At 59.8% G+C, this 115,343-nt stretch carries 100 protein-coding genes, 2 tRNA genes and 2 pseudogenes (1 of these 104 only partly in view); 70 read left to right on the top strand and 34 right to left on the bottom strand.

The window, feature by feature from the left end:
- A protein-coding gene (locus tag EV679_RS13370; RefSeq protein WP_130487480.1) for a polysaccharide biosynthesis protein crosses the window boundary here: on the bottom strand, positions 1-537 show its start. The gene continues 1,308 nt to the left of window position 1, outside the view; 537 of the gene's 1,845 nt are visible here — the first part of the coding sequence; its start codon is at positions 535-537; the stop codon falls past the left edge of the window.
- A 326-nt stretch (positions 538-863) separates the two neighbouring features.
- On the bottom strand, positions 864-2,039 hold the full coding sequence (locus tag EV679_RS13375) for a DegT/DnrJ/EryC1/StrS family aminotransferase (RefSeq protein WP_130487481.1): 1,176 nt from the start codon (positions 2,037-2,039) through the stop codon (positions 864-866).
- Positions 2,040-2,238: 199 nt separating this feature from the next.
- On the opposite strand from EV679_RS13375, the gene EV679_RS13380 reads away from it, so the two are divergent.
- From EV679_RS13380 to EV679_RS13425, 10 genes and pseudogenes are all read left to right on the top strand, one after another.
- On the top strand, positions 2,239-2,589 hold the full coding sequence (locus tag EV679_RS13380; protein WP_068369727.1) for a MarR family EPS-associated transcriptional regulator: 351 nt from the start codon (positions 2,239-2,241) through the stop codon (positions 2,587-2,589).
- A 27-nt stretch (positions 2,590-2,616) separates the two neighbouring features.
- Complete coding sequence (gene tviB / locus EV679_RS13385) at positions 2,617-3,891, top strand: Vi polysaccharide biosynthesis UDP-N-acetylglucosamine C-6 dehydrogenase TviB (RefSeq protein WP_130487482.1); 1,275 nt, start codon at positions 2,617-2,619, stop codon at positions 3,889-3,891.
- A 25-nt stretch (positions 3,892-3,916) separates the two neighbouring features.
- On the top strand, positions 3,917-5,197 hold the full coding sequence (locus EV679_RS13390) for a lipopolysaccharide biosynthesis protein (protein WP_130487483.1): 1,281 nt from the start codon (positions 3,917-3,919) through the stop codon (positions 5,195-5,197).
- Positions 5,198-5,342: 145 nt separating this feature from the next.
- Positions 5,343-6,512 carry a nucleotide sugar dehydrogenase gene (locus EV679_RS13395; protein ID WP_130487537.1) on the top strand — a complete coding sequence of 390 codons (1,170 nt, stop codon included), beginning with the start codon at positions 5,343-5,345 and terminating at the stop codon, positions 6,510-6,512.
- Between the two features lie 18 nt (positions 6,513-6,530).
- Positions 6,531-7,451: a glycosyltransferase family 2 protein gene (locus EV679_RS13400; RefSeq protein WP_130487484.1), complete on the top strand. Its 921-nt coding sequence runs from the start codon at positions 6,531-6,533 to the stop codon at positions 7,449-7,451.
- Between the two features lie 113 nt (positions 7,452-7,564).
- Positions 7,565-8,503 (top strand): EpsG family protein, encoded by a 939-nt coding sequence (locus EV679_RS13405; RefSeq protein WP_165390052.1) that lies wholly within the window; start codon positions 7,565-7,567, stop codon positions 8,501-8,503.
- 105 nt (positions 8,504-8,608) lie between these two features.
- Positions 8,609-9,550 (top strand): glycosyltransferase family protein, encoded by a 942-nt coding sequence (locus tag EV679_RS13410; RefSeq protein ID WP_130487486.1) that lies wholly within the window; start codon positions 8,609-8,611, stop codon positions 9,548-9,550.
- 411 nt (positions 9,551-9,961) lie between these two features.
- Positions 9,962-10,994 (top strand): annotated as a pseudogene (locus tag EV679_RS13415) (IS110 family RNA-guided transposase).
- A gap of 478 nt (positions 10,995-11,472) precedes the next feature.
- Complete coding sequence (locus EV679_RS13420) at positions 11,473-11,808, top strand: integrase core domain-containing protein (protein WP_242611494.1); 336 nt, start codon at positions 11,473-11,475, stop codon at positions 11,806-11,808.
- Positions 11,809-11,835: 27 nt separating this feature from the next.
- Positions 11,836-12,006, top strand: a complete 171-nt coding sequence (locus EV679_RS13425) for an integrase core domain-containing protein (RefSeq protein ID WP_130487487.1) — start codon at positions 11,836-11,838, stop codon at positions 12,004-12,006.
- Positions 12,007-12,090: 84 nt separating this feature from the next.
- Here the strand turns inward: EV679_RS13425 and EV679_RS13430 are convergent, their stop codons facing one another.
- Positions 12,091-13,218, bottom strand: coding sequence for a glycosyltransferase family 4 protein (locus tag EV679_RS13430; protein ID WP_130487488.1), 1,128 nt, complete (start codon positions 13,216-13,218; stop codon positions 12,091-12,093).
- Between the two features lie 400 nt (positions 13,219-13,618).
- Here EV679_RS13430 and EV679_RS13435 point away from each other — a divergent pair, with 400 nt between their 5' ends.
- The 9 genes from EV679_RS13435 to pgi all read left to right on the top strand — a co-directional run bounded on the left by EV679_RS13435 (position 13,619) and on the right by pgi (position 25,284).
- Complete coding sequence (locus tag EV679_RS13435; RefSeq protein WP_165390053.1) at positions 13,619-14,740, top strand: polysaccharide biosynthesis/export family protein; 1,122 nt, start codon at positions 13,619-13,621, stop codon at positions 14,738-14,740.
- Between the two features lie 22 nt (positions 14,741-14,762).
- The gene (locus EV679_RS13440; protein WP_130487490.1) at positions 14,763-16,994 is read left to right on the top strand and encodes a polysaccharide biosynthesis tyrosine autokinase; all 2,232 of its coding nucleotides are present in this window, start codon (positions 14,763-14,765) and stop codon (positions 16,992-16,994) included.
- A 134-nt stretch (positions 16,995-17,128) separates the two neighbouring features.
- The gene (locus EV679_RS13445) at positions 17,129-17,395 is read left to right on the top strand and encodes a hypothetical protein (RefSeq protein WP_207224932.1); all 267 of its coding nucleotides are present in this window, start codon (positions 17,129-17,131) and stop codon (positions 17,393-17,395) included.
- Positions 17,396-17,524: 129 nt separating this feature from the next.
- Positions 17,525-19,636 (top strand): YjbH domain-containing protein, encoded by a 2,112-nt coding sequence (locus EV679_RS13450; protein WP_068369704.1) that lies wholly within the window; start codon positions 17,525-17,527, stop codon positions 19,634-19,636.
- Positions 19,633-20,346: an MORN repeat-containing protein gene (locus tag EV679_RS13455; protein WP_130487492.1), complete on the top strand. Its 714-nt coding sequence runs from the start codon at positions 19,633-19,635 to the stop codon at positions 20,344-20,346. The genes EV679_RS13450 and EV679_RS13455 overlap by 4 nt, the downstream gene beginning before the upstream one ends.
- A gap of 53 nt (positions 20,347-20,399) precedes the next feature.
- Positions 20,400-20,852 (top strand): low molecular weight protein-tyrosine-phosphatase, encoded by a 453-nt coding sequence (locus EV679_RS13460; protein WP_278043811.1) that lies wholly within the window; start codon positions 20,400-20,402, stop codon positions 20,850-20,852.
- Between the two features lie 386 nt (positions 20,853-21,238).
- Complete coding sequence (galU, locus tag EV679_RS13465) at positions 21,239-22,123, top strand: UTP--glucose-1-phosphate uridylyltransferase GalU (protein ID WP_068369698.1); 885 nt, start codon at positions 21,239-21,241, stop codon at positions 22,121-22,123.
- An 8-nt stretch (positions 22,124-22,131) separates the two neighbouring features.
- Positions 22,132-23,418 (top strand): UDP-glucose dehydrogenase family protein, encoded by a 1,287-nt coding sequence (locus EV679_RS13470; protein ID WP_127774411.1) that lies wholly within the window; start codon positions 22,132-22,134, stop codon positions 23,416-23,418.
- Between the two features lie 249 nt (positions 23,419-23,667).
- Positions 23,668-25,284: a glucose-6-phosphate isomerase gene (gene pgi, locus EV679_RS13475; protein WP_068369692.1), complete on the top strand. Its 1,617-nt coding sequence runs from the start codon at positions 23,668-23,670 to the stop codon at positions 25,282-25,284.
- A gap of 59 nt (positions 25,285-25,343) precedes the next feature.
- Here pgi and EV679_RS13480 read toward each other — a convergent pair whose 3' ends face one another.
- Both EV679_RS13480 and cadR read right to left on the bottom strand, forming a co-directional pair.
- Positions 25,344-26,948, bottom strand: coding sequence for a sensor domain-containing diguanylate cyclase (locus EV679_RS13480; protein WP_130487494.1), 1,605 nt, complete (start codon positions 26,946-26,948; stop codon positions 25,344-25,346).
- Between the two features lie 118 nt (positions 26,949-27,066).
- On the bottom strand, positions 27,067-27,516 hold the full coding sequence (gene cadR / locus EV679_RS13485; protein ID WP_415358631.1) for a Cd(II)/Pb(II)-responsive transcriptional regulator: 450 nt from the start codon (positions 27,514-27,516) through the stop codon (positions 27,067-27,069).
- A 184-nt stretch (positions 27,517-27,700) separates the two neighbouring features.
- Between cadR and EV679_RS13490 the strand changes: the two genes are divergently transcribed.
- Complete coding sequence (locus EV679_RS13490) at positions 27,701-29,818, top strand: heavy metal translocating P-type ATPase (RefSeq protein ID WP_242611497.1); 2,118 nt, start codon at positions 27,701-27,703, stop codon at positions 29,816-29,818.
- 465 nt (positions 29,819-30,283) lie between these two features.
- Positions 30,284-30,754 (top strand): GNAT family N-acetyltransferase, encoded by a 471-nt coding sequence (locus EV679_RS13495; RefSeq protein ID WP_068370053.1) that lies wholly within the window; start codon positions 30,284-30,286, stop codon positions 30,752-30,754.
- Positions 30,755-30,819: 65 nt separating this feature from the next.
- On the opposite strand, the gene EV679_RS13500 is transcribed toward EV679_RS13495, so the two are convergent.
- Both EV679_RS13500 and EV679_RS13505 read right to left on the bottom strand, forming a co-directional pair.
- The gene (locus tag EV679_RS13500) at positions 30,820-31,521 is read right to left on the bottom strand and encodes a DedA family protein (RefSeq protein WP_068369680.1); all 702 of its coding nucleotides are present in this window, start codon (positions 31,519-31,521) and stop codon (positions 30,820-30,822) included.
- Between the two features lie 88 nt (positions 31,522-31,609).
- Complete coding sequence (locus tag EV679_RS13505; protein ID WP_130487497.1) at positions 31,610-33,385, bottom strand: NYN domain-containing protein; 1,776 nt, start codon at positions 33,383-33,385, stop codon at positions 31,610-31,612.
- Positions 33,386-33,591: 206 nt separating this feature from the next.
- Here EV679_RS13505 and EV679_RS13510 point away from each other — a divergent pair, with 206 nt between their 5' ends.
- On the top strand, positions 33,592-35,916 hold the full coding sequence (locus EV679_RS13510) for an EAL domain-containing protein (RefSeq protein ID WP_068369674.1): 2,325 nt from the start codon (positions 33,592-33,594) through the stop codon (positions 35,914-35,916).
- A gap of 194 nt (positions 35,917-36,110) precedes the next feature.
- Here EV679_RS13510 and EV679_RS13515 read toward each other — a convergent pair whose 3' ends face one another.
- The 9 genes from EV679_RS13515 to EV679_RS13555 all read right to left on the bottom strand — a co-directional run bounded on the left by EV679_RS13515 (position 36,111) and on the right by EV679_RS13555 (position 46,497).
- A complete protein-coding gene (locus EV679_RS13515) occupies positions 36,111-37,823 on the bottom strand; it encodes a Na+/H+ antiporter (protein ID WP_068369666.1) in 1,713 nt (570 codons plus the stop codon).
- Between the two features lie 217 nt (positions 37,824-38,040).
- Positions 38,041-39,792, bottom strand: a complete 1,752-nt coding sequence (locus EV679_RS13520; protein WP_130487498.1) for an ABC transporter ATP-binding protein — start codon at positions 39,790-39,792, stop codon at positions 38,041-38,043.
- Entirely contained in the window at positions 39,789-41,660 is a 1,872-nt protein-coding gene (locus tag EV679_RS13525; protein WP_130487499.1) for an ABC transporter ATP-binding protein, read from the bottom strand. Before EV679_RS13525 ends, EV679_RS13520 begins: the two co-directional genes overlap by 4 nt.
- 202 nt (positions 41,661-41,862) lie before the next feature.
- Positions 41,863-42,798: a helix-turn-helix transcriptional regulator gene (locus tag EV679_RS13530; RefSeq protein WP_207224933.1), complete on the bottom strand. Its 936-nt coding sequence runs from the start codon at positions 42,796-42,798 to the stop codon at positions 41,863-41,865.
- Between the two features lie 304 nt (positions 42,799-43,102).
- Positions 43,103-43,648: a Dps family protein gene (locus EV679_RS13535; protein ID WP_068369659.1), complete on the bottom strand. Its 546-nt coding sequence runs from the start codon at positions 43,646-43,648 to the stop codon at positions 43,103-43,105.
- Between the two features lie 146 nt (positions 43,649-43,794).
- Positions 43,795-44,082 carry a hypothetical protein gene (locus EV679_RS13540; protein ID WP_130487500.1) on the bottom strand — a complete coding sequence of 96 codons (288 nt, stop codon included), beginning with the start codon at positions 44,080-44,082 and terminating at the stop codon, positions 43,795-43,797.
- A 180-nt stretch (positions 44,083-44,262) separates the two neighbouring features.
- A complete protein-coding gene (locus EV679_RS13545; RefSeq protein ID WP_130487501.1) occupies positions 44,263-45,024 on the bottom strand; it encodes a MipA/OmpV family protein in 762 nt (253 codons plus the stop codon).
- 182 nt (positions 45,025-45,206) lie between these two features.
- Positions 45,207-46,223: an acyltransferase gene (locus tag EV679_RS13550; protein WP_068369653.1), complete on the bottom strand. Its 1,017-nt coding sequence runs from the start codon at positions 46,221-46,223 to the stop codon at positions 45,207-45,209.
- A gap of 189 nt (positions 46,224-46,412) precedes the next feature.
- Positions 46,413-46,497 (bottom strand) — tRNA-Leu (locus EV679_RS13555).
- A 262-nt stretch (positions 46,498-46,759) separates the two neighbouring features.
- Between EV679_RS13555 and rnr the strand changes: the two genes are divergently transcribed.
- The 6 genes from rnr to EV679_RS13585 all read left to right on the top strand — a co-directional run bounded on the left by rnr (position 46,760) and on the right by EV679_RS13585 (position 52,386).
- Positions 46,760-49,174, top strand: a complete 2,415-nt coding sequence (gene rnr, locus EV679_RS13560) for a ribonuclease R (protein WP_068370044.1) — start codon at positions 46,760-46,762, stop codon at positions 49,172-49,174.
- Between the two features lies 1 nt (position 49,175).
- A complete protein-coding gene (rlmB, locus tag EV679_RS13565; protein WP_068369651.1) occupies positions 49,176-49,919 on the top strand; it encodes a 23S rRNA (guanosine(2251)-2'-O)-methyltransferase RlmB in 744 nt (247 codons plus the stop codon).
- A gap of 54 nt (positions 49,920-49,973) precedes the next feature.
- The gene (locus tag EV679_RS13570; protein ID WP_068369648.1) at positions 49,974-51,233 is read left to right on the top strand and encodes a cystathionine gamma-synthase family protein; all 1,260 of its coding nucleotides are present in this window, start codon (positions 49,974-49,976) and stop codon (positions 51,231-51,233) included.
- A 232-nt stretch (positions 51,234-51,465) separates the two neighbouring features.
- Positions 51,466-51,738 carry an HU family DNA-binding protein gene (locus tag EV679_RS13575; RefSeq protein WP_068369645.1) on the top strand — a complete coding sequence of 91 codons (273 nt, stop codon included), beginning with the start codon at positions 51,466-51,468 and terminating at the stop codon, positions 51,736-51,738.
- A 105-nt stretch (positions 51,739-51,843) separates the two neighbouring features.
- Positions 51,844-51,919, top strand: a tRNA-Val gene (locus EV679_RS13580).
- Positions 51,920-52,146: 227 nt separating this feature from the next.
- Positions 52,147-52,386, top strand: coding sequence for a hypothetical protein (locus tag EV679_RS13585; RefSeq protein ID WP_130487502.1), 240 nt, complete (start codon positions 52,147-52,149; stop codon positions 52,384-52,386).
- Positions 52,387-52,541: 155 nt separating this feature from the next.
- Here the strand turns inward: EV679_RS13585 and EV679_RS13590 are convergent, their stop codons facing one another.
- On the bottom strand, positions 52,542-53,438 hold the full coding sequence (locus tag EV679_RS13590; RefSeq protein ID WP_130487503.1) for a LysR family transcriptional regulator: 897 nt from the start codon (positions 53,436-53,438) through the stop codon (positions 52,542-52,544).
- 139 nt (positions 53,439-53,577) lie between these two features.
- Here EV679_RS13590 and EV679_RS13595 point away from each other — a divergent pair, with 139 nt between their 5' ends.
- A complete protein-coding gene (locus tag EV679_RS13595) occupies positions 53,578-53,967 on the top strand; it encodes a RidA family protein (RefSeq protein ID WP_130487504.1) in 390 nt (129 codons plus the stop codon).
- 48 nt (positions 53,968-54,015) lie between these two features.
- On the opposite strand, the gene EV679_RS13600 is transcribed toward EV679_RS13595, so the two are convergent.
- Positions 54,016-54,429: a winged helix-turn-helix transcriptional regulator gene (locus EV679_RS13600; RefSeq protein WP_130487505.1), complete on the bottom strand. Its 414-nt coding sequence runs from the start codon at positions 54,427-54,429 to the stop codon at positions 54,016-54,018.
- A 90-nt stretch (positions 54,430-54,519) separates the two neighbouring features.
- On the opposite strand from EV679_RS13600, the gene EV679_RS13605 reads away from it, so the two are divergent.
- A complete protein-coding gene (locus tag EV679_RS13605; RefSeq protein WP_207224934.1) occupies positions 54,520-55,407 on the top strand; it encodes an NmrA/HSCARG family protein in 888 nt (295 codons plus the stop codon).
- Positions 55,408-55,559: 152 nt separating this feature from the next.
- Here EV679_RS13605 and EV679_RS13610 read toward each other — a convergent pair whose 3' ends face one another.
- The 3 genes from EV679_RS13610 to EV679_RS13620 all read right to left on the bottom strand — a co-directional run bounded on the left by EV679_RS13610 (position 55,560) and on the right by EV679_RS13620 (position 58,496).
- Positions 55,560-56,108, bottom strand: coding sequence for a VOC family protein (locus EV679_RS13610; protein WP_130487506.1), 549 nt, complete (start codon positions 56,106-56,108; stop codon positions 55,560-55,562).
- Between the two features lie 186 nt (positions 56,109-56,294).
- Positions 56,295-57,482, bottom strand: coding sequence for a sugar transporter (locus EV679_RS13615; protein ID WP_127774369.1), 1,188 nt, complete (start codon positions 57,480-57,482; stop codon positions 56,295-56,297).
- 96 nt (positions 57,483-57,578) lie between these two features.
- On the bottom strand, positions 57,579-58,496 hold the full coding sequence (locus EV679_RS13620) for a LysR substrate-binding domain-containing protein (protein ID WP_068369617.1): 918 nt from the start codon (positions 58,494-58,496) through the stop codon (positions 57,579-57,581).
- A gap of 321 nt (positions 58,497-58,817) precedes the next feature.
- Here EV679_RS13620 and ydiJ point away from each other — a divergent pair, with 321 nt between their 5' ends.
- Together ydiJ and EV679_RS13630 are read left to right on the top strand one after the other, a co-directional pair.
- Entirely contained in the window at positions 58,818-61,940 is a 3,123-nt protein-coding gene (gene ydiJ / locus EV679_RS13625; RefSeq protein WP_130487507.1) for a D-2-hydroxyglutarate dehydrogenase YdiJ, read from the top strand.
- A gap of 134 nt (positions 61,941-62,074) precedes the next feature.
- Complete coding sequence (locus EV679_RS13630) at positions 62,075-62,392, top strand: ArsR/SmtB family transcription factor (protein ID WP_068370037.1); 318 nt, start codon at positions 62,075-62,077, stop codon at positions 62,390-62,392.
- Positions 62,393-62,435: 43 nt separating this feature from the next.
- On the opposite strand, the gene EV679_RS13635 is transcribed toward EV679_RS13630, so the two are convergent.
- Together EV679_RS13635 and EV679_RS13640 are read right to left on the bottom strand one after the other, a co-directional pair.
- Positions 62,436-63,797 carry a sigma-54-dependent transcriptional regulator gene (locus EV679_RS13635; protein ID WP_127774363.1) on the bottom strand — a complete coding sequence of 454 codons (1,362 nt, stop codon included), beginning with the start codon at positions 63,795-63,797 and terminating at the stop codon, positions 62,436-62,438.
- A complete protein-coding gene (locus tag EV679_RS13640) occupies positions 63,794-65,653 on the bottom strand; it encodes a sensor histidine kinase (RefSeq protein WP_130487508.1) in 1,860 nt (619 codons plus the stop codon). The genes EV679_RS13635 and EV679_RS13640 overlap by 4 nt, the downstream gene beginning before the upstream one ends.
- A 345-nt stretch (positions 65,654-65,998) precedes the next feature.
- Between EV679_RS13640 and EV679_RS13645 the strand changes: the two genes are divergently transcribed.
- From EV679_RS13645 to EV679_RS13670, 6 genes are all read left to right on the top strand, one after another.
- Complete coding sequence (locus tag EV679_RS13645) at positions 65,999-67,387, top strand: dicarboxylate/amino acid:cation symporter (protein ID WP_130487509.1); 1,389 nt, start codon at positions 65,999-66,001, stop codon at positions 67,385-67,387.
- Between the two features lie 336 nt (positions 67,388-67,723).
- Positions 67,724-68,572, top strand: coding sequence for an energy transducer TonB (locus EV679_RS13650; protein ID WP_068369599.1), 849 nt, complete (start codon positions 67,724-67,726; stop codon positions 68,570-68,572).
- Between the two features lie 161 nt (positions 68,573-68,733).
- A complete protein-coding gene (locus EV679_RS13655; protein ID WP_415358763.1) occupies positions 68,734-69,801 on the top strand; it encodes a MotA/TolQ/ExbB proton channel family protein in 1,068 nt (355 codons plus the stop codon).
- Positions 69,801-70,286 (top strand): ExbD/TolR family protein, encoded by a 486-nt coding sequence (locus EV679_RS13660; RefSeq protein WP_068369596.1) that lies wholly within the window; start codon positions 69,801-69,803, stop codon positions 70,284-70,286. The genes EV679_RS13655 and EV679_RS13660 overlap by 1 nt, the downstream gene beginning before the upstream one ends.
- 160 nt (positions 70,287-70,446) lie before the next feature.
- Positions 70,447-71,118, top strand: a complete 672-nt coding sequence (locus EV679_RS13665) for a response regulator (RefSeq protein ID WP_068369593.1) — start codon at positions 70,447-70,449, stop codon at positions 71,116-71,118.
- On the top strand, positions 71,106-72,233 hold the full coding sequence (locus EV679_RS13670; RefSeq protein WP_068369590.1) for a sensor histidine kinase: 1,128 nt from the start codon (positions 71,106-71,108) through the stop codon (positions 72,231-72,233). The genes EV679_RS13665 and EV679_RS13670 overlap by 13 nt, the downstream gene beginning before the upstream one ends.
- Positions 72,234-72,304: 71 nt before the next feature.
- Here EV679_RS13670 and argF read toward each other — a convergent pair whose 3' ends face one another.
- Positions 72,305-73,243: an ornithine carbamoyltransferase gene (argF, locus tag EV679_RS13675; RefSeq protein WP_130487510.1), complete on the bottom strand. Its 939-nt coding sequence runs from the start codon at positions 73,241-73,243 to the stop codon at positions 72,305-72,307.
- A 343-nt stretch (positions 73,244-73,586) separates the two neighbouring features.
- Between argF and EV679_RS13680 the strand changes: the two genes are divergently transcribed.
- The gene (locus EV679_RS13680; RefSeq protein ID WP_068370031.1) at positions 73,587-73,877 is read left to right on the top strand and encodes a DUF3579 domain-containing protein; all 291 of its coding nucleotides are present in this window, start codon (positions 73,587-73,589) and stop codon (positions 73,875-73,877) included.
- A gap of 55 nt (positions 73,878-73,932) precedes the next feature.
- On the opposite strand, the gene EV679_RS13685 is transcribed toward EV679_RS13680, so the two are convergent.
- Positions 73,933-74,886 (bottom strand): 2-hydroxyacid dehydrogenase, encoded by a 954-nt coding sequence (locus EV679_RS13685; RefSeq protein ID WP_068370028.1) that lies wholly within the window; start codon positions 74,884-74,886, stop codon positions 73,933-73,935.
- A 236-nt stretch (positions 74,887-75,122) separates the two neighbouring features.
- Entirely contained in the window at positions 75,123-75,821 is a 699-nt protein-coding gene (locus tag EV679_RS13690) for a PAS domain-containing protein (protein ID WP_068369582.1), read from the bottom strand.
- A 494-nt stretch (positions 75,822-76,315) separates the two neighbouring features.
- On the opposite strand from EV679_RS13690, the gene EV679_RS13695 reads away from it, so the two are divergent.
- The 9 genes from EV679_RS13695 to EV679_RS13735 all read left to right on the top strand — a co-directional run bounded on the left by EV679_RS13695 (position 76,316) and on the right by EV679_RS13735 (position 84,133).
- Positions 76,316-77,311, top strand: a complete 996-nt coding sequence (locus EV679_RS13695; protein WP_068370025.1) for an LLM class flavin-dependent oxidoreductase — start codon at positions 76,316-76,318, stop codon at positions 77,309-77,311.
- Positions 77,312-77,383: 72 nt separating this feature from the next.
- Positions 77,384-77,920, top strand: coding sequence for a serine protease inhibitor ecotin (gene eco, locus EV679_RS13700; protein WP_238591335.1), 537 nt, complete (start codon positions 77,384-77,386; stop codon positions 77,918-77,920).
- 2 nt (positions 77,921-77,922) lie between these two features.
- Positions 77,923-78,294: a CidA/LrgA family protein gene (locus EV679_RS13705; protein ID WP_130487512.1), complete on the top strand. Its 372-nt coding sequence runs from the start codon at positions 77,923-77,925 to the stop codon at positions 78,292-78,294.
- Positions 78,287-79,021 (top strand): LrgB family protein, encoded by a 735-nt coding sequence (locus tag EV679_RS13710; protein WP_068369572.1) that lies wholly within the window; start codon positions 78,287-78,289, stop codon positions 79,019-79,021. Before EV679_RS13705 ends, EV679_RS13710 begins: the two co-directional genes overlap by 8 nt.
- A gap of 74 nt (positions 79,022-79,095) precedes the next feature.
- Positions 79,096-79,557, top strand: coding sequence for a tRNA adenosine(34) deaminase TadA (gene tadA, locus EV679_RS13715; protein ID WP_068370020.1), 462 nt, complete (start codon positions 79,096-79,098; stop codon positions 79,555-79,557).
- On the top strand, positions 79,554-80,525 hold the full coding sequence (locus EV679_RS13720) for an LD-carboxypeptidase (protein WP_068369569.1): 972 nt from the start codon (positions 79,554-79,556) through the stop codon (positions 80,523-80,525). Before tadA ends, EV679_RS13720 begins: the two co-directional genes overlap by 4 nt.
- A gap of 235 nt (positions 80,526-80,760) precedes the next feature.
- On the top strand, positions 80,761-82,362 hold the full coding sequence (locus EV679_RS13725; protein ID WP_068369567.1) for an ABC-F family ATPase: 1,602 nt from the start codon (positions 80,761-80,763) through the stop codon (positions 82,360-82,362).
- A 14-nt stretch (positions 82,363-82,376) separates the two neighbouring features.
- Positions 82,377-82,994, top strand: a complete 618-nt coding sequence (locus tag EV679_RS13730; RefSeq protein WP_242611498.1) for an IMPACT family protein — start codon at positions 82,377-82,379, stop codon at positions 82,992-82,994.
- A 365-nt stretch (positions 82,995-83,359) separates the two neighbouring features.
- On the top strand, positions 83,360-84,133 hold the full coding sequence (locus EV679_RS13735; protein ID WP_127774335.1) for a TorF family putative porin: 774 nt from the start codon (positions 83,360-83,362) through the stop codon (positions 84,131-84,133).
- Between the two features lie 100 nt (positions 84,134-84,233).
- On the opposite strand, the gene EV679_RS13740 is transcribed toward EV679_RS13735, so the two are convergent.
- Positions 84,234-85,526 (bottom strand): NCS2 family permease, encoded by a 1,293-nt coding sequence (locus tag EV679_RS13740; RefSeq protein ID WP_130487513.1) that lies wholly within the window; start codon positions 85,524-85,526, stop codon positions 84,234-84,236.
- A 223-nt stretch (positions 85,527-85,749) separates the two neighbouring features.
- Between EV679_RS13740 and tsaD the strand changes: the two genes are divergently transcribed.
- Positions 85,750-86,802 (top strand): tRNA (adenosine(37)-N6)-threonylcarbamoyltransferase complex transferase subunit TsaD, encoded by a 1,053-nt coding sequence (gene tsaD, locus EV679_RS13745; protein WP_068370014.1) that lies wholly within the window; start codon positions 85,750-85,752, stop codon positions 86,800-86,802.
- A gap of 51 nt (positions 86,803-86,853) precedes the next feature.
- Here the strand turns inward: tsaD and plsY are convergent, their stop codons facing one another.
- Positions 86,854-87,561: a glycerol-3-phosphate 1-O-acyltransferase PlsY gene (gene plsY, locus EV679_RS13750; protein WP_127774329.1), complete on the bottom strand. Its 708-nt coding sequence runs from the start codon at positions 87,559-87,561 to the stop codon at positions 86,854-86,856.
- A gap of 266 nt (positions 87,562-87,827) precedes the next feature.
- Between plsY and surE the strand changes: the two genes are divergently transcribed.
- The 6 genes and pseudogenes from surE (at position 87,828) to EV679_RS13780 (ending at position 93,790) form a co-directional block, all read left to right on the top strand.
- Complete coding sequence (surE, locus tag EV679_RS13755; protein WP_068369555.1) at positions 87,828-88,568, top strand: 5'/3'-nucleotidase SurE; 741 nt, start codon at positions 87,828-87,830, stop codon at positions 88,566-88,568.
- A 7-nt stretch (positions 88,569-88,575) separates the two neighbouring features.
- Positions 88,576-89,400 (top strand): protein-L-isoaspartate(D-aspartate) O-methyltransferase, encoded by an 825-nt coding sequence (locus EV679_RS13760; protein ID WP_130487514.1) that lies wholly within the window; start codon positions 88,576-88,578, stop codon positions 89,398-89,400.
- Positions 89,401-89,449: 49 nt separating this feature from the next.
- Positions 89,450-90,313 carry a peptidoglycan DD-metalloendopeptidase family protein gene (locus EV679_RS13765; RefSeq protein ID WP_068369551.1) on the top strand — a complete coding sequence of 288 codons (864 nt, stop codon included), beginning with the start codon at positions 89,450-89,452 and terminating at the stop codon, positions 90,311-90,313.
- The gene (locus EV679_RS13770; protein ID WP_068369550.1) at positions 90,310-91,098 is read left to right on the top strand and encodes a 3'-5' exonuclease; all 789 of its coding nucleotides are present in this window, start codon (positions 90,310-90,312) and stop codon (positions 91,096-91,098) included. Before EV679_RS13765 ends, EV679_RS13770 begins: the two co-directional genes overlap by 4 nt.
- 270 nt (positions 91,099-91,368) lie before the next feature.
- Positions 91,369-92,667: pseudogene (gene rlmD / locus EV679_RS13775) on the top strand (23S rRNA (uracil(1939)-C(5))-methyltransferase RlmD); the annotation flags it as partial.
- A gap of 151 nt (positions 92,668-92,818) precedes the next feature.
- A complete protein-coding gene (locus EV679_RS13780) occupies positions 92,819-93,790 on the top strand; it encodes a DUF481 domain-containing protein (RefSeq protein WP_165390056.1) in 972 nt (323 codons plus the stop codon).
- Between the two features lie 127 nt (positions 93,791-93,917).
- On the opposite strand, the gene argH is transcribed toward EV679_RS13780, so the two are convergent.
- Complete coding sequence (gene argH, locus EV679_RS13785) at positions 93,918-95,342, bottom strand: argininosuccinate lyase (protein ID WP_127774321.1); 1,425 nt, start codon at positions 95,340-95,342, stop codon at positions 93,918-93,920.
- A 64-nt stretch (positions 95,343-95,406) separates the two neighbouring features.
- Here argH and EV679_RS13790 point away from each other — a divergent pair, with 64 nt between their 5' ends.
- The 13 genes from EV679_RS13790 to EV679_RS13850 all read left to right on the top strand — a co-directional run bounded on the left by EV679_RS13790 (position 95,407) and on the right by EV679_RS13850 (position 106,168).
- A complete protein-coding gene (locus EV679_RS13790) occupies positions 95,407-96,702 on the top strand; it encodes a mechanosensitive ion channel family protein (RefSeq protein WP_130487515.1) in 1,296 nt (431 codons plus the stop codon).
- A 353-nt stretch (positions 96,703-97,055) separates the two neighbouring features.
- A complete protein-coding gene (locus EV679_RS13795) occupies positions 97,056-97,553 on the top strand; it encodes a cupin domain-containing protein (RefSeq protein ID WP_068369543.1) in 498 nt (165 codons plus the stop codon).
- A 126-nt stretch (positions 97,554-97,679) separates the two neighbouring features.
- Positions 97,680-97,994 carry an NIPSNAP family protein gene (locus tag EV679_RS13800; protein WP_068369540.1) on the top strand — a complete coding sequence of 105 codons (315 nt, stop codon included), beginning with the start codon at positions 97,680-97,682 and terminating at the stop codon, positions 97,992-97,994.
- Positions 97,995-98,004: 10 nt separating this feature from the next.
- On the top strand, positions 98,005-98,946 hold the full coding sequence (locus EV679_RS13805; protein WP_130487516.1) for a 3-hydroxyacyl-CoA dehydrogenase: 942 nt from the start codon (positions 98,005-98,007) through the stop codon (positions 98,944-98,946).
- Positions 98,943-99,464: a TRAP transporter small permease gene (locus tag EV679_RS13810; RefSeq protein WP_068369530.1), complete on the top strand. Its 522-nt coding sequence runs from the start codon at positions 98,943-98,945 to the stop codon at positions 99,462-99,464. Before EV679_RS13805 ends, EV679_RS13810 begins: the two co-directional genes overlap by 4 nt.
- 6 nt (positions 99,465-99,470) lie before the next feature.
- Positions 99,471-100,739 carry a TRAP transporter large permease gene (locus tag EV679_RS13815; RefSeq protein WP_068369527.1) on the top strand — a complete coding sequence of 423 codons (1,269 nt, stop codon included), beginning with the start codon at positions 99,471-99,473 and terminating at the stop codon, positions 100,737-100,739.
- A gap of 35 nt (positions 100,740-100,774) precedes the next feature.
- Positions 100,775-101,758 carry a TRAP transporter substrate-binding protein gene (locus tag EV679_RS13820; RefSeq protein ID WP_068369526.1) on the top strand — a complete coding sequence of 328 codons (984 nt, stop codon included), beginning with the start codon at positions 100,775-100,777 and terminating at the stop codon, positions 101,756-101,758.
- Positions 101,758-102,573 (top strand): alpha/beta fold hydrolase, encoded by an 816-nt coding sequence (locus EV679_RS13825; RefSeq protein ID WP_130487517.1) that lies wholly within the window; start codon positions 101,758-101,760, stop codon positions 102,571-102,573. Before EV679_RS13820 ends, EV679_RS13825 begins: the two co-directional genes overlap by 1 nt.
- Positions 102,570-103,370 carry an aspartate dehydrogenase gene (locus EV679_RS13830; protein ID WP_130487518.1) on the top strand — a complete coding sequence of 267 codons (801 nt, stop codon included), beginning with the start codon at positions 102,570-102,572 and terminating at the stop codon, positions 103,368-103,370. Before EV679_RS13825 ends, EV679_RS13830 begins: the two co-directional genes overlap by 4 nt.
- 85 nt (positions 103,371-103,455) lie before the next feature.
- A complete protein-coding gene (locus EV679_RS13835) occupies positions 103,456-104,217 on the top strand; it encodes an SDR family oxidoreductase (RefSeq protein WP_068369515.1) in 762 nt (253 codons plus the stop codon).
- 39 nt (positions 104,218-104,256) lie between these two features.
- Positions 104,257-104,889: a TetR/AcrR family transcriptional regulator gene (locus EV679_RS13840; RefSeq protein ID WP_068369510.1), complete on the top strand. Its 633-nt coding sequence runs from the start codon at positions 104,257-104,259 to the stop codon at positions 104,887-104,889.
- A 182-nt stretch (positions 104,890-105,071) separates the two neighbouring features.
- Positions 105,072-105,410, top strand: coding sequence for a P-II family nitrogen regulator (locus EV679_RS13845; RefSeq protein ID WP_068369505.1), 339 nt, complete (start codon positions 105,072-105,074; stop codon positions 105,408-105,410).
- A 2-nt stretch (positions 105,411-105,412) separates the two neighbouring features.
- On the top strand, positions 105,413-106,168 hold the full coding sequence (locus EV679_RS13850; RefSeq protein WP_130487519.1) for a pseudouridine synthase: 756 nt from the start codon (positions 105,413-105,415) through the stop codon (positions 106,166-106,168).
- Between the two features lie 143 nt (positions 106,169-106,311).
- On the opposite strand, the gene EV679_RS13855 is transcribed toward EV679_RS13850, so the two are convergent.
- Positions 106,312-107,172, bottom strand: coding sequence for a 23S rRNA (adenine(2030)-N(6))-methyltransferase RlmJ (locus tag EV679_RS13855; protein ID WP_130487520.1), 861 nt, complete (start codon positions 107,170-107,172; stop codon positions 106,312-106,314).
- Between the two features lie 262 nt (positions 107,173-107,434).
- On the opposite strand from EV679_RS13855, the gene EV679_RS13860 reads away from it, so the two are divergent.
- Both EV679_RS13860 and dinB read left to right on the top strand, forming a co-directional pair.
- Entirely contained in the window at positions 107,435-109,480 is a 2,046-nt protein-coding gene (locus EV679_RS13860) for a SurA N-terminal domain-containing protein (protein WP_130487521.1), read from the top strand.
- Between the two features lie 7 nt (positions 109,481-109,487).
- Positions 109,488-110,705, top strand: a complete 1,218-nt coding sequence (gene dinB / locus EV679_RS13865; protein ID WP_068369492.1) for a DNA polymerase IV — start codon at positions 109,488-109,490, stop codon at positions 110,703-110,705.
- A 66-nt stretch (positions 110,706-110,771) separates the two neighbouring features.
- Here the strand turns inward: dinB and EV679_RS13870 are convergent, their stop codons facing one another.
- The 4 genes from EV679_RS13870 to gmk form a co-directional block, all read right to left on the bottom strand.
- Positions 110,772-111,791, bottom strand: a complete 1,020-nt coding sequence (locus EV679_RS13870) for a C45 family autoproteolytic acyltransferase/hydrolase (RefSeq protein WP_068369489.1) — start codon at positions 111,789-111,791, stop codon at positions 110,772-110,774.
- Positions 111,792-112,057: 266 nt separating this feature from the next.
- Complete coding sequence (locus EV679_RS13875; protein ID WP_068369486.1) at positions 112,058-114,337, bottom strand: RelA/SpoT family protein; 2,280 nt, start codon at positions 114,335-114,337, stop codon at positions 112,058-112,060.
- An 18-nt stretch (positions 114,338-114,355) separates the two neighbouring features.
- Positions 114,356-114,559, bottom strand: coding sequence for a DNA-directed RNA polymerase subunit omega (gene rpoZ / locus EV679_RS13880; protein WP_068369484.1), 204 nt, complete (start codon positions 114,557-114,559; stop codon positions 114,356-114,358).
- A 39-nt stretch (positions 114,560-114,598) separates the two neighbouring features.
- On the bottom strand, positions 114,599-115,231 hold the full coding sequence (gmk, locus tag EV679_RS13885) for a guanylate kinase (RefSeq protein WP_068369479.1): 633 nt from the start codon (positions 115,229-115,231) through the stop codon (positions 114,599-114,601).
- Positions 115,232-115,343: the final 112 nt, after the last annotated feature.

The raw sequence follows: 115,343 nt of genomic DNA on the forward strand, positions 1-115,343 counted from the left end.
GCGATTGTCATCCACCAGTGCGACAACGTTCCATTCTTTGCTGCGCTGCAATTCTTTCACCATTAGTGCGCCGGCGGCGCCTGCCCCGATGATGACCACAGGCTTGCCCGAACCGCCCGCCTTACGTTCCATACTGGCTTCTCGATACATGCGCCAGGCGACACGACCGCCGCCCATGATCAACAGGAGCAGAATCGGGTACAGGAAAATGACAGAACGCGGCACGATATGTTGTTCGGCCGTGGAGAACGCTGTCGTCAGCAGTAACAGTACTGCCGGAGCGAGGACAGCCTTAATGACCCGCTTCAGATCCGGCAGGCTGGCGAACATCCAGATGCCGCGGTAGAGCCCGGCATAACGGCAGATCAGAAGCTGAATGACCAGAAGTGCCGCCAAACCGACAAGAATTTGTGTGTTCTGGTCGCTGGGCCATTCAAAGTTGAAGCGCAGCAGGTAGGCACCCAGCCAGGCCAGGACAACTGCAATAAGGTCGAAAGCGACAGCGCTAAGGGCGCGCAAGCGTACGGGAGATATCATGCCGCGAGATAAAAAGGACTAAGGTAAGCCATCAAAAACGATAGGAAAAATCGCATTAATCGTATTAAACCCGGGGATTGTCGCATACGGTCCAATATGTTACGCATTATTGCTATTCTTGGTGAATATTAGACTATCGCTAGAGTGTGCAAACACCGGCTTTATGAAGTTTTGATGACGGCGGATGGGGGACAGACAGAGGGGCAGCAGCGACTTGCCAGCAAGTTTGCCAGATGAAAAACTGTGTTACATCACCAGGACGGGGGATGCGGAATTCCGCACATTAGGCAAAATTCCGCACCATGTGCCCAAAAACGAAACCGCCGTCAAGCGCTCGCTTGTTGAACGACCGACGTGATCACCTCATTGGTGCGCGCAATGTTCGCATCCGTCAGGGTAGGGTGGACCAGGAACATCAGGCTGGTTTCGCCCAGCGCCTTGGCCACGGGCAGGCTTGTTTGCGGGCGCCAGGGGGTGCCATCAAACGCTTTTTCCAGGTAAACCTCGGAGCAAGAGCCCGAGTAGGCAGGAACGCCTGCTGCATTGATTTCATGCAGGATGCGATCTCGGTTCCAGTCAGCTTTCAGTGCTTGGGGTTCAACAAAGACATAAGTCTTGTAGGCGGCGTGCACGATATGTTGAGGCACTTCCGGAACGCGCAGTGCCGGCAAGCGTCTTGCATTGTCCCAAATGCGGCTTGCATATTCCAGGCGGATGCGGTGCCATTCGGGCATGCGCTTGAGTTGAATGCGGCCAATGACAGCCTGCATTTCCATCATGCGCCAGTTGGTGCCAAAACTTTCGTGCAGCCAGCGGAAGCCGGGAGGGTGCTGGCGGTTGTAGACGGCATCCCAGGACTTACCGTGGTCCTTGTAGGACCACATCTTCTTCCAAAGCGCCTCATCATTGGTGGTGACCATGCCGCCTTCGCCGCCGGTGGTCATGATCTTGTCCTGGCAGAACGACCAGGCGCCGACATGCCCGATGGAGCCGACCGGCTTGCCACGGTACAACGCGCCGTGCGCCTGGGCGCAATCCTCGATGACATACAGGCCATGTTGCTCGGCCAAGGCCATGAGGCCATCCATTTCGCAAGGCCAGCCCGCCAGGTGCACTGCCACAATGGCTTTGGTGCGCGGCGAGAGCACGGCGGAAATGGTTTCCGGAGAAATGTTTTGGCTGTCCCTGTCCACATCGGCGAAGACGGGCGTGGCACCGGTGTTCACGATGGACGACACCGAAGCCAGGAAGGTGCGGGAGGTGACGATGACCTCATCACCGGCACCGATGCCCAGGGCAATGAGGGCGACATCCAGCGCTACCGTGCCGTTTGTCAGCGCCACGGCATGTTTGGTGCCGGCCCAGGCGGCGAATTCTTGCTCGAATTCGCGGGTTTCCTGTCCTGTCCAGTAGTTAACGCGATTGGAGAGCAATACTTGCTTGACCGCATCTGCTTCTTCTTCAGTAAAGCTGGGCCAAGGAGGGAAGGGAGTGTTCAGCATGAATGCAAGTCAAAAAAATTAAACAATTCAGGAATAAGCCGCGCCCATCCTGTTTCCGGTCGAATTATAGGACGGGACTCACCTGAATGCGAAAAAAAATAGAAATTTTATGCACTGAATATTCGCTGAAGCGGTATCATACGCACCGTTCAAAGACTGAACGCACCTGAGACATCACATCGTCGCTATGCATAAAGATATGAGCAATGAATATCACCTCAAGGTAATGCAGCTGATTTCCAAAGACCCTGATATCAGCCAGCGTGAGCTTGCTGCACGCCTGGGCGTTAGCCTGGGGAAGGTCAATTACTGCATGAAAGCCTTGGTGGGCAAGGGTTTGGTGAAAATTCAGAATTTCCGGAACAGCCAGAACAAGGTGGGCTACGTGTACCTGTTGACGCCGGAAGGCGTGGCCAGCAAAGCGAGACTGACCGTTCAGTATCTGAAGATACGTGTAAAAGAATACGATGCCTTGAAAGAAGAAATCGCGGAGTTGCAGCGGGATCTGGAGGCAAATGAATCTGTAATGTTTTGTCGCGAAGATGTTTAACTTTTGTATCAAACTGATAAATTAATTATGAATCTTGACGAAATTAAATTGGCAGTGGTTGGCTTGGGCTATGTGGGGCTGCCGCTGGCAGTCGAGTTTGGTAAAAAACGCCCCGTCATCGGTTTCGATATTAATAAAAAACGGATTGCTGAGTTGCAGCAGGGCACGGACAGCACGTTGGAGGTCAGCAACGAAGAGCTGGCTGAAGCGCATCAGCTGAGCTATACGGCCGACGTCAACGCCTTGCGCGAGGCCAACGTCTACATCGTGACGGTGCCCACGCCCATCGACGATTACAAGCGCCCGGACCTGACGCCGCTGATCAAGGCGAGCGAAACGATAGGCGGGGTGCTCAAGCGCGGCGATATCGTGATCTACGAATCGACGGTCTATCCTGGCGCGACGGAAGAAGACTGCGTGCCGGTGCTGGAACGGGTATCGGGCCTGAAGTTCGGGACGGACTTCCATGCCGGTTACAGCCCCGAGCGCATCAACCCGGGCGACAAGCAGCACCGTGTCAGCACCATCAAGAAAGTGACCTCCGGCTCGAACCCGAAAGTGGCGGAGCTGGTGGACCAGCTGTATGGCTCGATCATCGTGGCGGGCACGCACAAGGCGCCGAGCATCCGCGTGGCGGAAGCGGCCAAGGTCATCGAAAACACGCAGCGCGACGTGAACATCGCGCTGATCAACGAGCTGGCGCTGATCTTCAACCGCATGGGCATTGATACCGAAGCGGTGCTGCAGGCGGCGGGCACGAAGTGGAACTTCCTGCCGTTCCGTCCGGGCCTGGTGGGCGGCCACTGCATAGGCGTGGACCCTTACTACCTGACGCACAAGGCGCAGGCCATCGGTTATCACCCGGAAATCATCCTGGCGGGCCGCCGCCTGAACGACGACATGGGCCGCTATGTGGTGAGTCAGCTGGTCAAGGCCATGACGCGCAAGCGCATCATGGTTCAGGGCTCACGCGTGCTGATCATGGGCCTGACGTTCAAGGAAAACTGCCCGGACCTGCGCAACACGCGTGTGGTGGACATCGTCAAGGAGCTCAAGGAGTACAACGTTGAAGTGGACGTGTACGATCCGTGGGTAGATCCGGCCGAAGCGCAGCATGAATATGGCATCACGCCTGTGGCTCAGCCCGAGGCTGGCCAGTACGACGGTATCATCCTGGCCGTGTCGCATCACCAGTTTGTGGAAATGGGCGTGGAAGCCATCCGCAAGCTGGGCAAGCCCGACCATGTTTTGTATGACTTGAAGTATGTGTTATTAGAGTCAGAAAGTGATGTTCGATTGTGATGAGATGAATTGGATTAACTAAGTTATGAATTTTATTAAAAATAAATTTATAAGAAATGTTATTTTAATTGCAACAGGTACTGCTGGCGCTCAGATTATTTCTATTATTTTCGCGCCACTGATTACTCGTTTATATGGACCTGAAGCTTTTGGTGTACTAGGTACCTTTGTCGCTGTATTAGCGATAATGACTCCTATAGCTGCTCTAACTTTACCTATTGCAATCGTTTTGCCTAAAGATGATAATGAAGCTGTTGGTATTGCTAAGCTAAGTTTTTTTTTATCTTTGATATTGAGTCTAGCGGTAGCAATTGTGATTATTGTTGCCGAAAATGATTTGATAAGATTGATGAATTTGGAAGATGTTTCTAATTATCTTCTCCTGATTCCTGTTGCAATGTTTTTAAACGCATTGCAGCAGATCATTCAGCAATGGTTGATCAGAAAAAAACAATTTAAAGTTTCGGCCCGTATTGCGGTGTCTCAATCATTTATAGTTAATGTTGCTAAGGTTGGCGCTGGGTATTTTTATCCCTTTGGGGCTGTACTTATTGTTATTACTACTTTAGGTAATGCTTTATATGCTGTGCAATTATGGTTAGGTGAAAAAAAATGGGTCAATAAAGAAAATAAACTGAAATTAAAAGTAGAAACGCCAGATGCAAAGAAAATTTTTCTGAAATATTCAGACTTTCCAAAATTTAGAGCACCACAAGTTTTTTTGAATGCAATTTCACAAAGTTTTCCTGTTTTAATTTTGGCGGCATTCTACGGTACATCCGTAGCCGGATACTTTACCTTGAGTAAAACTATAATTTCCGCGCCAGCAGTGTTGCTAGGGATATCTATTGGGAATGTCTTCTATGCGCAAATTGTAGAACTGATTAACCTTGGTAAAAACCCTGTTCGAATTTTTCAAAAATCTACAGCAATAACCTTTTTGATTGGTGTTTTACCATTTGGCTTTGTAATGATTTTCGGAGGAGAAGTTTTTAGTTTTGTTTTTGGTGAGGAGTGGTTTTGGGCTGGAGTCTATGCAAAATATGTTTCAGTATGGATGCTTTTCTCTTTGGCTGCTAGGCCCGCAATTGCTTTGATCCCTGCCATCAAGATGCAAGGTGTTTTTCTGTTTCTAGAAGTTTTTTTTACGATTCTAAAAGTTATGGGATTTCTTGTTGGGATTTATATATATAACGACCCCTTAAGTTCTGTGATTATTTATTCAATGATTTCAGCATTTTTCTATTTGTTTTTGTATTTTTTAGTCTTGAAACGAGTGAATTCAAGTGACTTAAATTATACCTAATATTTGGTTGTATTTCATTAAAATTAGAGTCGCAGAATGTGTGGTCTAATTATTGAAATTAACGCGATTAATTTTCTGATTAGATTAATTTTAGTAACGAGAATTTAAATTTAAAATTGATAGGTTTTATTTTTTGGAAAAAATGATGAAGATTGTTGTGGTGGGTACAGGTTATGTTGGTTTATCAAATGCGATTCTTTTGGCACAAGAAAATGATGTTGTGGCAGTTGATTTAGTAAAATCAAAAGTTGATATGATTAATAATCGAATATCTCCAATTGATGATAAAGATATTGTGAGATTTCTAACTGAGAAAAATCTGAGTTTAACTGCAACGCTAGATGCCGAGGCAGCTTACTCTGATGCTGATTTTATTATTATTGCTACCCCTACTGATTACGACCCTATAACAGATAATTTCGATACAAGTAGTGTTGAATCGGTAATTCAAGTAGTTAATGTTGTCAATCCAAATGCTGTTGTTGTGATTAAATCTACGGTACCCGTAGGTTTTACTGAAAAAATTAAACGGAAATTTAATAATAAAAATATAATTTTTTCTCCTGAATTTCTTAGAGAAGGTAAGGCACTATATGATAATTTGTACCCTTCTCGCATTGTTGTAGCTGAAAATTCAGACCGAGGTCGGGTTTTTGCCAATCTTTTGCAAAGGGGCGCTATTAAAAAAAATATACCAGTACTTTTCACAGACCCAACTGAAGGAGAGGCGATAAAATTATTTGCAAACACATATTTGGCTATGCGGGTAGCATATTTTAATGAACTTGATAGCTATGCTCAGTCGTATGGTTTGGACTCCAGACAAATAATAGAAGGCGTTGGACTTGATCCTCGGATAGGTAGTCATTACAACAACCCATCGTTTGGTTATGGCGGATATTGTTTACCTAAAGATACTAAGCAGTTATTGGCTAATTATGAAAAAGTGCCAAATAATCTAATTCAAGCTATCGTTAGTGCAAATAGAACGCGTAAAGATTTTATTGCTGAATCTATAGCCGCTTTGAAGCCTAATGTAGTCGGAGTGTATCGTTTAGTAATGAAATCAGGTTCCGATAATTTTCGTGCATCTGCAATTCAAGGTGTAATGAAACGATTAAAAGGAAAAGGGATAAGGGTTGTTGTATATGAACCTGTTTTGAATGATGATTTGTTTTTTGGATCCGATGTAATTAAAAATCTTGATGAATTTAAGCACATTAGTGATGTGATCGTTGCAAATAGGCTCTCAGAAAACATTCTTGATGTTAAAGATAAAGTTTATACAAGAGATTTGTTTGGTAGCGATAGTTAAGAGGAGTAGGGTTTGGTTATGAATGAACGTGAGAAGAAGTATTCTTTGATTATTCCTCATTATAAAGACATAGTGAGGCTGCGCCGATTATTAGTTTCTTTACCAAAGCGTAATGATTTGCAGATTATTGTTGTTGATGACTTTAGTGTAAATATTCTAGATTTAAAAAAACTCGAAAACGAATTTGATAATCTTGAAATCTATCAACTACCTTCTAATCAAGGTGCTGGAGCAGCTAGAAATTTCGGGTTAGCCCAAGCGATAGGGAAATATTTGCTGTTTGCTGATGCTGATGATGAGTTTTTAACTGGCGCTTTTGATATTTTTGATTCGAAATTAATTGTCGAAGGTGATGTCTTTTATTTTTTATCAAAAGCAATCCAAGAAATTTCAGGGTTGCATTCTATTAGAGCTGATTATTTTAATCAATTATGTATTGAATATTTGGAGGACGAAACAGAAAACAAGCTCCTCAACCTGAAGTTAGGGCATTGTGTACCCTGGTCTAAGGTTTATTTGAGAGATTTCATCGTTTCTACAAAAATTATTTTTGATGAAACCTTTGTAGCTAATGACGTTTATTTTAATGTCATTAATGCATTATTGGCTAAAAGGATTTTTGTTTTTAATGATTATGTTTATAAAGTTTATCGCCTTTCAGATAGCTTAAGTAGTACAAGTAGTGCTTCCAGATTGATTACTAGAGTTTCTGTTTTGGCTAAGGTTGCAAGAAAAAGAAAAGAGCTAGGAATAGTGGAGAAAATGTATGGGTCAGGTTATTTGCTGGATGCGGCTAAGTTTGGTTTTCCAACTTTTTGCAAGATTTTCCTAATAATTTTAAGGTCTGATTTGCACTTTGGCCTGATGCGTTTTTTTGAACCGACTCGGTGGATTAAATACTTGAAGAACAGAAGTACATTGTCAGCTGAAAAAAAATGAATTGAATTTTTAATTGCTAGATTGTCTTTATTTTATTTTTATTCTTGTGATTTAAAAATAAATTTTAGAGTTGTGGCTAATTTTGCGATAATTTTTGTTCGGCGGGGTAATTGGTGATAAACAATAGTGATTATGGTCGTATATGCATCGTATTTATTCTTTCTTTTTTTTATGTTTATGCAATATACCGTTTTAATTTTATAAATCCACCTCCTTTAGAGTCGGATTATTTGCAGTATTTTGAGACATATAACTACACCACTCTTTACTTGGATCGTTTCGGAGTCGAGCTTATACTTCCCATATTGTTTTATATTTTTAACTCTCTAGGCGTTGAATTTTTTAATTTTTCCTTTTTGTTGGGAATTTTTTGGCTAATTCCAATTATTTTGCTTTCTAAAGAGGTTCGAAGTTCATACCTTATATTTTATTTTTTGTTTTTTATTTTTTATTTTCCCGCTAATTATGCTTTTTTGATGCGTCAGTATTTGTGTTTTTATTTTTTCTTGTTATACCTTTGTTGCTCTGGAAGGTTGCGATTTTTGTTTTTATTTTTGTCAATATTTACACATTTATCTGCAATTGTTTTTTTGATTTTTTGCAAAACTAATATTAAAAATAAAGAATTTTTTTATTTTTCTTTTTTAGCTGTATTTGTTATTTTTTTAGGTAATCAGTTAGGATTGGGGTTTTCCTCTGTGTTGCAATTTGTGGTTAATTTGGATATTGGAATATATGATATTCAAAGAAAGCTTTCTATGCTAACTCGATTGGGTGATGAAAATGTTTTTAATGATAGTATTTTGAATTATGTTATTTTGATTTTGTCTATGTTTTTACATTGTGTTTATTTGAGTGCTGGTGGTAAAAATAATAATATTATGTTGTTGATGTTTTTTAGTGCATGTATTGCTGTTATGTTTTCCGATTTTAAAATCTTAGCCAATCGTTTTGGATTTGCTGCATTCTTTTTCTCAATTCCATATTTTTTTATTGTTTTGAGTCGTTTTTCACTAAATTCTTCAGGGAAGTTTTTTGTTCGCAGTAATTGATTTTAAAATAATTCTATTTTTTACTAACCAGTTTTGACCGGTTTGTAGTAGGAATGGAATTTTTATTTTTTCTTGGTTCTTGGCATGGTGTGATGGTTGAATATTATGGCAATTATGATTGACTTGGTTGTTATTGGAAAAAATTCGGAAGATCTTTTAAGAAAAATATATGTAGAAGAATATTTATCTATATTGCGTAAGTATATTAATAGATTGATTTATGTTGATTCTCGATCATCAGATCAGTCTATTCAACTTATGAAAGATAATGGATTCGATGTTTGTATTGTTAATGAGGTTGAATTGACTGCCGCGGCAGGTCGTCATGTAGGTACTTTAGTGTCTCAGGCTGACTATGTGTTGTATCTGGATTCTGATATGCAATTAACGAATGTTGATTGCTTTTTTAATGATTTTTTTGATGTCGTAGAAAATAGAAAAGGCATTGGTTGTGTCGGTGTTGTTACGGATTTTTTTCCTAATGGTACTAAGAAAATTAGGCTAAGAAATAATAAGCAGTTTGATGTTGCTTCATCTTTTGGTGGATTTGTAATTCTGCACCGTGATTCGGTGATTAAAGCCGGAAATTGGAATAAAAATTTATTTTCCAATGAAGAGATGGATTTGTATGTTCGTTTGCAGTGTCAAGGAGGGTTGGTCTATTATTTGACATCAAGTGGAGTGAAACATTTTACGATTGTTCCATCAAGGTTGCATTCGTTATTAGGAGTTTACCTTCCTCTTCGTAAAGGACGATATGGTTCTCTGGGAAAATTGCTGGCAAATCAACGTAGTTTTTGTTCTACTATTAAAGTGATAAATTTTCATCGCGAGGTTTTTTTGTTTATTTCTGCTGTTGTGTTTTTATTTTTTTCAATTTATTTATTTCTAATTGCAATAGGTATATTAGTTGTGGATGTAAAAAAACGTAAGAGCTTGTCCTATGTGGCAGTAGTTCCAGGGCTTGCTGTGTCAACGGTGGTTTGTTTTTTATTGGAATTTATGAAAAAAAATAAAGGTAAGGTTGTTTCGTATGAGAATGTTTAAATGATTTGTTTGGTTATTTTATAATTATAAATTTTTAGATATGTGAAATATAAAAGCACATTTTCTATTTTTTTTGTTTTTGTGTCAATGTAAAATTTGATAATAGTTTTTTTGGTGGCGGTAAGCACAAAAATACTTAATTTGATTAACTGGTTTTTATATTGACCGAGTAAGATATGTAATGACTTTGCAGAATTTTGGCATTCCTCCAAAAAAATGGACACGGTCGTTAGTTATGATTTATTTACTGACGGAGAGTGCTATGCGCCAACGAAAAAGGTATTTAGGGGAACTTAAACTTGAAGCAATACAGTTTGGTAAGCAATGGGATGGACGCCCCCACTCGTAACGGCATCAATGTGCCAAAGTGGAGGTGTTGAGCAACCACTTGAACCGAGAGGGGCGTCCGCCATGAAGATTACAACCGTTGGCATTGACCTTGCAAAGAACGTATTTCAGATTCACGGTGTGGATGAGCGAGGCAAGGCCGTGCTGAAGAAGCAGATCAAGCGTGAGCAGATGGCGGTTTTCTTTGTCAATTTGCCGCCGTGCTTGATTGGGATGGAGGCATGCGGCAGCGCGCATCATTGGGCCCGCAAGCTGCAAGAGATGGGGCATACATACGGTGCGTTTGATGGCTCCGCAGTTCGTCAAGCCGTACGTCAAGAGCAACAAGAATGATGCGGCCGATGCCGAGGCGATCTGCGAAGCGGTCGGGCGGCCGAACATGAGGTTTGTTCCGATCAAGAATGTGGAGCAGCAATCGGTGTTGGCATTACATCGTGCACGCCAGGGATTCGTGAGAGCGCGTACCGCGCAGGCCAACCAGATCCGGGGTTTGTTGGCCGAGTTCGGTCTTGTCGTGCCCAAGGGCTTGGCGCATATCGCCAAGCAGGTGCCGGAATTGATTGAGGATGCGTCGAATGAACTGACGGGATCGTTCCGCCGACTCGTGCAGCGTCTTCTGGAGCATTTGCAAGAGCTGGATAGGCAGGTAGGCGAGTTGGAGCTACAGATCAAGGTATGGCATCGGGAAAACGAGGCCAGCAGCCGCTTGGAGAAGATTCCAGGGATCGGCCCGATCACGGCCAGCGCATTGGTAGCAACGATTGGAGATGCCAAGAATTTCTCCAGCGGCCGGCAGGTCGCGGCCTGGCTGGGCCTGGTTCCCAGGCAGCACTCCAGTGGTGGCAAGGACGTGTTGCTCGGCATGAGCAAGCGCGGGGACACGTATTTGCGAACGCTGCTGATTCATGGCGCTCGGGCAGTGATCTTCAGAGCGCAGCAGAAAGCGGATAAGAGCAGCTGGCTACACCGGTTGTTGGCCCGGCGCAATCCGAACGTGGCCGCAGTGGCGTTGGCCAACAAGAATGCCCGAATGGTGTGGGCGTTGTTGGCCCACGGCCGGCAGTTCCGACCGGATTACGAGCCTGTCGTCTCGTAATCCGGTCGGCCCGAAGTTTCTTTATCGAAAAGTAGGAGTAGTGTGTCACCGATTGCTCAGGCGATCATGAAGTGATGGCAAGACAGGTCAGACCGTGGTTGGCATAACCCGCGACGGACGAGGCACTTCGAGTGCGTGTAAGCGATTGGGCACCGACCAGCAGAACCCATCAGGGACAGCAGCGTGGCTGCACGTAAAGTCCGAATGTACGGGTGCAATCTTTACCTTCGCGGCATCATGAATTGAAAGCTTGGCAAACCGGGGGCGTCCATGTACGTCCGGGCAACGCACATTGACGAACGGCCGCGTTAGCGGCCGTTATCTTTTAGCGTGTCGTGTCAGGTTGCGTAACCGTCCGGTGAACTCACCTTGAAGTGTTAGCAAGAGCACACGAAGATATTGTTCCATTTAAATAGGCGGAGCAGTATGTACTTGGAGGAACGGGCGGTAGCTGGGCTGCGGTGCCCTGGAACACGCCTTGATCGCTCGATTCGGTACGCTGGGAGGAGTGCCGGTGCCGTCCCTGCTTCGGTCTGATAACGGGCTCGTTTTTACGTCACGTGACTACACCGCGTTAGTGCGCAGCTACGGGCTGCGCCAGGAGTTCATCACGCCACACTGCCCACAGCAGAATGGCATGGTCGAACGCGTGATCCGCACACTGAAAGAGCAATGTGCACATCGCCACCGCTTCGAAACCCTGCAGCATGCCAGCCGCGTGATTGGTGACTGGATACGCTTTTATAACCATCAACGGCCCCACCAGGCGCTGAAGATGAAAACCCCGGCTCAAGCCTACGCTTTAGCCGCATAAGTTGAGCAGGTTCTGCTGGGTCATTACATGAACGTGCATTGGTTTCTGTCGATTGACGATGCACGCGAAAAGATCGAATCCTGGCGGTGTGATTACAATGAATTCAGGCCGCACAGTTCACTGTGTAACCTGACTCCCCGCGAGTTCCGACTCGCACACGTTAACAGCCAGAATCTCCAGGTCTCGGTGATCAGTTAAGCGGGAGGAGGTCAGTACAAAGAAATCTGCTATATGCTTAGTTGATTAAATTTTTGATGAACAGCATATTTCGAACTTTCTAAGTTATCTTTGGTGCAATAATGAATCTAACATTGCTTGGTTGACTGCATGAACGTCATACTTTGATACGGCAAGTTCACGAGACCGAATGGCCATCCGTTGTATGAGGTTGGGGTTCTCGATTAATTTTTCCATTGCAGAGGCAAGGGCAGGAATAGATTTGACAGGCACCAGGAAGCCATTTTCACCGCCTATGACGGTCTCCTTGCACCCAGGCGCATCGGTTGTGATGATAGCTCGACCCATTGCCATGGCTTCCAAAACTGTACGGGGTGTGCCTTCTCTATATGACGGAAGTACATAAACAGAGGATGCGGCGATGGCGGGGCGAACATCTTGTAGCTTTCCCCAGAATTTTATTAATCCCTCTGATATCCAGCTGTCCAATTCGGCTTGGCTGATTGCATCTGGGTTCTGATCTATCCAGCCAACCAAATGGAATTCCACTTCTGGGTGCTTGGATTTTATGTTGCGTGCAGCTTCGATATATTCTCTAACACCTTTGTCTCCTAATAGTCTGGCAATCATTAGGAATGTGATGTTTTTGGTTTGCAGCGGAGTAAGGGGGAATTGTTGAATGTCTACGCCTGATCCGTTGAGGATTTTATTTTCAGTGGTTTTTTTAAGTATCTGTTTTTCAAGGAAAAGCTGTCGGTCGTCTGGGTTTTGAAAGAAAACGATATCTGCACCATTTAAGGCTCGGCGATATAATTTCATGACGATTTTTTTTACAAGGCTTTGTCTTGGGCTGATAAATGCGTAACCTAGGCCTGTAATTAGCGCTGCTTTGCGTGGCACTTTTAATAGCGTAGCAGCTATTAGTCCATAAACGACTGGTTTGACTGTATAGGCGAGAAAAATTTGTGGGCGGGTTTTTTTGATTAATCGGTATAGATGACGCAGAGTGTTCAAATCTTTGAGTGGATTCGTGCCTGTCCGTTGCATCGGTATTTCATGAGCTTGTACGCCGATTGCTTGAAAGTGACTGTGCATATCTTTTGATATTTCTGGTGCGGCGACATGAACGTCGAGCCCTTTATCAAGTAGCGCTTGAATAAGCGGCCCGCGAAAATTAATGAGTGATTCTGCCAGGCTGGCTACAATCAGGATTCGATTTTGAATTGTTTGCATGTGGATGGGTGTTTTGGCGTAAATTACTTAGCGTGGTTGATGTGTGTGGCAAAACATGAAAATTTGTAATATTTTCTTTTTTTGTGTTGGTGATGCTGAAAGAAAATTGTCATTTTTTGACAGGCGCTACTGTTTAGCAGATAAGGCTGGATTATCAGTCTGAGGCTTAAAATTCGCGTAAATCAAGGGTTTGAGCGATGCTGGTGGCTGTATATTGACCTCGGGTAGTATGACTGTTTTGCATAAGTGCCACGTCTGGGGGGGCACGTTTGCCCACGATCTGCAAAGCGTTGGCTACTTTGTACTACCCACTAGTTGTCTTCGCTCTGGCTGTGAAATAATAGCAACGATTTTTTCTTGCTGATAACTTTAGAAATACATGAATTGGGGGATGCCTGACATGGCAAAAACGCTGAAGCTGGCTGCGCTGCTGCCGGTTGCGTTGTTGAGTGCTTGCACTGGTATGTATATAGGCGTGCAGGCGCCGGAGCAGGCGCAGGAAGCTGAGTTGACCAGCGAAGATATTGCGTCCAGGGCGGATATTCACAGTATCAACGCGCAGTCGTTGGCAGAACTCCTCGCGGCTCAGCGCGCCTCCGCAGCCAGGCAACGGCAGCAGGTTGTCTCGGGGCAACAGGAGCAGGGCTCTGGCTATCAGTATCTTTTGGCTCCTCAGGACGTGCTGAATATTACGGTTTGGAACCATCCTGAGCTGAATAATCCTGCGGGGCAGCTGAGCAGCGATCTGGCTGGCCGGCCCATCAATGACGACGGTTATTTCTTTTACCCTTATGTCGGGCGCATCAAGGCAGCCGGCCGCACGCCAGCCCAGATTCGCACGGAACTGACCCAAAAGTTGACGCGCTACCTGACTGAGCCGCAGGTTGATGTGTCAGTGCTTAGCTATCGTGGCCGCAGGGCGTTTGCTTCTGGAGAGCTGAAAAGCCCAGGGCCCAGGCCGATTACGGATGTGCCTTTGCGCGTGACGGATCTGGTTGCGCAATCCGGTGGCTTGACCGAGAAGGCCGACCTGAGAAATGCCATCCTGACGCGCAAAGGGGTGGCGCAGCCGTTGGATCTTTATGCCCTGTACTATGAGGGCGACCTGGGACAGGATGTGCTGTTGCAGGAAGGTGATATTGTCACGGTCCCTGAACGCCGTTTTGATAAGGTTTTTGTCTTAGGCGAGGTGCTCGCTCCTCAGTCGAAGATCATGCCGCTGGGGCGTTATACCTTGTCTGAAGCGCTCAGCGATGCGGGTGGTCTGAACCAGACCACTTCCAATGCGGCGCAGGTGTATGTGTTGCGCGGTACGGATACCGGCCGTCCGCAGATATGGCATCTGAATGCCAAGGCGCCAGATGCTCTGATTCTGGCGGATAGTTTCGAATTGAAACCACGCGATGTAGTGTTTGTTGACCCGGCAGCAGTCACGCGCTGGTCTCGTGTGCTGAATCAGATTCTGCCCACGTCTACCTTCCTGGTGACGGGCGCAAAAAATATCAATGACATCAGCAATTAATTTTCCAGCCTAGACGTTTCCAATGACTGACTCAAAAAATGTTCGTACCGATGTCGGCGGTTCCGATGAAATCAGCCTGGGTGAGATTTTTAATGCGCTGTTGCAGCGTTGGGTCTTGATTGCCAGTATTTTTGTTGCAGTGCTTGTCATCGGCGTGGCTTATGCGCTTTTGGCCAGGCCGGTCTACCAGGCAGACGCGCTGATTCAGGTGGAAGACCAAAAGGGCTCGGCGCTTAGCGGGCTGTCTCAACTGTCGGAGTTTATCGGTGTTCAGCAGAGCTCCGTGTCCGGAGAGCTCGAAATTCTGCGCTCTCGTGAAGTATTGATGAAGGCGGTGCAGGGGACGCGTGCGGATTTGCTGGTCGAGGTGGATAACCGGTTTCCCTTGATTGGTGAATGGTTTGCGCGACGCTACTCTGATGATGGCGTGGCTGCGCCTAAATTGGGTTTAAGCGGCTATGCCTGGGGGGGAGAGCAGATAGATGTCGCAGAATTCAATGTTCCTTCGGGGGCTTGGGAACAGCCTTTTTTTGTTATCGCCTCAGAGAATGGCTTTACCTTGGTTGATGAGGAAGGCAATGGGCTGGCAGAAGGTGCAGTGGGCGAGCGAGTTAATTTTTCCATTAATGGCCAGGATGCGACGCTTGCGCTGAAAGTGCTGCAGGCTCGTCCTGGAACTAGGTTTCTAGTACAGAAAAATTCTCCTTATGAAACTGCCGAGCAGATACGTCAGCAATTGTCTGCGACCGAAGCCGGCAAGCAAAGCAACGTCATTCGCCTCCGCTACGAAGCCTACGACCAACAGTTTGCGCAAGACCTGGTCAATGCCATCGCTCGCGCCTATCTTGCCCAGAACGTTGAGCGTCGCAGCGCCGAGGCTCGCAGCAGCTTGCAGTTCCTGGAAACCCAGTTGCCCGAGCTCAAGCGGACTGTGGATTCCATGGAAGAGTCGCTCAGCAATTACCGCTCCAAGAGTGGCACGATTGCCATTAACAAGGAAGCGGAAGGGCTGCTGCAGCAAGCCATCAGCCTGGAAAACAATCGCCTGGAACTGGAACTGAAGCGCGATGAGTTGTTGCAGCGTTTCAAGCCCGAGCATCCTTCGGTGAAGGCGATTCAGCAGCAGTTGGCTCAAGTGCAACAGGCGAGCAACCGGTTGAACAGCAGTATCGACAAGCTGCCGCAGGCACAAAAAGATCTGCTGCGCCTGGAACGCGATGCCAAGGTCAACACTGAGCTGTATATTTCCTTGTTGAATAATGCTCAGGAGTTGAAGATCGCAGAAGCGGGCACCGTGGGTAACGTGCGGATCATCGACTTTGCTGTTCCGAATAACAAGCCCGTGGCGCCCAAGAAGGCCTTGATCGTTGCCGTTAGCGCAGTATTGGGTTTGATGCTCGGTATCTTCGCTGCCCTGGTCATGCGTTTCCTGCGTCCTGCTATTCAGCGCAGCGAGCAGATCGAACAGGGAACTGGCCTGACGACCTACGTGACGGTGCCGGAATCGGATACGCAGCGTCGTTTCCGTATCTCCACCCGGCGTTCGCGCAAGATGTTGCCTGGCGAAGCGGCCGGCGCCAACGTACTGGCTTTGTCGCAGCCGGATGATCCTGCGGTAGAAAGCCTGCGTTCGCTGCGTACCGGGCTGGCGTTCGCGTTGATGGGCGCGGAAGGCAAGGTACTGGTCATCACTGGCGCTACGGCTGGGGTGGGCAAGAGCTTTATTTCCACCAACCTGGCAGCGCTGCTGGCGGCGAACGGCAAGCGGGTGCTGTTGGTGGATACCGATTTGCGCCGTCCGCGTTTGGCGGAGTACTTTGCCTACGAGCGCAAGGAAAATGGCCTGTCTAACGTGCTGGCAGGGACGGCGGAGCTTGATGCTGTCATCCGGCCGATCGTGCAGAACCTGGATGTGATGCCTGCTGGCTCCACGCCGCCCAACCCCGGTGAGTTGTTGTTGAGCGACCGTTTTGCCGAGATGTTGAAGCAGTTGGAAGGGCGTTACGACCATATCCTGCTGGATACGCCGCCCATTCTGCCTGTGGCCGATACGCTGGCTGTCATGCAGTACGCCGCTGTTGCCTTCATGGTGGCTCGCGCGGAGCAAACTACCGTTAACGAGTTGCGTGATGCCATGGCCAAGCTCAACAGCGCAGGCGTGGCCGAGCCGATGAAGGGCGTGATCTTCAATGGCGTGCGTCGTAACCGGCTGGGTTATGGTTCATCCTACAAGTATTACTATAGTTATAAATAAGTAACGATTTTCAAGGTGTTGCGATATGTTTGAATGTTTGACGCACACCTTGTTTTCCAATAGGTTTGGGTTGGGGATAGGTATAATCTCCATTTAGTTGTAAATTTTGGGTTAATTCTTTAAAAGGGGCTCACATGAAAGTTCAACAACTGATCGCTTTCGCTGCTGCTGCGATGATCAGCACCGGTGCCATCGCGGCTGAAGGCGCTGCCGGCACCAACGCTGCTGCCAGCACGGCAACGACCAGCACTGCTGCTTCCAGCGGCGCTGCTGCTGGCGTGGGCGCGGGTGGTGTCAGCACCGCCGTCATCGGCGCTGGCGTGGCCGTGGTTGCTGGCGCTGCCATCATCGGTGGCGTTATCTCCTCCAGCACCGAATCGTCGTCGACCAGCCACCACTAATCCAGCTGATAGCCTGTATATGTTTATTGGCTTTTCAGCCTAGGTGGTATTTCGATGTATGAGCATAAGCCGGGCGGGCTTCCGCCCGTCCGACTTGGCGCTGCGCTTGTGTTGGGGGCAATGGCTGTTATGGCTTCCCCGGCGCAGGCGCAGCCTGCTTCCAGCGGCCTGACTGGCCTGATCAACATGCCTTCGGGCCGCATGGAGCAGGAAGGTTTATTTACTGCAGGCTACAGCCGCACTGCGCCGTACAGTGCGCCGTACCTGAATATTCAGATGTTTTCCTGGCTGCAAGTGGCCGGGCGCTATACACGGATCAGCGGCACCAAGGCCCTGACTGATGATTACGGCGCAAATAAGGATAAGGCCGCCGCTTTCAAGGTGCGCTTGCTTCCTGAAAACGCCTGGGGCGTGTCCTGGTTGCCCGAAGTTTCTCTGGGCATGGATGATTTCCATGGCACCAAGCTGTTTCATAACGAATTCATCGCCGCCAGCAAGCGTTTCCAATTGTGGAACCTTGGTGATGCCGACGTAACGGTTGGTTATGGCCGCAAGCGCATTGATGGCGCTTTCGGTGGCGTGCGCTTCACGCCCAGCGCCTTGCCTTCCTGGAGCGTGGTTGCTGAATATGATGCGACCAATTTCCAGAAAGACAATAGCGTAGAGATTACCGGCGTGAATGAGCGCCGGACCGGTAATGTGCATGCCGCGCTGGAGTACCGCTGGGGCGGGTTCTCGGTGCGTGCTGGCCGTGAGCACGGCAATACCGCTTTCAATCTTGCGGTCAGCATTCCGCTGCAGCAGCGTGACCTGATTCCCAAGATGGACGAAACCGGGCCGTTTAATGATGGCAATTGGTTCCTGGGGGAACCGCGCCCGACTGCCCTGCAATGGGAGCAGGACCGCTCTTATCGTCAGGGGATGCTGCGCAGCCTGCATGAAGAAGGCCTGCGCGATGTGCGTGTCGCTTATGTCGATGGCGTGATGTCGCTGTCCATTTCCGGTTCGCGCCACCTGCATCCGTCGCGTGCGGCTGGCCGTGCCGCACGTATCGCGATGGCCTATGCGCCGATTGAAACCAGCACGCTGGAGATTACCTGGGAAGCCCTGGACCTGCAGGGCCTGACCTGGACGTTCTACAACGTGCCGATGTTGTCCCGTTACTTCGCCGGTACTGCCACTCGCAAGGATCTGCGCAACAGCGTGCGTATTACCTACGCGGACCCAGATGGCAGGACGGCCGCCAGCCAGCATAATGACCTGGATGCCGTGCTGGACGCTGCCGCATTGACGGATGGCGGTTATACGGGCGGCATGGGCGGAAGCCCGTTCGCCTGGAGCTTCGGTACCCACGGGCAAACGACCCTGTCCTTGTCGCCATATATCAGTTCGTACTTGAACGATCCCAGTGGCGCATTCAAGTACGACATAGGACTGATTGCCGATGCGCGGGCACACTTGGCGCGTGGCTGGTGGCTGGATGGCGCCATCAAGGGTTCGGTGTTCGAGAACGTCAGTGACGTTACCCAGCCGTCGAACTCTTTGCTGCCCCATGTGCGTTCGGATCTGGCCGAGTACCGTCAGGCTTCCCGGGTGAAGTTGTCCAAGCTGTTGGTGAACAAGTATTGGCAACCGGCCGAGCGCGTCTATCTGCGCGCCTCCGGCGGTTTGTACGAAGAAATGTACGGCGGTGCAGGGGGCCAGGCCCTCTACCTGGGGCGCGATGGCAATTGGGGCGCCGATCTGGCGGTCGATTTCCTGAAGCAGCGTAACTTCAAGGGCACCGGTTTCATGGATTACCGTACGCATACGGTCATCGGTTCCTTGCATTACCGCCTGCCATTGGTGCCGGATACCACGGCAACGATTCGTGCGGGCCGTTTCCTGGCCGGCGACCGTGGCGCCCGCTTTGAGATCAAGCGCACATTCCGCTCCGGCGTGGAGCTGGGGCTCTGGTATACGCGCACCAACGGCGATGACATCACGTCGCCGGGCAGTCCGGGCAACCCGTACTACGACAAGGGCGTATTCATGCGCATTCCGCTGGCGACGCTTTCTACTCGGGACAATGGTTCCGTGGTGCATATGTCGCTTTCGCCGTGGAACCGGGACGTTGGGCAGATGGTGCAGTCGCCGGGCGACCTGTACCAGATGGCCGAGCAGCATTGGTTGCAGAATGCGCTGGATGGCGACGGCTTGCGTAGCTTCGGTGATGTGTATGGTGAGGAGGACCAGCCATGACAAAACCAGGGCTGGCGGCCGGCCTGATTGGCGGGTTGCTGTTCGTTGTGTCCGGGGCGGCCTGGGCCTCAGACGAATCGGATTGTTGGGTGGCCGACGAGACGCTGCGTGGGCATTTCCAGGGCATGTGCGTGAATGGCAAGGCCCAGGGCGAAGGCCGGGCCTGGAAGACCGGCGGCGCCTATTACGAAGGAACGTTCGAGCAGGGCATGCGTGACGGCAAGGGCGTGCATGTCTACCCCAATGGGGACACGTATTCCGGCGAATGGTCGCAAGACCGGCGCGAGGGTACTGGCCGCTATGCCTATGGAGACCAATCCCCGTGGCGCGGCGACGTGTATTTCGGCGGCTGGCGCAATGATATGCGCCAGGGCCAAGGTACCTATGTTTTCTGGCCCTCCGGCGAGCGCTTTGTGGCGCAATGGCATGAGAACGCAACGGATACGCCTGCCGGGCCGACCATGACGCGGCGCAAGCAGGCGGTGGCAAGCCTGGCGCCTATTGTTGGCAAGCCGGGGACGGAAGTGTGTTCGATTTCGACCGAAGGCGCGGCGGTGGACCAATTGGCGCACGGCATCGTGCGCGACGTGGTAGACGACCGCCTATTGGTGGAAATCCGGGAGGAAGCCGTGCTCGCCGCCAGCAAGAAGCCTGGATTGAACCCTCGTTGGGAAATTTTGACTGATTGGATGTTATGTCCCCGCAAATGAATTCTGTTGCTGGCTCGAAAGCAGCTGCCGTGGCAACACCGCAGCTGCTCGTGATGTGTACGGGTAATGTCTGTCGCAGCCCCATTGGGGAAGTCATGCTGCGTCATCATTTGGCCTTGGCAGGTGCCGATGCCGAGGTGTTTTCTCGTGGGCTGGGTGCGCCGGCAGGCCGTGCGCCGCATCCGTTTGCGGTGCAAGTGTCGGATGCGCATGGCGTGTCGATTCCCGAGGACAAACGCGCAGCGCAAGTCAACGATATCGACCTGCGCATGGCAGTGGCTGTCCTGGTGATGGATAACGGCCATCGCCATGAAATTCAACGGCGTTATCCCTTCGCCAGTGGCAAGACCTTCCTGATGGGGCATTGGCAGGGTAACAAGGAAATCGAGGACCCCATCCATTCTCCGGTGGAAGCGTTCGAGCAATGCTGGGTGGATATTGACGAGGGTTGCCGCAGCTGGGTAGAAAAGCTGCTGGAAATGGGCCTGATCAAGCGCAAGGCTTGAGGCGAGCACTTGCACGAGCGAACACCGCCGAGCACGGCGTTGATGCATAGCATGCTGCGCCTGTCGATGTACCAGTAGGGCTGGGATGAATGATGCCCCGGGCAAGTAGCGTGTTGGATTTGATCGCGCTCATGGCCGGGGCTATTTTTTGCTCGACGGAATGTATCCCAATATGTCGAAATGCCTATAATTAATGATGATTTTTCTGGGTGTTTCCGGCCCGTAATGGGGAATCTGGTACAAAAGCGTAGATGACCGGGCAGGACGACGCGCCCTTGGTGATAAGGGATTGATGCAAACTCCCTCTACGTGGTGGGCTGCTTGCGGATATGTTTCCCGCATATGCCCCAAAATCCCCGGTTTTCCCGAATTCGATTGGAGTAAATGTGAAAGTTACCAAAGCCGTTTTGCCCGTTGCGGGCCTGGGTACCCGTTTCTTGCCGGCCAGCAAGGCCATTCCCAAGGAAATGGTGACCGTGGTGGACAAGCCCGTCATCCAGTATGTTGTGGAAGAGGCGCTGGCTGCGGGGATAGATGAGATCGTGCTGGTGACCCATGCCAGCAAGCGCGCGATCGAAGACCATTTCGATACGAATTACGAGCTCGAGGCCGAACTTGAACGGCGCGGCAAGCAGGAGCTGCTGCAAGTCCTGCGCGATATCGCGCCTGCGCGCCTGAAAGTATCGGCGGTGCGCCAGGGCCGCGCCCTGGGCCTGGGGCATGCGGTTGGCCGCGCCCGTGAAATAGTCGGTGATGCGCCGTTCGCCGTGATGCTGCCTGACGTACTGGTGCCGCATGATGGCCAGCCTGATCTGGCCGGGATGGTGACGCGCTATGCGGCTGGCGGGAACGCGCAAATTCTGGTCGAACCGGTGCCGGAAGAGCTGGCGCACCAGTACGGTGTAGTAGACCTGGGCGGCGCGAAACTGCAGGCAGGTGATGCCGCGGTGATCCGCCAGGTCGTGGAAAAGCCGCCACGTGGCCAGGCGCCGTCCAACCTGGCAATTGTTGGGCGTTACGTGTTGCCGCCCCGGATTTTCGAACTGTTGGAACAGACGAAGCCAGGCGCAGGCGGCGAAATCCAGCTGACCGACGCTATTGCCGCGCTGATGCGCGAGCAGGGCACCGAGGCCTGGCATATCAGTGGCCGCTCTTTCGATTGCGGCAGCAAGATCGGCTATCTGGAAGCGACGCTGGCCTATGCGTTGCGCCACCGGCAATTGGGCAATGAGTTTCGTGGCCTGCTGGCCCAGTATTCCAAGCAAGGCTGATTGCGACCATGTATCTGGCGATCTATGGTGATACGACCGGTGCGCTTGTGAGTGCCGGCGCGCTGGCTTCGTCCGGCCATTTCGTGGCCTTGCATGTGCCTGGCGGGCGGGCGGCTTTCCAGGCGTCCGAAGTGCCCAGCCGTGAGCCCGGGCTTAATACCTTGCTGGCCGAGCAATTGGCAGCAGGTACACTGGTCGTGGAAGAGATGGAGGCGCCGCTGCGCCCGGAGGTTGCCGTTATCTGGCTGGCGCTGGCGCCGGCGCAGTTCGAACTGGCCTATAACATCGTGGCGCGCTTGCAACCGCGCAGTGACGCACCCTGGCTGGTCGTGAATCAGTCCACCTTTCCGGTGGGCAGCAGCGAAGCCTTGCAGGATGTGCTCACCGAGGCGGTGGGCGAGGGCGATGATGCGGTGCTTTGCCTGCCTGATTTGCTGGTCGAGGGGGCAGCGCTTGCCGGTTTTACCCGGGCTGAGCACTGGTTGGCCGGGTCGTCGTCATTCTGGGCGCAGCGCATGCTGGCGGAGATTCTGCGGCCATTCAACCGCCGCCGCGACAACATCATGTGGATGACGACGCGCGAGGCCGAGTTCACCAAGCTGGCGATCAGCGGCATGTTGGCGACGCGTTTGAGCTTCATGAACGATATGGCGAATCTGGCCGATACTCTGGGTGTGGACATTGAAAATGTCCGCCAGGGCATGGGGGCTGACCAGCGTATCGGGCCTGCTTACCTGTACCCCGGGTGCGGCTTTGGGGGGCCGGCCTTTTCCCGTGACGTGTTGAGTCTGGCGCGCGAGCTGCAGCGCAGTGGCATGCAGTCGGAATTGCTCAATCAGGTCTGGCGTATCAATGAACGGCAGAAAGAAGTGTTGTTCCACAAGCTCTGGCAACATTACGGCGCCAATTTGCAGGGCCGGCGCGTGGCTCTCTGGGGGGCTGCCTTCAAGCCTGGCACGGCGCGCATAGACAATGCGCCGTCGCTGCGTCTGATCCAGGCGCTCTGGGCCCAGGGGGTAGAAGTGCATGTGCACGATCCCAAGGCCATGGCGGCGCTCTCTGGCTGGGCCAAGGAGCAGGGGCAGGCGCTGTTCCTGCATGACGACCCCTACGACGCCTTGCAGCAGGCCGATGCCTTGCTGCTGGTCACGGAATGGAAAAGCTACTGGAGCCCGGATTTTTCGCGCATGGCCAGACTGATGCGCCACGGCGTACTGCTGGATGGCCGCAATATCTGGGACCCGGAGTTCGTCAAGGAACGCGGTTTTATTTATCACGGCATTGGCCGGCATTGAGGCGCGGGGCCAGTCGCGACGCCCTCATGTTGTGGCCGGGCAGGACTGGCGCTTTCGGCAGGCGAGGCTGACCATGGGCCGAAGCACAAGCCTCGGCCCTAAGGCCGAGGTCAAACGAGGCATCATCCATACGGCGCCACAGGCGTCTCCATAGGGTGGCGGAGAAGCACCGGTCCTTGGGCTGACGCTTTTCACCGGGAACGATATTGCCGCGACGCTGGGCGCGTGCAACTTAGGATATGAATTGATATGAGCTGGAACGCATTGCTGCAGCATGCGCTGGACATGAAGGGGCGCCATATTGCATCACTGTTCGCCGGAGATCCGGCGCGCTTTGATGCCTTGCATTGCCGCTTTGGCCCACTGCTGTTCGACTATTCCAAGCAGCGCCTGCTGCCGCAGACCCTGGACCTGCTGTGCGAAGTTGCGCGTGAAAGCGGGCTGGAACATTGGATGGGCCAACTGTTTGGCGGCGCGCCGGTCAATGCCACCGAACAGCGTGCCGCGCTGCACTGGGCCTTGCGTGTGCCGGAAGACGTGCCCTGCGTGTTGGATGGCGAGGACATAGGCGCTCAGGTGCATGAACAGTTGCGCCACATGGAACGCATCGTGCGCAAGGTGCATGCCGGCCAGTGGCGCGGCGTGACGGGTGAAGCAATCACCAATGTCGTGAATATTGGTGTTGGGGGGTCAGATCTAGGGCCGCAGATGGTAAGCCGCGCCCTGGCGGCTGATTTCGGTGATACGCCGGTGCGCCTGCATTTTGCGTCCACCATGGATGGCAGCCAGCTGGCTTATCTGCTGCGCACGCTCAATCCGCATACCACGCTGTTCATTATTTCCTCCAAGTCATTTACCACGGTGGATACCCTGGCCAATGCCGATACCGCCTTGCATTGGCTGCGCCGCTCGCTGGGCAATATGGAAGGGCTGTTACGCTGCCATTTCATCGGCGTGTCGGCCGTGCCGGAGAAAATGACGCAGTGGGGCATCCCACGGGAAAACCAGTTGCGTATCTGGGATTGGGTCGGCGGCCGGTTTTCACTGTGGTCGGCAATCGGCCTGCCCATTGCGCTGGCGCTGGGCATGGATGGTTTCCGCAGTCTGTTGCGCGGCGCCCGCGATATGGATGAGCATTTCCGTCATGCTCCCTGGCGCGAAAACCTGCCGGTGCTGATGGCCTTGATCGGTGTCTGGAATATCAATGCGCTGGGAGTGCATGCCCTGGCTGTCTTGCCTTACGACGGGCGTTTGCACCATTTGCCGGCTTATCTGGAACAGCTGGAAATGGAGTCCAACGGCAAGAGCATCGGCCGGGATGGCAAGCCCGTCAGCCGGGCGACTTGCCCCATTATCTGGGGGGGCGTGGGCCCCAATGCGCAGCACGCTTTTTATCAGCTGCTGCACCAGGGGACCGAAGCTGTGGCTTGCGATTTCATCGTGCCGGTAAGGCGCTATCGCGAACAGGCGTATACCGAGGCCATGCGCGAGCTGGTGGCGCAGCATGAGCTGGCACTGGCCAATTGCCTGGCACAGTCTCGCCTGCTGGCCCTGGGCGATGCCGCATTGCCGGGCGCGGTGACGGATTTGCCGGTGCACATGCGCTATCGCGGCAATCAGGCCTGCTCCACGCTGCTGCTCGATGAACTGTCGCCATACAGCCTCGGCGCCCTGGTTGCCATGTATGAGCATAAGGTGTTTGTGCAATCAGTCATCTGGGGCATCAATCCGTTCGACCAGTGGGGCGTGGAAATGGGCAAGCGCATTGCCACTGAAACGCTGGCGCGCATCCGGGCCACGCAGGAAGATGCCAGTGGAACGGATGTTTCCACGGCCGGCCTGTTGCGGCAGATCCGCCAGGCCTGAAGGTCAGTCCCCACCTCCAGGTATCGGCGGCCCTTGCGGCGCAGGGCGGCCGGGCGGCCTCAGGAAACAATGCCTGTAGGATGCAATGCCGGCGCGGCCTGCCCATGCACTTCGACACGGTTGCGGCCATTGTGCTTGGCCTGATACAGCATGCGGTCGGCATACTTCAGGACTGCGCCGATATCGGCATCATCTTCCGGCCAACAGGCCACCCCCAGCGAAATCGTGATGTGGCCGACGGTGGTGAATTCAAGGGTTGCTATCCGCTGGCGCAGGCGCTCCGCCACCTGGCCCGCCAGCGCTTTGCTGGTATTGGGCAGGAAGATCAGGAATTCCTCACCGCCAACACGGCAGGGCAGGTCCATGTGCCGGGATGACTGCAGCATTTCGTGAGCCAGGGTTTGCAGCACGGCGTCGCCAGCATCGTGGCCATAGGTGTCATTGACCCGTTTGAAGTGGTCGATATCGACGGAAATGATGGAAAAACCCTGACCGGTCTGGCGGCTGCGCGCGAGCGCGGTATCGAGGCTGCGGCGATTGGGCAGCCGCGTCAGCGGGTCGGTTTCTGCATCTTCGCGCAACTTGTTGATTTTCTGGTTCAGCAGGGTGATGCCCAGCAGCATGACGCGTTTGAGTTCCTGGGCTTCGAAGTACCAGGATTGCACCCGCTTGATCTTGTTGCCGGTGTTCGGGTCTTCCATGTTCCCGGCTTCGTTGGCAAGTAATTGCAAAGGCTGCGACACCTTGCTGGCGCACCACCAGATCACCAGGAAAATGATGATGGCGAAAGGAATGGTGCGAAACAGCATTTTGCGCATCAGCGCGTCGAGTGGAGCAAGCGTTGCCGTGAGCGGCCGCTGGGCGACGATACCCCAATCGGTCAGCGGCATGACGGCGTAGCCGGTGATCATTTCCACGCCCCGGCTGTTGGTGATCACGGCGCTGCCGGATTGTTCCCGCAGCAGGTTTGCAACAGTGGCGTTGTGTTGGACGGTTTCGCCTACACGCACATTGTCCGGGTGATAAAGGATGGTGCCGTGCCGGTCAACGACATAGAGGTAGGAGCCATCCCGGTAATAATGCGTGCCCAGCAGGCGGTTCAGGATGCTGTCCTGTTTCAGGTAGATGGAGCCGCCCACGGTACCCAGGAAACTGCCGTCGCTTCCGAAAACCGGTTGTGATATGAAGACCAGGAAATTGCCGACAGTGGAAAGGTAAGGTTCGCTGATGAGCGGTTGACGCAGTTCCAGGGCTTCGTGGATACCTGGTGTGTTAAGACGGCGTCCGATGAGCCCCAGTGTGTTGGGCGAAGTCGCCAGTACATCGCCATCAGCGTCGGTAATGACGACGGAATTAAAGCTGTCGGTTTGCGTATGCAACCGGGTGGCTTCCACTCCCAGATACGCGGGTTGTTCCATATGGGTGGCAAGCAGTTTGGCCGCGACATGCAATTGCTGCAGTGATGAAACCAGGAACTCATTGGTGCTGGTGGCCAGCTTGTTGGCGTACAGATAACTGCTTTCCAGCGTTTGGTCGATCAATTGCTGGCGCTGGACGGCATAACCGGAATGAAAGGTACTGACCAGTGCGGCAAAAGCGCTGATCAGGGAGAGAAAAAGGATCAGGCGGCGAAGATTGATTCTGGGCGCAAGGGGATTGAGCATCCTTGGATTCCGGGCAAGGCGGGTTCAAGCGGCACTGGCACTGGGCTGGCGCGCAACGGTGGCATTATCCCGCGTATTGGCCGGGGCTGTCTGCGCAGACGAGGCAGCAACAGGGTATTTATGGATGTACGTGTACGGTTTGTTGACTATGCGCCCTTGGGTCGCCATCACATTGGGCGCAATGGGAAAGCCCTTGAATGATGGCGCATTCCTCTACCGGATGGTCGCCATTGCACTGACGCCGCAAACTGTCCAGGCGCGCGCGCAGATCACTCAGCGCCGCCATGCGCTGTTCGATTTCCTCTATGTGCCGGTCCAGTAGCGTGTTGACCTGCAGACACCCTTGGCGCGGCTCTTCGCGCAAATCCAGCAAGGCGCGGATTTCATCGAGCGACATATCCAGTGATCGGCAGTGGCGGATGAACAGCAGCCGTTCATGATGCTCCGCCCCATAGACCCGATAGTTGCTGCTGTTGCGCTGGGGCGGCGGCAGCAGACCGATTTGTTCGTAGTAGCGGATGGTTTCCACGCCACAGCCGGTGTGCTGGGCGAGCTGGCCGATTTTCATGACATCCTCCATGGCGTTAACACGCTTGGCAGTGGGGCTGCAGGGCAGCCGAGCGGCAGGCCGCCTGCATATATGGCCTGCTTTGCCGCCACCTTTTCCATGGTTCTCATTATAGCGCTTGACCCTGTAGCCACTATAGGGTTTGTAATGGGGGCAAGATCAAACTGCAAGCAGGATGCATGCTATGGACAAGATTCAAGCCCAGGCGGCCAGGCACGGCCAGCACGATCATTCTCACGATCATGGCCAAACCCATGAAGGGCATGCGCATGGCACGGTGCAGCACGACCACGACCATGCACGTGCCGATGCCTGCTGCGCGCCTGGGGGGAGCGTTGCAGGCGCGACATGTGCAGCGGAAGGCGGTGGTGATGCATTGGCATGTTGCGACCATGGTGGCCACGGGCATGGCGCTGGTTTCGGCTGGCTGCTGTGGGTAGCCGGCGCGGCAGCACTGGGTTCTGAAATTGCCCACTGGACCTTGGGCGATGGCAATTGGCTGGTGTTGCTGCTGGCCGTGGTTGCCATCGCGTGCAGTGGATTTTCGACCTATAAGGCAGGCCTGGCGGCACTGGTGCGCCTGGACCTGAACATGAACGCCCTGATGACAGTGGCCGTCACGGGCGCTGTTCTGATCGGCCAGTGGCCGGAAGCCGCCATGGTGATGTTCCTGTTCACATTGGCCGAACTGATCGAGGAACGTTCGCTGGAACGGGCCCGCAATGCCGTACGCACTTTGATGGATATTGCGCCGGAAACGGTGGATGTACAGCAGGCGGACGGCAGCTGGCTGTCGCGGGAGGCTGCGCAGGTGCCGGTGGGCAGCCTGGTGCGGGCCCGTCCGGGTGAGCGTATCGCGCTGGATGGCGAAATCGTCGAAGGCCAGGCCGCGCTGGATCAGTCACCCATTACCGGTGAGAGCCTGCCGGTGGAAAAAGGGCCAGGCGATAGCGTATTTGCCGGCAGCATCAATACATCAACGCTGGTGATCTACCGCAGCACGGCGCCCGCAGATGGCTCCAAGCTGGCACGCATTATCGCTGTGGTTGAAGGAGCACAGGCCAGCCGTGCGCCGACCCAGCGTTTTGTGGACCGCTTTGCCCGCATCTATACGCCGGCCGTGTTCGTCATTGCGCTGCTGGTTGCGATCCTGCCGCCCTTGCTGCTGGGCGGCGCCTGGATGGACTGGATCTACCGTGCGTTGGTGCTGCTGGTCATTGCGTGCCCGTGCGCGCTGGTGATTTCCACGCCGGTCACGATTGTCAGCGGCCTGGCGGCGGCGGCTCGCGTGGGGGTGCTGATCAAGGGCGGCGTATTCCTGGAGCAGGGCCGCAAGCTGTTCTGGGTGGCGCTGGACAAGACCGGTACGCTGACCCACGGCAAGCCGGCGCTGACCGATATCCAGGTGCATGACGGCATGACGATGTCTGCGCCTGCCGATGCTGCACAGAGTGATGGCATGTTGGCGCTGGCGGCCAGCCTGGCCAGCCTGTCGGATCACCCGGTGTCGCAGGCAGTGGCGCGTCATGCTGCGGAACGCGGCCTGGCGCTGCAACAGGTGGAAGGCTTTGAAGCGGTCAGCGGGCAAGGGACGCAAGGCATCATCGGTGGCCGGGGTTACCGACTGGGCAATTGGAAACTGATGGCTGCGGGCGGGGTGGTGGATACGGCGGCCCAGGGCGCCATGGATGCGCTGGCCAGCGAAGGCAAGACCGTTGTGGCGCTGGCCTCCGGCACGCAGATGCTGGCCCTGTTTGGCGTGGCCGATACCCTGCGCGCCACCAGCCGCGAGGCGATCGGACAATTGCATGAATTGGGCGTTTCCACCCTGATGCTGAGCGGCGACAACCAGCATGTGGCGCAAGCCATCGCCCGGGAAGCCGGCATCGACGACGCCCGTGGCGACCAGCTGCCGGAAGATAAACTGAGCACGGTGCGCGGGTTGCAGGAACGTGGCAGGGTGGTCGGCATGGTGGGCGACGGCATTAACGATGCGCCGGCCTTGGCCCAGGCAGACATCGGTTTCGCCATGGGGGCCGCAGGTTCCGATACCGCCATGGAAACGGCGGACGTGGCATTGATGGATGATGACTTGCGCAAATTGCCCTATTTCATCAGGCTGGCACGCCGCACGGCCAGAGTGCTTTGGCAGAACATAGGCCTGGCCCTGGGCATCAAGGTGGTGTTCCTGGCGCTGGCCATTGCAGGTGAGGCCAGCATGTGGATGGCTGTCTTTGCCGACATGGGCGCCAGCCTGTTGGTGGTGTTCAACGGGCTGCGGCTGCTGCGTGCAACCCATTAAATACTGCGCCTTCCCGGCCCCGGGAGGCGCATGGCAGTGTCCTTGGCCTGGCCGTCATGTGCGGCCAGGCCAATTTGTTTGCTGGCCTGGCTTCGTGGTGCTGCCGGCAGGTGGCAGCCAACTGGGCGCAATAGATAGAGGCAATGGCTGTCTATTTGGATGTTGATCCGTTTCTATTGCTTGTGTTTTGGCTGCGCGTTGGTTGCCAACAGAATGCCGATATGATGCCTATTGCTTGCGCATTGACGCTGTATTCTGCATGGGCCGCGATTCAGGCTTCTGCCAACAAGGTGGTCTGTATTAATCGTTGAAACTGGTACGGTTGCTCAGTCCGCTGCGACGTTATAAATCCTGTTCTTCATGTCGGCAAGCCGATAGCTGAAGAACACGGACAGGCACAGGCCGGTGCGATAGGGGTGCCGCCTGTTCCAGATGACAGCAAACAGCAACGAGGATTTTGCAGCGATGAGTGCAGCACAAACAGGGCTTACTGTCCGCCCGGCTACCCAGGACGACTACGAGCAGTGGCTTGCCTACTGGAACGGCTACCAGACTTTCTATGGTGTGCAGCTGGGCCTGGAAGTGACCCGAACGACCTGGAACCGGTTCTTTGACCCTGACGAGCCCGTGTACTGCGCCGTGGCTGCGCAAGGCGGGCGGATTCATGGCTTCGTCAACTTTCTTTATCACCGTTCGACCTGGGGGCAGAACGATTATTGCTACCTGGAAGACCTCTACGTCGATCCGAATGCTCGCGGACGGCAAATTGGCAAGGCGCTGATCGAGTATGTGCAAGCGCAAGCCAGGGCGCGGCAGTGTGAGCGGCTCTACTGGCATACGCAGGAAACCAACCGTACCGCGCAGCGTCTGTACGACTGGGTGGCCGATAAGCCAGGCATCATTGAGTACCGGATGGCGCTGGCCAACGCCGTCTGATCTCTTTGTCAGGAACTCAGGGTCTGCCTGCGAGCTGTTTGCCCGCAGGCAGCCTGTCCTGTGTTTCAGTCCGGCTGGTTGTTGGCCGCTTGCATCAGCTTGCGGCCGCGGCGGCGCTGGATCCAGACCTGGGCCATGGGCAGCAGGACGGAAATGGCGATGATGGCCAGTGCCAGCAAGGTCAGGTTGTCACGCACGATGGGCAAGTTGCCGAACAGGTAGCCCGCGTAGACGAACAGCACCACCCAGAGCACGGCGCCCAGCATGTTGAACAGCATGAAAGTGCGATAGTGCATGCGGCTCATGCCTGCCACGAAGGGGGCAAAGGTGCGCACGATGGGCGCGAAGCGCGCAATGATGATAGTGGAGCGGCCATGGCGCTGGTAGAACTGTTCTGCCAGCATGAGATGGCTGCGCTTGAACAGCCTGGAATCAGGGTTGCTGAACAGCTTGGCGCCGAAATATTTGCCGATGGTGTAGTTCACCGTATCGCCCAGGATGGCAGCGGCCAGTAGTAACAACGCAATACCGTGCACATTCAGCGGGGTATCCGGCAGTGCGGCGAAGGCGCCTGTCATGAACAACAGCGAATCGCCCGGCAGGAACGGGGTGACGACCAGGCCGGTTTCGCAAAAGATGATCAGGAACAGGATCAGGTAGACCCAAACACCGTAGTCGCGTATCAGCTCCGCCAGGTGTGCATCTATATGCAGGATGAAGTCGAAAAGATAGACGAAAAAATCGCTGATGTAGCTGAAGAATTCCATTACGGGTCGGATTCGGGTTCGGCGCCTGGCGCGGAGCTGAAAGCATAACGCGTCGCGTGATGCTGCGGGAGGACGAGAGGCCCAGGTTTCAATCCTGGGGGGTATGGCTGGCCGTCTTGGTAGCACGTGGCTTGCGCCGACTGGTTCTTTTCTCCGTGGCGGCCACAGCCGGGTCGCCTGCATTACCGGCGGTGGCGGCTGCCGCGTCTGCGGCCAGTGACACGCCCGCGCTTGTTCCCTGGGCAGGTTGCCTGGCTTCCTTCCCGGCGCCTGTGGCGCCGGAGGTCGCTGCCGTGGCATCCGTGCGGGTCCGGCTTGCCTGGGGCTTTTTGGCTGGCGCTTTTGATGTTCGATTGCCCGGTGCTGCCTCGGCCGCTTCTGTGGCAGCGCTTGCCTTGGCGGTTTTGGCGGCACTGCCTGCCCGGTGGGATCTGGCCGCAGGCCTGGACTTGACGGCATCGTCGGCCAGGCTTGCGGCCTGGGCTGCGTCGCTTGTGCGGCTGTCAGGGGCGGCGCCAGGTTCACTCAAACGTTGGGGGGTATCAGTGCCGCCAGGATGAGCACCAGCGCCCACGCTGCTGCTGTCACCAGGGTTCACGGCTGGCTGGCTGGCATGGTCGGGTGTCGGTTGGCCGACAAGGGAGGGGGCGACACCGCTGCTGGCCGTTGCCCTGTTAGCGGCATCTACCGCTGGGCTAGCCGATGCGCCTGCATCAGGCTGTGCCTCGTTGCCAGTCTTACCGCCGTTGCGGCGCCGGCCGGTTGCTTGGCGGCTGGACTGGCGGCCCGGTGCATGGGGGGGCACCGGCTGTGGCGGGGTTTCCTGTGGAGCCGCGGTGGTGCTGGTCGAGCCTGCTGCAGACGTGCTTGCAGCGGGTGCCGGTATCGAGGCCTCTACCGTTGCCTGGGTGTCCGGATTGCCGGAATGGGCTGGGCGGTTTTTTGTCCGCGCTTGCTGGCGCTTGTCGCCTTCGTGTTTGCCTGTGTCGATGGCAGGCGCTTCCTCGCTGGCGGCATGGCGGTCAGTGCCGGCGGAACTGCCGTCACGCCAGATATAGGTGCCGGAGCGCTCGTCGCGGCCAACCCGCAGCAGGCCGCGCGCCTGCGCTTCTTCCAGCAGGTTGCCGAAGGCGCGGAAGCCATAATAGGATTCATTGAAATCCGGGCGGCGGCGCTTGATGGCGTCCTTCAGCACGGAAGCCCAGAGCTTGCTGCCGTCCCCGCGCTCCGAGGACAGCGCATCATAGGTTTCCATGGCGATTTCCAGCGCCTGGGCGCGCCGGGTTTCCAGGTCTTCACGGCGCGGGCGGGCATCGTCCTGTCCGGCGCCGCGTTTGGCCTGGCTGCTGTCGCGTCCGCTCTGGCGGCCGCTACGGCGTGCCTGTTCGCGCACCAGGTCGTCATAGAAAATGAATTCGTCGCAGTTGGCAATGAGCAGGTCGGAGGTGGATTGCTTCACGCCCACGCCGATCACCTGCTTGGCATTTTCCCGCAGCTTGGACACCAGCGGAGAAAAATCGGAGTCGCCACTGACGATGACGAAGGTATCGACGTGCGATTTGGTGTAACAGAGGTCCAGGGCATCCACGACAAGCCGGATATCTGCCGAGTTCTTGCCTGATTGGCGCACATGGGGAATTTCGATCAACTCGAAATTGGCCTCGTGCATGGCGTTTTTGAAGCCCTTGTAGCGTTCCCAGTCACAGTAGGCCTTTTTCACCACGATGCTGCCTTTCACCAGCAGGCGCTCGAGCACCGGACGGATATCGAATTGCTCGTATTGGGCATCGCGCACGCCTAGGGCGACATTCTCGAAATCGCAGAAAACGGCCATGCTGATGCTGTCACTATTGCCTATAGCCATGCGTGAAAGTCCCGAAAAACTATACAAAAACTGCATATTAATGCGTTTCTATGCGAGAGACGTGCAAAAACTCGAATTGCTACGATGGCTATCGCTGTAACACCTGGTGTATAAATCAGCCTAATCGCAGTACGGCTGAACCGCTAGGACGATTCTGGGTTCGCTCTAAGGTATTTCGCGGCTGGATTGCAAGAGAGAGCGTATCAATGGAAAAAGAAGAAGACTTTGGTACGTGCGATGAAAGACTTCCCCTGGCATGGCTGGAGGAGGCTGCGGTGTCCATGGTCTTCATAGACCAGGCGGGCCGTATTTATTTTTTCAATCGTGCGTCCGAGCGGCTCTGGGGCTATGAGCGCTCAGAAGTGATGGGGCGTGATGCCGGATTCCTGCTGCCGGGGGCATTGCGTTGTGGCAGCGCGGTGTTTAGCAGCCTGCAACCGGCGCAAATCGACAGCGAACAGGCCGATGCCATGTGCTCGGCACAAGGCCGGGATGTGCGTGTGGCGCGCAAGGACGGCAGCTACATCAATGCGGTGATGGCGCGCGTGCAGCTCGGTGACGGCAGCAGCCTGCTGATCAGCCTGTGCCGTGGCGTGCTGTGCGACGAAGCCAAGCTGGAACCATGGAAAAAACTGCAAGGTGGTGACGGCTGTCAGCTCTGGTCGCCGCATGAGCAGGCGCACCAGGCGCAGGAACAGAAGATCCGGGAACTCGAACGGGATATGCTGGCGGCGCTGACCAGCGGCATGTCCTTCGAAGAATTGGGGCGGTATCTGTGCCAGCTGGTGCATGGCATTGCGCCTGATGTCCTGCCGTCTTTGATGACCGTGGACCAGGAGGCTGGCACACTGCAGGACTGGTTCATGAGCTACCTGCCGCCAGGCTATACCGGCGCCATCGTCGGGCAAACCGTGGGAGAGGGCGCAGGCAGTTGCGGGACGGCCGCTGCCCGCGGCGTGCGGGTGCTGGCCTACGATATTTCCACGGATGCGCTCTGGAAGGAGTTCCGTGCAGTGGCGCTGGCTCATGGCCTGCATGCCTGCTGGTCGTATCCGATCAAGCGGCGCGACGGCAGCGTGGCGGCAGTGTTTTCGTTCTATTCGCGCGACGCACGCTGGCCTTCCGCATTGCACGAACGCATTATCAGTGCCTGCGTGCATTTGTGCGCGCTGGCTGTGGAGCGCGAGGAAAGCCGCCAGCAGATGGCCAGGCTGGTGCAGTCCGATTCACTGACGGGCCTGCCCAATCGCGGTCGGCTGCATGATTACGTCGATGCGCTGCTGCGCCGGTCGCCCGAGCAGGAAATGGGGTTCTTCTGCCTGGATATCGACCGCTTGCAGGATATCAATGGCACGCTGGGCCATGTGGCCGGCGATCATGCCTTGATACAGATTGCCAATGCCCTGCAGCGCGTGTTGAAGTCAGGGGAGTTCCTGTGCCGTGCCGAAGGCGACCTGTTCGTTATCGTCATTCCCGGTTGCACCATCCGGCACGCGGCAGTGATGGCCGAGCGCCTGCTGGCCGCCGTGCGCGCACCCATCAATTTGGGCGGGCACCAGCTGAGCATGTCTGCCAGCATCGGCATTAGTCACTATCCGGACGGCAAGCTGGACCGCGATACGCTGTTCAATAATGCCAAGAATGCGATGTACCGCGCCAAGCAATCCGGCGGCGATGCTTATCAGTTCTTCAGCCCCGAAATGAATCAGCTGGCACGCAGCCGGTTGTTGCTGGGTGCCGCCTTGAAGCGGGCCATTGCCGATAACGCCCTGACGCTGGCGTATCAGCCGCAGGTTTATACCGCCAATGGCAAGCTGCATTGCATGGAAGCTCTGGCGCGCTGGCACGATCCCAAGCTAGGCGAAGTGCCACCAGGACGTTTCATCAATCTGGCCGAGGAAATCGGGCAGATTGATGCCATTGGCGCCTGGGCCTTGCGCGAAGCCTGCCGCCAACTGGCGCAGTGGCGCAGCGAGGGGTTGGCGGTGCCTGCGGTGGCTGTCAATCTGTCGCCATTCAATTTCCGCAATCGTGATCTGCCCGACATGCTGGCAGGTCTGTTGCACGAATACGGCCTGGCAGGCACGGACCTGACCATCGAAATCACCGAAAGCGCGATGATGGCGATGACGCCGGAGATGCAGGATCTGCTGCACCGTATCCGGCAGTTGGGCATCGGCTTGTCGGTGGACGATTTCGGCACCGGCTTTTCCAGCCTGTCCAACCTGGTCAACCTGCCGGTGACCGAGGTCAAAATAGACCGCAGTTTCATCAGCAAGAGCCAGGAGGATCCACGTTTCCAGGCGCTGGTTGCCGCAGTGATTGGTATTGGCCGCAGCCTGGGCCTGGCCGTGGTGGCCGAAGGGGTGGAAACCCGGGGCCAGTGCGAATTGTTGGTGGCGTACCGCTGTCCGGTGTCGCAAGGTTATCTTTTCTCGCGCCCGTTGCCGCCGGCGCAGGTGCCGGCCTGGTTGAAGCAGCTGGAAAGCGATAGCGGCTTTATTTTCCAGCGCTGCCAGAACGGCGAGTGACGCAGGCGCCAGGCTTTCGGCTTGCCTGCCGGGAAAGCACTGACGACAAGCTCAGGGCATATTGTTTGCCCAGCGCCAGTGCGCGCTGGGCAGAGTGATAACAGATGGATAGTGGCGCAGCCGCCGAATGCAGGATATGCATCCGGGGACTGCGAGGCAGATGCCGCCCAATACGTAGGGGGGCTGCCCAGGCCTCAGGCGACCTGGCGGCGGTTGGCGGCAAGGCGCCGCTTCAGGCTGATTTCCGCCATGTCGATTTCCTGTACCAGGCCTCGCATGGTTTCATCGTTGATGAGGTTTTTGCGGCGTTGGGCATAGATGGCGCGCCGTTCCGCCTGCAGGCCACGCAGGCGCAGCTCCTGTTCGATGATGTAGCGTTGCTTGCGCTCGATGACCGCGCGCGAATCCGTCGTGCCGTCGGCATTGCTTTCGGCATCCTCCTCGCCTTCGGCCTGGTGGGCTTCCATCATTTCGATGCGGCGGCGGTATTCCTTGGTCAGCAGGCCGATGATTTCCTGGTGTTGCGTCAGCCATTTTTCATCGTGCGCCGCAATTTCGGCGTCGGTAATGGCCATGCTGCTGATGGCCTGCTGGCAGGCCTGGATACGAGCCAGGCGTTCTTCTTCTTCCGCATGGTCGGCGGTCGGCTTGGGCAGGCCGCGCAGTAGCAGCGGCAGGGCCACGCTGCCCAGAACCAGGGTGAAGAGGATGACGCCGGTAGAAAGAAATACCACCAGGTCACGCGCCGGGAACGGAGTCTTGGCGTTGAGCATCAAGGGGAAGGACAGCGCGGCCGCCAGCGTCACGGCGCCGCGGATGCCCGCGAACGTGGTCGCCACCAGCAAGCGTTGCGGCGGTTGCTCGGGCGGCTTGCCTGGCAAGTGGGTGCGGAAGAAGCGGCCATAAACCACGAAAGTCAGCCAAAGCCAGCGTACCAGCAACAGTGCGGCCCCGATGACGATGACAAAGCCGGTCAGTTCCCACCATGGGTAGTCACTGGACTCGATCATGGTGCGGGAAATCGTGGGCAATTGCAGGCCCAGCAGCAGGAAAATGGCACCGTTGAAAGCTGATTCCACCATGGACCAGGTACTGTCCGTCTGCAGGCGCTCATGGATGAATTCGCCGCGATCCAGGTCTGCCATATTGGTGGTGATGCCAGCCGCTACGGCGGCCAGGATGCCTGATGTGCCAATCACTTCCGCCAGCAGGTAGACGGCAAACGGCAGCAGCACCAGCAACAGGACCATCTGAGTGGCGGCCATGTCGCCCAGGCGGCGGGTGATGTTCTTGCGCGCCGTGCTGAAGCCCCAGCCCATCAGTGCGCCCAGCGTCAGGCCGCCTACGCACATCCAGACGAAGTCGCGTGCGGCGTCCAGGGCCGAGAACGAGCCGGTGATGGTCGCGGCCAGCGCAAATTTCAGTGCCACCAGGCCGGATGCATCGTTGAGCAGGGATTCGCCTTCCAGGATGTGCATGGTCTTGTGCGGCATGCCCAGATTGCGGGTAATGGCAGAGACCGCGACCGCATCGGTCGGCGAGACGACGGCAGCCAGGGCGAAGGCCACGGAAAGCGGGACGGAAGGCAGCAGCCAGTGGATCAGATAACCCAGGCCCAGCACGGTGATGAACACCAGGCCGAATGCCAGCAGCAGGACAGGACGATGCAGGCCGAACAACTCGCGCTTGGGAATGCGCCAGCCATCGGCGAACAGCAATGGCGGAATGAACAGCAGCAGGAACAGTTCAGGGTCGAATCCGATATGCAGGCCCGCCTGCGGCCATGATAGCAAGGCACCGATGGTGATCTGGATCAGGGGCAGGGGGATGGCCGTCAGGTAGCGCGAGGCTACGCCAGTGACGGCACCGAGCATCAATACCAGTAGGATGATCTCTACGGTGTGCATGGTGATATGGGCGTCGACAATAAGACAATGGGGAAATGCCAGGATGCCATTGTTACATGTCTGCTTTGTGCCGGCGCGCGAGATTGATTATTTTTTGTCTGTCTAACGGTTTCTTTTTTCGGTGCGGGCCGTGGGCCAGTGTCCATTTGTGCCCATGCGGCGGGCGGCCGGCCGTGCCCGGCAGCGAAGCCGAGCACAGGCAGCAGCGTGGCTTGGGTCAGGCGGCCGTGCCCAGTGTCCAGCCCTGCGCCTGCTGTTGGCTGCGCCAGAGGCGGGCATAGATGCCATCCAGTGCCAGCAGCGAATCGTGCGTGCCTTGTTCCACCAGCCTGCCTGCGTCCACGACCAGAATATGGTCGGCATGGCGGATGCTGCGCAGCCGGTGTGCGATGGCGATGATGGTCCGTCCTCGTGCCAGTTCGGCAATGGCGCGCTGGATTTGTGCTTCCGCCGATGGGTCCACGCTTGCCGTTGCTTCATCCAGCAGCAGGACTGGCGCGTCTTTCAACAAGGCGCGGGCGATGGACAGCCGCTGACGCTCGCCGCCAGACAGCGAGGCGCCGCCTTCGTCCAGTTGCGTGTCGTAGCCCTGCGGCAGGGCCATGATGAAGTCATGGGCCTGCGCCCGGCGTGCCGCAGCGATTACCGTTTCGCGGGATGCGTCTGGCCGTCCGATGCGCAGATTGTCCAGCACGCTGCCCGAAAACAGGACGACATCCTGGAAAACCATGCCGATATGGCTGTGCAATTGTTCGGTGCCTATATCGCGCAGGTCCGTGCCGCCCATGCGGATGGCACCGGTATCGACATCCCAGAGCCGGCCGATCAGGTGCACCAGGGTGCTTTTCCCGGCGCCGCTGGGGCCGACGATGGCTGTCAGGCCATGCGCGGGAATGTGGCAGCTCAGCTGCACCAGGGCGGGCGTGGTTTCGCCGTCATAGGTAAAGCTTACCTGGTCGAAGGTGATGTCGCGCCCCGCAGGTTCCTGCGGAGCATCTGGTTCGGGCAGCGGTTGCTGTGCCATGATGTTCTCGATGCGCGCCAAGGCCCTGCTGGCAAAGCGCAGCAGCAGGGTCGAGAGGCCCAGCTCGTACAGCTGGCGGTAGACCGGCAGCGCCAGCACCAGAAATAGCACCAGAACGTCAGGGCGCAGGGTGCCGTCCAGCAGCAGCCAGGCGCCGGCCAGTATCAGCAGTGCGAAACCGGTTTCCAGAATGAACCCGTACAGAGCTATCCAGGGTGCGGGGCGGCATTCCACGGCCAGCGCAGCATCGAATTGCTGGTCCAGTGCACGACGCAGCTTGTGCCATGCGCTGCCAAAGCGGCCGAAGCCTCGGATGACAGCGATACCCTGGATGTAATCCAGCAGTTCGGATTGGGCCTGGGCATTGGCTGCCAGGAACTGCTCACCCGGACGGGCAGCGACACGCTGGCTCCACCACAGGGACACCAGGGCCAGTGGAATCATCGCCATCACCGCAATCGACAGGCGCCAATCCAGCCAGAGCAAAAAGCCCAGCAGGAATGCCGGCATGGCCAGGCCAGCGATGAAAATCCCTAGAAAGTGCGACCACAGGTTTTCCACCAGCTCCAGGTCGGACGTCAGGCGGGCGCCCAGGTCGCCACCGCGCTGGCGACCGAACCAGCCCATGGGCAAGCGCCGCAGGTGGTCGGCAATGCGCAGGCGCGCTTCGCCCATCATGGCGTAGGCGCCAGAAAAAATCAGCGGCATGCTGCGCGTGCCGGCAAAAATGCGCAGTGCGATGCACAGCACCATGGCGATTGCCTGCCAGGCGACGGACGCCGTGGTGGCGGTCCCGGCGAAAAGATCGCGCAGCAGCAGATAGAGAACAGGATAGGGGGCGGCAGCGAACAGCCCTTCCAGTACGGCCCAGGCCAGGCCCTGAGACAGGCGTGGGTCGCTGGTACCTGACAGGCGGAAACCGGATTGCACGAGTGCGCGAATCATGATTGCAGGCCTCCTTCAGCTTGCGGCAAGGCCGTGGCCAGCGTCCAGTCGCGGGCGGCTTCGTGGTCCAGCCAGAGCTGGTGATAAAGCGGGCATTCCCGCAGCAGCGCGGCATGGGTGCCCTGGCCGGCGATGCGGCCGTGATCCAGCACGACGATATGATCGGCATGCATGATGGTGTGCAGCCGATGAGCGATCATCAGCACCGTGCGTCCCTGGCACAGCGCGGCCATGGCTTCCTGCATCAGGACTTCGTTTTCCGCATCCGCGTAGGAAGTGGCTTCGTCCAGCACGAGGATGGGCGCGTCTTTCAGCAGGGCGCGGGCGATGGACAGCCGCTGGCGTTCCCCGCCAGACAGGCGCGCACCACGGTCGCCGAGCTGGGTATCGTAGCCCTGTGGCAGCGCCATGATGAAGTCATGTGCGCGCGCCGCCCTGGCGGCAGCGATCATGTCGGCGTCGCTGGCGCCGGGGCGTGCCAGCAGCAGGTTGTCGCGTACGCTGCCATGGAACAGGTACACCTCCTGGAATACGATGGCGATGCGCGCCAGCAGTTCGTCCAGTGGCCAGTCGCGGATGCCCAGCCCGCCAACCTGGATCTGTCCCGATTCATATTCGTACAACCGGGGCAGCAGGCGTGCGACGGTGCTTTTGCCGGAACCGCTGGGCCCTACCAGCGCGGTCAGACCGCCAGCGGGCGCGGTGAAGCTGATGCCATCCAGGGCCAGACGCGTGCCATAGCGATGGCGTACATCGTGGAAGGCCAGGGCCAGGGGGGGGCCGGGCAGCGTTGCGTCGCGGCTTGTATCCGCCAGGGCGGGGGCGCGCAGGATGGCGTCTATGCGGGCCAGGGCCTCGGCCCGCTGCATCTGTTCACCCATGGCGAACGTGAGCCGCAGTAGCGGCAGAAGCACCGACGGCGCCACCAGCAAGAACAGCAGATAGACCGGCATGCTGATGCTGCCGGCCAACAGCAGCCACGCGCCGACAGGCGCGACGACAGCGATATTGGCGGCCAGCAGGCCGGTGAACATCACCCAGCCTGTGGAACTGCTGCGGGAATAGTCGGCCACCCAATACACCGCGCCGCGTACGGCGTCGGCCAGTTCTGCGAACGAACGTGACGACAGGCCGAAGGATTTCACCACATGCACGCCGCGCACATATTCGCCCACGCGGTTGGCGATGCGTTTTTGCAGGGCGCTCCATTCGGCCATGCGTTCACCGGCACGGCGCATCATCCAGGCCTGCGCCAGCACGGCCAGGGGCAGCGGTGCCAGCGCAGCCAGCGACAGGCGCCAGTCCACCGCGAAAAGCAGGCCTAGCGCAGCCAGGGGCGCAGCAGCGGCCGCTGCTGCGTCTGGCAGCATATGGGCAAGAAAGCCTTCCAGCGAGTTGACATCGTCGGACAACGTGCGGCGCAGGCTGCCCGAGCCACGGTTGGCGAAAAATGAGAGCGGGACCTCCCCCAGGCGACGGGCCAGCGCAAGGCGCAACTGATGCTGGGCTGTGAAGGCGCCTTTATGGGCCAGCATGTGGCTGGCGGCCATCAAGGCCCAGCGCAGCGCCAGCAGCACCAGCATGCCGCCCAGGTTGAACCAGACTGTGCGCATGTCTGCAATGGGAGCCAGCAACTGTTCCAGTACGCGATACAGCAGCCAGAAGGGCAGGATGCTGAAGACGGCGGACAGGATGGCCAGTACAACTGCCACGCCCAGTGTGCCGGGTGCCATGCGGATCAATTGCTTGAAGCTCAGGGCTTCGCCGTCTGGGGTAAAGGGCTGGATTGCGCTGGCAGCGGGAGAAATTCCTGCGCCTGGCGTGTGGCCGACTGGATTGTCGGGGCGGGCACTGGGTTGCGTACTCATGAAGGCTTCTCTCGATCTTGAATGGATGGAGCAGCCTTTATTGTGATTGCGGCGGCTTGTCCGCGCCTGTGCGCGATGCCGGATAATCTTGGTGTGCTGCCGGAAATGACGGCTACAGGCGTTGTGCCCGTGTCGGAACGGAAAAAACAGGGGTAATTTCAAGAGTTGGAATACGGCTGTTGCAGCGGCGCAGCCGGCACACTCACCACAAGCTGGGCGCTACGCCGAAGCGGCGCCGGAAGGCGGCGGTAAAGCTGCTGGCATGGCGGTAGCCGGCGCGTTCGGCGGCATATTCGATACTCCAGCCTTCCTGGCGCAGCCCCCGGCTGGCCAGCTGCAGCCGGCATTCGCGCAGGAAGCCGAAGACGGATTGCCCATAGGCAGCCTGGAATTTCTCGCGCAGGCTGCTGCTGCTCATGCAGGCCAGGCGCGCAAGTTCGGCCAGCGAGTGTTCTTGTTCGGGATAGGTCAGCAGATATTCTTTCACGCGTGCCAGGCGCTGCATATCACGGCTGGCGGGTACGGCGGGGGCGGCCAGCTCGCTGTCATCGGCGGCCAGTGCCGTGGCCAGGATCTGCAAGGCCACACCTTCCTGCCACAAGCGGCCCAGGCTGCCTTGCCAGCGTGGGTCGAACAGGCTGTTGGCGGCTTGCAGCAAGTTGGCGTCCGCCTGCCAGTGACGCAGCCGCAGGCGCGGGTCGTCGAGCCATTGTTCAAGCTCGGGAATGTGCGTAGCGGCCGAGTCGGCCAACTGCTCGCGCCGTGCCATCAGCGACACGCTGCGCAGGCGCTGGCCGGCGGGGTGGTGCCCGGTCATGGATTCGGTCTGGCAGTGGCTGGCGGTAATCGCGTGCTTGGCCGTGAGTGCAAGCGGCTTGCGGCCTGCACCCAGGTATGCTTCGGTACGTCCATCGAGCATCAACACGGCAGTGAACCCTGGCGATATGATGGAATTCGCGGTATAGCCGTAGTGATTGATGACGTCGGAGATAACCAGCGTGAAGCCGCTGCTGACTGGAATTTCCTCAATGAAGCCTTCCGCCAGGACGGTCGTTTCGAGCGGGCCCTCAGGTGTTTCCAGGGCTGGCCAATCATAGCGGAAGCCATGCCGCTCGCCGAAGCGGCGGTAGTCTGCCATGTTGAAGCGTTGGATCGCAGCCATAGTCCAGTAAAGACGGAAAGGAAACCTTCGGTCTGCCGTCGCTGGCTTGCGCGCGGGCCAGGCCAGCGTTGGGCGGTCAGGGACGCGGGCCCAAGGCCCGAGTCAGTCCCCAGGCCCTGGGCCGAAGGCATATAGTCATTATCGGCGGACAGGATATTCGCTACTGATAATCATTGTCAATACAGTGGCGTGCTGGATGCGGATTGACCACCGCCACGCAGGCGGCAGGCCGGCGTGGCGGTGGTCAATCCGGGGCGCCATCGGCGGCGCCGGAGGGATATCAGGCGGTCGGCGCCTGACGGCTGGCTTCGAACAGGAACCAGGTACGGCGTTCGGCTTCGTCGATCCAGTTTTCGATCAGGCTGGAGCTGGCGATGTCGTTGTACTCGTCGGTGACGGCGTGTGCGGCGCGCAGCGCAGCAGCCAGCGCCTTGTTGTCGTCGCGCAGTTCGGCCAGCATGTCTTGCGGATCGACGTAGTCGGCGTCGTTATCCAGCACGCGCTGGGTACGGGCAATGTGGCCGATGGAGCGCAGCGTGGTGCCGCCTACTTTGCGGATACGTTCGGCGATATCGTCGGTCATGGCAAACAGTTGTTCGCCTTGCTCGTCGAACATCAGGTGGTAGTCGCGGAAATGCGGGCCGCTGACATGCCAATGGAAATTCTTGGTCTTCAGGTACAGCGCGAAGACGTCTGCCAGGATCTGATTGAGTGCGCCGGAGATATCACGCGTGGCGTCTTTGCCCAGATCAGTGGGGGTGGCCAGGGGACGCTTGCGGCGTTGAGCTGCGGAACTAGCTTGCTTCGAATCCAGTTTTTTTGCCATGGCAAAACACTCCTGTTGGGTTAGGTTCTGTATGTACTGGCGCGCTCGGGCTGTTTTCCCGGGCGCGCTGCTATTCTCTGCACTGCTCACTATTGTTAGCCTAGCACTATTCAAATAACTTGGCAGTGCTGTGGATCAAGCAAAACTTAAAAATTCTTTTCCGCGCCGGGCGGCAGTGAGGTGACGCAAGGTGTGATGACGGCGTGGCATTCCGCCAGTGGCCATGGCGCTCGGTGGAAGCAGTCGCGGTGCAGGGACGCATCTTCGACGGGTTTTCTTTTTCCGGTCCAACCGGCCCCTTGCTGCGCAAACAAGTCACCCTTCAAGGCATAGGCGTAGGCCACAGGCGGGGCTTGAAAGATCTTGTGTACGCCATTGACAGCATAGGCATCAAGCCTGTTGTGGATAGTCGCTACCTGTTCGATGAGCTGCATGGGGCGCTTGATCGCCTTGGGCGCGGCCTCTTTGGGAAAGTCGTGCTCGGATTGGCTTCCCACGGCGAGTGAGGCTGGGCGGCTATGTCACGTTGCGGTGGCGCCCGGCCTGTGCAGGCCGGGCGTCACCGCTGGCTGCCGATGATGCATAAGGCCGTGAATGCGCCCGAACGCTGGGTATCAGAAGCTGTAGATCGCACCTATGCTGCCGAACAGATTGGTTTTCTGCGCAGTGAGGGGGCTGTCCTTGGCATCTCCGAACAGCCGGTTGACGCCGACTGTCGTCAAGGCGGACCAGTTGCTGCTCAGCCGGTAGCTCCAGACGGAAAACAGCGATGCTGATTTGAACCCTGCCGAGGGTGAGTAGGCCGGCAGGCCGGCCTGGCTACTCATGGCTTCTTCCTGGGTGACGCCGAACCAGGTCTTCATGGCGCTGCGGCTGCTCCATTGGGTATCGACGCCGATACGCACGCGGTGCGGACCGCTTTCCCAGGCAGCATAGGATGCGCGCAGTTCCACGACGCTGCCATAGCCGGTATGGGCCGCCTTGCGGAAGGCTGCACCCAGGGAGAGCGGGCCGGGTGTCCATTCCAGGTAGGCGCCATAGCTGGCATGGAAATGGATGTTGTCCAGACCTTTGGTGCGGGCGGTACGGCTGGCCTTGCGGCCGAGATCCAGCCCAAGGAACACGCCGGCTTCCAGGTCCTGGGCGAGGCTGGTCTTCAGGCCCAGGGCGGGCAGTCCAGCACGCGGGGTAATGAAGAAGTTGCCTGATTGATAGTTGATCAAGGGCAGCGGTACGGTCCGGTACGTGCTGGAGCCTTCATAGACGGGCACCACGGCGACGCCGGCGCCGATGAAATTTTGCGCCTGCGCAGCGGTGCTGGCCAGGGTGAAGCAGGCTAGAGTGCTGGCGCTCAGGGCCAGGCGGAGGAAATTCATGGGATGTCCTTCGATGCTGGGCCGGATGGCCGGGAAACCGGGCGATGGCCCATTGTATCCATGCCCAGGCGGCCTGTGCGCGCCAGCAGGCTGCCATTTGTGGCAGATGATGTCTGCCCGGCGCAAGGTGTTGCGCATCGGCCATGGCTCTGGGGGCGGGTGGCGGTACGGCGCGTGGCGCCTCAGGTGACTTGTCGTGCGGCAGGAATACGGCGCAGCAGCCAGGTGGCGGCCATGGAGAGGCCGAAGATGCCGGCCGTGGCCAGTGGAATTTGCCAGGCGGAGTGTCTGCCGGGTGCATAGAGGCCCAGGGTTTTGGCCAGGTCCAGGAATACCGGATGCAGCAGGTAGATGCCGAAGGTCAGTGGTGCAAGCGCGCCCAGGCGGGGAATGGTGCGGGCTTGCAGCAGCCATTGGAAGGCCGCCAGGGACATCAGGATGACGGCAGGGTTGAAGGCATCGTAAAAATAGAAATCCAGGCTGGCCGGCTGCGACATGAGCGCAACCCCGAGGGTGGAGGCGGCGACGCTGGCGGCAAACAATCCGCCGGGCCAGGGCAGGCTCAGGGTGCGCTCATAAATCAGGCGGCCCGCCAGGAAGTAGCCGATATAGGGCAGGAAGGCGTTGAAGAAGAAGCCGGGGCGGCCGTCCGCGGAAAGGTGGCGGTGTGCGGCATCGGCAGCGGCGCAGGCCAGTATCGTGGCCAGTGCCAGCAGGCGGGCGCGTGGCGAGCATGCCTGGTACATGCGTTGCAGGAAAGGGGCGAACAGATACAGCCCGACAATCATGTACAGATACCAGAGATGGTAATAGGGGGCGCCTTTGAGCAGTTTGCCCAGCCACGCGCCCATGGCCAGCGGTTCCTGCTGCCAGGCGTGCATAAAGGCGCTCCAGCACAGGTAGAAGAGACTCCAGAAAACCAGCGCGGGCAGAATGCGCGCGGCACGGCGCTGGTAGAAAGCGGCAATGCCGCTGACCCGACCGGGTTCCAGCAGCAAGGCGCCGCTGATCATGACGAACACCGGTACGCACCAGCGTGCTGCGGCATCATAGAAATTCGACCAGTACCAGGCGGCGCTGCCGAACTCAGTTGTGCTTTGCAAAGGGTAGGCGGCGCAATGCACGAGTACCACGGCGACAGCAGCGGTCCAGCGGGCGCGGTCCAGGGATTGCAGGGAAAAACGGCGGTCGGCGGTCATGCGGCTCCTGATCTGCTTGCTTCTGGCCAAGATAACAGGAGGGCAGGGCGACAGACTGTTGCAGGCTGTGTCCTTTGCTGACTGGCGGGGGGATGAATGCGCGGCCAGAACAATCATGCGGGTGCTGATTGCGAGCCGGAAATGAAAAAGGCGGAAGATCTTGTGATCTTCCGCCTTTTGGGAATTAAGTGGTGCCCAGGAGAGGACTCGAACCTCCACACCCGAAGGCACTAGTACCTGAAACTAGCGCGTCTACCAATTCCGCCACCTGGGCACTGCATTGCTGTTATGCTTCCAGCAATTTCCTGCATGCTGCGCATATTACACTAGAAATCTTCCTAATGGAAGCCCGTCTAACCTTTTGCAGCTCGTTTAGCGACTGTCGTAGAACAGTGCGCTAAACTGCGGAAGCTGCGCATTATAGAAGAGAATTTTTTATTTTGGCAAATCGAACGCAAAAAAGTGGGCCAAGGCCCCGTAGAACGGCCGCGGATGCGGCGACACAGGCCGCTGTGCCGGCCACGACAGGCGTGCCGCTGCCTCCGGATTTCGATCCGGATGTACCCAGCCGCGAGAAATTATTGGCAGCGCTGCGCGCTGTCGGAGAACCCCTGACGCCGGATGAACTGGCGCGGCAAATGAACGTGGTGCGCGAAGCCACGCGCCGGGGTTTCGATCGTCGCCTGGCGGCGATGGAACGGGATGGCCAACTGCACACCAACCGCAAAGGGGTGCTGCTGCTGGCCAATAAATTGGATTTTGTTGCCGGGCGGGTGCAAGGTCATCGCGATGGCTTCGGCTTTCTGGTGCCTGACGCCGGCGGCCAGGACTTATTCCTCTCGCCGCGTGAAATGCGCAAGGTGCTGCATGGTGACCGTGTGCTGGTCAAACCCACGGGCGAATACCGGGGCAAGCCGGAAGGGGTGATTGTCGAGGTGCTCGAGCGCCGCACCAATCGCCTGGTGGGGCGCTTCCTGAATGAAAGCGGCGTGAATATCGTCGTGCCCGAGGATCAGCGCATCAAGCACGATATTCTCGTGCCGCCGGCGGAAACTGGGGGCGCGGAACCGGGCCAGGTGGTCACGGTTGAAATCATCGCGCAGCCCTCGCGCCACAGCCAGCCGCTGGGCCGGGTGGTGGAGGTGCTGGGGCAGGTGGACGATCCGGGCATGGAGATTGAAATTGCCGTGCGCAAGTTCGACGTACCTGTCGATTTTTCTGATGCCGGCGCGGCCCAGGCCGAGCGCACGCCGGACAGCGTGCGACGTACCGACTTGAAGGGACGCTTCGACCTGCGCGACGTGCCCTTCATTACGATTGACGGCGAAGACGCGCGCGACTTCGACGATGCTGTTTATGCGGAAGCCATAGAGCTGGGCACGGAAAAGCGCCGTCGTCCGGGCTGGCGGCTGCTGGTCGCGATTGCCGACGTCAGCCATTACGTGCGGGAAGGGGATGCGCTGGATGTGGACGCGCGTGAACGCGGTACCAGCGTGTATTTCCCGCGCCGCGTGATTCCCATGCTGCCCGAAGCGCTGTCCAACGGAATTTGCTCGCTGAACCCGGGCGTTGACCGCCTGGTGCTGGTTTGCGACATGGTGATTCCGGCCAGTGGCGCCAAGGCCGGCCAGGTGACGGCTTACCAGTTCTATAACGCGGTCATTCATTCGCACGCCCGTACGACCTATAACCAGGTCTGGGAAGGCTTGCAACATCCTGAAGGCCCGGCGGGCCGTGTGCTGGGCGATCGCCTGGCGGATGTCCAATCGCTGTATGAACTCTATCGCCTGCTGGCGCAGGCGCGCGTGAAGCGCGGCGCTATTGATTTCGATACTGTCGAAACCCGTATTGTCTGCAATGCACTGGGGCGTATCGAGCAAATCGTGCCGATGGTGCGCAATGATGCGCACAAGCTGATCGAAGAATGCATGCTGGCGGCCAATACCTGCGCGGCGGACTTCATGCAGCGCAGCAAGCATCCGGGGCTGTATCGTATCCACGAAGGCCCCAGCAACGAGCGCTTGCAGGCCCTGCGTGAATTCCTGCGCCTGCAGGGGCTGACACTGGGCGGTGGCGACGAACCACGTCCTGCGGATTATCTGGCCTTGCTGGAATCGGTGCGTTCGCGTCCTGATTATGGCCTGCTGCAGACCATGTGCCTGCGCTCCATGCAACAGGCGATCTACGGTCCGGACAACGTCGGGCACTTCGGTCTGGCGTATCCCTCGTATACCCACTTCACTTCGCCGATCCGGCGCTATCCCGACCTGCTGACGCACCGGGTGATCAAGAGCCTGCTGGAAGGCAAGCGCTACGTGCCGCATCTGGAAGGCAAGATGCCGGCAACCACGGTACGCGAGAAGCGTGCGCAAGAGCACGATACCTGGGAGCGCCTGGGGCTGATGCTGTCGGCGACGGAACGCCGCGCGGACGAAGCGTCACGCGACGTTGAGGCCTGGCTCAAGTGCTGGTTCGTCAAGGAGCGCGTCGGCGAAAGCTTCAGCGGCCGCGTGACGGGCGTGGCAAGCTTCGGCATCTTCGTGACGCTCGACGGCCTGCATGTGGAAGGGATGGTGCACGTATCGGAGCTGGGGACAGAGTACTTCCAGTTCAACGAAGCCCTGCATGAGTTGCGTGGTGAGCGCACCGGCATGCGCTATCGCCTGACGGATGCCGTGCAGGTTCAGGTGGCGCGGGTCGACCTGGAAGCCCGACGCATTGAGTTCCGCCTGGAAAAAAGCACCAGCTACGACGCCTTGCTCAAGGCGGCGCGCAAGAGTGGGGATGAAGAGCCCCGGCGCATCCGCAAGGCAGCGGCACCCAAGCCCGCAGAATTGAAAGGAACGGCTTCGCAACGCCGCGCCGCAGCCGCGAAAGCGCTGAGGGCGGAACGGGCGACGGGCCAGGCTAAGAAACAGTCCGCCAAACAGGCTGGACGCAAGAGGCGTTGATATGGCAGCAGATGTACAGGTTTTGGCAGGTTTCCATGCGGTGGCAGCGCGTCTGCGCCATGCGCCGGATTCGGTGAAAGAGGTGTATTACGACGCGCAGCGCCGCGACAAGCGGATGGCAGCGTTGCTGGAACAGGTGAAGCGGGCCGGCAGCGCCGCGCATGGCGTGCCGGCCGAACGGCTCGACGGCCTGGCCAAGGGCTTGCGTCACCAGGGCATCGTGGCCCTGGCGGACACCCGCGTGCTGGCCGTGGATATCGACGAAGTGCTGGACGAAATCGAAGGGCCGCCCCTGTTGCTGGTACTCGATGGCGTGACCGACCCGCATAATCTGGGCGCTTGCCTGCGTACCGCAGATGCAGCGGGCGTGCATGCTGTGATCGCGCCCCGCGACCGCGCCGTCGGCCTGAATGCCACGGTTCAGCGTGTGGCCTGCGGCGCCGCCGATACAGTGCCGTACATCATGGTGACCAACCTGGCGCGCACCTTGCGTGGCCTGAAGGAGCGGGGCATCTGGGTTGTCGGCACCGATGACCAGGCCACGGATGCCATCCATGCTGTGGATGCGCGCCTGCCTACGGCCTGGGTCATGGGGGCGGAAGGCGAGGGTATGCGCCGCCTGACGCGTGAAACCTGCGATCATCTGGTGAACATTCCCATGCTGGGGGCGGTGGAAAGCCTGAATGTCAGCGTCGCCAGCGCGGTCTGCCTGTACGAGTCCGTGCGTCAGCGCCAGCAGGCGTAAACTATCGACATATCTTCCCGTTTGACGGCCGCCGCAGGCGGCTCACTACCGAAAATGACCAAGCAGCAAGGCTTTACCACCACCATCCTGCATGCCGACAGGCGTTCCAATGTCGAGCATGGCGCGGTTCATAAACCCATGCATACGTCGTCGGAATATGCCTATGCCGACGCCAGGGAGCTGGCAGAGGTGTTCCAGGGCAAGTCCGGCTTTACGTATGCTCGCCAGGGGACGCCGACGACGCAGGCGCTGGAGGTGAAGCTCTCGGCCATGGAAGGCGGCCAGTCAACCGTGACGTTCTCGACCGGGATGGCGGCGCTGGCAGCCATCTTCACGACCTTGCTGCGCAAGGGTGACCATCTCGTTTCCAGCCGGCATATTTTTGGCAATACCAATAGCCTGTTCCTGACGCTCAACGAAATGGGCGTGGACGTGACTTTGGTGGATGCAACGGACGCTGCCAACGTGCAGGCGGCCTTGCGGCCGGAGACGCGCATGGTCTTCACGGAAACCATTGCCAACCCCGGTACGCAGATCGCCGACCTGCTGGCTATCGGTGAAATCTGCCGCGCACGCGGCCTGGTGTATGTCGTAGACAACACTTTGACTTCGCCCTGGCTGTTCCGTGGCAAGGATGCTGGCGCAGCGCTTGTGATGAATTCCTTGTCCAAGTACATCGGTGGCCACGGCCATGCGCTGGGCGGTTCAGTGACTGCCACGGGGTGCTACGACTGGAAGGATTACCCGAATATTTTCGACAGCTACCGCCAGGGAGATTCCCTGGGCTGGGGGCTGTTGCAGGTCAAGAAAAAAGGCCTGAGAGACATGGGCGGCACGCTGGCGGCCGAGCCGGCGCACCGCATCGCCGTGGGCGCGGAGACGCTCTCTCTGCGTATGGACAAGGCCTGCGCCAACGCACTGGCGTTGGCGCGCTTCCTTGAGCGTCATCCGCTGGTGGCGCGGGTGCATTACCCTGGCCTGCCATCGCACCCGCAGCACGAACGCGCCCAGGCGCTGTTCAAGGGCCGTTTTGGGGCGCTGATGGGGGTCGAGCTGGCGCCGGGCCTGGATTGTTTTACATTCCTTAACCACTTGAGGGTTGTTGCCCTCTCGACTCACCTCGGTGATACCCGCACACTGGCACTACCGGCGGCCCATACCATTTATTATGAAATGGGCGCGGCGCGCCGTGCGGAGATGGGGATTGCGGACAGTTTGATCCGGGTTTCGGTCGGCATCGAGGAGGAAGAGGACCTGATTGCTGATTTCGACCAGGGGCTGGCGGCAGCACAAGCCGGTCTCCAGGACGTCTGAACGCAGTGCCGAAGGGCGTTGCGGGCCAGGGCTGGCGGCATTTTTTTTCTTGACAGTGCCGTCTGCCCCAAGGCCTAATACGCATCTGCGTCTGCGATAAGCTGGTATGCCGACTGGCGGCCCATCTGGACGGGACCGGCGGCCGGCTGCGCTGTAAAGGGAGCAGCTTCTGCCTACAGGATGCCTGCTTCGCGTAACGACAACTTCATACCTAATGAGGGGTAATTTCTAAATGAACAAGACCGAACTGATCGACCACATTGCCGGTGAAGCAGACATCTCCAAGGCTGCTGCCGGCCGTGCGCTTGACGCTTTCGTTGAGGCCGTGAAGGCTGCCCTCAAGCAAGGTGATTCGGTAACGCTGGTTGGCTTTGGCACGTTCGACGTGTCCGAGCGTTCCGAGCGTTCGGGCCGCAACCCGCGCACCGGCGAGGTCATCAAGATCGAATCCGCGAAGGTGCCCAAGTTCCGTCCGGGCAAGGCTCTGAAAGACGCCGTCAACTAAATCGCGCTTGGCGAGCACTATACTTACATGTATAATGCTCGCTTTCGCTGTGACGCGAAGGCTGTATGGAGTCACTACCTGCAAGCCATCGCATCCAGCGCGGATGGATGTTTAGCTCAGCTGGTAGAGCGGCGCCCTTACAAGGCGTAGGTCGGCGGTTCGAACCCGTCAACATCCACCAGAATTCAATACTGAAAGGCACCCGGAGTCTCCGGAGTGCCTTTTTTGTTTTATGCAGCAGGGGCGGCGTGGCAGCATGCGCTATGGCGGGGCTGCGGCAGGGGCTGGTGTGCTTTGCAGGTATGTGACTACGGCCATATTCCGTTGCAAGAACGTGGCGCAGAGCGGCGTCGTCCAACAAGACAATCTGCTATAAGTATCGCTGGTATCTTGTTGATGGAGTTGAATATGCATGTATCCCTGCGCTACGGCCGAGCCGCTGGATTGGCGTTTCTGGTCCTGTTGGCTTCCGGTTGCTCAGTCATCGGCCTGGGAAGCTCGGACCGCAGCAGCGATCGTGGTGGCAATTGCGAGGCGGACCCCAGCGCCTGCGCTTACGGGCCAGGCGAACGCGAATACGCGGAAAAAGAGGCTGCGCGCCTGAACAAGGAATCGGCTGCAAAGTTGCGCCGCGGTTCACGGCGATGACAGCATGGGTTTTTTGCTGATAGCGCGGCAAATGGGACGACAGCAAGGCGTTTCGCCGTAACAAGTCGGTGGCATTGCGACATGCGACAGATGCCGTTGCAGGAGGAGCGAATCAAGGGGCGAGGACGTCGTTACTCATTGCTGGCGCACGGGGCTTACTGCTGCATCAGCTCAATGATCCAATCAACGAAAACCCGCAGTTTGACGCTGACATGCCGATTCGGTGGAAATGCCAGGTACAGGGGCATGGGATTGAAACGCCATTGCTCAAATAACGGAATCAAGGCACCACGAGCTTGATGTGCGGCCGCCATATAGCGTGGCAGCGCAATCACGCCCAATCCAGCCAAGCCGGCTTCGAGGTAGGCATTGCCGTCATCCACTGCGAGTACATAGCTACTCTTGATTTCAATACGTTCGCTCCCACAGTGCAGTGCCAGAGGGTCGACTCTTCCGGTACGTGAGGACAAGAATCCCACTATGCGATGGTCGGTGTTTTCCAGCTCTCGCGGATGCGCAGGGATGCCCAGGCGTTCGACATAACTCGGTGCCACGTAGGCGCCGATTGGCAAGTCGCCGACATGGCGTGCGATCAGCGATTGGTCCTTGATTTCGCCTCCGCGCAAGACACAGTCCACGTTATCGCCGATCAGGTCCACGACCCGGTCGCTCACGCCCATGTCGAACTGGATATCAGGGTAGCGTGTGTGGAAAGTCGGTAGCGCTGGCACCAAGATGAGGCGCGCCAGCGGGCTGGGCACATCCACGCGCAGCCGTCCTCTGGGTGTAATTGCTGCATTGGACAAACTGGTTTCAGCATCGTCCATGTCCGCCAGAAGGCGGATGACGCGCTCGTAGTAGACCGCTCCATCGGGAGTCACACCGAGCTTGCGGGTAGTGCGATGGAGTAACTTGACGCGCAGGCGAGCTTCCAGCTGCTGCACGAGTTGCGTCACTGTGGTTCTGCTCATGTGCAGTGTCTGGGCGGCCTTTGTGAAGCTACCTGCCTCCACCACACGAGCAAAGGCGCGCATCGCATCGAAGCGATCCATCCCTTATCCTCTTTTGTCCACGATTGTTTGGATTTTACAAACAATGATGGACAAAATTGCTTGTTTATCTACCCGATCCCGCGCCTGTAAAGTGCCTTTTGCCCATTGGCAGATTGCCCCCCATTGCAGAGGTACAGACATGACAGCACGTGAAGCCGTTTTTCCCCCAGGTCGGCAGGCGCTCTATGAACGTAATCGGTATTCACCGGCCATCAAGTCCAACGGCTTCCTATTTGTCTCGGGGCAGGTTGGAAGCCGCGCGGATGGCTCGTGTGAGCAAGATCTAAAAGCACAGGTCAGGTTGGCATTCGATAACCTTAATGCCGTTCTCATGGCTGCGGGCTGCACGTTCAGCGACGTGGTCGACGTGACCCTCTTTGTTGTCGATCCCGAGTCGAACCTTGAGGCTATCTGGAGTGTTTTTCCAGAATATTGGGGGGAGGCGCCTTACCCCGCTCTGACCGGGATCGGCGTGACGTGGCTTTACGGATTCCAGTTTGAGATCAAGGTGATTGCCAAGCTGTCCTAACTTCCCTGGCTACCCTGGTTCTCGTAAGGGCTGCCAGTCCGATATATATCAGCATTGGTTGGCATCGTAAGTTTGGCGTAATTGCTCGACACGAGGAAGGTTTTCTCTAACCCACGAGTTGATGCCTTCCAGCGCACGAAGCATGCTCTGGCCCAGCTCCGTGATTTCATACTCGACGCGTGGAGGCACTTCGGGAAAATAGTGGCGTTCTACCAAGCCATCTCGTTCAAGGTTCCTCAGGGTCAGCGTCAGCATGCGCTGGGTGATGCCTTCCACCTCACGCTTTATCTCGGAAAATCGCAGCCGATGATCACCCGCGATGGCAAGGCGCCAGATGACCTGTACGGTCCATTTGTCACCGAGTCGCGTGCAGATTCCATTGGAGGGAATAGGCTGGAAGGATGAATCACCTGCGTGTTTCCCGTTGATGCCGTCTGATCCTGCGTGATTCCTAAGTTTCATTTTTGTGCCCGAGGTTCAAAAAAGTGCCGTCTTCCGCAATTCAGGGATAGGGGAAAGAATACGACATTCCCCTTTTTTGTGAACGGCATCATGAACGACGTCCATCGCCCCATCCTGGTTCTCGGCGCCACCGGTCGGCAAGGCGGATCAGTGGCCAAGGCGCTGCTGAAGGCCCGCTGGCCAGTGCGCGCTTTTGTGCAAGACCCATCCGAGCCTGCGTCAATCGCGTTGCGCGAAGCAGGAGCCGAACTCGTGCAAGGGGCATTGCAAGAGACAGATGTCATCGCGTCGGCAATGAAAGATATACATGGCGTCTTCTGCGTGATGCCAGCCAATCTGTCGGCAGAAGATGAAGTCCGTTATGGAACGCGTGTCGCGGATCTTGCGGCAAAGTTTCGCGTCGATCATTTCATCTACTCTTCAGGCGCTAGCGCTGGAGACGAACTGACAGGTGTGCCGCGCTTCGACGCCAAGCCTCGTATCGAAGCGCATGTCCGTAAACTGCCGCTCGCGGCAACCATCGTCCGCCCCATGATTTTCATGGAGATGCTGGTGCGTCCAGGCTTTGGCCTTGATGAAGGGCGGCTGGTTTCCTTGATTCAACGCGATCATTCGATCCAGCTGACCGCCGTGCAAGACATAGGGAAAATCGTTGCAGCCATTTTCGCGGACAAGGCCCGGTTTGCAAGGATGACGCTGAAGATCGCCAGCGACCGCGTGACAGGCCGCGAGCTGGAAGCTGCCTTTTCCGAGGCCGCTGGCCGGCCTATTAGCTATACCCGATTCCCTGATGAGGTGCTGGCAGCCAATGCCGATCTGGCGCACATGGCATCCAGCCTGGAAGATGGTCCTCTTGCGGAGCGGGTAGACCTGGATCTGATGCGAGAAATCAACCCTGAACTCGTCTCGTTGCGTTCGTGGTTGATGAATGGTGGACGTGAAAAACTTGAACAGGCGCTACGCAGGAAACAACCGTAGGTAGGATACGCAACGGAAGAACGGGCGAGGTGCGCACATGGCGTTTCGTCACTTCGCCGTTTCCTGGCTGCCGCCGAAGCGCCGATTTCGCCTGTGTCGCCGGGCGGCCACAGCGAAGTGACTGCCTGGCGAAGTGTCAGGACGATGCGGCGTCAGCGGTTGCGGGCGTACAAGGCAGCTGTCGTCGCGTCCATGAATAGCAGGTGCCCGTATTCGACCAATTCCAGCTGGTTGCCGAAGGGGTCCAGGAAATACTGCACGCGCAGGCCCGCGCACGGGCCGTCACTGATGACTATCGGTCCTTCCATGAGAGGCAACCCGCGTTGTCGCAGGAATTCAATGGCCGCATCCAGGTCACGGACCTTGAAGGCGATATGGCCGAAACCCGGATCGCAGTTGCGCGGAAGGTGGGTGGCGCGGTCGTCGGGGCGAGTGAAGCTGAACAGCTCCAGCATCAGGTTGGGGCCGAGCGCCAGCATGGCGATCTGGAAGCGGGCATCGGCAACATTCTGATATGCCAGTGTCCAGTCCCGGCCGTCGGGCTGGCGGGGGAATTCACGCGCGTCGAAGGGACCGAGCCGGTAGAGTTCGATGCCACCGAAGGTGCTGCAATAAAAGGCAGAAGCGGCATCCATATCGGTCACGGTAAGGCTGACATGATCGACATGCTGCAAGCCTGGCAGGCTGTTCTGTGGGTTCATTCTCTATTTGTCTCCTGGTGGCTTCGTGGTGGCCGGATTTATTTCTGTTTGGATAAATATAGTCCTTAATTATTTTGCCGGCCAGTTGGTCATGCCGTTTTCCTCGGCGCAGATGAATTCTCGCGGCAATGAAAACGCCGGCCAGGGCCGGCGTGTTGATGCTGTATCCGGCCCCCTGTCAGGGGCTCAGGCGGGCTTGGCTTGCCAGTAGCGGCGCCAGACGAAAATCGTCATGGTCAGTGCAAAGGCAATGAACAGGCCGCCGACCGTGCCCAGGCTGTTTATGTCGTAGTGCAGCAATACCGTGCTGCCCATGAGTGCGCCACCGCCGATACCGATATTGAAAATGCCGGAGTAGATCGAAGTGGCGACATCGGCGGAATCCGGTGCGCTGGCAAGCACTTTGGATTGCAGGCCCAGGTAAACGATGGTCATGGATGCGCCCCACACCATGCAGAGTAGCGTGGTGGTGACGGCCGTGGCAGCGGCGAAGTTCAGGGCAAGCAGACAGAGCAGCAAGACGGCCAGGGGGCCGGCAAAGGCTTCGAAGGGGTGGCGCGGCGCATGGCGCGTGAAGATCAGCGTGCCGAGAATACCGGCACCGCCGATAACCAGCAGCATGGATACCACGAAGTTTTCGCTGAACCCGCCGACACGGGTCATGAACGGTGTGAAATAGGTATAGGCGGTGAAGTGGCCGGTCACGATGATAAGCGTGAGCAGGTACGCTTGCAGCAGCGCCGGGCGCTTGAGCACGGTGGGCAGGTTTTTCAGCGGGGCCGGGTTGGTGCTGGGCAGTGGCGGCAGTAGGCGACGCAGCGTGAGCATGACAAGCAGGCTGATGCCGGCGATGCACATGAAGGTGATACGCCAGCCGGTCTGGTGGCCCAGCAGCGTGCCCAGGGGCACGCCCAGCACCGTGGCCAGCGAGCTTCCTGTCACGATGAGACCCAGGCCTTTGGCCTGTTTGCCTTCAGGGGCAAGGCGCACCGCCAGTGGAATGGATATCGACCAGAAGATGGCGTGGCTACAGGCAATGCCGATGCGTGCCGCCATCAGCGAGGAAAAACTCCATGCAAAGCCTGCCAGGATATGGCTGGCGATGAAGATGGCAAACAGGACGAGCAGCAGGCGGCGCCGTTCCTGCGCGGCAGTCAGAAGTGTCAGCGGCAGCGACAGGATGGCGACCGTCCAGGCGTAGCCTGTCAGCAGCAGGCCTGTGTGGGCCACGTCCATGTCGAAGCTGCGTGCGATATCCGGCAGCAGGCCGATCGGGACGAATTCCGTGGTGTTGAAGATGAAAGCGGCCAAGGCCAGGCTGACGACCGGCAGCCAGTCACGCCAGCCGGGAGTTGGAGGAGAGGTGGTTTCCATATGTGCGCAAGGAGGAGGGGGCCTGGGAATTATAAAAGCGCCCAAGGGTTTTCACTGATATGGCCGCCATTATTCTATGAGTGCCTGGGTTGCGGTCTATGCCGGATTCCGGTTGTCGTGGGCGGCGAAATCCTGCAACAGCCAATTGCGGAATGTCTGCAGCGAAGGCAGGTGTTCATTTCGCGGTGGGTACACAAGAAAGTAGTTGCGTTTGCTTTGCACCGGCTCGAACAGTTGCACGAGCTGTCCGCTGGCCAGTTCCTCGGTGACCAGCACCTGTGGTACCAGCCCGATACCCAGGCCAGCCGTCACGGCCTGTATCAAGTGCCCGGTCAGCTCAAAGCTCGGGCCCATGCGCATGCGCCGGTGCTCCAGGCCGTGCTTGTCGAACCATTCGCTCCAGGCTTCTGGTCGAGTAGTAATGCTGAGCAAGGGATAGGCAACGATATCCTCAGGCCTGGCCTGGCCGGCAGAAGGAACGGTGTCAGGGCTGGCAATGACGACAAAGTGCTCGGCTTGCAGCGCATGGGCGCGCAGGTCGGGCCAGGGGGCTGCGCCGCTACCGGCGCAGATGGCGGCGTCCAGCTCGCTGGCATTGAAGTCGGGCGGCGCAATGCGTGAATGCAGGTGGATCATGATGCCGGGATGCTGGGCATGGAAATCCGCCAGGCGCGGCATCAGCCACTTGGAGCCGAAGGTAGGCAGGACGGCCAGGTGCAGTGAGCCTTGCCCGGATTCGTGCGCGAGCGCCTGCAGGGTGGCGCTGCGGATGCGGCCAAGGCCGGCGGCCAGCTCGCGCAGGTAGAGGGCGCCGACGGCCGTCAATTCGATTTGCCGGCCATGGCGCGTCAGCAGGTTGATGCCCAGGGTTTGCTCGAGCGCCTGCACTTGCCGGCTGACGGCGCTTTGTGTCAGCCCCAATTCTTCGGCGGCGCGGGTGAAGCTCAGGTGGCGGCCGGATGCCTCAAAGGCCGTCAACAGCGACATGGATGGTGTCAGTTTACGAGGATTCATTCATAAAACTCATGCAAATCGGGCATAAAATCCATTTTGCATTCTATCCGCGAAGCCGCACAATAGCGCGCATATCCCCTGTCTTGCCTGATGTTTTTCTCAGCGACCCAGGGGATGGCAAAGGATTGCGGCCGATGGCGGGGAATCCCTTCCGCTCAGTTGCGATTCATTCACATTTATCATTCATTATTGTCCGGATGCGCTGCCCAGGCACGCGCCCACGCCACGCCTGGCCCGGTAGTGCCGCTTGCGGCAGACTGCATCGTGGCGCCGGCGCCCGCCTGACGATGGCTGGGCCCGCGCATCCGGTAGGTCAAGCCCATGATTGCTACCCTCCCTGTAGAGCGCAAGCTCGCTCCCCATTGCCATGCTTTCCTCGATGCGCTGGCTCGCAGCGGCTTTGAAGGGGATATTGCTCGTGATGACGCCATGCTGACAGTGCTGTCCACGGATAACTCCGTGTATCAGCGCTTTCCCCAGGCCGCCGTCTTCCCGCGCCATGCAGAGGACGTGCAGCGGCTGGCGCGGCTGGCGGACCAGGCGGAGTTCCAGCAGGTGGTGCTGACGCCCCGTGGCGGCGGTACCGGCACCAACGGCCAGTCGCTGACGGACGGGATCGTGGTGGATATTTCGCGCCACATGAACCGGATCCTCGATATTGACGTGGCGAACCGGCGCGTGCGCGTGCAGGCCGGTGTAGTGAAAGACCAGTTGAACGCGGCGCTCAAGCCGCTGGGTTTTTTCTTTGCGCCGGAGCTGTCGACGTCGAACCGCGCCACGCTGGGCGGAATGATCAATACGGACGCCAGCGGGCAGGGCAGCTGCCGCTATGGCAAGACGCGCAACCACGTGCTGGAACTGGATTACGTCTTGCTGGGTGGGCAGCGGATTGCCAGCCATGTCGTCGATGATGACGAGCTGGCGAGGCGTTGCGGCTTGCCGGGCCGGGCTGGCCTGGTGCACCGGGTGGCCAAGGATATCTTCGATCGCCATCGCGAACGTATCGTGGCGGGCTTTCCGCCGCTGAACCGCTGCCTTACTGGCTATGACCTGGCTCACCTGCGCGAGACTGACGGCCGTTTCAACCTCAATAGCGTGCTGTGCGGCGCCGAAGGGTCGCTGGGGTTTGTGGTGGAGGCGACGCTCAATATATTGCCTATCCCCAAGCATTCGGTACTGGTCAATGTGCAGTACGCCGGCTTCATGGATGCCTTGCGGGATGCGCGTGCGCTGATGGCGACCGAGCCCTTGTCGATAGAAACCGTGGATTCCAAGGTTTTGGGCCTGGCGATGAAGGATATCGTCTGGCATGGCGTGGCTGAATTTTTCCCGGAACAGGAAAGCGGGCCGGCGCTGGGTATCAACCTGGTTGAGTTCAGCGATGACGACCCTGTAGCGCTGCAAACCATGGTGGATCGCTTCCTGGACGTGCTGCGTACCGATGACAGCGTGCAGCGCCTGGGTTATACGCTGGCCGAGGGGCGCGAGAATGTCACCAAGGTGTACGGCATGCGCAAACGTGCCGTCGGCCTGCTCGGCAACGCCCAGGGCGAAGCCCGGCCGCAACCGTTCGTGGAAGATGCGGCCGTGCCGCCGGAAAACCTGCCGGAATTCATTGCCGAATTCCGTGCGCTGCTCGATAGTCATGGCCTGCAATATGGCATGTTCGGCCACGTGGATGCAGGCGTGCTGCACGTGCGCCCGGCGCTGGACATGAAGGACCCAGCCCAGGCGGCCTTGCTGCGCCCGATTTCCGATGCAGTGGCGGCGCTGGCGCAGCGTTACGGCGGACTGCTCTGGGGTGAGCATGGCAAGGGGGTGCGCTCGGAATATGCGCCCAAGTTCTTCGGCGAGCTCTATCCTTTGCTGCAATCGTTGAAAACGGCGTTCGACCCGCGCAACCAGTTGAATCCGGGCAAGATCGCCACGCCCACGGCGGCAACCAAGCCCTTGCTGCGCATCGACGGCGTGCCCCTGCGCGGCGAGCGGGACCGGGAAATCGACGAGCGCGTATGGAGCAGCTACGGCGCGGCCATGCATTGCAATGGCAATGGCGCCTGCTACAACTATGACCCGGACGATGCCATGTGCCCGTCGTGGAAGGCGACGCGCGACCGGGTGCAATCGCCCAAGGGCCGTGCATCGCTCATGCGCGAATGGCTCTGGCGCCAGCAGAAGGAGGGCGTGGATGTGCTGCAAAGCGCCGAAGTGGCGCGCCGCCAGCCGCTCTGGCGCAGTTTGCCGGCCAAGGCGGGCAATGCCTGGCGCCGCTGGCGCGGCGAGCAGGATTTTTCGCATGAGGTCTACGATGCCATGGCGGGTTGCCTGGCGTGCAAGTCCTGTAGCGGGCAGTGCCCCATCAAGGTGGATGTTCCTGCATTCCGCGCGCGTTTTCTGGAGCTTTACCACAGCCGCTACTTCCGTCCGATGAAGGATTACCTGGTCGGTTCGCTGGAGTCCACCGTGCCGACCCTGGCGCGTTATCCCAAGGCCTACAACGCCGTCATGGGGGCAGGGCTGACCCGTAAGCTGCTGGCGCGCACCGCCGGCCTGTCGGATAGCCCCTTGCTAGATACCCGCGACTTTGGTGCCCTGAAACGGCAGTGGCGTGTGGCAATGGCCACGCCACAGGCATTGGCTGCGCTGAGCCCGGCGGAACGCGCGCGCAGCGTGGTACTGGTGCAGGACGCTTTTACGCGCTATTTCGATACCGGTGTGCTGGCAGACTGGCTGGCGCTGGTGTCCCTGCTGGGCTTCAGGATCTTTTTGGCGCCTTTCATGCCTAATGGCAAGCCCATGCAGGTGCAAGGCTTTCTGAAGGGTTTTGAAAAAGCGGCGCGTCGCAATGCGGCCCGACTCAAGGCGTTGGCAGATACTGGCGTGCCGCTGGTGGGGTTGGACCCGGCCATGACGCTGACCTATCGGCAGGAGTACTTGCGCTTGCTGGGGGATGCCGCGCCTGATGTCCGCCTGCCACAGGAATGGTTGCTGGATGTGGTGCCGGAACCCCAGGCTGGCGCGGTGGTGGATGCACAGCCGTATCTGCTCATGGCGCACTGCACGGAAAAAACCAATGCCCCCGCAAGTGTGGCGGTATGGCAAAAAGTATTCGAGCGATTTGGGCTTATTCTGAAAATGCAAGCAAGCGGATGTTGCGGAATGTCAGGAACTTATGGCCACGAAACGCGTAACCAGGAGACCTCGCGCGTTATTTTCTCGCAGTCCTGGGAACCTGTCTTAATTAGCAATGGCGCGACTTCAAGGGTGCTGGCCGATGGTTACTCCTGTCGCAGCCAGGTCAAGCGCTTCTCGCCCTACGAGACACGCCACCCGCTGCAGGCATTGCGCGATCATGTGCAGCAAAGGATGCACATAAGTTCAGGTGCAGCTATTATTGAGGCTCAGTTAAACACTACAGAATTGTCTGTCTCAATATCATCATGACGATCAGCCCACGTGAAGATCTCGTACAGCGTGAAGAAGCCGCTATTCCGGCCTCCCACTCCGCTGCAGAAGCCCAAGGCCGGAATGCGGACCCCAGTCCGCGCCCCGGCGCCGCCAAGGGCAAGGGCGGTAGCTTGGCAGCCAAAGCGCTGTGCCAGTTCCTGGATGCCGACGCCGAACAGGCCGCGGCGTTGTTGCGCGCCGCAGGCAACCCGCGCCGTTTGCTGGTGCTTTGCCTGTTGATAGAAAACGGGGAAATGTCGGTAGGCAGCCTGCTCGAACATCTGGATCTCAGCCAGTCAGCCCTGTCGCAGCACCTGGCGCGCATGCGCGAAGAAGGCCTGGTGACCTATCGCCGCGCTTCGCAAACCCTCTACTATCGTATCGACGATGAGCGCGTCCGCCAGTTGATTGCCGCGCTCAAGGATATCTACAGCCCGCAACAGGCTTGATCCCTTACGCCGCCGGGCGCCGGGCGTGGCCTCATCAGCGGGTCTAGTCCGGTGTATCGCCAGCGGTGCCGTTGTCCGCAAAGCTGCTGCGCTGTATGCCATGGCGCTGCAGCTTGTCGTAGAAAGTCTTGCGCGGTATTCCCAGCGCGGCAATCGTGTCCTTGACACTGCCGCGACAGGCAAGCAGCGTTTGCCTGATCACCTGTGCTTCATAGCGTTCCATGCGTTCCGGCAGCGTCAGTCCTGCCGGCAGTGCAGGCATGGTCTCGTGCCGCGTCAGCCCCAGCACATGACGCTCGGCGTAATGAGCCAGTTCCCGGACATTGCCTGGCCAGTCATGCATTTCCAGCTGGGCCAGGGTTTGCGCATCAGGCGGCGGAGCAGGGCGTGAAAACTTCCTGCCCGCCAGTGCACAGAAATGGGCAAATAGCAGCGGGATGTCCTCCCTGCGCTCGCGCAGCGGCGGCAGGCGCAGGGTAATGACATTCAAGCGGTAATACAGGTCCGCGCGAAAGTTCGCGCGCTGCGCAGGGTCGCCCAGGTCGACCTTGCTGGCTGCCACGACGCGCAGGTCCACGGCGCGTTCCTCGTTGCTGCCCAGCGGTTGCACTTTGCGGTTTTCCAGCACGCGCAGCAGGCGGGTCTGAGCCGCCAACGGCATGCTTTCGATTTCGTCCAGGAACAGCGTGCCCCGGCTGGCATGCTCGATCAAACCGGTGCGGCGTTTCTGCGCGCCGGTAAAGGCGCCGGCTTCGTGGCCGAACAGCTCGCTTTCGATGATGTTTTCAGGTAGTGCGCCACAATTGACTGCTACCAGATGATGTGGTGCGCGCTTGCTCCAGCGGTGTAGCAAGGTTGCCACGACTTCCTTGCCGCTGCCGGTTTCACCCTCGATCAGGACGTCGGCGTCGGCGTCGGCGATATGGCGTAGCGTGTTGCGCAGCCTGGCCATCACTGCGGAATCGCCCAGTAAGGGAGGGCCGCCCGCATCGGTTTGCAACGCTTGTTGCAAGGCGCGGTTTTCCATACAGAGGCGGCGTTGCGTGGCGGCGTGGCGCGCAGCCGTAAGCAACTGATCCGGCGCATAAGGCTTGGTGAGGAAATCGTAGGCGCCTTCCTGCATGGCCTGCACGGCCATGGCAATGGTGCCGTGGCCCGTAATGAGGATGACCGGCAATTCCGGGTCGCGGGTGCGTAGCAGGCGGAACAGGTCGATGCCGTTCATGCCGGGCATGCGGATGTCGCTGATGACAGCGCCGGGGTAGTCGGGTGGCAGCTGCTCCAGGGCTTCCTGGGCATTGTTGAATGCCGTGACCTCGAAACCGGCCAGTTCCAGGCTTTGGACCGTTGCCGCGAGCAGGTCGGGGTCGTCGTCGATGAAGGCGATGTGCAGGGGCGGAGTCATGACTGGCTGAGCGGCAGAGTGATAACGAAATGGGCGCCTGCGCCGGGCTGGGAACGTTCTTCCAGCTTGCCGCCGAAGGCGTGGATGAGGTCGTGCGAGATCAACAGGCCCAGTCCGAGCCCTTCGCTGCGTCCCGAGGCAAAGGGCATGAACAGGCGGGCGCGCATTTCCGCAGAAATGCCTGGGCCGTTGTCCTGCAAATGAATTTCCGCCACACCATCGCTGGCACAGGCATGCATGACGATGCGGCCGCCGGGCTGCTCGCCGAGCGCATCCAGGGAGTTGCGTATCAGGTTGGTGAATACCTGTTCGAGCCGGACTTGCGCGGCTCGTACGCTGAGATTCGGCGGCACGCCATGGATATCCAGTTCTACACCCTGGCGTCTGGCGCGATGGGCCAGGAGCAACAAGGCATTGTCCAGCGCCTCGCGGACGCTGATGTCCGCGCTTTCCTCTTCAGTCTTGCGTGAATAGTGGCACAGCTGCGAGGTGATCAGCCCGATGCGGTCGGTGAGCTTGTCTATGGCGTCCAGGGTACGCGAGATGCCATCCGGGTCGCGGCGTTCCACGTAGGTGCGGCTGTTGGCCGCATACATGCGCAGGGCTGCCACAGGCTGATTGATTTCATGCGCCACGCCAGCGGCAATCTGGCCGAGAAAAGACAGTTTGTCTGCCTGCTCCAGCTGCTCGCGCAGTTCACGCGCCCGTGCCCGGGAAGCCTGCAGCGCCTTCATTTCATTTTCCAGCTGGCGGTTGGCATGACGCAGCGCTTCCGTGCGTTCCTCAACCAGGCGTTCGAGTTCGCGGCGCTGGTTGCTCTGCTGCGCGGCATGCTCCCGGGCCCGTTGGTTGCGTTGCAGCCACAGCGCAGCCAGCGCCAGCAGGGCAACGACTGCCAGTATCGCGGTTAGCCTCGCTGTCGTGGTGTGGCGGGCCAACTGGCTGCGGGTAGGGGCCAGTGCATGCAAGGTCCAGCGGCTGTCTTCGATGCCTGCCTGGTCTTCCAGATAGGTTTCGGCATTATCCAGCAGCAAAGCGGCGCCGCCCTGGTTCTGGCGGCGCAGCGGCAGCGCCTGCAAGGGGGCATCGCCGAAAGGCTGGGCCGACATGAGAGCCTGGCGGCGTGGCGCCGGCAGGGAGCCGTCCGTCATGAACAGCCATTCTGGCCGGCTGCTCAGGATGACCACGCCATCGGCATCCGTGACGAACAGGGTATCCTGGTAGCGTTGCCATTCCTCTTCCAGTTGCAGGAATTCCAGCTTGGCAATGATGACGCCGGCCGTGGCCGCCTGCGGCATTTCCAGGCGTCTTGAAAAATAAAGGCCGGGACGATGGCTGGACGTTCCCAGGGCAAAATATTCGGCCTGCCCGGTTTTCAATGCCTGGGTGACATATGGCCGGAACAGGAAATTCTGGCCGACAAAGTTTTCAGGCCGGTTCCAGTTGCTTGCAGCCAGGGTCTCGCCTTGTTCATTGACCAGGTACAACACGCTGGCGCCGGTTTCCTGCGCCAGGCGCTCGAGTTTGTGGTTGAGCGCCTGGACGGCATCGGCACCGGACTGGCCGGACAGCACGTGACGGAATTCCGGATCCTGTGCCAGCACGAACGGCAGCGCACGGTATTTCTTGCGGATGTTGCTGATGACATCGGCCTGGCTGTGCGCCAGGCTGTCCAACCGTTCCTGCAATGCAGCCAGCGTCTGTGTCCGGCTGGCGTTGCCGGCCAGCCAGAAGGCCAGGACCAGCGCCACGCATGCCGCCACGCCCAGCACCAGCCATTCACGCCGCAAACGCCGGGCGAGCCCGGGCATGTCCAGGGAAGAGGGCGGGTACAGGCTCGCAGGTGGTTGAGACATGGTTGTGTGAAAAATCGCACTTTCTGAAATTTATTGTGTGGATTTTCGCACATATCTTCATGCTCCGGGTGTCGTGGGCGGCTTGCCGCTCGCGCAGTCGTTTTAGCAAGACCCACTTCTGGCGCGCTTTTTCAGGTGCTGTTCGGATTTCCCTGCTGTTGGCACGGGAATTGCTTAAGTGCGCGTAAGCAAGTGCCAGGCCCTGGTCTTGCATGTACGCCATCAGGCGGAACACGGCGCAGCGGAAAAACCGTTCGCTGCGGACTAAGCATCCTTTGGGCAAGAGGCGCGCCGCTAAAAAACAGACGCGCCAGGACAGTCGAAACCAGAAAGGGGACAAACGACATGGCCGATATTTTCATCGGTGGCAGCGCGCCCGTGCGCAGGCCAAAAATCTATCAAATTCTTTATGTCCAGGTCATCGTGGCCATCACGATAGGCATTCTGCTGGGCCATTTCTGGCCCGATATCGGTGAGAAAATGCAGCCCCTGGGGGAGGCTTTCATCAAGCTGGTAAAGATGATCATCGCGCCGGTGATTTTCCTGACAGTGACGACGGGTATCGCCGCGATGAGCGACCTGCAGAAGGTTGGACGGGTGGTCGGCAAGGCCATGATCTACTTCCTGACGTTCTCCACGCTGGCGCTGATCGTGGGCCTGATTGTCAGCAACCTGGTGCAGCCCGGCCATGGCATGCATATTGACCCGGTGTCACTGGACCCGGCCTCCGTGCAGGGCTATGTGGACAAGGCCCATGACAGCACCATCACTGCCTTTCTGATGGGTATCATTCCCGATACCTTGATCAGCCCATTCAATACCGGCAATATCCTGCAAGTCCTGTTCGTATCGGTGCTGTTCGGCATTTCGCTGGCCATGGTGGGCGAGCGTGGCAAGCCGGTACTGACCTTCATGCAATCGCTGATGAGCCCGGTGTTCCGCCTGGTGGCGATTCTGATGAAGGCGGCTCCGATCGGTGCCTTTGGTGCCATGGCCTTCACCATCGGCAAATATGGCATCGAATCCGTGTCCAGCCTGGCCTTGCTGGTCGTGACCTTTTACCTGACGTCGGTGTTTTTCGTGTTGTTCGTGCTGGGCGCCGTGGCGCGCTACAACGGCTTTTCCATTGTGAAGCTGGTGCGCTACATTCGCGAAGAGCTGCTGCTGGTGTTGGGGACGAGTTCCTCTGAGGCGGCATTGCCAACCCTGATGCAGAAAATGGAACGGGCAGGGTGTGCCAAATCGGTGGTAGGCCTGGTGGTTCCCACGGGCTATTCATTCAATCTGGATGGCACGAATATCTATATGACGATGGCGGCGCTTTTCATTGCGCAAGCCTGTGATATTCCGTTGACGCTACAGCAGCAATTGCTGCTCCTGCTGGTTGCCATGCTTAGCTCCAAGGGGGCGGCTGGTGTGACGGGGGCCGGTTTCATTACCCTGGCGGCAACGCTGTCGGTCGTGCCGAGTGTGCCGATTGCCGGCATGGCCCTGATTCTCGGTATCGACCGTTTCATGTCGGAATGCCGTGCGTTGACGAACCTGACCGGCAATGCCGTCGCAGCCATTGTCGTGGCCCGTTGGGAAGGTGAATTGGATCAGGAACGCCTGCATGCTGTGCTGGACGGCGAGCCGGTGCCGGATATCCTCGCCAGTGCACCGGTATCTGACCTGGACTCAGAGGCGGATCGCCGCGACGCGCCTGCGGGCGTCCTGCCGCAACACAGCGCCTGATGTACTGTTGCCCTGGTGCGCCGAAGGTGGCCAGGGCCAGGCAAAAAGCCACCCGTTGCCGGTCAATACTGGCAGTCGACGGGTGGCTTTTTTGATTTCGCGTATGAGAATCGGACTTGTCTATTAATCAAGATAGCCTCAGAATGTCCGGATTCTGCTTTTGTCGGGCCAGAGAAACTTTACGGAATTGACCGCTTTTGTATTTCAAGTGGGATATCGAGTTGTGAATAAGTCCCATTTATTTTACAATTTTCACTTGCCTGATTGAATGTCTTTCTCAGGTTGTTTCTCTGTCATGGGGGCGGACAGCCGCCAGCTAAGCGATGTTTCCTTTTCATGCTTCATAACATAAACAACTGGTCCACGCAGCGCTACCCGATTGGCCTGCGTGTAGGTGCCGGTGTGGCTGTGGTTGCCTTGCATGCTGCCTTGTTCGGCGTGCTTTTCCTGGCTGAGGGGGAACCCCCGGTACAGGAAGAGCCCGAAGCCGTCATGGTGCGCTTCGTGGATATCAGCCCGGATCCACAATTGGCCAAGGCACCTCAGGCTGACACGCCGCCGGCGCCGCCGCCACCGCCCCCAGTCGAACCCGAACCCGAGCCTGAGCCCGAACCCGATGAGCCTGAGGTCGAACCCGACCCCGAGCCGGAACCCGTGGTCGAGCCCGAGCCTGACATCAAGCCGCCTGTCGTTGAGGAAGCGCCCAAGGTCAAGCCCCAACCGAAGCCGAAACCCAAACCCAAGCCCGTGGCACCGCCTGCCGTGACGCCGGTGCAGGAGCCGGTGGAAGACGCGCCGCCTTCGGATGCGCCGCCGTCGGATCTGCCGCCCAGCGGCGATCCCGATGCGAAAGGCACGCCCAGCGGCCCGCAAATGGGCACACCGCCAGACCAGCCGCGCATGATCGGTCACGTGGATTACCTCGGGCGCCGGCCGCTGCCGGATTACCCGCAAGCGTCGCAGCAGCGCCGCGAGCAGGGTCGGGTGGTGATCCGCGTACTGATCAACACCAACGGTGAGGTCGAGGATGCGCAGGTGCAGCAATCGTCCGGATTCGAACGCCTGGATCGTTCGGCCTTGGCGGCAGCGCGCAAATCGCGTTTCAAGCCATACACCGAAAACGGTGTTCCGTACCCGGCGATGGCTGATATCCCGTTCGATTTCGTCCTGAGAAACAGGCGTTGAGTTCAGGCGTCCTTCCCTGTCGGGAGGGATGCCGCTGGTTTTTAATCCAATCGGATCGCAGCACGCCGCAGCGGCAAGCGACCAATAAGTATTTGTCATGAGGAAATAAGATGTCCGATACCTTGATTACGCCGACGACGTTGGCCCAAGTGTTGGCGCAGGTGTCGCCGGCGGCGGATGCGGCGAGCAATGCGGGTACAGCCGCTGCCGGCGCGACTGCCGTCCAGGGAGGCGCCAATGTCGCCGCGGCCCAGGCCGCCCAGGCGGGCGAGGCCCTGCAGGCAGGTGCCGATGCCACTGCTGCCCAGGCTGGTGCAGCCTTGCAATCTGGCGCTGACGCAGTCCAGCAAGCCGGTGCTGCCCTGCAGACCGGCGCCGATGCCGCGGCCGCCCAAGCCGGCACGGCGTTGCAGTCGGGCGCCGACATGGCCAGCTCGCTGGGCCAGCATGCCGCCAATGCTGGCGCTGCTGCTGCCGAGCAAAGCATGGGCTTCCTGCACTTCGTCGCCCAGAGCGACGTTGTGGGCAAGGCGCTGTTCATCATCCTGTTGGTGATGTCCCTGATCAGCTGGTACCTGATCGTCGTCAAGGCGATTTCCAACTACCGTACCCGCAAGCGCGCCCGTTCTTTCCTCGACAAGTTCTGGAATGCCAGCTCGCTGGAGCAGGTCGAAAATGAAATCATTACCCACGGCGCCAACGACCCGTTCTCGCACCTGACGAGTCACGCGGTCTATGCGCAGAAGCATCATGCCAAGTACGGCGCCACCAAGCTGGAAGAATCCGGCAGCAACGGCGATTTCGTCAGCCGCACCATGCGCAAGGTTATCGACGAAGAAACCGCCAAACTGGAAAATGGCCTGACGGTACTGGCATCGGTGGGTTCTACCGCACCGTTCGTCGGTCTGTTCGGTACGGTGTGGGGCGTGTATCACGCGCTGGTCGGCATTGGCATGTCCGATGGCATGACGATCAACCGCATCGCCGGTCCGGTCGGCGAGGCGCTGATCATGACCGGCCTGGGCCTGGCCGTCGCCATTCCCGCCGTGCTGGCGTTCAACGCCTTCGTGCGCAGCAACCGCGTGCTGTTGTCGCGCCTGGATGCCTTTGCCTACGATCTCTTCGCCTTCCTGAGCACCGGCCAGCAAGTTGAGCTCTCCGACGGCAAGCTGCGTGCACTGCAGCGCCGTGGCGGCCAGGCTGCGGCACAAACCAAAGGAGCCAACTGATGGCTTTCGGCAGCTTTGACAGCAAGCAGGGCAGCGGCCATGCCATGTCTGAAATCAACATGGTTCCGTTGATCGACGTGATGCTGGTCTTGCTGGTTATTTTCATCATCACCGCGCCTTTGCTGGCGCACTCGGTGCGCATCAACCTGCCGCAGGCCAGTTCCGAGCAGATCGAAGAAAATCCCAAGACCATCGACCTTGCGATTGATGCTGGCGGCGTGGTGTTCTGGAATGATGAGATCGTGTTGCTGGATGACTTGACTGGCCGCTTCGCGTCCATCTCGCACGAGCGTCCGCAACCGGAAGTGCGTATCCGCGCCGATCTGAACACCCGCTATGAAACCCTGGCGCGTGTGATGGCCAGCGCCCGCCGCTCCGGTATTGCCCGTATCGGTTTCATCACCCAGCCTGGTGCGCCAGGTTCGGCTGCTGCAGAAGCTGCCGAAGGCGCTCCGGCCGAGGCTGCGCCGCACGCGGCACACTGAGGCAGGCTCCATCGGGGCACTATGGGCGCCGGTCGGAACATGACAGCCGGGCAGCCCAGGCGGCCCGGCCTGCCGGAAAAACACCCCGGAAACGTTTTCCCGTTTCCGGGGTGTTTCGTTTTGATGTCCCGCCTGCAAGCCTTCGGATAGAATTCATCACATGAGAGTACTCCTGATAGAAGACGATGCCACGCTGGGCCATGCGCTGCGGGAATTCCTGCAGGACCAGGCCTATGCGGTTGATTGGCTGCAGAACGGTACCCAGGTGCAGAGTGCACTGGATGGGCATTCCTATGATTTGCTGGTGCTGGATCTCAACCTACCGGATGCCGATGGTTTGGATATCCTGCAACGCATACGCGCGGCGGGCGATGATGTACCGGTATTGATCCTGACGGCGCGCGACAGCCTGGGCGACCGAGTGCAGGGCCTGGATGCCGGGGCCGATGATTACGTGGTCAAGCCTTTCGAGCTGGCTGAACTGGCCGCTCGCGTGCGTGCGCTGGCACGCCGCCGCCTCGGTCAGGCGCAGCCCTTGCTGGAGGCTGGTCTGCTGTCCATGGATACCGTGGGCCGCGAAGTGCGGGCCCAGGGCGAACGCCTGGGGCTGTCGGCACGCGAGTTTTCCGTATTGGAAATGTTGATGACGCGTCTGGGCAAGGTCGTCACCAAGCGCCAGATCGTCAATTCCTTGTCTGCCTGGGATGCTGATTTCAGCGAGAACGCCGTCGAGGTCTATGTCTACCGCTTGCGCAAGCGCCTGGAAGGTTGCGGCGTCAGTATCCAGACGGTGCGCGGCTTTGGCTACGTGCTGGAGCCATGCAGCGAGTAAGCAGCAAACCGGACGCGCGCGGCAGCATCCTGCGCCGGGGCTCGTTGGCACGCCATCTGCTGGTGCGCCTGTTACCGCCCATCTTGGCGCTGGTCTGCGTGGATATCGGTGCTACCTGGGTACTGACACATAAGCTGGATGCTTCCAGCTGGGTGTTGGAAGACGTGTTCTGGTTCATGGTGGCGGGACAACTGGCGTCTTTGCTGCTGTTCGGCTGGGTGTTGGTTGTCGGTGTGCGCTCCGGCCTGAAAGGGGTGACCGACCTGTCTGAATCACTGGGTGAGCGCAGCGCCGAGGATCTTCAGCCCTTGCCGTCGAATCACCTGCCGCTGGAAATCGTGCCGTTGGTGGAGCGCACCAATGAATTGTTGGCGCGTCTGGATGCTTCCATGGCAGCGCAGCGGCGTTTCATCGGCCATGCGGCGCACCAGTTCCGCACCCCCCTGAGCGGCCTGAAACTGGAATCCGAGTTGATGCTGGCCCGCTCTTTACCTGAGGACATCGAGGCGCGGGCGCGGCGCATCAAGTCGGTGACTGACCGCATGATCCGGCTTGGGCAGCAATTGCTGGTGTTGGCGCGGGTGGACCCGGGCGTGCGGCCGCAGGACAGCTTCGTTTCCATGGATTTGTGCGAATGGGCCAGGCACAGTGGCGCCCGCTGGCTGGGCAAGGCCAGGGAAGCCGGACTGGAGCTGGACCTGAGCGCGCCCCCGCACCCGGTCTGGATAGATGGCGACCCGTTGCTGCTGGACGAACTTCTTGGCAACCTCATAGATAACGCACTGCGCTACGCGACGGGTGCGACCATGCTGCGGCTGCGCATCGGCAGCACGCCACCGGTGCTGGTGGTGGAGGATGACGGAGTCGGCCTGGCGCCCGAAGAACAGGAGAAAATCTTCGAGGCATTCTATCGTGGGCCGTCGGCGGTGCCGGGCGGGGCAGGGCTGGGCCTGGCCATCGTCAGGGAAATTGCAGAAGCGCATGGCGCCTGGTGGCGCCTGGAAAGCCGGCCGGCCCTGTCGGGCACGCGTTTCAGCGTAGTATTTCCCGGCCCGCGCAAGGGTGCAGTGCTGAATCGGCAGGAACGCCGCAAGTGGGAATCCGCCGGTAATTGAACCGCCAGGAACTGGCCTGGCAGGCCGGTGGCCGGCCTGCCAGCGACACGCCCGCAGCCCGGGCGGCCGGATCAGCGTTTGCCGATCAGCAGGAATTCCATCAGTGCTTTTTGCACGTGCATGCGGTTTTCCGCTTCATCCCAGACCACGCTTTGCGGTCCGTCTATGACTTGGGCCGTGACTTCTTCGCCGCGATGCGCGGGCAGACAGTGCATGAAGACGGCATCGGCGTTGGCTTGCGACATCAGGCGTTCGTCCACGCGCCAGCCGGCGAAGGCTGCGCGGCGTTCGGCATTTTCCGCTTCATAGCCCATGCTGGTCCAGACGTCCGTCGTGACGAGGTCTGCGCCACGGCAGGCTTCGGCGGGGTCGTCGAATTGCTTCAGCACGTGAGGCGCGGGCTGGCCAATGCGGGCCGGGTCCAGTGCATAGCCCGGCGGCGTTGAGACATGCAAGGTGAAACCCAGCATTTCGGCGGCCTGCAACCAGGTATAGGACATATTATTCGCGTCGCCGATCCAGGCTACCGTCTTGCCCGCGATGGGGCCGCGATGTTCGATGAACGTGAAGATGTCGGCCAGGATCTGGCAGGGATGGTATTCGTTGGTCAGGCCGTTGATGACCGGCACGCGAGAGTGGGACGCAAAGCGTTCGATGCGAGTCTGCTCGAAGGTGCGGATCATGACTAGGTCCACCATGCGCGAAACGACCCGGGCGGTATCTTCGATGGGTTCGGAGCGGCCCAGCTGGGAGTCGTTGGTGGTCAGGTGGATGACGGAACCGCCAAGCTGGTACATGCCTGCCTCGAAAGAGACGCGGGTACGCGTGCTGGCCTTCTCGAACACCATGGCCAGGGTGCGGTCATGCAGGGTCAGATGCGGGATGTAACGCTTGAAGTCATCCTTGATGATGCGGGCGCGGTCGAGCAGATACAGGATCTCGTCGCGGGTCAGATCAGTGAATTGCAGGAAGTGACGCAAAGGGGCAGCTTGTTGGGGTGTCTGGGTCATGGTTGTCTGCGTGATGGTTCCTGCGCCGGGCAGTCTGTGCAGCGCAGCATATGAAGCACTCCGGCCCGGGGGCCAGCGCGATTCCGCCACTGCCCGGCATGCCTGGGGCGATGCCGGACATGCGCCTGGCCAGGCCGGCGCAAAACGGGCGCCGACAACAGCTCAGGCACGTGGCCGAGCTATCTATCATACCTGACGGGCGGCAATTGGCATGTGACATGGCGCGCCATGCGCGGCACATCTGGGTTCAATCATATACAATCCCTGCGCAGGCAAGTTGCAGCGCAGGACATTTGTCTTTGTCGGGCAGCTTGCCATGTCTGTTGATCCTGGTGCGTTTTCCATGACAGAACAAGTAAGCCAACACATTATCCACGGCGTGACAGAATCGGGGCAGCGCTTTCGCCCCAGTGACTGGGCCGAGCGCCTGGCGGGCGTGATGGCTCCCTTCCGACCGGTCGGTTCCCCGGCCAGTCACCTGACCTATTCCCCTTACGTCGTGCCTACCGTCATCGACGGCGTGCGTTGCGTGGTGGTGGACAACCGCTTGCGCGAGCTCGAACCGCTGGCCTGGAAGTTCGTCATCGGCTTTGCCCAGGACAACGGCCTGAAGATCAGCGAACGCAAGGGCTGATCTCTGCACAGTCCCTCGTCGTTGCCATGCCTGCCGCAGCAGGCATGGCAGCACGTCAGACCGGCGTAATGACCTTGCCCGTTTCCAGGAAGCTGTGCAGGTTGCGGAACAGCAGTTCCACCATGTCTGCACGTGTTTCCACGGTGGCGCTGCCGATGTGCGGCAGCAGCACGACCTTGTCGGATTGCTTGAGCGCTTCCGGCACCTGGGGTTCATTGGCGAATACATCCAGCCCGGCGGCGCCCAGGCTGCCATCCTCGAGTGCTTGCACCAGTGCGTTTTCGTCCACCACGGAGCCGCGTGCGATATTGATCAGCGTACCGTGCGGGCCAAGCGCGCGCAGGATGGTTTGATCAACGAGGTTGCGCGTTTCGGCGCCGCCTACAGCAGCAATGACCAGGAAGTCCGACCAGGCTGCCAGTTCTTCCAGCGTTTCGGCGTAAGCGTAAGGCACGTCGTTGCGCTGGTGGCGGTTATGGTAGCGGATTTCCATGTCGAAGCCTGAGCCGCGTCGGGCAATGGCATTGCCTATGCGGCCCAGGCCGAGTATGCCCAGTTTGCGCCCGGTCACGCGGCGGCCCAGCGGAAAGCTGCCATGCACCGAGCCCCACTGGCCGGCACGGACGAAACGGTCGCCTTCGGCGACGCGCCGGGCGCAGGCCAGCAGCAGGGCCCAGGCCAGGTCGGCAACACAGTCGGTCAGGACATCGGGAGTATTGCTGACCTGAATGCCGCGCTGGTGAGCGGCCTTGACGTCAATGGCGTCAAAGCCCACGCCCCAGCTGCAGATGGCCTGAAGGTTGGGTAAGGCATCCATGGTGGCGGCATCGCAACCGCGCACGGCAGTGGTGACCAGGGCACGAATGTTGGGGCTTTCCTGCTTCAGCAGGGCAGCGCGGTCTTCGGCCTGCCAGAGCGGCACCACGTCATAGAGGGCTTCCAGGCGTTCCTGCGCGCCAGGTGAACCGGCCAGCGGTCCCAGTTGGAGAATGCGTTTTTTTTCGGTCATGTCCAAGAATTCCGGCAATCAATAGGAAACGAAAAAATCATGCCATGACCCCGTGCCGAGCGCAAATCGGCTCGTGTCGTGCAGGCGGGCCTGACGCCAGGTAACGTTGGCAGCATGGCATGGCGCATTCAGCATCGTGCCCTTTGCCTCCTTTGCATCAAGCCGGCCTTGCCTCTGCAGTCGAAAAAAAGCCCCGGAACGTGTCAGGGGCTGGATGCCATGCGGCAGATGATTGGTCAGGCAGCTACGCGGTTGCTGGTATCCACTTGTGTGTCAGTGGCAATTGACGGCAGTGGTGGATGGGCGGCGTCTGCCAGCGGTGCCGGTGCGTCGATGATGGTGCTGACTGCCAGTGCTTGCGGAAAGACCAGCAGCACAGCGCCGCCTTGTTTGTCGTCCACCAGTTGCGCCTGGATTTGTCCGGCAGGCAGTTGCAGTGTGATGCCTTCCTGCCAGTCGTCCTGTTTGCTGGCATAGGAAACGAAGGCAGGCGTACGCAGGATGTTGCTCAGCCGGAAGCCGAGATCTTCCGGCAGGTTGAGGCTCAGCAGGCGCTCTGCATTCTGGTTGCACCAGGTAAGCTGCAGTTCGCCATCCAGGCGCAGCACCCCGAAGGGTAAGGCATTGAGCATGGTCTGCCAGTCATCGAACACGGTGTGCGCCTGTTCGGTCTGTTTGCGCAGATGTCGATGCTGGCGGTAGATATTGGCGATCAGTTCGTCGTAGCCCCGAAGCGCAGCGGGTGGCGTGCTGTCAAGCTGAACCGACCAGTGCAGAAGCCGTTGCTGGCGCCGCCGGCTGCGCCAATACAGGGCGAGGACACCCAGCGCACAGACGATAAGGCCCGCGTAACCGCCCAGTGCCGTTTGCACGCCCACCGCGACAGCAAATACCAGCAGCAAGGGGAGAGGAATGGCGAAATTGGAGGGAGTCATTGGCACGTGCATGTAGCGTCGCGTGAAATAAAGACTAACGGAATATAACCCCTGAAACGGGATCGGCCGGAAACCATAGCTGCTATTGAACCGGTTGCACGCTGCATGAATGTGACTATTAGCCGAAATCCCATGCCGGAAGAATCGAGTTCAAGAGGCTGGCGGAGACTGTATTTGTTACATATTGCGCTATTTTTTGTCGCCGGGTCGCCCCGAGACAAAAACGTTGCCTTGCGGAGGCACCGCGTAGGAGGCCCTTTTCCGATGCAGCTGCAGCGTAGTAAATCAATATTGCATCAACCGCCGCCGCGGCGCAGGCCAGCGCACGGTATCGCAGGATTGATGCAGGCACTGCCATGCAAGAAGGCGTGCGTTACGATGTGAACTTCAGCTTGCCGCTTTTTTTCGCGCCCTTGGTGCCCTGGCACAGGGTGGCACCGCAAGGTGGAAAAATAGCAGGGCGGGCGACAGAATGGATGGATTTCGGAGACAACATGGCAGAGATTTCAATATTGGATCTGGCCCGCATCGGCGAGGATGCCGATGCCGGGGCCGCGCTGCGGCGCGCCAGGGACCTGGCGGCGCATGCGGAGCAGTGGGGCTATTCGCGCTTCTGGGTAGCGGAACACCACAATATGCGCGGCATTGCCAGTTCGGCGACAGCGGTGGTGATCGGCTACATCGCCGCCGGGACCCGTCGCATCCGCATCGGCGCGGGGGGTGTCATGCTGCCCAATCACTCGCCGCTGGTCATTGCCGAGCAGTTCGGTACGCTGGCCAGCCTGTATCCCGGCCGTATCGACCTGGGGCTGGGCCGCGCGCCAGGCACTGACCAGGCCACTCTGCGCGCCTTGCGTCGCCACCCGGCGGCGGCGGACCGTTTTCCGGAGGATGTGCTGGAATTACAGGCGTTGCTGGGGCCGGCACGTACCGGGCAGTCTCTGTTCGCAGTGCCGGGCGTGGGCACGGAGGTGCCGCTGTGGATTCTCGGTTCGAGCACCTTCGGCGCCCGGCTGGCCGCAGAATTGGGCCTGCCGTTCGGTTTCGCCTCGCATTTCGCGCCTGAATACCTGCTGATGGCGTTGGATATCTATCGCAGCAATTTCCGGCCCTCGCAACAACTGGCCCGCCCGCATGCCATGGTCGGCGTGAATATCATTGCGGCGGCCACCGATGAGCAGGCTCGCCGGCTGGCGACCACGCAGCAAATGTCGTCGACCAACCAATTGCGCGGCACGCGAGGCCTGAGCCAGCCTCCTATCGACGACATCGACACCTACTGGACCGCAGACGAAGCCCGCCGTGTGCGGCAGAAGCTGGCGCGCAGCATCGTCGGTACGCGGGACACCGTGGCCGAAGGCATCGCCCAGCTATTGAACGAAACCCTGGCCGACGAGCTGATGATCGTTTCCGATGTTTACGAGTTCGAGCACCGTTTGCGTTCCTATGAACTCATCAGCCAGGCGCATGCAATGGTGGCCGGCGTATAGTAGGCAGCCTCGTTTTAGGCAGTCCTGTCAGGGCGCTGCTTGTTTCATTTTTTCTCGATAAGGAGCTTCATCATGACCGAGATTTCCCGTTCCCCTGGCGCCGGCCTGTTCCTGCGCCGTCTGCTTGCGGTGGCAGGTCTGGGCCTGGGCGCCATGTTCGCGGCCGGGTCCGTGGCAGCCAATCCGGCAACGGACCCGGCGACTGACCTGAAGCCGTTTCCTGCCCCGCAGGCTGGCCAGACGCGCTATGTGCTGAACCTGGAAAGCCGCCCGCTGGAAGAGGACTACGAAGTCCAGCTGATCGTCGGCAAAACCATCCCCACCGATTGCAACCGCCAGTGGTTCATGGGTAGCCTTTCCGAGGAAACCGTGCAGGGCTGGGGCTATGGCTATTACGTGCTGAATGATGTGAAGGGGCCTGCGAGCACTTTGATGGGTTGTCCGGAAGAGAGCCGGAAAGACCGCTTCGTGAGTGTTCAGGGCGAGGGGTTCAAGGTGCGCTATAACAGTCGCCTGCCACTCGTTGTTTATGTTCCGGAAGGCTTCCAGCTGCGCTACCGCCTGTGGCGCGCCAGCGATGAAACCTGGGAAGTCAGCGCTGCGGACTGAAAATGCTGGAAACTTTTGCCATTCTGATGCTGTGCCAAGGCATCGGAGAGCTGTTGGGCCGTCTCCTGCACCTGCCTGTTCCCGGGCCGGTGCTGGGGATGGTTCTGCTGTTCTGTTTGCTGCGGGCGCGCCCGCAGCTTTTGACCCGCATGGAAGCGACGGCCAATGCGCTGTTGCAACATCTTTCCATCCTGTTCGTGCCGGCAGGCGTCGGCATCATCGCCGCCTTTGGCATGTTGCGTGAACACTGGTTGGGCATTCTTTTATCGCTGGTGATCAGTACGATTCTCACTCTCGTGGTAACCGGCCTGGTTGCGCGCTGGATGGTGGATAGCGACCGCAAGCGTGCCGCGGGAGAGACAGATCATGAGTGACGCCGCTACGGGCGGGTTGGTGGGCTATCTGGCCGCTTCTCCGTTGCCAGGGCTGACGCTGACCCTGTGCGCGTTTCTGGTTGCGCAATGGGCGCATGTACGTACCGGCCGAGCGCCCTGGGCCAATCCGGTTGCCATCGCCGTTTTTCTGGTGACGGGCATTCTGGCATTGGGGGGCATTCCCTACGATGTCTATTTTGATAGCGCGCAATTCATCCACTTCCTGCTCGGTCCCGCGACCGTGGCACTGGCAGTGCCGCTGGCACGGCTCTGGCCCAGGCTCAAGCTCGCCTGGCGCCCGTTGACAGCAGGCCTGCTGGCCGGATCGGTCATGGCAATCGTGTCGGGCACCACAATGGTATTGTTGATGGGTGGCGATAAGGTGCTGGCGATGTCCATGGTGCCTAAATCCGCCACGTCGCCGATTGCGATGAGCGTTGCGGAGCACCTGGGTGGCCTGCCGTCGCTGGCCGTATCCTTTACGCTGGTGGCGGGCATGGTGGGGGCCATCGTTGGGGTTTCCGTCCTGCGCCTGTTGCGCCTGGATACTTCGGTGTTGGGCGGCTTTGCCCTGGGTGTGGCATCGCACGGCATCGGGACGGCACGTGCTTTCCAGGTCTCCATGGACATGGGGGCGTTTGCCGGGCTGGGCATGGGGCTCAACGGGATTGTGACCGCCGTGTTGGCGCCCTGGATGGCACCGGTGATCATGTGGTTGTTTGGATGAGTGCAGAAAATACTTCCGGCGCTGCCGCCTTGCCCGACGCCGTTGCTGCGGCCAGCCTGACCGACGCCGCCCGCATGCGCCGCGCGATGGCGCAGGCTGCCGAGGCGGCAGCCCGGGGAGAGGTGCCGGTAGGCGCGTTGATCGTGGATGCCGAGGGCAACGAGATCGCCGTGGGCGGAAATCGTGTCATTGGTGACAGCGACCCCAGCGCGCATGCGGAAATCGTGGCGTTGCGCCGGGCTGCGGCCAACGCCGGTAATTACCGCCTGCCGGGCGCCACTTTGTATGTCACGCTGGAACCGTGCGCCATGTGCATGGGTGCCATGATGCATGCGCGCCTGGCGCGCGTCGTGTTCGGTGCCACAGACCCCAAGACCGGAGCGTGTGGCAGCGTGCTTGATCTATCGGCCTACAAGGTCTTGAACCACCATACGGCAGTGCAGGGCGGCGTGCTGGCGCAAGAATGTGGCGAGCAGTTGCGCGCGTTCTTTCGTGAGCGCCGCCTGCTCAAGAAAACGCAGCAGGAGCAGGAATGAGTTCTTCCAATGCACACGAGCCCGGCGGCGCAGTCACTCGCGGCGGGCAGGCGCGTGCCATTTATGTGATGTCGCCCGCAGGGGCAATCCGCGATCAGGCAGAGTTGTTGCGTGGCGCCGATTATCTGCGTTCGCTGGGTTTCGAGGTGACGCTGGACCCGGCGGCTGCTGGACGCTATCAGCGTTTTTCCGGTACTGACGACGAGCGCCTGGCGGCGTTCGAGCGCGCCATGGCCCAGCCCGCCGGCATTGTCATGGCGACGCGTGGCGGTTACGGCCTGAGCCGGCTGCTGCACCGCCTGGATTGGGCCGCCTGGGCGCGCTCCGGCAAGCGTTTCGTCGGGTATAGCGATTGCACGGCATTCAGCCTGGGTCTGCTGGCCAGTACTGGAGCAGGCAGTGATGCCGGGCCAATGGTATGCGGCGACTTCGGCGCGCTGACGCCCGATTCATCCATGGTGGCAAGTTTTCTTGCCGCCATGGATGAGTCACTCTTGCTGGCCGATTTTTCGCCGGTCTGGCCCGCATCGGCCGGGCTCGCCGATGGTATGGCGGGCAGGGCGGCCAGCGGGCAGGCCGAAGGCACGCTCTGGGGGGGCAATCTGGCGCTGCTGGTGTCTTTGATAGGAACGCCTTACCTGCCGCAGGTACAGGACGGCATCCTGTTCCTGGAGGATGTCGGCGAATCGCCATTCCGGGTGGAACGCATGCTTAGTCAGTTGCTGCATGCCGGTATCCTGGGGAGGCAGCGAGCCGTCCTGCTGGGCCGCTTTACCGATAGCGGCGCCCCCGAACGCCAGCAGGGCCATGATCTCGAGCAGGTTTTCGACTGGCTGGCGGGCCAGGTGCAGGTACCGCTGATTGGCGGCCTGCCGCACGGCCATGTACCAGGTATCCTGACGCTGCCGATAGGCGCACGGGTCTGCCTGCAATGGCAGGCCGGGCGTGCCCGGTTGTCGCGCCGCTGAACCTTGCTGCACGAGGCCTGGCACCGGCGGCCTGCAGGCCGGGAAAGCGGCTTTCCGGCAGCGCCGCCAACCGTGGCCGGCGCCGTGTGAAGGCCGTGCCCGGCGTGGCCGGGATGCGTTTGCCGTCGGCGCTTGGTACACTCGCTGTTTCTCCAGGCATTTCCCCCTGGCGCCCGGCGGCGTCTGCCTGGCCTGTCCTGCAGGCCGCCAATCTGTTTCTTCTCTTCCCCTTATCGTGATCTCTACAGCCAATCTCACAATTCAGTTCGGCCCGAAACCCCTGTTCGAAAACGTTTCGGTCAAGTTCGGCGATGGCAATCGCTACGGCCTGATCGGTGCCAATGGTTCCGGCAAGTCCACCTTCATGAAAATCATCGGTGGTGATCTGGAGCCGAGTGCGGGCAATGTGACGCTGGACCCGGGCCTGCGGCTGGGCAAGCTGCGCCAGGACCAGTTCGCTTTCGAGGATGTCCGCGTGCTGGACGTGGTCATGATGGGCCATGCGGAAATGTGGCAGGCCATGAGCGAGCGTGACGCCATCTACGCCAATGCGGATGCGACGGAAGAAGATTACATGCGCGCGGCCGACCTGGAGGCGCAGTTCGCCGAGTATGACGGCTATACCGCCGAGGCGCGTGCTGGTGAGCTGCTGCTGGGCCTGGAAATTCCGGTGGAGCAGCACAACCTGCCCATGCGTGAAGTCGCCCCTGGCTGGAAGTTGCGCGTGCTACTGGCGCAGGCGTTGTTTTCCGCGCCGGACGTACTGCTGCTCGACGAGCCGACCAATAACCTGGATATCCACACCATTCACTGGCTGGAAGAAGTGCTCAACGGCTACCAGAGCACCATGATCATCATCAGTCACGATCGCCACTTCCTGAACCAGGTCTGCACGCACATGGCCGACCTGGATTATCGCGAGTTGCGCATCTATCCCGGCAACTACGACGATTACATGCTGGCCTCGGCCCAGGCGCGCGAACGCGTCATGGCGGCCAACAGCAAGGCCAAGGAACGCATTACCGAACTGCAGGACTTCGTGCGGCGTTTCGCCGCCAACAAGTCGAAGTCGCGTCAGGCCACCTCGCGCCTGAAGCAGATCGACCGCATCAAGGCGGATACGGTGGAGGTCAAGCCGTCGTCGCGCCAAAACCCGTATATCCGTTTCGAGCAGAACAAGGTCATGCATCGCCTGGCGCTGACGGTCGAGGGCATTTCCAAGGCCTACGACCATCCGGTCATCCAGCCGTTCTCGGCCATGGTCGATGCCGGGGAAAAGATCGCCATTATTGGTGCCAACGGCGTGGGTAAAACGACGCTGCTGCGCATGCTGGCGGGCGACCTCGCGTCGGACAGCGGCATGGTGAAGTGGTCCGAGAATGCCGATATCGGCTATATGGCGCAGGACGTGTCTGACCAGTTCGATACGGACCAGCAGCTGTTCGACTGGATGAGCCGCTTCCGCCAGCCCGGCGACGAAGATCAGGCCATCCGTTCTGTACTGGGCCGCCTGCTGTTTTCCAGCGACGATCTGCCCAAGAAGGCGCGCGTGCTGTCCGGTGGCGAGAAGAATCGCATGACCTTCGGCCGCCTGATGCTGGGTCGGCATAATGTGCTGCTGATGGACGAACCGACCAACCACTTGGATATGGAATCCATCGAGTCGTTGCAGCTGGCGCTGGAGAAGTTCGAAGGCACACTGATTTTCGTGTCCCATGACCGTGAGTTCGTCAGCGGCCTGGCAACGCGTATTTTCGAGATCCAGGATGGCGGCAAGGTGAACGATTACCGTGGCACCTATGAAGAGCTGCTGGCCTCCAAGGGCGTGGCTGGCTGATTCTGGACGCCGCAGTGAGCAGCACGCCTATCTGCACCCTGGAAGGGCCGGCCAGTTACGAGGAAGACGTCAAGAAGAGCCGTTTCCTCGCACTGGCCTGGCCGGTGAGTGAGGTCGAGCAGGCCCTGGCCCATTTCGCCGCTGCCAGCGATCCGGAAGCCACGCACAATTGCTGGGCCTATCGGATTGGTGCGCAGTATCGCTTCAATGATGACGGCGAGCCCGGCGGGACTGCCGGGCGTCCCATCCTGCAGGCGATAGAGGGGCAGGGGCTGGATCAGGTGGCAGTATTGGTGATCCGCTGGTTCGGCGGTATCAAGCTGGGAGCCGGCGGGCTGGTGCGGGCCTATTCCGGCGCTGCGGCGCAATGCCTGCGCCTGGCGCCCAAGCGCGTCATTATTCCCAGCCGGCTGGTGGAAACGGCAGTGGTGTTTGCCGATCTGGCGCGCTGCCAGGCTTTCGTGCTGGGCCAGGGTGCCGAGGTTATGACTGAGCATTATGACGGGGAAGGCGTGTCCTGGGTGCTGAAGGTGCCGGAGAGCGCACTCGATAGCGTGCGGCGCGGCCTGGTGGATATGACCCGCGGCAAGGCCCCCTGGAAGGTTCAGGATGAGGCTGGCGACGCGGGTTGAGTCGTGTCTTTGTCCTTGTGTTGTGGCGCGGGCGCCGAGGCTCAAGCACGCGCCCCCTTGTTTCCCCGCTGTTAACTATGGGCTCTGGAAGCTGCGGATAGCGTTTCACGCCGGCGGACTGGCCTGGTTTGCGTTGTTGGTGCGTCAGATGCCTGCTTTTGGCACACCGGTGTCGCTTGCAGTGCACCGTCTGGAGGCAAGACGCCCGTTCCGGGGCGATGATGGCGCGCCGGATCTGCGGCGGCAAGGTTGGCATGAAAAATGCTTGAGAGGCAGTGAAGCCTGCCACGCGGCCCGTTTTCCGGGCTGGCGGACAGGGTGTCATGGCCCCGAGCCATTCCTCTTGCCTATGCCTGGATCCCATCATGAAGAATACCTTGCTAGTCGCCTCGCTTGCCACTGCTGCGCTGGGTCTTGCCCTGGGCGCGCCGCCCGCCCGGGCCGAAACCGATCTGGGTGCCGGATTTACCCTGTCAGGCAACGCCACCTTGACCAATGACTACCGTTTCCGGGGTTATTCCCAGACCAATTTCCGTCCTGCCGCGCAATTGGGGGTGGATTTGACGCATACCTCCGGCTTTTACCTGGGGAACTGGAATTCGAACGTGGCCGATAACGTCTTCAACGAGGCGAACCTGGAAATGGATTTCTATGGCGGCTGGAGTGGCGAGCTGGGTCACGGCCTGGGGCTGGATATCGGCGTGCTGCAGTATTGGTATCCGGGTTCTGACAAAACCCCGGTGGCAGGCAAGGGCGGCAATTTCAGCAATACGGATCTGTACCTGGGCCTGAGCTATGAGGCGTTCAGCCTGAAGTATTCGTACTCGCCCAGTGATTTCTTCAATACGCCGGATAGCAAAGGCACCTGGTACCTGGATGCGTCGGCCAGCTTCGACCTGGGCGACGGCTGGGGGCTGGATGCGCACCTTGGCTACCAGAAGCTGAAAAACCAGGTGGATATGAATGGCGATGGCATCGGCCATTACGTGGATTATCGGCTGGGCGTCAGCAAGGATCTGAATGGCTGGGTGCTGGGGCTGGCGGCGGTTGGCGCGAGTGACAGCAATTGGCTGCCTACCCGCAGCGGCAAGGAGTCCGGCCGTCTGGGCGCGGTATTCTCGGTCTCCCGCGCATTCTGAGGCGAGCTTGCAAGAGAAAAACGGGTACCTGACGGTACCCGTTTTTACGCCGGAACAGCGTGGCGGGCACTGAGGGCAGTGGCCGCCCAGTGCAGCAGGCTCAGCCAGGGAAGCAGGCGTAGCGGATGATGAACAGCGCCGCCACGACCCAGGTGGCTGGGTGCACCTCGCGGATGCGGCCGGTGCCGGTTTTCAGAATCACGTAGCTGATGAAGCCGAAGGCCAGGCCGTTGGCGATGGAATAAGTGAAGGGCATCATCAGGACGGTGAGCGCTGCTGGCGTGGCTTCGGTGATGTCGCCCCAGTTGATATCCGTCATTTCACGCATCATCAGGCCGGCGACGTACAGCAGCGCGGGCGCGGTCGCGTAAGCCGGCACGGAGCCGGCCAGCGGCGCGATGAAGAGGGCCGCCAGGAACAGGATGGCGACAACCAGCGCGGTCAGGCCGGTGCGGCCGCCAGCCTGCACGCCGGATGCGCTTTCAACGAAGGCGGTCGTGCTGCTGGTGCCCAGCGCCGAACCCGCGATGATGGCTGTGCTGTCCGCAAACAGCGCGCGGCCCAGGCGGTTGGGCTTGCCTTCCGGCAGCAGGTTGGCGCGTTTGGCCACACCCACCAGGGTGCCGGTGGCATCGAAGACTTCTACCAGGACGAATACCAGGATCACACTGATGAATCCGGTCTGCAGCACGCCGGCGACATCCAGCTGCATGAAGGTGGGCAGGATGCTGGGCGGCATGGAGAATACACCGGCAAAGTCGTTGTAGCCCAGCACCATCGACAGCACGGTAATGACCAGAATGCCGATGAGGATGGCGCCGCGCACGCGCAGGGCGTCCAGGATGGCAATCAGGAAAAAGCCGCCCAGCGTCATCAGCGGGGCGTGATGGTGCATGTCGCCCAGCGCCACTTTGGTTGCCTCGTTGGCGACGATGATGCCAGAGGTGCTGAGCGCGATGATCGCCAGGAACAGCCCGATGCCGGCAGCAATGGCGCTGCGCAAGGATTTGGGTATGCCGTCGATCAGCCAGGCTCGTATGCCGGTGGCCGTCAGGATGATGAAAATCAGCCCGGAAATGAAGACTGCCCCCAGCGCCTGTTGCCAGCTGTAGCCCATGACGCCGACCACGGTGAAGGCAAAGAACGCGTTCAGGCCCATGCCGGGTGCCATGCCGACCGGCCAGTTGGCCACCAGCGCCATGATGACCGAACCCAGTGCGGCGGCCAGGCAGGTGGCGACGAAGACGGCGCTGCGGTCCATGCCGGTTTTGGACAGGATGTCCGGGTTGACGAAGATGATGTAGGACATCGTCAGGAAGGTGGTGATTCCGGCGATGATCTCGGTGCGCGCGTCTGTGCCGTGCTCACGTAGTTTGAAGAGTTGCTCCAGCATGGGGGTTCCCAGAGAGAAAGTCGATAAAGGGCGTCCGGTGGGCATCCGGGGTTCGCATTGGCTTTTTGCAGGCCCAGGCCTGCGGCGGGCGCGGGAATGGGCCTGGCGTGCAATGGCCACGGCGGAAGTCCGCGCAGAAATTACCACTTTTCGCGGGGAAATGCAGCGTTTTCCGCCAGCGCCACTGCGAGAAACTCCGGGTTTGGATGTAAACTTCGGCCGCATGATCATCCTGGGATTCGAAAGCTCCTGCGACGAGACCGGCGTAGCCGTCGTCTGTACGGAGCGTGGGCTGTTGGCCCATGCATTGCACACACAAATCGCCATGCATGCCGATTATGGCGGCGTGGTGCCTGAACTTGCCTCGCGCGACCATATTCGCCGCGCCTTGCCCCTGACGACTGAAGTCCTGGCCCAGGCGGGCCTGGTGCTGGGTGACGTCGATGCCATCGCTTATACCGCCGGCCCTGGTCTGGCAGGCGCGCTGCTGGTGGGCGCCAGCGTGGCGCAATCCATGGCCTGGACGCTGGGCGTGCCGGCCATTCCTATTCATCACCTGGAAGGCCACTTGCTGTCGCCCAGGCTGGCCACGCCCCAGCCGGCGTTTCCTTTTGTCGCGCTGCTGGTCAGCGGCGGGCATACCCAGCTCATGCGTGTCGATGGTGTCGGGCGCTATGAATTGCTGGGTGAAACCCTGGACGATGCCGCTGGCGAAGCTTTTGACAAAAGTGCCAAACTGCTGGGCCTGGGTTATCCCGGCGGGCCGGCGCTATCGGCGCTGGCGGAACAGGGCGATGCCGACCGTTTCGAACTGCCACGCCCTATGCTGCATAGCGGCGACCTGGATTTCAGCTTCAGCGGCCTGAAGACCGCCGTGCTGACAAAAGTGAAGGCGGCCAATGCCAATGGTGCCATGGACGAGCAGACCCGCGCGGATCTGGCCGCTGCCACGCAGCGTGCGATTGTCGAGGTCTTGATTGCCAAGGCAGCGAAAGCCCTGCGCCAGACCGGGCTCAAGCGCCTGGTGGTGGCGGGGGGCGTTGGCGCCAATCGTCTGCTGCGCCAGAGGCTGGAAACCGCACTCAGGCCGCTCAAGGGCGAGGCGTTTTTCCCGCCACTGGCTTTGTGTACCGATAACGGCGCAATGATTGCCTTTGCGGCGGCCCAGCGCGTCCAGGCGGGGCTGTGGTCGCCAGAGGACGATCCCGCTACCAGTCTGCAGCATGCTTTTACGGTGCGCCCGCGCTGGGATCTGGCTGAGGTTTCCCGCGCCTAGCCATGGCTGTGCCGGGCGCTGCCGATAGCGGGCGCCTGGTGCTCTGGCAGATTAACGTTTGCGTTGCTTGCGGGCGTCGGTGTTGGGGTGCATTTTCCCGGAAAGCGAGGCATTGCCGCCATGCTGCGACTTTTTCTGGCCGATGCGGCTTTCCTTGCCTGCCAAGAGGCGTTCGATGTTGGCGCGGTGGCGGGTGAAGAGCAGCAGGCTCATGACGACGATGGCGGTACCGACTGCCATGCTTGAGCGCCAGGCAATGCCGGAACCGAGGATATAGAACAGCGGCGCGGCGGCGGCGGCAATCAGTGCAGCCAGCGAGGAATACCGCCAGATCAGCGCCGAGGCCAGCCAGGTGAGGGCCACCAGCAGCGCCAGCCAGGGCGCTAGACCCAGCAGCACACCCAAGGCCGTCGCCACGCCTTTGCCGCCCTTGAACCCCAGGAACAGGGGGAAGAGGTGGCCGAGGAAGACAGCAATGGCGGTCAGGGCCAGCACGCTGGTGCCCATGTCATATTCCGGCCCCCAGGTACGCAGCGCCCATACCGGCAGCCAGCCTTTGGCGGCATCGCCCAGCAAGGTCAGCGCTGCAGCCGTCTTGTTGCCGGTACGCAGGACATTGGTGGCGCCCGGGTTGCCCGACCCATACTGGCGCGGGTCCTGCAAGCCCATGATCTTGCTGACGATCACGGCAAAAGGCAGGGAGCCTATGAGATAGGCCAGGGGCACGATGATCCAGGGCAGCACGGCGTATTCGTTCATGGGGGAAATCTGGGCAAAAGGCAGTCAAGCGAGGCCGCCTATTGTAAGGTATGAGTCTGGCGATGCACGTATGCAATTGGCCGCGCGAGGGGGACAGACAGCCGGCCCTGCCGGGGTTGGTCCTCAGATAGTGCGCAGAATCTGGCTGTTTGACAATGTCGCGGTGGGCGGAAACGGTGCCGGCGGGTACAATCAGGCGCTGCCGGCCCGATGGGGATGAGTCTGAATCAGGCACGCCGGCAGCTTTACGAATGGACAGGAAAAATATGCGCATTTTGATTTCCAACGATGATGGTTACTCCGCTCCTGGACTGCAGGCGCTGGTTGATGCGCTGCATGGCCTGGGAGAGTTGACAGTCATCGCACCGGAAGCCAATCACAGCGGCGCATCCAATTCGCTGACCTTGTCCCGGCCACTGACCGTGCGCACCGCAAGCAATGGTTTTCTCTGCGTCAACGGTACGCCTTCCGATTGCGTGCATATCGCATTGACCGGCTTGCTCGACCAGATGCCGGATCTTGTCGTTTCGGGCATCAATAATGGCGCGAACATGGGGGACGACACCCTGTATTCGGGTACGGTGGCGGCGGCAATGGAAGGTTATCTGTTCGGCGTGCCCGCCATTGCCTTTTCGCTGGTGGAGAAGGGTTGGTCCAACCTGGACGCTGCCGCCGCCGTGGCGCGGCAGATCGTTGAACGCCAGGTGGCGCGCCCGCTGACGGCGCCGTCGCTGCTGAGCGTCAATATTCCGAACCTGCCGCTGCACGAAATCAAGCCACCGCGCGTGACGCGGCTCGGGCGTCGCCATCCTTCGTCGCCGGTCATCCGCTCGGCCAATCCGCAAGGTGAGGTCATCTACTGGATCGGTCCGTCTGGCGCCGCTGCCGATGCTGCGCCCGGCACGGATTTCCATGCCTTGTCCGAAGGCGCGGTGTCCGTGACGCCGCTGCAAACCGACCTGACCCATCACGGCCAGTTGCCGCGTTTGCACGATTGGCTGGCCTGAGCCACTTATGAGCAAGCAGCCTCCCGTCAACCCCGCTGATCCGCCGCCAGCGCGTCGCACCGGTATTTCCGCCGGCAGCAACGCGCTGCATGGTATTACGCCGGCAAACAGCAATACGCGGGTGTCGGCGGCGGTATTGCCGCCACGCAATAGTGCAGACGCGGGCGCGATTGGCAGGTCCGTGGGCAACCTTGGGCTCAATTCCGACCGCATGCGGGCCGCCATGGTGCAGCGCCTGGGCGCGCAGGGCATCACGGACGAAGCCGTGCTGCGTGCCATGAACGAAGTTCCGCGCCATCGCTTTGTGGACGAAGCCCTGGCAAGCCGGGCCTATGAGGATGCGGCGCTACCCATTGGTTTTGGCCAGACGATTTCGCAGCCGTGGGTCGTGGCGCATATGATTGCGCTGGGTATGGCGGACAAGGCGCCGCGTCGTGTGCTGGAAGTCGGTGCAGGTTGCGGCTACCAGGCCGCGGTCCTGTCGCGGTTGGTGCGCGAGGTGCATGCCATCGAGCGCATGCGCGGCCTGTATGATCTGGCCCGGGCCAATCTGGCCGACCCGATGTATCGCAATATTCGCCTGGTCTATGGCGACGGCATGGCGGGTTTGCCCAAAGCCGCGCCATTTGACATGATTATCGTTGCCGCAGCTGGGCTGTCTATTCCCGATGCCCTGTTGCAGCAATTGGCGCGTGGCGGCCGGCTGGTCGCCCCGGAAGGCGGCGCGCAGCAGCGCCTGGTGGTCATCGAGCGCACCGGCCCGCAGCAATGGCGGCGCCAGGAACTCGACGCGGTCCGTTTCGTTCCGCTCAAGCCCGGCATACAATCCTGATTATTGGCGCTTTGTGCAGAGCACAAGGCATGAACGTATTTTTATCGCTATGACGAATTTATCCTCGACGCGCAATTTCCGACTTCCCGTGCTGGCAGCCGCCCTGGTTCTGGCTGGCTGCGCTTCCCAGCAGCCAGCGCCTATCGTGGACGGCGCCGCGGCCAGGCCCGCCGCCGTCGACACGCCCGCACCGTCGGCCGGCATTCCCGGCGCGTCCTATACGGTGCAGCCGCGCGACACGCTGTACCAGATTGCCCGTAGCAACAATGTTTCGGTGGAAGATCTGCGCCGCTGGAACAACATCACCGACCCGACGCAACTGCGCATCGGCCAGGTGCTGCGCCTGTCTCCGGCCGGCAGCGCTGTCGCGGGCGGCGCTGCGTCGACGGGCACTGGCAGCACTCAGGTGGCAGCCATTGCCGACCCCAAGCCGGTGGCGGTGCAAACGCCCAAACCGGTGGAAACACCGGCTGCGACGCCTGCCACGGCAAAGCCGGGCAGCACCACTGCGCCGGATGAGAAGAGTGTCGTGCGTGCGGCTGACGCCAACCTGATCGACTGGGGCTGGCCGTCCAACGGCAAGCTGATCCAGGGCTTCAACTCCAATACCAAGGGTATAGACATCGATGGCCAGCCGGGCGATCCGGTCGCGGCGGCGGCTGCCGGCCAGGTCATGTATAGCGGCAATGGCGTGCGTGGCCTGGGCAACCTGATCATCATCAACCATACCGGCGGCTTCATTACCGCCTATGCGCATAACCGCAAGTTGCTGGTCAAGACCGGCGACAAGGTGACGCGCGGCCAGCGCATCGCTGAATTGGGCCAGACGGATACCACTTCGCCGCGCCTGCATTTCGAAGTGCGCCGCCAGGGAACGCCGGTTGATCCGCTCAAGTACCTGCCGCACCGATGACACCGACACTCGTCTTCGACCTTGAAACCCTGCCTGACGTCGAAGGGTTGCGGCGCCTGAACGGTTGGGGCGCGGACGTCTCCGATACCGAGGTCGCCGAGCGTGCCTTTGCGGCGCGGCGCGAAGCCACGGGCAGCGATTTCCTGCCGCTGCACCTGCAGCGCGTGGCGGTGATCGGCTGTACCTTCCGCGACGACAGCGGCTTTCGGGTGCGCACGCTGGGCAAGCCCGGTGATTCCGAAGCCTCGCTGATTGCCAGCTTTTTCAAGACCATAGAGCGCTATACGCCCACGCTGGTCAGCTGGAATGGTTCCGGCTTCGACCTGCCTGTGTTGCATTACCGCAGCCTCATCCATGGGTTGCAGGCGCCCCGGTACTGGGACATGGGCGAGGACGACCGGGATTTCCGCTTCAACAATTACATTTCCCGCTATCACCAGCGCCATACCGACCTCATGGACCTGCTGGCCAAGTACAACGGGCGCGCCAATGCTCCGCTGGATGAACTGGCCAAGCTGTGTGGCTTTCCCGGCAAGCTGGGCATGGATGGCAGCCAGGTCTGGCCCGCATGGCAGGCGGGCAAGGAAGATGAAGTCCGGGCCTACTGCGAGACCGACGTCGTCAATACCTGGCTGGTCTATTGCCGCTTCCGCATGCTGCGCGGCGAACTGGACCCGCAAAGCTATGAGGCCGAGGTCCAGCTGGTGCGCGATACCCTGGCGGCCAGCGGCGAACCGCACTGGCAGGAGTATCTGGCCGCCTGGGAGGCAGAGCGCGGCCTTTGAGCCTGCCTGCCCGATGGGCTTATTGCGAAGCAAGCAAAAGTAAACGCCGGCCAGTGCGCCGGCGTTGCTGATTCCGCTGCTGATGCTGCGTCGTGCCGTTCTGCGGGCAGGAAAATACCGTAGAACAGGTGCTGCGGATTGGCTGCAGCCGCAGTAAAACAGATTTATTTGGTCAAAAAACGAACATCTTGTGGTGCGGGCGAGACAATTTCTGGCGCCTGACCGTCAAGGATTGAAAACGAAATCGGGTGGCCTTTGGCCTGTTTCCCCATGCAAGAAACACTAGATATTGAATCGCTGGACATGGAGGCGCGCGGCGTCGCCCATCGTGAGGGCAAAGTCGTTTTCGTGGAGGGCGCGCTACCTGGCGAGCGCGTCGTGGCGCGGCCACTGAAAACCAGGCCGTCCTACGAAGTGGCTGAAGTCGAGCGCGTGCTCAGTGCGTCTACGCAGCGTGTGCTGCCCCGGTGCCGGCACTTTGGCGTCTGTGGCGGCTGTGCCATGCAGCACCTGGAGCCTGCGGCCCAGGTGGCCGTCAAGCAGCGCGTACTCGAGGACGCTTTCGCGCATATCGGCAAGTTGAAGCCGGCCAGCATGCTGGCGCCTTTGCAGGGTCCGGCGTGGGGTTACCGCTTCCGGGCGCGCTTGAGCGTGCGGGTGGTGCCCAGCCAGGGCGGGGTGTTGATCGGTTTTCGCGAGCGTAAGAGCAGCTTTGTGGCCGATATCCGTGAGTGCCATGTTTTGCCTGCGCATGTGTCGCATCTGTTGGAGCCTTTGCATGCGCTGGTGGCTGGCTTGTCCGCCCCGGACCGCGTACCCCAGATCGAGCTGGCGGTCGGCGACCAGGTGACAGTGCTGGTCCTGCGCCACCTGACCCCTCTCAAGCGCCAGGACATCGAACTGTTGCGCGGGTTCGGCGAACAACATGGCATTTCCTGGTGGCTGCAGCCTGGCGGTCCGGAGACCGCACATCCCCTGGTGCGTGGCGATGACGCCCGGTTGGCCTATCTCTTGCCGGCCTATGGCCTGCGAATGCCGTATCGCCCCACGGACTTCACCCAGGTCAACCATGCGCTCAACCGGGTGCTTGTCGTGCGGGCCTTGGCGCTGCTGCAATGCCAGCCCCAGGACAGAGTGGCGGATTTTTTCTGTGGGCTGGGTAATTTCAGTCTGCCGCTGGCAAGCTGTAGCCGCGAAGTCGTTGGCGTGGAGGGCAGTGCTGCCCTGACAGACCGCGCCCGACTGGCGGCAGCGCAGCATGGCCTGGCTGACAAAGCCCATTTCCAGACACTCAACCTGTTCGACATCGACGTGCACTGGTTGCGTTCACTGGGGTATTTCGACCGCATGCTGATAGACCCGCCGCGCGATGGCGCCCAGGCGCTGGCCGAGGCGCTGACGGCCTTGCTGCCGGCGGAACGGCCCCGTCGCATCGTCTATGTTTCCTGTAACCCGGCCACCCTGGCCAGGGACGTGGCCATCATGACACGCAAGGGCGGCTATCGCCTGGAGCAGGCAGGCGTCATCAATATGTTTCCTCACACTGCCCATGTGGAGTCCATCGCAGTGCTATCCTGATGCCTTTTGATCCTGCCGCCGGCCGCTGCGGCCGCTTGCAGGGCTTCGTTTCATAAGGAGTCTGCTTGTGGATGTCGCCGCTATCGGGGCCAACATTTGTATGCGCGGCAGCGCCGCATTATTCCTGGGCCTAGCGTGCACCGTGAGCGCCGCCGATACGGTGCTCCTGGATAATGGCGATCGCCTGAGCGGCACGGTGCAATTGCTGGATGCCGGCACCTTGCTGCTGAAGACCAGCTACGCCGGGGAAATTCGCATCGGCTGGAAGCATGTGGTGCAGATAGAAACCGACGATCCGCTGGTGCTGCGGGCTCCGGGCCTGCCTGACGGCTACCAGGCTCGTCTGGCGGCCACGCAGGGGCAGGGTGTGGTGCAGGTCGTGCCGGCGCCAGGCGAAGCTGCTGTTGCGCCCTTGGCCATGGCCCAGGTGGAGCGCCTGGTACGGCCGCATCCTGTGCTGCGGGACTGGGTCTTTCAGGGCAGCCTGGACCTGGCGCTGGATGCCAACCATGCGGCCAGCAGCAATGAAAATTGGGCGGTCACACTGCAATCGACCTGGCGCCGCTACAACTGGCGCCATGGCCTGAAGGCCGATTACACCCGCAAGTCGCAGGACAGCGTGGTGGGTACCCACAACTACATGGCCCTGTATACCCTGGACCGCTTCGTGACGGAGAAGCTCTTTGTCCAGGGCAGGTTGCGCCATCGCCATGATTTCATCGACGACCCGGCACGCGACCAGAGCATAGCCATCGGTCCCGGCTACCAGTTCTGGGACAATGAGCTGGGCGCTTTGTCGGTGTCGGCGCTGGTCAGCCATACACGCTATCGCTACCATGACGCGGCGCGCATCCATTTCCAGTCGCTGGGCGTCAGCTGGGACTATTCGCGCTATTTCGGCGGCAAGCAGTGGCAATTGTTCTCGCACGGCGAGGTTTACCAGGCCCTGAGCAACGACGCCGAGCAGAACATGGATATGTCGCTGGGCATGCGCTATAGCCTGACGCAATGGCTGTCGCTGTATGCCAAGGCCAGCTATACCAATGTCACGGCCAAGGGGCAGGACAATAGCAGCGAACGCAAGTATTCCGTGGGGTTGAGCACGCGCTGGTGAGCGGGTTGGCGAAACAGCCCGATCATCCGTCCCGACGATAAGGCCAGCCCGCAAACCAACGCCCAGTCTGCAAACAGAAACGCCGGCCATGAAACATCAGGCCGGCGTTGTCGGGAGCGGGGCAAGCTCAGGCTGCCCGGCCCAGTTGGTCAATGAGGCGCTGGGCTTCGATGCGCACGCGTTCCGGCGCAGTGCCGCCGATATGCGAGCGGGAAGCCACCGAGCCTTCCAGTGTCAGGACGTGGTGCACGTCTTCCTGGATGTCGGGATGGAAGGCACGCAGTTCTTCCAGGGTCAGGTCCGACAGGTCGCAGCCGCGCTCTTCGCAGGCACGCACGGCCAACGCCACGGTCTCGTGGGCATCACGGAAGGGCAGGCCGCGCTTGACCAGGTAGTCTGCCAGGTCGGTGGCAGTGGCATAGCCTTGCAGTGCGGCGGCGCGCATGGCATCGGCCTTGACGCGGATGCCGCCCACCATGTCGACGAAGATGGTCAGCGTGTCGCGTAGCGTATCCGCCGTGTCGAACAGGCCTTCCTTGTCTTCCTGGTTGTCCTTGTTGTAGGTCAGCGGCTGGCCTTTCATCAGGGTCAGCAGCGCGATCAGGTTGCCATTGACCCGGCCGGCCTTGCCACGTGCGAGTTCCGGAACGTCCGGGTTTTTCTTCTGCGGCATGATGGAACTGCCGGTGCAGAAGCGGTCAGCCAGGTCGATGAAGCCCACGCGCGGGCTCATCCACAGCACTAGCTCTTCTGACAGACGCGAGAAGTGCGTCATGATCAGCGAGCCGGCGGCGCAGAACTCGATGGCGAAATCGCGGTCGGAGACAGCGTCCAGCGAATTGCGGGCGACTTCGTCGAAGCCCAGCGTGCTGGCCACGCGTTCGCGGTCGATGGGGTAGCTGGTGCCGGCCAGGGCGGCAGCGCCCAGCGGCAGGCGGTTGACGCGGCGGCGGGTGTCGACCAGGCGCTCGGCATCACGACCGAACATCTCGGCATAGGCCAGCAGGTGGTGGCCGAAAGTGACGGGTTGGGCGACTTGCAGGTGGGTGAAGCCGGGCATGATGGTGCCGGCATGTTCCAGCGCCAGTTGCGCCAGCGCCAGGCGCAGCTGGCCCAGCAGATCGACCAGGATGTCGATTTCGCCGCGCAGCCAGAGGCGGATGTCGGTGGCGACCTGGTCATTGCGGGAGCGGCCGGTATGCAGGCGCTTGCCGGCATCGCCGACCAGCTCCACCAGGCGCTTTTCGATATTGAGGTGGACGTCTTCGAGGTCCAGCGACCATTCGAACTTGCCGGCTTCGATTTCGGCCAGTACCTGGGCCATGCCGCGCTGGATGTCGGCGTAGTCCTGGGCGCTGATGACGCCGACGGCGGACAGCATTTCGGCATGGGCCAGCGAGCCCTGGATATCGACATGCGCCAGGCGCTTATCGAAATCGACGGAGGCCGTGTAGCGCTTGACCAGATCGGAAACGGGTTCGGAGAAACGCGCCGACCAGGCCTTGGCCTTGTTGGCGAATTGATTGTGATGGGATGATGTGGTGTCTGACATGATGGCCGAATTATAAGATGCGCGATAATGCCGCAACCTCAATTGTCCCGAATAACTGGAAGCAATGGTAGAGCTGGTTCATTTTTATCAATCCTTGCTGGATACCTGGATGCCCAAAAGCGAATGGGCCCAGACCTTGTTCGGCCTGTGCGTGCTGGTCGTCGTGGCCTTGCTGGCGCAGGTCGTCATTGCGCATGTCGTGCTGAGGATCATCCGCCGCCTTCTGCACGTGAGCGGCAGGGAAAACTGGGACGAGGCGCTGCGCCGCCGCGGCGCCTACCGCAATCTCTGGCGTTCGGTGCCGCCGCTGGTGGTGTCGGTCAATGCGGATGTGGTGCCACACTTCGAGCGTATGGCAGGGCCGGTCAGTCGTCTGGCGCTGATTCTGGCGATTGTTTTCTTCTTCCAGGCGCTGCGCAATTTTCTCAGCGCGCTGCAGGATACGTACGCCGCCACCACACGGGCGCAGACCCGTTCGATCAAGGGCTATATCGAGCTGGGCAAGATCGCCTTGCTGGCCATTTGTTTCGTACTGGTGATATCCATCCTGGTGAACCGGTCGCCCGTCATCCTGATTTCCGGTCTGGGTGCGCTGTCTGCCGTGCTGCTGTTGGTGTTCAAGGACACCTTGCTGTCCCTGGTGGCAAGTACCCAGCTGACCAGCAACGACATGCTGCGCATTGGCGACTGGATCGAAATGCCGCAGGCCGGGGCCGATGGCTTTGTCATCGACATCGCGCTGCATACGGTCAAGGTGCAGAACTGGGACAAGACTGTCACCACCATTCCGACCTACAAGCTGTTTTCTGAAAGCTACCGCAATTGGCGCCAGATGTTCGAGTCCGGCGGCCGACGCATCAAGCGTACCTTGCGCATCAACGCCAGCAGTGTGCGCTTCCTGTCCGACGAGGAGCACCATCGCTTCCAGTCCTTCAATCTGCTGAAGGACTACCTGAAGGAGAAGGACAAGGAAATCAGCCGCTTCAACGAGCAGCTGGAAGAGGGAAGCGGCAATGCCGTCAACCGGCGCCGCCTGACCAACCTGGGGACTTTCCGGGCTTATGCCAAGGCCTACATCCAGGCCAACAAGGAAATCCGCAAGGACATGCTGTTGCTGGTACGCATGATGGAGCCCACGGCGGAAGGCATTCCGGTCGAGGTGTATTGCTTTACCAACAATACCGCCTGGGTGGAGTACGAGCGTATCCAGGGGGATATTTTCGATCACTTGCTGGCGATCCTCCCGGAATTCGACCTGCAGCTTTACCAGGCCCCGTCGGGCGCCGACCTGCTGCAACTGGGGCCGCGCGAGGCTGCCCGTGCGGCGGCCATGGCGGCCGCGAACCGAGGGACGTCCTGAGCGTTGGCGAGCCAGGAAATATTTTGAATCATTTGGTTTCAAAATAGTTATAGAAATTCTGCAGGCCCTGATGCCCCGAAGTGGTGCGGTTTCTGGAAAGACCGCACCACTTCGGGGCTTTTTACTTACATGATTGTTAGTTTATGACCCTAGGGAAAGTCCTGATTTTTCCTGGGTCCGGCGTCAATGCAGGTGATTTTTGGCCAAGATGCAGGCGAAATGCGGCGCTCCCTCTCGTTTTCATGCACCAAAATGGCTGACATGAATGTCAGTTCTTGGGGTTGGCACTAGGTTTTCCTGAGGTGGTTTTTCACTGATACTGACATCAATGTCAGTTTTTATCGGGAAGAACCATGGAAGAGAAATCACGCGGGCGCTATGTCGTCATCGGTCCGGAAGATGGAAGCAGCTATTGGCAGCCCAAACCGGCTAACGGTTATGTCAGAACCTTGCTCAACAGCGATGCAGCGGGTTCAGCCATGCCATTCTGTGCCGGCACCCAGACCATAGACCCCGGTTGCTTCGTGCGCGAGCACTGCCACGATGCCCATGAGGAAATCATCTACATCTACGAAGGCGAAGGCGTGGCCCAGCTGGAGGGCGAGGAAATTGCCCTGGCCCCCGGCGCCTGCCTGTTCCTGGGCAAGAACCGCAAGCATCGGTTCGTCAATACAGGTACCGGCCCGCTGTCCTTCTTCTGGACCTTGATGCCAGGTGGACTGGATGGATTCTTCCGCCAGATCGGCCGCGAACGCCAGGCGGGGGAGCCGCAGCCCGAGCCATTCGAGCGGCCCGCCGATATTGCAGCCATCGAAGCCAGCACGGTATTCGGCTGGACCCAGAAAGCCTGAGCACGAGCCTGAACGCAAGCCCCGGCCTTCGGGCCGAAGCCCTTCACCCAGCCGACATCAGCCACGCCTGTAGCGCGGCGGCAGCCTGCCTGTAACGGGCGGATCCGAAAACGAGAGGAATCAAGCATGTTCATCGAAGAACGAGACTACTGCATCAAGCCCGGCCTGGCCGGCAAGTTCGTGGCGCTGTACGAAGCTCACGGGCTGGCCTTGCAGAAACAGTACCTGGGGCGTTTCCTGGGGTATTTCATTACCGATATCGGCGAACTCAATCGGGTCGTGGCGCTGTGGGGCTACGACAGCCTGGATGCACGGGATGAGGCGCGCAGCCGCATGATGGCTGATCCCGCCTGGCAGAGCTATCTGGACAAAGTGCTGCCGCTCATAGATTCGCAACAGACTCGCATCATGAAGCCGGTCTCCTTTTCACCCATCCAGTAAAGCAGGCAGCATGAAACAGATAGCGGTAATCGGCAGCGGCATCATCGGCACATCCTGGGCAGTGGTGTTTGCCCGGGCGGGGTGCCAGGTGCGTCTGTATGACGGTGAGGCGGCCCAGCGGGAGCGTGCGGCAGCGGGGCTGCAAGAAGCCGTGCAGTCCAGTGCGGCCTTGCTGCGCGAGGGCGACGGCGTGGCGGACGTGCTGGCTCGAGTGCGGCAGGAAACCTCGCTGGAAGCAGCGCTGGCCGGGGCGGACTATGTGCAGGAAGCGATATCGGAGCAGTTGCCGGCCAAGCGCGAACTGTTTGCCGCCATGGATGCGCAACTGCCCGCACATGTCATCCTGGCCAGTTCCAGTTCGACCTATGGCGTTTCGCGTTTTGCCAACGACTTGCCCGGACGCGCACGCTGCCTGGTGGTCCACCCCATGACGCCTCCGCACCTGATGCCCGTGGTGGAAATCGCTCCGGCACCATGGACCGATGCCGAGGTCACTCGGCAAGCCTTCGAGTTCATGGGCGAGCTGGGCCAGGTGCCGGTGCGCATCAACAAGGAAATCAGCGGCTTCGTGCTCAACCGTCTGCAGGGCGCGCTGCTGGCGGAGATGTTCCAGGTGATTGCCGATGGCGTGATCTCGGCCCGCGATGCAGACCTGCTGCTGAGCCAGGGGCTGGGGCTGCGTTGGGCGACCGTCGGTCCGCTGGAAGGTGTGGACTTGAATGCGCCTGGTGGCATTGCCGATTACCTGGGGCGCTATGGCCATATTTTCAACGGCATGGCTGCCGAGAAAGGTTTGCCCGCCCCGGTGGATGAGGCGTTGACCGCCAGGCTGGATGCAGAAATGCGCGCGTCGCTGGCGCTGGACGGGCTGGCGCGCAAGAGGAACTGGCGCGACCTTGCCGTGGTGCAGGTGCGCCAGGCGATGCAGCCCTTGTATGGGGAAAAACCATGAAATGGATACACCGTTTTGACCGCCTGAACCAGGCCATTTGCTGGTTGCTGGGCACGCTGATGCTGGTGATGGTGCTTTGCACGCTGTGGCAGGTGGTGGTGCGTTTCCTGCTGACCTCGCTGGGCCTGAATATTTCCGCGCCCTGGACCGAGGAAGTATCGCGCTACGCCATGATCTGGATCATTTTCCTGGGCGCGGGCGTGGCTTGCCGTCAGGCGCAGCTGATTTCGCTGGAAATCGTCGTGATGCGGCTGCCGCCGGCCTGGGGCAGGGGGGTGCGCTACATCGCGCTGCTGGGTTGTCTGGCCTTTTTCTGCCTGATGTTCGTGCTGGGCATGGAATTCATGGAATTCGGCGCGATCGAGACCAGTCCGGTGTTGTCCCTGCCCAAAACCTGGATCTACGTGGCGATGCCGGCGGGGTTTGCGCTGATGTTCGCCAATACCGTGGCCTTGTTGTTGAACTGCTGGCTGGTACAGGGCGATATCCGCCATGCAGGCCAGACCCCGACGGAGTAAGCCATCATGTTATCTGCCGTATTCATTCTGCTGATGCTCTTCGCCATCAGCATCCCTGTGGCGCTCAGCCTGGGTATTGCACCGTTGCCGGCGCTGATGGACAAGGGCATTCCGCTCGTTGCTGTGCCGCAGACCATGTTCGAGGCCATGGATTCGTTTGCCCTGATGGCGGTTCCGTTCTTCGTGCTGGCGGGGCGTCTGATGCAGACCGGCGGCATCGCCCGGCGCCTGATCGACCTGGGCCTGGCGCTGATCGGCTGGGTCAAGGGCGGCCTGGGCGGCGCGGCCGTGCTGACTACGATGTTCTTTTCCACGATCTGCGGCTCGTCCTCGGCGACGACCGCAGCCATCGGCTCGGTGATGATCCCGGAAATGGAGCGCAAGGGCTATCCACGGCCGTTCGCCGCCTCGGTGATCGCCTCCAGTGGCGAGCTGGGAGTGATCCTGCCCCCTTCGGTCCCCATGATCATTTATGCCATGCTGACCGGGACTTCCGTGGCCTCGCTGTTCGTGGGTGGCATCCTGCCTGGGCTGCTGATTGCCTCGTCGCTGATTATCACCATCCTGATTCTGTCGCGCATCCATGGCTATGGCGAAGCCGCCAGCGTCACGCCTGGCGAATGGCTGCGTGGTGTTTGGCGTGCCCTGTGCCAGGCGAGCCTGTCGCTGCTGATGCCGGTCATTATCCTGGGGGGCATCTATGGCGGTTTCTTCACGGCAACCGAAGCCGCCGTCGTGGCCGTGGCCTATGCCTTTCTCCTGGGGGTATTCGTCTACCGCGAAATTTCGCTGAAAGAACTGCCGGCGATTCTCTGGAGTTCGGCGGTGACCTCGGCCATTGTGCTGCTGATTGTCGGCTTTGCCTCTGTGTTCGCCTATGTGCTGTCGCTCTATCAGGCGCCGCAACAGGTCGCGCGCATGTTGCTGGGCGTGTCCGACAACCCGCTGGTCTTCCTGCTGCTGGTCAATATCGCACTACTGGTGATCGGCCTGTTCATGGAAACCTTCGCGGCCATTCTGATCCTGGCTCCGGTGCTGGCGCCGGTGGCGATCAGCCTGGGCATAGACCCGGTGCACTTCGGCGTGATCGTCATCGTCAATCTGGCCATCGGCATGGTGACGCCGCCGGTCGGGGTGAACCTGTTCCTGGTGTGCGGCATCGCCAACGTCACCATGGAACGCCTGATGCGGCCGCTGTCGATATTCCTGGCCGTGCTGCTGTGCGATCTCATGATCATTACCTACGTACCGGTGCTCTGGCCGGCGCTGTTCTGAATTTCCACCAACTACTTCCTTCAGGAAGGATCATCATGAAAACACTGAAAACCTTGTTGGCAGGTGCTGTATTCGCTGCAGCGTCCATGTCCGCCCATGCGGAAGACCCGATCCAGATCAATATCGGCCATGCCCTGGGCGAAACCAGTAGCTACCAGATCGCCGGCCTGCATTTTGCAGACCTGATGGATAAAAAAACCAATGGCCGCGTCAAGGTTACCCTGTTCCCCTCGGGCAGTCTGGGCGGCGAGCTCAAGCTGGTGCAGGGTGTGCGTACCGGCGTGGTGGATGCGCTGATCGTGGGCCAGCCGTCGCTGGAGAATACCGTCAAGGAATACCGCGTGCTGTCTTTGCCCTACCTGTTCGATGATTACGAGCAGGCCAACCAGATCATGCAGGGGCCGGTGGGTGACGAGCTGCTGGACGTGCTGTCCAAGTACAACATGAAGGGCCTGGGCTGGGGGGCGATCTACGCACGCAGTCTGGCGTCCATGAAACCGGTGGACAACCTGGACGGCATGAAAGGCCTGAAGGTACGCGTGATCCAGTCACCGGGTTACGTGGAAGCCTATCGCTCACTGGGGGCGCAGCCAACGCCCACGGCATACGCGGAACTGTTCCTCAGCCTGCAGAACGGCGTGGTGGATGCAGCCGAACTCAGCCCGGACCAGACCGTGGGTGACGGCTTTGTCGATGCCATCAAGCATTACTCAGTGACGGCGGTGCACCAGCTGCCCAGCCTGTTCATCATTTCCAAGAACAAGTTCGAGAAGCTGCCCACGGACATCCAGGACGCGATCGAGGAAGCGGGCAAGGAAGCCATGGGTGTGGCCGTGGCTTATCAGAACGACCAGATCGTCAAGGCTTTCGAAACGCTCAAGGCGCGTGGCGTCGTCATCCACGAGCCTGACCAGGCGCCCTTCCGTGCAGCAGCGCGTGCGTCCTGGCCCCGCATTACCAGCGAAGCGCCTGGCGGCGAAGAGTTTGTCGCCAAGATCGAGGCAGCGAAGGCGCAGTGATGACGGCTTCTGCATCCAAGCAAACATTCAGGGTGCAGCTGCCCGACGGCGCGGTGCTGTCGGGCAGCAGTACGGGCGAAGGTTCGCCCGTACTGCTGCTCAGCGGCCTGGGTGGCAGCGAGGCCTTCTGGCAGGACGTGCGGCAGGGCCTGCCGGGCTACCGCTGCATTGCCTTTGACCAGCGCGGCATAGGCGCCTCCACGCGAGGCAGCGCCGTGGTGACGGTGGCGCAGCTGGCACAGGATTGCCTGGCGGTGCTGGATGCCCTGGGCGTCGGGCCCGTGCATGCGGTCGGACACTCTACAGGCGGCTGCATCGTGCAGGAAATGGCGCTGATGCAGCCGGATCGCTTGCACTCGTTGTTCCTGGGGGGTACCTGGGCCGGGCCCGACGAGTACATGGCAGCGCTGTTCTCGCTGCGCGATGAAATCCTGCAGCGCTCGCCAGAATGCTACGAGCGTTTGGGGCTGCTGTTGTCCTACCCGGCGCAATGGCTGCGTGAGCATCCTGAAAAACTGGCGGCGGCCGCGCAGGTGTCCTGGACGCCGGCGCGTGTCGCTGTCGTGCGCGAGCGCATTGCCGCCTTGCTGGCGCACGACCGGCGCGGGCAACTGCAGGCCGTGCGTTCGCCCTGCCTGGTGGTGGGAGCGGCGGATGATCAGGTGGTGCCGCTGCATTTGCAGCGCGAACTGGCTCGCCTGCTGCCGGCCGCCCGGCTGGAAGTCCTGGAGACGGGCGCTCATTTCTTTCCAGTCGCGCGTCGCCTGAAGTACCTGCAAATCCTTCAATCCTGGCTCGGAGGGCAGGACTCATGACATATCGCATTGCATTCATCGGCATGGGCACGATCGCCCAGGACGTTGCCCGGACCTTGCTGCGCGGCGAGCGTGGCGCCGGTTTCGAACTGGGTGCGCTGAGCCGTTCACAACCGCCTGGAGGCGAGCTGGACATACTCACCTGTTTTGCCGGACTGGAGAGCCTGCTGGCCTGGCGCCCGGACCTGGTGATAGAGGCCGCGAGCCAGCAAGCTGTCTGGGAACTGGTGCCAGCCTGCCTGCGCACCGGCATTCCGGTGCTGGTCACTTCGGTGGGGGCGTTGGCGGATACCGAAAAATTCCTTGCGCTGCAGCAGGCAGCAGCGCAAGGAGGCGTGGCTCTGCGCGTACCTGCCGGTGCGGTGGCGTCGCTGGATTACCTGCAGGCGCTACGAGGCGTGGAGGGCGTGAAAGTCGTGTATGAGTCGCGCAAGCCCGTCGATGCCTGGCTCGACGAACTCGCGCTGCGGGGCGTGGCGCCTGACGCTTTGCAGGAGCCGCTGGAACTGTTCCGTGGCAATGCGCGCGACGCGGCCTTGCGCTACCCCAAGAACCTGAATGTCGCGGCAACGGTGGCGCTGGCGTGCACCGGCATGGAAGCGACCGAAGTCAGCGTCGTGGTAGACCCCGCCGCCACCGGCAATACCCACACGATCTGCGTGAACAGTCCAATGGGAGAGCTGCGCACGACGTTGAAAAACGAACCGTCACCGACCAACCCCAAGACTTCCTGGGTGGTGGCGCAGAGCATCGTCAGTGCGGTAGAGCGCCAGTTCGCCAGTTTTGTCGTGGCATGACAGCGCCCCATGGCGGTGGGAGGACTGTTGCCGGAACCTCTGGCGGCAATCAATAGTCGGGCCTTCCGGGCCCAGGGAACAGAACATGAAGCTGCAAGGAAAAATCATCATCGTGACCGGCGCCGGTTCCGGTATTGGCGAGGCGTCGGCAGGCCTGATGGCTGAAGAAGGTGCGCACTTGTGCGTGGTTGACCGCAGTGCGGCGGCAGCGCAACGCGTGGCGGCAGCGATCCGGGAAGCTGGCGGCAGCGCTGATGCCTGGGAAGTCGATGTGGCGCAAGCGGAACAAGTCCGCCAGGCCTGGGAGCGGATCGTGGCACAACATGGCCGCATGGATGTACTGGTCAATAACGCGGGCTATGGCATGGCGGGTACAGTCGCGGATACCAGCCTGGACGATTGGACGGCGTTGATGCGCGTGAACGTGGATGGCGTATTCCATGGTTGCAAGTATGCCGTGCCTGTCATGCAGCGGCAGGGGGGCGGAGTGATCGTGAATACCGCGTCCGTCGCCGCCATGGTCGGCTTGCGCCAGCGCGCGGCCTATTGCGCCTCCAAGGGTGCGGTGACGGCATTGACGCGCGCCATGGCAGTTGATCACGCCGCAGACGGTATACGGGTCAACTGCGTGGCGCCGGGCACGATCGAATCGCCGTACTTTGAACAGATCTTCGCGCAGGCCGAAGACCCGGCCGCCTTGCGCCGTTCGCTGGAACAGCGACAGTTGCTGGGTCGGCTGGGGCAGCCCGGCGAGGTGGCACGGGCGATCCTGTTTCTTGCCTGCGATGATGCTGCCTTCGCCACGGGCAGCACGCTGGTGCTCGATGGCGGGCTCAGCGCCGCTTGATAAAATGTGGATGAATGCTTAGAGAGAGACAAAACGCGCATGACAAACGCAAACGATAAGCTGGCACAACTGAGCATGCGTGAGAAGATCAAGGAGGTGGCGACGGACCTGCTCATCATGCATGGCTGTCCGGGGCTGCGCTTTCAGCAGATCGCGGAAATCCTCGAATGTACGCGTGGCAATATCCACTATCACTACCGCCACAAGCATCTGCTGGTGGAGGAAGTGACGGTCGAATATTGCCAGCGCACCATTGGCCATTTCGATCAGATCTGGAGCTCCGACTTTTCGCTCAAGGAAAAAATCCGGCAAAGCATGCAGTTCAACCAGATGCGCTACCTGAAGCGCAATCCCCAGGGTAATACCAACAATCCCTGGAGTCTGATCGCGCGCATGCGTCTGGAGCGTGACATCATCACGCCGGTGGCCCGGGAGGCGGTTGCGCGTTATTCCATGGAGCTGCAGCGCTGTGTCATCGGCGGTATGCGGCGCTCTATCGAACGCGGCGAGTTGCGTCCCGATACGCCGGTCGAGCTGGTTTCGCTGCCGCTGATCGAACTGGCCAACAGCGCCGACCCCATTACCCGGGACGCGGGGCAATTCGACCGCCTGAAGCAGATGTACGAGGCATTCGATTGCCTGATCCACGAGGCCTACGGCGTGCGATCCTAGCGCCGGGCGCAGCCCGGCCGTTGTGTCAGCACATCATCGGAGCGGGTGGTCTGGCGGTCGGAGCAGTGCTTTCCGTCGCCGCATCCGTGCAATAATTCCAACTTATGGGCTGGCGTCGGGCGCGCGCCGCCGATTTTTCTCCGTCATCGCCGCCATTGCCTTTTGTCCCGGATAAACCAGCCGTGAAGCAAGTCACCGCCATCATCAAACCATTCAAGCTAGACGAAGTCCGCGAAGCCCTGGCCGAAGTCGGCGTCAACGGGCTGACCGTGACGGAGGTCAAGGGCTTTGGTCGCCAGAAAGGGCATACCGAGCTTTATCGTGGCGCGGAATACGTTGTCGATTTCCTGCCCAAGATCCGCGTGGACATCGTGTTGCCTGCGGAGCGGGTCGATGCGGCCATCGAAGCCATCCTGAAAGTCGCCCGCACCGGCAAGATCGGCGATGGCAAGATATTCGTCACGCCGGTAGAACAGGCCATCCGCATCCGGACCGGCGAAAGCGGCATCGACGCGTTGTGAGCATGCGTCAGTCCCAGGAAGCCGCAGGGCAGGAGAAGGTCAGGATTTCCAAGTTGTTGGCTGAGCGCGGCATCTGTTCGCGCCGTGAAGCCGATAGCTACATAGAGAAAGGCTGGGTCAAGGTCGATGGGCAGGTAGCGCAGTTGGGCGACAAGGCCTGGCCGCACCAGTCCATCACGTTGGAACGCGCGGCCCAATCCACGCAGACCAGCCGGGTTACCATCATTCTGCACAAGCCAGTCGGTTATGTGTCCGGCCAGGCAGAAAAAGGCTACCGGCCAGCTGCGACGCTGGTGCAGGCCCAGACGCGTTGGCGCGGCGATACCAGTCCGCAGCGCTTCCTGCCTGGCCATGTGCGCGGGCTGGCGGCGGCCGGGCGGCTGGATATTGATTCCACCGGCTTGCTGGTGCTGACCCAGGATGGCCGTGTGGCGCGCCACCTGATCGGCGAAGATTCCGATGTCGACAAGGAATACCTGGTGCGCGTGGCCGGACGCCTGAGCGAAGGCGGGCTGGCGCTGCTGAACCACGGCCTGTCGCTGGATGGGCAAAAGCTGCGTCCGGCGCAGGTGACCTGGCAAAACGAAGACCAATTGCGCTTTGTCCTGCGCGAAGGCCGCAAACGGCAAATCCGCCGCATGTGCGAACTGGTCGGGTTGAAGGTCATCGGACTCAAGCGTGTTCGTATCGGCAAGGTACGGCTGGGCGATCTGCCCGTCGGACAGTGGCGCTACCTGAAACCCGGCGAACGTTTCTGAGCGGGCGTGCCAGGACGGCAGCCAGATCCCTGGGCAGCCTGCACGCGGGGCAGGCGCCCTGCTGGGGCTGGCGTGACGGCGGCAGGCGCCGCAAGCCAGGCCGGAGCGTGAGCGCTGCCCGGCTCGCGGCCGTATGGCGGAAATTATTCCTGCTGGAAATCCAGGGTATAGCCGGCCTTGCCGTCCAGCGCCAGCTGGCGCGCCATCCAGGGCAGGGCGTCCTTGAGCGCCGCCGCCAGGTTCCAGGGCTGGTTGATGAGGAACATGCCGCTGCCATGCAGGCCTCGGCCGTCGGGCGCCGGTGAGCGTACCGTCAGGGTGGCGTTGAGCCAGTTGCGCACGGGCAGGCGCTGCAGCCTGCGGGGCAGTTCCTGGGCTTCGACCCGCGACACGATGGGATACCAGACCGCGATGGTGCCGGGCGCATAACGCTTGATGGCATCGTTGACCGCAGTCACGACCTTGCGGTAATCCGTCTTGTCTTCGTAGGGTGGGTCGATCAACACCAGGCTGCGGCGGCTGGGAACCGGGAGCAGGGCTTTCACGCCTTCGAAGCCGTCCTGGTTGAAAATCGTGGTCTGGCGCATGGCCCTGCGGCCGCTTTCTTCCAGGTTCGCCACCAGCACGTCCACTTCATTCGGATGCAGTTCGAACAGGCGCAGGCGGTCCGAGGCGCGCAAGCGCGAGAGCGTCACCCAGGGGGAACCGGGATAGTGGCGCAGGGAACCATCCTCATTGAAGCTGCGGATCAGCTCGCGGTAATTGTCCACCAGCTCGGGCATGGGGCCCTGGTGCGACCAGACGCGGCCGATACCGTCTTCAAATTCCCCGCGTTTGTTGGCCCAGTCGCCATCCAGCGCGTAGAGTCCGGCGCCGGCATGGGTGTCTATCACCCAGAAGGGTGTCTCTTTGCGGGCGAAATACTCGACGGTATGCAACAGGATGGAATGCTTGAGAACGTCGGCATGGTTGCCGGCATGAAAAGCGTGGCGATAACTGAACAAGGCGGGCCTTTGGCAAAGTGGGTCCGGCGTTGCAAGCGGACGCTCTGTGGCGCCCGCGTGACCACGGCGGACCGGGAATCGGGGAAAAGCTGAGGGAAGCCGGTGTTGATGCGAGCAATTCCCGAGAAGCGTCTTGCATGATGTTAAACTCGACGCCCGTGCCGTTCAGCAGGTATGCTGGGCGGTTGCAGGACGAATGGTATCGCATTCGTTTTTTGTGTCGCGTTTCCTGCGGTCGCGGGAAATTTTCGCCGGATGCCTCATGTTCGATTTTATTCGCAACCACAAGCGCTGGATGCAGTTCATCCTGTTGCTGTTGATTCTGCCTTCGTTTGTTTTCGTTGGCGTCCAGGGATATACCACTTATGTGTCCCAGGATCAGGACGTCGCCGTCGTTGATGGCGAGCCAGTCACTCGCCAGATGTTCGACCGGATGCTGGGCAATGCGCTCGAACAGGAACGCCAGCGCCTGGGCAGCAATTACGATCCCGCGCAAGTGGATACACCGGCCCTGCGTAGCGCCTTGCTCGACAGCCTGCTGCAGCAGGCCGTGATCGCCCAGGCCGCCAGCAACTACCGTTTCTCGGCATCCGACGAAGCCTTGCGCCGCCATATCGCGCAACAGCCTTATTTCCAGCAGGATGGTCGTTTCTCGCCGGAACGCTACCGCGACGTGCTGGCCTCGCAAGGTCTGTCGACCAGTGACTATGAAGCCAGCGTCCGTGGCCGTATTGCCATTGATCGCGTCGTTGAGCCTATCGGTGCTCGCATCGACCCGCAGCAGGCGGCGCAGAACCCCTGGAATCCGGTCAAGCCCATCGACGTTTCGGTGCGCGTGCCCGATAGCGTTGTGCGTGCGCTGTATGCGGCGCTGCGCGAAACGCGTGACATCCAGGTGCAGTCTTTCAAGGCAGCGGATTTCGCGCCTGCCATCGAAATCACGCAAGCGGATATCCAGCAGTGGTATGACGCCAATGGCGAAGCCCTGCGCTTGCCGGAATTCGTGGATGTTGAATATGTTGTCCTGGACGAAGCGGCCGCCCGCGCCGGCGTCGAGGTGAGTGACGACGATATCCAGAGCTACTACGACCAGAACAAGTCGCTGTACAGCACGCCGGAACGCCGCCGCGCCAGTCACATCCAGATTTCGGTGGATGAAAAGGCAAGCCAGGCCGAACGCGATGCCGCCCTGGCACGTGCCAAGGCGCTGGCCGAAGAAGCTCGCAAGGACCCCGCTGCATTTGCCAAGCTGGCCCGTGAAAATTCCCAGGACGTCGGTTCCGCTGCCAATGGCGGCGACCTCGGCTGGATTGATCGCGCCAGTTTCCCGGTGACCAGCATTGCCGAGGCGGTGTATGCCATTCCTGAGGCCGGCGGCGTCTCCGAACCGGTGCCCAGCCGTTTTGGCTACCACGTCGTGCAGCTCAGCACGCTTGAAAAAGCGCAGGTTCAGCCACTGGCCGACGTGCGCAGCACGATTGCGGAAGAAGTGCGTACGCAAAAAGCGGGTGCTCGTTTCGCAGAGCAGGCCGGCAAGCTGACCAGCCTGGTCTACGACCAGCGTGACAGCCTGCAACCGGTGACGGATACCCTGGGCCTGAAGATCCGTCGCGCCAGCGGCGTGAGCCGCAATGACCTGGTGAATGCCAAGGCTGCGGGCGCTGATGCGGCCATTTCCAGCCCGGATGCTGCCTGGCTCAATTCAGCCCGTGTGCGCCAGGCCGTTTTCGCCAATGATGTCCTGAAAGACGGCCACAATACTGGCCTGATCGAACTGGAGCCCAATAAGCTGATCGCGCTGCGCGTGGCCAAGGTACATCCTTCGGCCTTGCCTGAACTGGCTCTGGTCAGCGATGAAATCCGCGCCAAGCTGCGCAACGAGCGCGCCAGTGAAGCCGCTCGTGCGGCAGGCAAGGCGGCGCTGGCCGGTTATCAGGCCGAGAAGCCCGCCACGCTGCCGCATGGGTTCGGGGAAAAGCTGGAAGTCAGCCGTGAGCGTGCGATGGGCTTGCAGCCTGCGCTGCTGGACGCCATTTCCGCTGTCCATGTCGAAGATGCGCCGGCATTCGTAGGCGTGGAAAACGGCCCGGATTATGAGGTGGTCTATGTAGCGGATGTGACGCCTGCCGGCACGCCGAATGCGGAAGACCTCAATACGCTGCGCGGCCAGTTGGACTTCATGCTGGGTGAAGGGGAGAAGGCGGCAACGCTGGAAGCCCTGAAACAGGTCTTGAATGCCAAGTTGCTGCCTGAAGCCCAGCGCGTGATCGCTGGCGAAGGCAACGATTCGCAGGGCAACGCCTCCTGATCGTTTTATGAACCAGCGCTGGATTGCGCACCTGGACATGGATGCGTTCTACGCATCCGTGGAGCTGTTGCGTTACCCTGATTTACGCGGCCAGCCCGTCGTCATTGGCGGTCGGGCCGCGCCTCCCGCTTTGCTGCCCGACGGCAGCCGGGATTACATGCGTCTGTCGGCCTATGCGGGGCGCGGCGTGGTGACGACCGCTACCTATGAAGCCCGGACCTATGGCGTGCATTCCGCCATGGGCTTGATGAAGGCCGCGCAGCTTGCGCCCGATGCCATCCTGCTCCCTGTCGATTTTTCCCGCTACCGCGATTTCTCTCGGCGTTTCAAGGCTGCCGTGGCCGAAGTCGCGCCACACATCGAGGACAGGGGCGTCGACGAAATCTACATAGACCTGAGCGAGCACGAAGACCTGCGGGAGTCCTGTCCTGACGAGGGTGCTCTCGTGCCTGCGGCTGTTCGGACCTTGGCGCTGCGGCTGCAGCAGGCGGTCATGGATGCCACTGGCCTGAGCTGCTCCATCGGCGTGACGCCCAACAAGCTGCTCTCGAAGATGGCGTCGGAGTTCAACAAGCCGGGCGGGGTGACGGTGCTCGGCCTCGACGAAGTGCCCGCCCGCATCTGGCCCTTGCCTGCCAGCCGCATCAACGGCATAGGCCCCAAAACAACTGAACGCCTGCGGCAGTCGGGAATAGAAACCATCGGCGACCTGGCGCGTTGCGAGCTGCCCTGGCTCAAGACCGAGTTCGGCACCCGCATGGGCGCCTGGCTGTATCGGGCGGCACGTGGCGAGGATACCCGGGAAGTACAGACGGAAAGCGAACCGAAGTCCGTCAGCCGTGAGTCTACCTTTGAGCGCGACCTGCATCCCCAGCGCGATAAGGTCCTGTTGGGCCAGATTTTCACGCGCCTGTGCGTGCAGCTATCGGAAGACCTGATGCGCAAGGGTGTAGCTGGCCGTACCGTAGGCATCAAGCTGCGCTACGAGGATTTCCAGACCGTTACGCGGGATTTCACGTTGCCGTACCCGACCCAGGACGCCCGGACCATCCGGCGCGCCGCCGGGAACTGCCTCAAGCGCGTGCCGCTGGATCGGCGCCTGCGCCTGCTGGGCGTCAAACTGACTGGGCTTGCGCCCATGACCGCGGGCGGGCTGCAACCTTCACCCAGCGGCGACCCTTATACCTTGCCCTTGTTCGAGGATGCCATGCCCCTGGGGGGCTAAAGGCAGCAAGACATCGCGCTGTCGCGCACCACAGGGCCACGATGCCGGTCTGCCGCTCCTGGGCGATTAGATTTCCTGCTGGTAGCAGGGCGTGCGCTCGCGGTTGTAGACGCTGACGCGGCACTGCTGCTCATCAATCCGGAAAATGACGCTGGCCAGCGTATTCTCGCCGTCCGGATCACGCAGGTCGGTGCGCAGCATGGGCAGGGTGGCTTCCGTGTCGTACAGTATGTCCAGCAATTCGCTGGATTCGGCCTGTGCATGCAGCTCCAGCAGCAGAACATCCAGGCGTTCCAGCCGTTCGCGCGAAGACGTCGTGATCAGCTGGGTGGTCTGGCGTGCGCCGAAGTGGATGCAGTGGTTGGTGTGTCCGTACAGCGTGGTCACCGGCTGCGTGGAGCAGCGTTCCGGGGTGGCTTCGATGCTCAGCAGGCGTTCGTCGCCGACGGCGCCCAACATGTGGTGAAACCCGCCGGCACGTGGCATTTTGTTCAGCAGCGCTTGTGCTTCGTCGAGGCTGCGACAATCCAGTACGGCACGCGCCAGCATCATGCGGGGCACGCCTTTGCCGCCCCGCATGATGCGCAGGTTGTCGACGACTTGAACCAGGCCTGCACGATTGGCGGCAAACGTGTGGCCGGGCAGGGAGCCGGGCAGATACAGGAAGAAAAAGCCGGGGCCGTCCTCGGACTGGATTTCCACCAGGCGGCCCAGTCCGGTCAGAAAGGGATCGCCGTCCTCATTGTGGGCGATCCAGCGCGAGCCGTCGGCATGGCGCAATGCGACGGTCATGCAGCCATCGTCGGTTTTGTGCAGCAGGTCGCCCCTGGCGTTCCAGAGCAAGACGTCTTCCAAGGGCATGTCCAGACCTTCGGCCATGCCGCAAAGTTCTTCCCATTGCTTGGGCAGGTATTCCCGGGCGGCAGCGCCCAGGGTGTCCAGCACAGCGTGCCCACGCCAGCGGCGCAAGGCAAACCAGGTCGGGCTTTGTTCCAGCAAGGCCGCCATATAAGGGCGAGCCAGATCGCCAAGCGCACGGCCAATGTCGCGGCGGCTGCCGCGCAATGAAATGGGTGTAGCATCCATAGGGCAGAAATCCTGGCTAGGCGCCGTAGCGCCAGCGGCCTGCTGTCCGCTGAGGGGGCCAGCAAGGCCGGTTCAACTCGGAGCCTGAGGCTCCCCCGGAGGCGGTCAGGCGCTCCTGCCTGATGGCGGAGATCTGGCCGCGCTGTGGTATCAGTGCCCGTCCGGTCGGCCCATGCCAAGCCGGGCGCGTACTGCATTTGATAATGATGATTGTAGGGCAGATGCGGCAAGGGTGCAGGGCGTCGCGCCGCACCTGCCCCGAACCGCTAGCCCTTGACGCGGACGATCTTCTGCACCTGGGGAACATGGCGCACGGCGCGGATGACACGCGCCAGTTGTACGCGGCTTTCCACCTGCAGCGTCAGTTGCAGCGAGACCGTGGCAACCGCATCGTCGTGCATGGTGACATGGATGATGTTGGCCTCGGCCGCCGTGACTTCCGCGGCAATGCGGCCCAGGGTGCCGCGTTCGTTGCGGGCGGTCACGTCCAGGCGGGTGGAGAAATGCTTGGCGGTTTTCTCGTCCCAGGCGACGGAGACCCAGCGCTCGGGTTCACGCACCTGGCCGCGCTTGGCGACCGGACAGTCCGCGACGTGCACGACCAGGCCGTGGCCAGCGCGCAGTTCTGCAATGATGGGATCCCCGGGCAAGGGGTGACAACAGGAGGCCAGCTGGACAGCCTGGCCTTCATTGCCCTGGATGAGGATGGGGGCCGAGCGCGCGCTGACGATGTCATCGACGGCGGCGGCAGTGGTCGCCACCAGATCGGAACCCGGCATGAAGCGGCGGGCCACGACGGCAGCCAGGCGCTTGCCCAGGCCGATGTCGGCCAGGATTTCCTCGCGGTTGCGTGCGCCGCTCACACGCACGAGCTTGTCCCAGGTCGGGTCGCTGGCATCAGGCAGTTCCGCCTTGATGCCCTGCATGGCCTGCTGCAGCAGGCGTTCGCCAAAGGCGACCGATTCTTCGTATTGCACGTTGCGCAGGTAATGGCGGATTTCCGAGCGGGCCCTGCCGGTACGCACGTAGTTCAGCCATTGCGCGCTGGGGCGGGCCGAAGGCGCAGTAATGATTTCGACGGTGTCGCCGCTGCTCAATTCGCTGTCGAGCGGCATGAATTCGCCGTTGATGCGGGCCGCGACGGCATGGTGTCCGATATCCGTGTGGATCGCGTAGGCGAAGTCCACTGGCTTGGCACCGCGAGGCAACGAAATGATGCGGCCACGCGGGGTGAAGACATACACCGCGTCCGGGAACAGGTCGACCTTGACGTGCTCCAGGAATTCGCCGGAATCGCCCGTCTGGCTCTGGATGTCCAGCAAGGATTGCAGCCACTGGTGCGTGCGTTTCTGCAGCTCGTTGAGCGGAACGTCGTCTTCCTTGTACAGCCAGTGCGAGGCGACGCCTTCTTCGGCGATATGGTGCATGTCGCGCGTGCGGAACTGGAATTCGACCGGCGTGCCGTACGGGCCGACCAGCATGGTGTGCAGGGACTGGTAGCCATTGAGCTTGGGAATGGCGATGTAGTCCTTGAATTTGCCGGGCACCGGGCGATACAGCTGGTGCAGCGTGCCCAGCGCCAGATAGCATTCCGGCACGGTGTGCACGATGATGCGGAAACCGTAGATATCCAGCACGTCGGAGAAGGATTTCTTCTGCGACACCATTTTCTGGTAAATGCCGTAGAGGGATTTCTCGCGGCTGGAAATATCGGCTTCGATGCCCGCGGCGGGCAGCGCAGCGGCGACCGCATCATGAATCTTGCCCAGCACCTCGCGGCGATTGCCGCGCGCGGCCAGCACGGCCCTGCGCAGCACACGATAGCGATTGGGGTGGATGGCTTCGAAACAGAGGTCCTGCAATTCCCGGAACAAGGCATTGAGACCCAGCCGGTTGGCAATCGGTGCGTAGATTTCCAGTGTTTCGCTGGCAATGCGGCGGCGTTTTTCGGGGCTGACCGCATCCAGGGTGCGCATGTTGTGCAGGCGGTCGGCCAGCTTGACCAGGATGACGCGCACGTCACGGGCCATGGCAAGCAGCATCTTGCGGAAGCTTTCCGCCTGCTGCTGGGCCTTGCTGGCAAACTCCAGGCGGTCGAGCTTGGAGAGGCCGTCGACCAGTTCGGCGACATCGGGGCTGAAGCGCTCGGCCAGTTCCTGCTTGGCTACGCCCTGGTCTTCGATGACATCGTGGAGCAGGGCGGCCATCAGGGCTTCGGCATCCAGCTTCCAGCCGGCACAGATTTCCGTGACGGCGATGGGATGCGAAATATAAGGCGCGCCGCTCGCGCGGAACTGGCCCAGGTGGGCCTGATCGGCGAAACGGTAGGCTTCGCGGACCTTGGCGACTTCTTTTTCAGTCAGGTAGCCGCTGATGATTTCCGTCAGGCCGGCCAACGAAGCCACAGGCTTGCTGGACGCGGCTTCGCCGGCGGCATGGCCGCCGGCACCTTCGTGGGATTTGCTCTGACGCTTCCCCAGCCTGGAACCGGCCTTGATGGCAGCCAGCAGACCGGTTGATGCTTGTTTCAGGCCTGAGAAGTCCATCGCCAGCCTCCCAGGGGATCAGGTCGGAACTTTACGCAGCATTTCCAGGCCGGTGACACCCTCGGCGATTTCGCGCAGGGCCGTGACGGCGGGCTTGTTCTTGGATTCGATACGGGAACTATGGCCTTGGGCCAGTTCACGGGCACGATAGGCAGCCGCCAGCGCCAGCTGGAAACGGTTAGGAGACTTTTGCAGACAATCTTCGACGGTGATACGGGCCATGGCGAATCTTAAAAAAGGAAACAAAAACAGGATGATGCCTCAGCGGGCACCAAGCAGGCCGAACCGGGCAAACAATTCCGCATTGCGTTTGCTCTGGGACGGGTAACGCAGGCGGGCGCTGTGAATGATTTGTTCAAAGGCCTGCAATGCGTCGCTAAATTCTTGATTAATAATAACATATTCGCACTCTGAAGCATGCGAAATCTCGCTTTCGGCGGCGGCCAGCCGCTTGGCGATGACGGCTTCGGCATCCTGGCCACGGCGGCGCAAGCGCGCCTCGAGTTCCTCGATGGAGGGCGGCAGGATGAAAATACCGATGGCGTGCGGGAAAAACTCACGTACCTGGCGCGCGCCTTGCCAGTCGATTTCCAGGATGATGTCGCGGCCGCCAGCAATGGCGGCATCAATGGCATCACGGGGCGTGCCATAGTAGTTGCCGTGGACTTCGGCCCATTCCAGCATCTCGCCCGCATCGCGGCGGCGCAGGAATTCGGGAATGTCGAGGAAACGGTAGTCGCGGCCGTCCACTTCGCCGTCTCGGGGCGAGCGGGTCGTGCAGGAAACGGAGAGCGCGATATCGGGATGCCGTTCGAGCAGGGCGCGAACCAGGCTGGATTTGCCGGCGCCGCTGGGCGCAACGACGATAAACAGATTACCGGAGTGGGCGGACATGGACAGAGGATACCTTAACGAAGGCGGCAAGCATAGCAAACTTGAGCGCCTCTGGCGCTGGTAAGCGCCCATTTTTTGCCGCCAAGCGCCCCAGGAAAAAACGGTCCTCCGG

The organism is Kerstersia gyiorum (assembly GCF_004216755.1).
GTDB classification, from domain to species: Bacteria; Pseudomonadota; Gammaproteobacteria; order Burkholderiales; family Burkholderiaceae_B; genus Kerstersia; species Kerstersia gyiorum.

Excerpts from the sequence above, each read along its gene's own strand:
- EV679_RS13720 (WP_068369569.1), top strand. The coding sequence starts at position 79,554 with ATGAGTTCTTCCAATGCACACGAGCCCGGCGGCGCAGTCACTCGCGGC.
- EV679_RS13440 (WP_130487490.1), top strand. The coding sequence starts at position 14,763 with ATGACTGACTCAAAAAATGTTCGTACCGATGTCGGCGGTTCCGATGAA.
- tsaD (WP_068370014.1), top strand. The coding sequence starts at position 85,750 with ATGATCATCCTGGGATTCGAAAGCTCCTGCGACGAGACCGGCGTAGCC.
- cadR (WP_415358631.1), bottom strand. The coding sequence starts at position 27,516 with ATGAAAATCGGCCAGCTCGCCCAGCACACCGGCTGTGGCGTGGAAACC.
- EV679_RS13590 (WP_130487503.1), bottom strand. The coding sequence starts at position 53,438 with ATGGATCGCTTCGATGCGATGCGCGCCTTTGCTCGTGTGGTGGAGGCA.
- EV679_RS13690 (WP_068369582.1), bottom strand. The coding sequence starts at position 75,821 with ATGACTCCCTCCAATTTCGCCATTCCTCTCCCCTTGCTGCTGGTATTT.
- EV679_RS13870 (WP_068369489.1), bottom strand. The coding sequence starts at position 111,791 with ATGGATGCTACACCCATTTCATTGCGCGGCAGCCGCCGCGACATTGGC.
- EV679_RS13795 (WP_068369543.1), top strand. The coding sequence starts at position 97,056 with ATGGAAGAGAAATCACGCGGGCGCTATGTCGTCATCGGTCCGGAAGAT.
- ydiJ (WP_130487507.1), top strand. The coding sequence starts at position 58,818 with ATGATTGCTACCCTCCCTGTAGAGCGCAAGCTCGCTCCCCATTGCCAT.
- EV679_RS13705 (WP_130487512.1), top strand. The coding sequence starts at position 77,923 with ATGCTGGAAACTTTTGCCATTCTGATGCTGTGCCAAGGCATCGGAGAG.
- EV679_RS13860 (WP_130487521.1), top strand. The coding sequence starts at position 107,435 with ATGTTCGATTTTATTCGCAACCACAAGCGCTGGATGCAGTTCATCCTG.
- EV679_RS13770 (WP_068369550.1), top strand. The coding sequence starts at position 90,310 with ATGACACCGACACTCGTCTTCGACCTTGAAACCCTGCCTGACGTCGAA.
- EV679_RS13815 (WP_068369527.1), top strand. The coding sequence starts at position 99,471 with ATGTTATCTGCCGTATTCATTCTGCTGATGCTCTTCGCCATCAGCATC.
- pgi (WP_068369692.1), top strand. The coding sequence starts at position 23,668 with ATGAGCTGGAACGCATTGCTGCAGCATGCGCTGGACATGAAGGGGCGC.
- EV679_RS13680 (WP_068370031.1), top strand. The coding sequence starts at position 73,587 with ATGACAGAACAAGTAAGCCAACACATTATCCACGGCGTGACAGAATCG.
- EV679_RS13510 (WP_068369674.1), top strand. The coding sequence starts at position 33,592 with ATGGAAAAAGAAGAAGACTTTGGTACGTGCGATGAAAGACTTCCCCTG.
- EV679_RS13605 (WP_207224934.1), top strand. The coding sequence starts at position 54,520 with ATGAACGACGTCCATCGCCCCATCCTGGTTCTCGGCGCCACCGGTCGG.
- EV679_RS13480 (WP_130487494.1), bottom strand. The coding sequence starts at position 26,948 with ATGCTCAATCCCCTTGCGCCCAGAATCAATCTTCGCCGCCTGATCCTT.
- EV679_RS13515 (WP_068369666.1), bottom strand. The coding sequence starts at position 37,823 with ATGCACACCGTAGAGATCATCCTACTGGTATTGATGCTCGGTGCCGTC.
- EV679_RS13660 (WP_068369596.1), top strand. The coding sequence starts at position 69,801 with ATGGCTTTCGGCAGCTTTGACAGCAAGCAGGGCAGCGGCCATGCCATG.
- EV679_RS13430 (WP_130487488.1), bottom strand. The coding sequence starts at position 13,218 with ATGCAAACAATTCAAAATCGAATCCTGATTGTAGCCAGCCTGGCAGAA.
- gmk (WP_068369479.1), bottom strand. The coding sequence starts at position 115,231 with ATGTCCGCCCACTCCGGTAATCTGTTTATCGTCGTTGCGCCCAGCGGC.
- EV679_RS13460 (WP_278043811.1), top strand. The coding sequence starts at position 20,400 with ATGTGTACGGGTAATGTCTGTCGCAGCCCCATTGGGGAAGTCATGCTG.
- EV679_RS13410 (WP_130487486.1), top strand. The coding sequence starts at position 8,609 with ATGGCAATTATGATTGACTTGGTTGTTATTGGAAAAAATTCGGAAGAT.
- tviB (WP_130487482.1), top strand. The coding sequence starts at position 2,617 with ATGAATCTTGACGAAATTAAATTGGCAGTGGTTGGCTTGGGCTATGTG.
- EV679_RS13805 (WP_130487516.1), top strand. The coding sequence starts at position 98,005 with ATGAAACAGATAGCGGTAATCGGCAGCGGCATCATCGGCACATCCTGG.
- EV679_RS13395 (WP_130487537.1), top strand. The coding sequence starts at position 5,343 with ATGAAGATTGTTGTGGTGGGTACAGGTTATGTTGGTTTATCAAATGCG.
- EV679_RS13830 (WP_130487518.1), top strand. The coding sequence starts at position 102,570 with ATGACATATCGCATTGCATTCATCGGCATGGGCACGATCGCCCAGGAC.
- EV679_RS13575 (WP_068369645.1), top strand. The coding sequence starts at position 51,466 with ATGAACAAGACCGAACTGATCGACCACATTGCCGGTGAAGCAGACATC.
- EV679_RS13825 (WP_130487517.1), top strand. The coding sequence starts at position 101,758 with ATGACGGCTTCTGCATCCAAGCAAACATTCAGGGTGCAGCTGCCCGAC.
- EV679_RS13600 (WP_130487505.1), bottom strand. The coding sequence starts at position 54,429 with ATGAAACTTAGGAATCACGCAGGATCAGACGGCATCAACGGGAAACAC.
- EV679_RS13740 (WP_130487513.1), bottom strand. The coding sequence starts at position 85,526 with ATGCTGGAGCAACTCTTCAAACTACGTGAGCACGGCACAGACGCGCGC.
- EV679_RS13645 (WP_130487509.1), top strand. The coding sequence starts at position 65,999 with ATGGCCGATATTTTCATCGGTGGCAGCGCGCCCGTGCGCAGGCCAAAA.
- EV679_RS13810 (WP_068369530.1), top strand. The coding sequence starts at position 98,943 with ATGAAATGGATACACCGTTTTGACCGCCTGAACCAGGCCATTTGCTGG.
- EV679_RS13400 (WP_130487484.1), top strand. The coding sequence starts at position 6,531 with ATGAATGAACGTGAGAAGAAGTATTCTTTGATTATTCCTCATTATAAA.
- EV679_RS13650 (WP_068369599.1), top strand. The coding sequence starts at position 67,724 with ATGCTTCATAACATAAACAACTGGTCCACGCAGCGCTACCCGATTGGC.
- EV679_RS13640 (WP_130487508.1), bottom strand. The coding sequence starts at position 65,653 with ATGTCTCAACCACCTGCGAGCCTGTACCCGCCCTCTTCCCTGGACATG.
- EV679_RS13850 (WP_130487519.1), top strand. The coding sequence starts at position 105,413 with ATGCGTCAGTCCCAGGAAGCCGCAGGGCAGGAGAAGGTCAGGATTTCC.
- EV679_RS13450 (WP_068369704.1), top strand. The coding sequence starts at position 17,525 with ATGGCTTCCCCGGCGCAGGCGCAGCCTGCTTCCAGCGGCCTGACTGGC.
- dinB (WP_068369492.1), top strand. The coding sequence starts at position 109,488 with ATGAACCAGCGCTGGATTGCGCACCTGGACATGGATGCGTTCTACGCA.
- EV679_RS13525 (WP_130487499.1), bottom strand. The coding sequence starts at position 41,660 with ATGAGTACGCAACCCAGTGCCCGCCCCGACAATCCAGTCGGCCACACG.
- EV679_RS13610 (WP_130487506.1), bottom strand. The coding sequence starts at position 56,108 with ATGAACCCACAGAACAGCCTGCCAGGCTTGCAGCATGTCGATCATGTC.
- plsY (WP_127774329.1), bottom strand. The coding sequence starts at position 87,561 with ATGAACGAATACGCCGTGCTGCCCTGGATCATCGTGCCCCTGGCCTAT.
- EV679_RS13435 (WP_165390053.1), top strand. The coding sequence starts at position 13,619 with ATGGCAAAAACGCTGAAGCTGGCTGCGCTGCTGCCGGTTGCGTTGTTG.
- EV679_RS13710 (WP_068369572.1), top strand. The coding sequence starts at position 78,287 with ATGAGTGACGCCGCTACGGGCGGGTTGGTGGGCTATCTGGCCGCTTCT.
- EV679_RS13800 (WP_068369540.1), top strand. The coding sequence starts at position 97,680 with ATGTTCATCGAAGAACGAGACTACTGCATCAAGCCCGGCCTGGCCGGC.
- EV679_RS13685 (WP_068370028.1), bottom strand. The coding sequence starts at position 74,886 with ATGACCGAAAAAAAACGCATTCTCCAACTGGGACCGCTGGCCGGTTCA.
- EV679_RS13665 (WP_068369593.1), top strand. The coding sequence starts at position 70,447 with ATGAGAGTACTCCTGATAGAAGACGATGCCACGCTGGGCCATGCGCTG.
- surE (WP_068369555.1), top strand. The coding sequence starts at position 87,828 with ATGCGCATTTTGATTTCCAACGATGATGGTTACTCCGCTCCTGGACTG.
- EV679_RS13380 (WP_068369727.1), top strand. The coding sequence starts at position 2,239 with ATGAGCAATGAATATCACCTCAAGGTAATGCAGCTGATTTCCAAAGAC.
- EV679_RS13455 (WP_130487492.1), top strand. The coding sequence starts at position 19,633 with ATGACAAAACCAGGGCTGGCGGCCGGCCTGATTGGCGGGTTGCTGTTC.
- EV679_RS13670 (WP_068369590.1), top strand. The coding sequence starts at position 71,106 with ATGCAGCGAGTAAGCAGCAAACCGGACGCGCGCGGCAGCATCCTGCGC.
- EV679_RS13490 (WP_242611497.1), top strand. The coding sequence starts at position 27,701 with ATGGACAAGATTCAAGCCCAGGCGGCCAGGCACGGCCAGCACGATCAT.
- EV679_RS13505 (WP_130487497.1), bottom strand. The coding sequence starts at position 33,385 with ATGGCTATAGGCAATAGTGACAGCATCAGCATGGCCGTTTTCTGCGAT.
- EV679_RS13765 (WP_068369551.1), top strand. The coding sequence starts at position 89,450 with ATGACGAATTTATCCTCGACGCGCAATTTCCGACTTCCCGTGCTGGCA.
- EV679_RS13520 (WP_130487498.1), bottom strand. The coding sequence starts at position 39,792 with ATGATTCGCGCACTCGTGCAATCCGGTTTCCGCCTGTCAGGTACCAGC.
- EV679_RS13695 (WP_068370025.1), top strand. The coding sequence starts at position 76,316 with ATGGCAGAGATTTCAATATTGGATCTGGCCCGCATCGGCGAGGATGCC.
- EV679_RS13760 (WP_130487514.1), top strand. The coding sequence starts at position 88,576 with ATGAGCAAGCAGCCTCCCGTCAACCCCGCTGATCCGCCGCCAGCGCGT.
- EV679_RS13425 (WP_130487487.1), top strand. The coding sequence starts at position 11,836 with ATGAACGTGCATTGGTTTCTGTCGATTGACGATGCACGCGAAAAGATC.
- EV679_RS13585 (WP_130487502.1), top strand. The coding sequence starts at position 52,147 with ATGCATGTATCCCTGCGCTACGGCCGAGCCGCTGGATTGGCGTTTCTG.
- EV679_RS13840 (WP_068369510.1), top strand. The coding sequence starts at position 104,257 with ATGACAAACGCAAACGATAAGCTGGCACAACTGAGCATGCGTGAGAAG.
- EV679_RS13635 (WP_127774363.1), bottom strand. The coding sequence starts at position 63,797 with ATGACTCCGCCCCTGCACATCGCCTTCATCGACGACGACCCCGACCTG.
- EV679_RS13535 (WP_068369659.1), bottom strand. The coding sequence starts at position 43,648 with ATGGCAAAAAAACTGGATTCGAAGCAAGCTAGTTCCGCAGCTCAACGC.
- EV679_RS13820 (WP_068369526.1), top strand. The coding sequence starts at position 100,775 with ATGAAAACACTGAAAACCTTGTTGGCAGGTGCTGTATTCGCTGCAGCG.
- tadA (WP_068370020.1), top strand. The coding sequence starts at position 79,096 with ATGCGCCGCGCGATGGCGCAGGCTGCCGAGGCGGCAGCCCGGGGAGAG.
- eco (WP_238591335.1), top strand. The coding sequence starts at position 77,384 with ATGACCGAGATTTCCCGTTCCCCTGGCGCCGGCCTGTTCCTGCGCCGT.
- rlmB (WP_068369651.1), top strand. The coding sequence starts at position 49,176 with ATGGCAGCAGATGTACAGGTTTTGGCAGGTTTCCATGCGGTGGCAGCG.
- EV679_RS13875 (WP_068369486.1), bottom strand. The coding sequence starts at position 114,337 with ATGGACTTCTCAGGCCTGAAACAAGCATCAACCGGTCTGCTGGCTGCC.
- EV679_RS13445 (WP_207224932.1), top strand. The coding sequence starts at position 17,129 with ATGAAAGTTCAACAACTGATCGCTTTCGCTGCTGCTGCGATGATCAGC.
- EV679_RS13495 (WP_068370053.1), top strand. The coding sequence starts at position 30,284 with ATGAGTGCAGCACAAACAGGGCTTACTGTCCGCCCGGCTACCCAGGAC.
- EV679_RS13620 (WP_068369617.1), bottom strand. The coding sequence starts at position 58,496 with ATGAATCCTCGTAAACTGACACCATCCATGTCGCTGTTGACGGCCTTT.
- EV679_RS13735 (WP_127774335.1), top strand. The coding sequence starts at position 83,360 with ATGAAGAATACCTTGCTAGTCGCCTCGCTTGCCACTGCTGCGCTGGGT.
- EV679_RS13530 (WP_207224933.1), bottom strand. The coding sequence starts at position 42,798 with ATGGCAGACTACCGCCGCTTCGGCGAGCGGCATGGCTTCCGCTATGAT.
- EV679_RS13595 (WP_130487504.1), top strand. The coding sequence starts at position 53,578 with ATGACAGCACGTGAAGCCGTTTTTCCCCCAGGTCGGCAGGCGCTCTAT.
- EV679_RS13615 (WP_127774369.1), bottom strand. The coding sequence starts at position 57,482 with ATGGAAACCACCTCTCCTCCAACTCCCGGCTGGCGTGACTGGCTGCCG.
- EV679_RS13550 (WP_068369653.1), bottom strand. The coding sequence starts at position 46,223 with ATGACCGCCGACCGCCGTTTTTCCCTGCAATCCCTGGACCGCGCCCGC.
- EV679_RS13790 (WP_130487515.1), top strand. The coding sequence starts at position 95,407 with ATGGTAGAGCTGGTTCATTTTTATCAATCCTTGCTGGATACCTGGATG.
- EV679_RS13390 (WP_130487483.1), top strand. The coding sequence starts at position 3,917 with ATGAATTTTATTAAAAATAAATTTATAAGAAATGTTATTTTAATTGCA.
- EV679_RS13570 (WP_068369648.1), top strand. The coding sequence starts at position 49,974 with ATGACCAAGCAGCAAGGCTTTACCACCACCATCCTGCATGCCGACAGG.
- EV679_RS13470 (WP_127774411.1), top strand. The coding sequence starts at position 22,132 with ATGTATCTGGCGATCTATGGTGATACGACCGGTGCGCTTGTGAGTGCC.
- rpoZ (WP_068369484.1), bottom strand. The coding sequence starts at position 114,559 with ATGGCCCGTATCACCGTCGAAGATTGTCTGCAAAAGTCTCCTAACCGT.
- EV679_RS13835 (WP_068369515.1), top strand. The coding sequence starts at position 103,456 with ATGAAGCTGCAAGGAAAAATCATCATCGTGACCGGCGCCGGTTCCGGT.
- EV679_RS13540 (WP_130487500.1), bottom strand. The coding sequence starts at position 44,082 with ATGCAGCTCATCGAACAGGTAGCGACTATCCACAACAGGCTTGATGCC.
- argH (WP_127774321.1), bottom strand. The coding sequence starts at position 95,342 with ATGTCAGACACCACATCATCCCATCACAATCAATTCGCCAACAAGGCC.
- EV679_RS13545 (WP_130487501.1), bottom strand. The coding sequence starts at position 45,024 with ATGAATTTCCTCCGCCTGGCCCTGAGCGCCAGCACTCTAGCCTGCTTC.
- argF (WP_130487510.1), bottom strand. The coding sequence starts at position 73,243 with ATGACCCAGACACCCCAACAAGCTGCCCCTTTGCGTCACTTCCTGCAA.
- EV679_RS13375 (WP_130487481.1), bottom strand. The coding sequence starts at position 2,039 with ATGCTGAACACTCCCTTCCCTCCTTGGCCCAGCTTTACTGAAGAAGAA.
- EV679_RS13500 (WP_068369680.1), bottom strand. The coding sequence starts at position 31,521 with ATGGAATTCTTCAGCTACATCAGCGATTTTTTCGTCTATCTTTTCGAC.